General features: G+C 71.3%; 102 protein-coding genes. 50 read left to right on the top strand and 52 right to left on the bottom strand.

All coding sequences use genetic code 11. From position 1 onward, the window contains the following. Positions 1–94: 94 nt before the first annotated feature. A complete protein-coding gene (locus ACNPQM_RS19270) occupies positions 95–616 on the bottom strand; it encodes an EF-hand domain-containing protein (RefSeq protein WP_358856784.1) in 522 nt (173 codons plus the stop codon). Between the two features lie 93 nt (positions 617–709). After that, entirely contained in the window at positions 710–1,084 is a 375-nt protein-coding gene (locus tag ACNPQM_RS19265) for an STAS domain-containing protein (protein WP_358856783.1), read from the bottom strand. Positions 1,085–1,363: 279 nt separating this feature from the next. Here ACNPQM_RS19265 and ACNPQM_RS19260 point away from each other — a divergent pair, with 279 nt between their 5' ends. Beyond that, positions 1,364–1,984 carry an RNA polymerase sigma factor gene (locus tag ACNPQM_RS19260; protein WP_418084960.1) on the top strand — a complete coding sequence of 207 codons (621 nt, stop codon included), beginning with the start codon at positions 1,364–1,366 and terminating at the stop codon, positions 1,982–1,984. A 35-nt stretch (positions 1,985–2,019) separates the two neighbouring features. Continuing rightward, positions 2,020–3,306 (top strand): maleylpyruvate isomerase N-terminal domain-containing protein, encoded by a 1,287-nt coding sequence (locus tag ACNPQM_RS19255; RefSeq protein ID WP_418084964.1) that lies wholly within the window; start codon positions 2,020–2,022, stop codon positions 3,304–3,306. Positions 3,307–3,319: 13 nt separating this feature from the next. On the opposite strand, the gene purU is transcribed toward ACNPQM_RS19255, so the two are convergent. Then, positions 3,320–4,198 carry a formyltetrahydrofolate deformylase gene (gene purU, locus ACNPQM_RS19250; protein WP_358856781.1) on the bottom strand — a complete coding sequence of 293 codons (879 nt, stop codon included), beginning with the start codon at positions 4,196–4,198 and terminating at the stop codon, positions 3,320–3,322. Between the two features lie 28 nt (positions 4,199–4,226). Beyond that, positions 4,227–4,673, bottom strand: coding sequence for an SCO4402 family protein (locus ACNPQM_RS19245; RefSeq protein WP_358856915.1), 447 nt, complete (start codon positions 4,671–4,673; stop codon positions 4,227–4,229). A gap of 174 nt (positions 4,674–4,847) precedes the next feature. Between ACNPQM_RS19245 and ACNPQM_RS19240 the strand changes: the two genes are divergently transcribed. Continuing rightward, entirely contained in the window at positions 4,848–6,131 is a 1,284-nt protein-coding gene (locus ACNPQM_RS19240; RefSeq protein ID WP_418084959.1) for an ABC transporter substrate-binding protein, read from the top strand. Between the two features lie 122 nt (positions 6,132–6,253). On the opposite strand, the gene ACNPQM_RS19235 is transcribed toward ACNPQM_RS19240, so the two are convergent. From ACNPQM_RS19235 to ACNPQM_RS19215, 5 genes are all read right to left on the bottom strand, one after another. After that, positions 6,254–7,744, bottom strand: coding sequence for a hypothetical protein (locus ACNPQM_RS19235; RefSeq protein WP_418084958.1), 1,491 nt, complete (start codon positions 7,742–7,744; stop codon positions 6,254–6,256). A 171-nt stretch (positions 7,745–7,915) separates the two neighbouring features. Continuing rightward, positions 7,916–9,298, bottom strand: a complete 1,383-nt coding sequence (locus ACNPQM_RS19230; RefSeq protein ID WP_418084957.1) for a transcriptional regulator — start codon at positions 9,296–9,298, stop codon at positions 7,916–7,918. A gap of 36 nt (positions 9,299–9,334) precedes the next feature. Beyond that, a complete protein-coding gene (locus ACNPQM_RS19225; protein ID WP_418084956.1) occupies positions 9,335–9,487 on the bottom strand; it encodes a hypothetical protein in 153 nt (50 codons plus the stop codon). Between the two features lie 204 nt (positions 9,488–9,691). Then, positions 9,692–11,581: a hypothetical protein gene (locus ACNPQM_RS19220; RefSeq protein WP_418084955.1), complete on the bottom strand. Its 1,890-nt coding sequence runs from the start codon at positions 11,579–11,581 to the stop codon at positions 9,692–9,694. Then, positions 11,566–12,345 (bottom strand): ABC transporter ATP-binding protein, encoded by a 780-nt coding sequence (locus tag ACNPQM_RS19215; RefSeq protein ID WP_418084954.1) that lies wholly within the window; start codon positions 12,343–12,345, stop codon positions 11,566–11,568. The genes ACNPQM_RS19220 and ACNPQM_RS19215 overlap by 16 nt, the downstream gene beginning before the upstream one ends. Positions 12,346–12,463: 118 nt before the next feature. Between ACNPQM_RS19215 and ACNPQM_RS19210 the strand changes: the two genes are divergently transcribed. After that, positions 12,464–13,042 (top strand): TetR/AcrR family transcriptional regulator, encoded by a 579-nt coding sequence (locus ACNPQM_RS19210; RefSeq protein ID WP_418084953.1) that lies wholly within the window; start codon positions 12,464–12,466, stop codon positions 13,040–13,042. Positions 13,043–13,058: 16 nt separating this feature from the next. Here ACNPQM_RS19210 and ACNPQM_RS19205 read toward each other — a convergent pair whose 3' ends face one another. Further along, the gene (locus ACNPQM_RS19205) at positions 13,059–14,042 is read right to left on the bottom strand and encodes a helix-turn-helix transcriptional regulator (protein WP_418084952.1); all 984 of its coding nucleotides are present in this window, start codon (positions 14,040–14,042) and stop codon (positions 13,059–13,061) included. Between the two features lie 113 nt (positions 14,043–14,155). On the opposite strand from ACNPQM_RS19205, the gene ACNPQM_RS19200 reads away from it, so the two are divergent. From ACNPQM_RS19200 to ACNPQM_RS19185, 4 genes are all read left to right on the top strand, one after another. Next, positions 14,156–14,968: an ABC transporter ATP-binding protein gene (locus ACNPQM_RS19200; protein WP_418084951.1), complete on the top strand. Its 813-nt coding sequence runs from the start codon at positions 14,156–14,158 to the stop codon at positions 14,966–14,968. Continuing rightward, positions 14,968–17,493: an FtsX-like permease family protein gene (locus ACNPQM_RS19195; RefSeq protein ID WP_418084950.1), complete on the top strand. Its 2,526-nt coding sequence runs from the start codon at positions 14,968–14,970 to the stop codon at positions 17,491–17,493. The genes ACNPQM_RS19200 and ACNPQM_RS19195 overlap by 1 nt, the downstream gene beginning before the upstream one ends. 190 nt (positions 17,494–17,683) lie before the next feature. Continuing rightward, the gene (locus ACNPQM_RS19190; protein ID WP_418084963.1) at positions 17,684–18,475 is read left to right on the top strand and encodes an ABC transporter ATP-binding protein; all 792 of its coding nucleotides are present in this window, start codon (positions 17,684–17,686) and stop codon (positions 18,473–18,475) included. Continuing rightward, positions 18,472–20,121 carry a transporter gene (locus ACNPQM_RS19185; protein WP_418084949.1) on the top strand — a complete coding sequence of 550 codons (1,650 nt, stop codon included), beginning with the start codon at positions 18,472–18,474 and terminating at the stop codon, positions 20,119–20,121. The genes ACNPQM_RS19190 and ACNPQM_RS19185 overlap by 4 nt, the downstream gene beginning before the upstream one ends. Positions 20,122–20,145: 24 nt before the next feature. Here ACNPQM_RS19185 and ACNPQM_RS19180 read toward each other — a convergent pair whose 3' ends face one another. Both ACNPQM_RS19180 and ACNPQM_RS19175 read right to left on the bottom strand, forming a co-directional pair. Beyond that, a complete protein-coding gene (locus tag ACNPQM_RS19180; protein ID WP_358856912.1) occupies positions 20,146–21,039 on the bottom strand; it encodes an alpha/beta fold hydrolase in 894 nt (297 codons plus the stop codon). Positions 21,040–21,693: 654 nt separating this feature from the next. Continuing rightward, positions 21,694–22,386 (bottom strand): metal-dependent transcriptional regulator, encoded by a 693-nt coding sequence (locus tag ACNPQM_RS19175; protein WP_358856771.1) that lies wholly within the window; start codon positions 22,384–22,386, stop codon positions 21,694–21,696. Between the two features lie 210 nt (positions 22,387–22,596). Here ACNPQM_RS19175 and ACNPQM_RS19170 point away from each other — a divergent pair, with 210 nt between their 5' ends. Continuing rightward, complete coding sequence (locus tag ACNPQM_RS19170) at positions 22,597–23,352, top strand: SIS domain-containing protein (RefSeq protein WP_358856770.1); 756 nt, start codon at positions 22,597–22,599, stop codon at positions 23,350–23,352. A gap of 69 nt (positions 23,353–23,421) precedes the next feature. On the opposite strand, the gene ACNPQM_RS19165 is transcribed toward ACNPQM_RS19170, so the two are convergent. Continuing rightward, on the bottom strand, positions 23,422–24,768 hold the full coding sequence (locus ACNPQM_RS19165) for a PAS domain-containing protein (RefSeq protein WP_418084948.1): 1,347 nt from the start codon (positions 24,766–24,768) through the stop codon (positions 23,422–23,424). Positions 24,769–25,101: 333 nt separating this feature from the next. Here ACNPQM_RS19165 and iscB point away from each other — a divergent pair, with 333 nt between their 5' ends. After that, the gene (gene iscB, locus ACNPQM_RS19160) at positions 25,102–26,727 is read left to right on the top strand and encodes an RNA-guided endonuclease IscB (protein ID WP_418084947.1); all 1,626 of its coding nucleotides are present in this window, start codon (positions 25,102–25,104) and stop codon (positions 26,725–26,727) included. 241 nt (positions 26,728–26,968) lie between these two features. On the opposite strand, the gene pdxH is transcribed toward iscB, so the two are convergent. Next, positions 26,969–27,595, bottom strand: a complete 627-nt coding sequence (gene pdxH, locus ACNPQM_RS19155; protein ID WP_366133709.1) for a pyridoxamine 5'-phosphate oxidase — start codon at positions 27,593–27,595, stop codon at positions 26,969–26,971. A gap of 224 nt (positions 27,596–27,819) precedes the next feature. Here pdxH and ACNPQM_RS19150 point away from each other — a divergent pair, with 224 nt between their 5' ends. Then, a complete protein-coding gene (locus ACNPQM_RS19150; RefSeq protein WP_358856768.1) occupies positions 27,820–28,929 on the top strand; it encodes a citrate synthase 2 in 1,110 nt (369 codons plus the stop codon). Between the two features lie 43 nt (positions 28,930–28,972). Here ACNPQM_RS19150 and ACNPQM_RS19145 read toward each other — a convergent pair whose 3' ends face one another. From ACNPQM_RS19145 to ACNPQM_RS19135, 3 genes are read right to left on the bottom strand one after another with little or no spacing between them, the layout of a single operon-like run. Next, complete coding sequence (locus tag ACNPQM_RS19145; protein WP_418084946.1) at positions 28,973–29,569, bottom strand: hypothetical protein; 597 nt, start codon at positions 29,567–29,569, stop codon at positions 28,973–28,975. A gap of 2 nt (positions 29,570–29,571) precedes the next feature. Then, positions 29,572–30,165, bottom strand: a complete 594-nt coding sequence (locus ACNPQM_RS19140) for a TetR/AcrR family transcriptional regulator (protein ID WP_418084945.1) — start codon at positions 30,163–30,165, stop codon at positions 29,572–29,574. Next, entirely contained in the window at positions 30,153–30,890 is a 738-nt protein-coding gene (locus tag ACNPQM_RS19135) for an enoyl-CoA hydratase family protein (RefSeq protein ID WP_418084944.1), read from the bottom strand. Before ACNPQM_RS19135 ends, ACNPQM_RS19140 begins: the two co-directional genes overlap by 13 nt. A 260-nt stretch (positions 30,891–31,150) precedes the next feature. Between ACNPQM_RS19135 and ACNPQM_RS19130 the strand changes: the two genes are divergently transcribed. Together ACNPQM_RS19130 and ACNPQM_RS19125 are read left to right on the top strand one after the other, a co-directional pair. Beyond that, positions 31,151–32,164, top strand: a complete 1,014-nt coding sequence (locus ACNPQM_RS19130; RefSeq protein WP_418084943.1) for an AraC family transcriptional regulator — start codon at positions 31,151–31,153, stop codon at positions 32,162–32,164. 107 nt (positions 32,165–32,271) lie between these two features. Then, positions 32,272–32,688: a peptidoglycan-binding domain-containing protein gene (locus tag ACNPQM_RS19125; protein WP_418084942.1), complete on the top strand. Its 417-nt coding sequence runs from the start codon at positions 32,272–32,274 to the stop codon at positions 32,686–32,688. A gap of 443 nt (positions 32,689–33,131) precedes the next feature. On the opposite strand, the gene ACNPQM_RS19120 is transcribed toward ACNPQM_RS19125, so the two are convergent. The 5 genes from ACNPQM_RS19120 to ACNPQM_RS19100 are packed head-to-tail and all read right to left on the bottom strand — an operon-like array spanning position 33,132 to position 40,414. Continuing rightward, positions 33,132–34,328 (bottom strand): acyl-CoA dehydrogenase family protein, encoded by a 1,197-nt coding sequence (locus ACNPQM_RS19120; protein WP_418084941.1) that lies wholly within the window; start codon positions 34,326–34,328, stop codon positions 33,132–33,134. Beyond that, complete coding sequence (locus tag ACNPQM_RS19115; RefSeq protein ID WP_418084940.1) at positions 34,325–36,304, bottom strand: acetyl/propionyl/methylcrotonyl-CoA carboxylase subunit alpha; 1,980 nt, start codon at positions 36,302–36,304, stop codon at positions 34,325–34,327. The genes ACNPQM_RS19120 and ACNPQM_RS19115 overlap by 4 nt, the downstream gene beginning before the upstream one ends. Before the next feature lie 8 nt (positions 36,305–36,312). After that, positions 36,313–37,911 carry an acyl-CoA carboxylase subunit beta gene (locus ACNPQM_RS19110; protein WP_418084939.1) on the bottom strand — a complete coding sequence of 533 codons (1,599 nt, stop codon included), beginning with the start codon at positions 37,909–37,911 and terminating at the stop codon, positions 36,313–36,315. Continuing rightward, positions 37,908–39,623: an acyclic terpene utilization AtuA family protein gene (locus tag ACNPQM_RS19105; protein ID WP_418084938.1), complete on the bottom strand. Its 1,716-nt coding sequence runs from the start codon at positions 39,621–39,623 to the stop codon at positions 37,908–37,910. The genes ACNPQM_RS19110 and ACNPQM_RS19105 overlap by 4 nt, the downstream gene beginning before the upstream one ends. After that, the gene (locus ACNPQM_RS19100; protein ID WP_418084937.1) at positions 39,620–40,414 is read right to left on the bottom strand and encodes a TIGR03084 family metal-binding protein; all 795 of its coding nucleotides are present in this window, start codon (positions 40,412–40,414) and stop codon (positions 39,620–39,622) included. Before ACNPQM_RS19100 ends, ACNPQM_RS19105 begins: the two co-directional genes overlap by 4 nt. A gap of 132 nt (positions 40,415–40,546) precedes the next feature. Between ACNPQM_RS19100 and ACNPQM_RS19095 the strand changes: the two genes are divergently transcribed. Continuing rightward, positions 40,547–41,248 carry an NUDIX domain-containing protein gene (locus tag ACNPQM_RS19095; RefSeq protein WP_418084936.1) on the top strand — a complete coding sequence of 234 codons (702 nt, stop codon included), beginning with the start codon at positions 40,547–40,549 and terminating at the stop codon, positions 41,246–41,248. Positions 41,249–41,371: 123 nt separating this feature from the next. On the opposite strand, the gene ACNPQM_RS19090 is transcribed toward ACNPQM_RS19095, so the two are convergent. After that, positions 41,372–42,331, bottom strand: a complete 960-nt coding sequence (locus ACNPQM_RS19090; RefSeq protein WP_358856757.1) for an EamA family transporter — start codon at positions 42,329–42,331, stop codon at positions 41,372–41,374. Positions 42,332–42,477: 146 nt separating this feature from the next. Between ACNPQM_RS19090 and ACNPQM_RS19085 the strand changes: the two genes are divergently transcribed. Then, positions 42,478–43,368, top strand: coding sequence for a LysR family transcriptional regulator (locus tag ACNPQM_RS19085; protein WP_418084935.1), 891 nt, complete (start codon positions 42,478–42,480; stop codon positions 43,366–43,368). An 81-nt stretch (positions 43,369–43,449) separates the two neighbouring features. Then, entirely contained in the window at positions 43,450–44,595 is a 1,146-nt protein-coding gene (locus ACNPQM_RS19080; RefSeq protein WP_418084934.1) for a serine hydrolase domain-containing protein, read from the top strand. A 147-nt stretch (positions 44,596–44,742) separates the two neighbouring features. On the opposite strand, the gene ACNPQM_RS19075 is transcribed toward ACNPQM_RS19080, so the two are convergent. Then, positions 44,743–47,568, bottom strand: a complete 2,826-nt coding sequence (locus tag ACNPQM_RS19075) for an FAD-binding and (Fe-S)-binding domain-containing protein (protein ID WP_418084933.1) — start codon at positions 47,566–47,568, stop codon at positions 44,743–44,745. Between the two features lie 269 nt (positions 47,569–47,837). On the opposite strand from ACNPQM_RS19075, the gene ACNPQM_RS19070 reads away from it, so the two are divergent. The 6 genes from ACNPQM_RS19070 to serC all read left to right on the top strand — a co-directional run bounded on the left by ACNPQM_RS19070 (position 47,838) and on the right by serC (position 53,119). Then, positions 47,838–49,316 (top strand): ATP-binding protein, encoded by a 1,479-nt coding sequence (locus tag ACNPQM_RS19070; RefSeq protein ID WP_418084932.1) that lies wholly within the window; start codon positions 47,838–47,840, stop codon positions 49,314–49,316. Continuing rightward, positions 49,313–49,750, top strand: coding sequence for a roadblock/LC7 domain-containing protein (locus ACNPQM_RS19065; RefSeq protein WP_358856753.1), 438 nt, complete (start codon positions 49,313–49,315; stop codon positions 49,748–49,750). Before ACNPQM_RS19070 ends, ACNPQM_RS19065 begins: the two co-directional genes overlap by 4 nt. After that, the gene (locus ACNPQM_RS19060) at positions 49,747–50,109 is read left to right on the top strand and encodes a DUF742 domain-containing protein (RefSeq protein ID WP_418084931.1); all 363 of its coding nucleotides are present in this window, start codon (positions 49,747–49,749) and stop codon (positions 50,107–50,109) included. Before ACNPQM_RS19065 ends, ACNPQM_RS19060 begins: the two co-directional genes overlap by 4 nt. Then, positions 50,090–50,701 (top strand): GTP-binding protein, encoded by a 612-nt coding sequence (locus tag ACNPQM_RS19055; RefSeq protein WP_358856751.1) that lies wholly within the window; start codon positions 50,090–50,092, stop codon positions 50,699–50,701. Before ACNPQM_RS19060 ends, ACNPQM_RS19055 begins: the two co-directional genes overlap by 20 nt. Beyond that, a complete protein-coding gene (locus ACNPQM_RS19050) occupies positions 50,698–51,906 on the top strand; it encodes a cytochrome P450 family protein (RefSeq protein WP_418084930.1) in 1,209 nt (402 codons plus the stop codon). Before ACNPQM_RS19055 ends, ACNPQM_RS19050 begins: the two co-directional genes overlap by 4 nt. Before the next feature lie 94 nt (positions 51,907–52,000). Then, on the top strand, positions 52,001–53,119 hold the full coding sequence (gene serC / locus ACNPQM_RS19045) for a phosphoserine transaminase (protein WP_358856749.1): 1,119 nt from the start codon (positions 52,001–52,003) through the stop codon (positions 53,117–53,119). A 63-nt stretch (positions 53,120–53,182) separates the two neighbouring features. On the opposite strand, the gene ACNPQM_RS19040 is transcribed toward serC, so the two are convergent. Continuing rightward, on the bottom strand, positions 53,183–53,593 hold the full coding sequence (locus tag ACNPQM_RS19040) for a DUF4259 domain-containing protein (RefSeq protein WP_358856748.1): 411 nt from the start codon (positions 53,591–53,593) through the stop codon (positions 53,183–53,185). Positions 53,594–53,677: 84 nt separating this feature from the next. Between ACNPQM_RS19040 and ACNPQM_RS19035 the strand changes: the two genes are divergently transcribed. After that, positions 53,678–53,821, top strand: a complete 144-nt coding sequence (locus tag ACNPQM_RS19035; RefSeq protein WP_418084965.1) for a hypothetical protein — start codon at positions 53,678–53,680, stop codon at positions 53,819–53,821. A gap of 106 nt (positions 53,822–53,927) precedes the next feature. Beyond that, on the top strand, positions 53,928–54,539 hold the full coding sequence (locus tag ACNPQM_RS19030) for a Uma2 family endonuclease (RefSeq protein WP_418084929.1): 612 nt from the start codon (positions 53,928–53,930) through the stop codon (positions 54,537–54,539). Here ACNPQM_RS19030 and ACNPQM_RS19025 read toward each other — a convergent pair. Both ACNPQM_RS19025 and ACNPQM_RS19020 read right to left on the bottom strand, forming a co-directional pair. Next, on the bottom strand, positions 54,514–55,041 hold the full coding sequence (locus tag ACNPQM_RS19025) for a GNAT family N-acetyltransferase (RefSeq protein WP_418084928.1): 528 nt from the start codon (positions 55,039–55,041) through the stop codon (positions 54,514–54,516). The genes ACNPQM_RS19030 and ACNPQM_RS19025 overlap by 26 nt on opposite strands. Before the next feature lie 69 nt (positions 55,042–55,110). Continuing rightward, a complete protein-coding gene (locus ACNPQM_RS19020) occupies positions 55,111–56,115 on the bottom strand; it encodes a WD40 repeat domain-containing protein (protein ID WP_418084927.1) in 1,005 nt (334 codons plus the stop codon). A 58-nt stretch (positions 56,116–56,173) separates the two neighbouring features. On the opposite strand from ACNPQM_RS19020, the gene ACNPQM_RS19015 reads away from it, so the two are divergent. Then, on the top strand, positions 56,174–56,869 hold the full coding sequence (locus ACNPQM_RS19015; RefSeq protein ID WP_358856744.1) for a GDSL-type esterase/lipase family protein: 696 nt from the start codon (positions 56,174–56,176) through the stop codon (positions 56,867–56,869). 190 nt (positions 56,870–57,059) lie between these two features. On the opposite strand, the gene ACNPQM_RS19010 is transcribed toward ACNPQM_RS19015, so the two are convergent. The 6 genes from ACNPQM_RS19010 to ACNPQM_RS18985 all read right to left on the bottom strand — a co-directional run bounded on the left by ACNPQM_RS19010 (position 57,060) and on the right by ACNPQM_RS18985 (position 60,889). After that, entirely contained in the window at positions 57,060–57,698 is a 639-nt protein-coding gene (locus tag ACNPQM_RS19010) for a TetR/AcrR family transcriptional regulator (protein WP_418084926.1), read from the bottom strand. A 225-nt stretch (positions 57,699–57,923) separates the two neighbouring features. Continuing rightward, positions 57,924–58,220 carry a sulfurtransferase TusA family protein gene (locus ACNPQM_RS19005; protein ID WP_418084925.1) on the bottom strand — a complete coding sequence of 99 codons (297 nt, stop codon included), beginning with the start codon at positions 58,218–58,220 and terminating at the stop codon, positions 57,924–57,926. Then, the gene (locus ACNPQM_RS19000; protein ID WP_418084924.1) at positions 58,217–58,882 is read right to left on the bottom strand and encodes a class I SAM-dependent methyltransferase; all 666 of its coding nucleotides are present in this window, start codon (positions 58,880–58,882) and stop codon (positions 58,217–58,219) included. Before ACNPQM_RS19000 ends, ACNPQM_RS19005 begins: the two co-directional genes overlap by 4 nt. Positions 58,883–58,923: 41 nt before the next feature. Next, positions 58,924–59,232, bottom strand: coding sequence for a hypothetical protein (locus tag ACNPQM_RS18995; RefSeq protein WP_418084923.1), 309 nt, complete (start codon positions 59,230–59,232; stop codon positions 58,924–58,926). Positions 59,233–59,299: 67 nt separating this feature from the next. Beyond that, positions 59,300–60,274, bottom strand: coding sequence for a hypothetical protein (locus ACNPQM_RS18990; protein ID WP_418084922.1), 975 nt, complete (start codon positions 60,272–60,274; stop codon positions 59,300–59,302). 186 nt (positions 60,275–60,460) lie between these two features. Then, positions 60,461–60,889, bottom strand: a complete 429-nt coding sequence (locus tag ACNPQM_RS18985; RefSeq protein WP_418084921.1) for a hypothetical protein — start codon at positions 60,887–60,889, stop codon at positions 60,461–60,463. A gap of 81 nt (positions 60,890–60,970) precedes the next feature. Here ACNPQM_RS18985 and ACNPQM_RS18980 point away from each other — a divergent pair, with 81 nt between their 5' ends. The 5 genes from ACNPQM_RS18980 (at position 60,971) to ACNPQM_RS18960 (ending at position 65,012) form a co-directional block, all read left to right on the top strand. Then, positions 60,971–61,783, top strand: coding sequence for a helix-turn-helix domain-containing protein (locus tag ACNPQM_RS18980; protein WP_418084920.1), 813 nt, complete (start codon positions 60,971–60,973; stop codon positions 61,781–61,783). Next, positions 61,780–61,968, top strand: a complete 189-nt coding sequence (locus ACNPQM_RS18975; protein WP_418084919.1) for a DUF397 domain-containing protein — start codon at positions 61,780–61,782, stop codon at positions 61,966–61,968. The genes ACNPQM_RS18980 and ACNPQM_RS18975 overlap by 4 nt, the downstream gene beginning before the upstream one ends. 7 nt (positions 61,969–61,975) lie before the next feature. After that, on the top strand, positions 61,976–62,578 hold the full coding sequence (locus tag ACNPQM_RS18970; RefSeq protein ID WP_418084918.1) for a hypothetical protein: 603 nt from the start codon (positions 61,976–61,978) through the stop codon (positions 62,576–62,578). Positions 62,579–62,652: 74 nt separating this feature from the next. Continuing rightward, a complete protein-coding gene (locus ACNPQM_RS18965; RefSeq protein ID WP_418084917.1) occupies positions 62,653–63,951 on the top strand; it encodes an ATP-binding protein in 1,299 nt (432 codons plus the stop codon). Continuing rightward, on the top strand, positions 63,948–65,012 hold the full coding sequence (locus tag ACNPQM_RS18960) for a tetratricopeptide repeat protein (RefSeq protein ID WP_418084916.1): 1,065 nt from the start codon (positions 63,948–63,950) through the stop codon (positions 65,010–65,012). The genes ACNPQM_RS18965 and ACNPQM_RS18960 overlap by 4 nt, the downstream gene beginning before the upstream one ends. Before the next feature lie 39 nt (positions 65,013–65,051). On the opposite strand, the gene ACNPQM_RS18955 is transcribed toward ACNPQM_RS18960, so the two are convergent. From ACNPQM_RS18955 to ACNPQM_RS18935, 5 genes are all read right to left on the bottom strand, one after another. Next, the gene (locus tag ACNPQM_RS18955) at positions 65,052–65,915 is read right to left on the bottom strand and encodes an ABC transporter permease (RefSeq protein WP_358856729.1); all 864 of its coding nucleotides are present in this window, start codon (positions 65,913–65,915) and stop codon (positions 65,052–65,054) included. Next, positions 65,875–66,723 carry an ABC transporter ATP-binding protein gene (locus ACNPQM_RS18950; RefSeq protein ID WP_418084915.1) on the bottom strand — a complete coding sequence of 283 codons (849 nt, stop codon included), beginning with the start codon at positions 66,721–66,723 and terminating at the stop codon, positions 65,875–65,877. The genes ACNPQM_RS18955 and ACNPQM_RS18950 overlap by 41 nt, the downstream gene beginning before the upstream one ends. Beyond that, positions 66,720–67,175: a MarR family winged helix-turn-helix transcriptional regulator gene (locus ACNPQM_RS18945; RefSeq protein WP_358856727.1), complete on the bottom strand. Its 456-nt coding sequence runs from the start codon at positions 67,173–67,175 to the stop codon at positions 66,720–66,722. Before ACNPQM_RS18945 ends, ACNPQM_RS18950 begins: the two co-directional genes overlap by 4 nt. 106 nt (positions 67,176–67,281) lie before the next feature. Continuing rightward, positions 67,282–67,830 carry a cysteine hydrolase family protein gene (locus ACNPQM_RS18940; protein ID WP_418084914.1) on the bottom strand — a complete coding sequence of 183 codons (549 nt, stop codon included), beginning with the start codon at positions 67,828–67,830 and terminating at the stop codon, positions 67,282–67,284. Positions 67,831–67,901: 71 nt separating this feature from the next. Next, positions 67,902–68,408 carry a hypothetical protein gene (locus tag ACNPQM_RS18935; RefSeq protein WP_358856725.1) on the bottom strand — a complete coding sequence of 169 codons (507 nt, stop codon included), beginning with the start codon at positions 68,406–68,408 and terminating at the stop codon, positions 67,902–67,904. A gap of 62 nt (positions 68,409–68,470) precedes the next feature. On the opposite strand from ACNPQM_RS18935, the gene pip reads away from it, so the two are divergent. The 5 genes from pip (at position 68,471) to ACNPQM_RS18910 (ending at position 76,630) form a co-directional block, all read left to right on the top strand. Beyond that, on the top strand, positions 68,471–69,448 hold the full coding sequence (gene pip, locus ACNPQM_RS18930) for a prolyl aminopeptidase (protein WP_418084913.1): 978 nt from the start codon (positions 68,471–68,473) through the stop codon (positions 69,446–69,448). A 215-nt stretch (positions 69,449–69,663) separates the two neighbouring features. Continuing rightward, positions 69,664–71,109, top strand: a complete 1,446-nt coding sequence (locus ACNPQM_RS18925) for a Gfo/Idh/MocA family protein (RefSeq protein WP_418084912.1) — start codon at positions 69,664–69,666, stop codon at positions 71,107–71,109. 77 nt (positions 71,110–71,186) lie between these two features. Beyond that, positions 71,187–72,185: an NEW3 domain-containing protein gene (locus ACNPQM_RS18920; RefSeq protein WP_418084911.1), complete on the top strand. Its 999-nt coding sequence runs from the start codon at positions 71,187–71,189 to the stop codon at positions 72,183–72,185. 400 nt (positions 72,186–72,585) lie between these two features. Then, positions 72,586–74,022 carry an MFS transporter gene (locus ACNPQM_RS18915; protein WP_418084910.1) on the top strand — a complete coding sequence of 479 codons (1,437 nt, stop codon included), beginning with the start codon at positions 72,586–72,588 and terminating at the stop codon, positions 74,020–74,022. A 322-nt stretch (positions 74,023–74,344) separates the two neighbouring features. Beyond that, positions 74,345–76,630 (top strand): N-acetylmuramoyl-L-alanine amidase, encoded by a 2,286-nt coding sequence (locus ACNPQM_RS18910; protein WP_418084909.1) that lies wholly within the window; start codon positions 74,345–74,347, stop codon positions 76,628–76,630. Between the two features lie 99 nt (positions 76,631–76,729). Here the strand turns inward: ACNPQM_RS18910 and ACNPQM_RS18905 are convergent, their stop codons facing one another. Then, the gene (locus ACNPQM_RS18905; protein ID WP_418084908.1) at positions 76,730–77,725 is read right to left on the bottom strand and encodes an aldo/keto reductase; all 996 of its coding nucleotides are present in this window, start codon (positions 77,723–77,725) and stop codon (positions 76,730–76,732) included. 253 nt (positions 77,726–77,978) lie between these two features. Continuing rightward, positions 77,979–78,542 carry an RNA 2',3'-cyclic phosphodiesterase gene (gene thpR, locus ACNPQM_RS18900; protein WP_418084962.1) on the bottom strand — a complete coding sequence of 188 codons (564 nt, stop codon included), beginning with the start codon at positions 78,540–78,542 and terminating at the stop codon, positions 77,979–77,981. 118 nt (positions 78,543–78,660) lie between these two features. Here thpR and ACNPQM_RS18895 point away from each other — a divergent pair, with 118 nt between their 5' ends. After that, positions 78,661–78,807, top strand: a complete 147-nt coding sequence (locus tag ACNPQM_RS18895) for a hypothetical protein (protein WP_418084907.1) — start codon at positions 78,661–78,663, stop codon at positions 78,805–78,807. A gap of 76 nt (positions 78,808–78,883) precedes the next feature. Here the strand turns inward: ACNPQM_RS18895 and ACNPQM_RS18890 are convergent, their stop codons facing one another. Together ACNPQM_RS18890 and ACNPQM_RS18885 are read right to left on the bottom strand one after the other, a co-directional pair. After that, positions 78,884–80,218, bottom strand: a complete 1,335-nt coding sequence (locus tag ACNPQM_RS18890) for an MFS transporter (protein WP_358862347.1) — start codon at positions 80,216–80,218, stop codon at positions 78,884–78,886. An 82-nt stretch (positions 80,219–80,300) separates the two neighbouring features. Next, positions 80,301–80,741 carry a MarR family winged helix-turn-helix transcriptional regulator gene (locus ACNPQM_RS18885; RefSeq protein ID WP_358862348.1) on the bottom strand — a complete coding sequence of 147 codons (441 nt, stop codon included), beginning with the start codon at positions 80,739–80,741 and terminating at the stop codon, positions 80,301–80,303. 85 nt (positions 80,742–80,826) lie between these two features. On the opposite strand from ACNPQM_RS18885, the gene ACNPQM_RS18880 reads away from it, so the two are divergent. Next, a complete protein-coding gene (locus ACNPQM_RS18880; RefSeq protein WP_418084906.1) occupies positions 80,827–81,066 on the top strand; it encodes a hypothetical protein in 240 nt (79 codons plus the stop codon). On the opposite strand, the gene ACNPQM_RS18875 is transcribed toward ACNPQM_RS18880, so the two are convergent. Further along, complete coding sequence (locus tag ACNPQM_RS18875) at positions 81,059–82,513, bottom strand: NCS2 family permease (protein WP_418084905.1); 1,455 nt, start codon at positions 82,511–82,513, stop codon at positions 81,059–81,061. The two genes, ACNPQM_RS18880 and ACNPQM_RS18875, sit on opposite strands and share 8 nt — an antisense overlap. A 187-nt stretch (positions 82,514–82,700) precedes the next feature. On the opposite strand from ACNPQM_RS18875, the gene ACNPQM_RS18870 reads away from it, so the two are divergent. Beyond that, positions 82,701–83,000 carry a DUF2530 domain-containing protein gene (locus ACNPQM_RS18870; protein WP_418084904.1) on the top strand — a complete coding sequence of 100 codons (300 nt, stop codon included), beginning with the start codon at positions 82,701–82,703 and terminating at the stop codon, positions 82,998–83,000. 96 nt (positions 83,001–83,096) lie between these two features. Next, positions 83,097–85,565 (top strand): HAD-IC family P-type ATPase, encoded by a 2,469-nt coding sequence (locus ACNPQM_RS18865; RefSeq protein ID WP_418084903.1) that lies wholly within the window; start codon positions 83,097–83,099, stop codon positions 85,563–85,565. A 3-nt stretch (positions 85,566–85,568) separates the two neighbouring features. On the opposite strand, the gene ACNPQM_RS18860 is transcribed toward ACNPQM_RS18865, so the two are convergent. The 4 genes from ACNPQM_RS18860 to ACNPQM_RS18845 all read right to left on the bottom strand — a co-directional run bounded on the left by ACNPQM_RS18860 (position 85,569) and on the right by ACNPQM_RS18845 (position 92,505). After that, entirely contained in the window at positions 85,569–86,342 is a 774-nt protein-coding gene (locus ACNPQM_RS18860; RefSeq protein ID WP_418084902.1) for a DUF5707 domain-containing protein, read from the bottom strand. 205 nt (positions 86,343–86,547) lie between these two features. After that, positions 86,548–87,483 carry a hypothetical protein gene (locus tag ACNPQM_RS18855; protein ID WP_418084901.1) on the bottom strand — a complete coding sequence of 312 codons (936 nt, stop codon included), beginning with the start codon at positions 87,481–87,483 and terminating at the stop codon, positions 86,548–86,550. A gap of 188 nt (positions 87,484–87,671) precedes the next feature. Next, positions 87,672–90,932, bottom strand: coding sequence for a sacsin N-terminal ATP-binding-like domain-containing protein (locus ACNPQM_RS18850; protein ID WP_418084961.1), 3,261 nt, complete (start codon positions 90,930–90,932; stop codon positions 87,672–87,674). A gap of 637 nt (positions 90,933–91,569) precedes the next feature. Continuing rightward, positions 91,570–92,505 (bottom strand): DUF3027 domain-containing protein, encoded by a 936-nt coding sequence (locus ACNPQM_RS18845; protein WP_358862355.1) that lies wholly within the window; start codon positions 92,503–92,505, stop codon positions 91,570–91,572. A gap of 395 nt (positions 92,506–92,900) precedes the next feature. Here ACNPQM_RS18845 and ACNPQM_RS18840 point away from each other — a divergent pair, with 395 nt between their 5' ends. The 4 genes from ACNPQM_RS18840 to ACNPQM_RS18825 are packed head-to-tail and all read left to right on the top strand — an operon-like array spanning position 92,901 to position 96,410. Further along, positions 92,901–94,316: an MFS transporter gene (locus tag ACNPQM_RS18840; protein WP_418084900.1), complete on the top strand. Its 1,416-nt coding sequence runs from the start codon at positions 92,901–92,903 to the stop codon at positions 94,314–94,316. Between the two features lie 27 nt (positions 94,317–94,343). Beyond that, on the top strand, positions 94,344–94,826 hold the full coding sequence (locus tag ACNPQM_RS18835; RefSeq protein WP_418084899.1) for a DUF2771 domain-containing protein: 483 nt from the start codon (positions 94,344–94,346) through the stop codon (positions 94,824–94,826). A 29-nt stretch (positions 94,827–94,855) separates the two neighbouring features. Beyond that, complete coding sequence (locus ACNPQM_RS18830) at positions 94,856–95,551, top strand: futalosine hydrolase (RefSeq protein ID WP_418084898.1); 696 nt, start codon at positions 94,856–94,858, stop codon at positions 95,549–95,551. Continuing rightward, the gene (locus tag ACNPQM_RS18825) at positions 95,535–96,410 is read left to right on the top strand and encodes a 1,4-dihydroxy-6-naphthoate synthase (protein ID WP_418084897.1); all 876 of its coding nucleotides are present in this window, start codon (positions 95,535–95,537) and stop codon (positions 96,408–96,410) included. Before ACNPQM_RS18830 ends, ACNPQM_RS18825 begins: the two co-directional genes overlap by 17 nt. A 130-nt stretch (positions 96,411–96,540) precedes the next feature. On the opposite strand, the gene ACNPQM_RS18820 is transcribed toward ACNPQM_RS18825, so the two are convergent. Further along, positions 96,541–96,924, bottom strand: coding sequence for a cold-shock protein (locus ACNPQM_RS18820; protein ID WP_418084896.1), 384 nt, complete (start codon positions 96,922–96,924; stop codon positions 96,541–96,543). A gap of 198 nt (positions 96,925–97,122) precedes the next feature. Here ACNPQM_RS18820 and ACNPQM_RS18815 point away from each other — a divergent pair, with 198 nt between their 5' ends. Continuing rightward, the gene (locus ACNPQM_RS18815; protein ID WP_358863229.1) at positions 97,123–97,347 is read left to right on the top strand and encodes a hypothetical protein; all 225 of its coding nucleotides are present in this window, start codon (positions 97,123–97,125) and stop codon (positions 97,345–97,347) included. Positions 97,348–97,396: 49 nt separating this feature from the next. On the opposite strand, the gene ACNPQM_RS18810 is transcribed toward ACNPQM_RS18815, so the two are convergent. Further along, positions 97,397–98,011, bottom strand: a complete 615-nt coding sequence (locus tag ACNPQM_RS18810) for an HAD family hydrolase (protein ID WP_418084895.1) — start codon at positions 98,009–98,011, stop codon at positions 97,397–97,399. A 151-nt stretch (positions 98,012–98,162) separates the two neighbouring features. Between ACNPQM_RS18810 and ACNPQM_RS18805 the strand changes: the two genes are divergently transcribed. From ACNPQM_RS18805 to ACNPQM_RS18795, 3 genes are read left to right on the top strand one after another with little or no spacing between them, the layout of a single operon-like run. Then, positions 98,163–99,173: a FecCD family ABC transporter permease gene (locus tag ACNPQM_RS18805; protein ID WP_418084894.1), complete on the top strand. Its 1,011-nt coding sequence runs from the start codon at positions 98,163–98,165 to the stop codon at positions 99,171–99,173. Continuing rightward, complete coding sequence (locus ACNPQM_RS18800) at positions 99,170–100,246, top strand: FecCD family ABC transporter permease (protein ID WP_418084893.1); 1,077 nt, start codon at positions 99,170–99,172, stop codon at positions 100,244–100,246. The genes ACNPQM_RS18805 and ACNPQM_RS18800 overlap by 4 nt, the downstream gene beginning before the upstream one ends. Further along, positions 100,243–101,100: an ABC transporter ATP-binding protein gene (locus ACNPQM_RS18795; RefSeq protein WP_358863225.1), complete on the top strand. Its 858-nt coding sequence runs from the start codon at positions 100,243–100,245 to the stop codon at positions 101,098–101,100. The genes ACNPQM_RS18800 and ACNPQM_RS18795 overlap by 4 nt, the downstream gene beginning before the upstream one ends. Before the next feature lie 472 nt (positions 101,101–101,572). Here ACNPQM_RS18795 and ACNPQM_RS18790 read toward each other — a convergent pair whose 3' ends face one another. Beyond that, entirely contained in the window at positions 101,573–102,661 is a 1,089-nt protein-coding gene (locus ACNPQM_RS18790) for a hypothetical protein (protein ID WP_418084892.1), read from the bottom strand. Positions 102,662–102,737: 76 nt separating this feature from the next. Here ACNPQM_RS18790 and ACNPQM_RS18785 point away from each other — a divergent pair, with 76 nt between their 5' ends. Beyond that, entirely contained in the window at positions 102,738–105,197 is a 2,460-nt protein-coding gene (locus ACNPQM_RS18785) for a helicase-associated domain-containing protein (protein ID WP_418084891.1), read from the top strand. An 81-nt stretch (positions 105,198–105,278) separates the two neighbouring features. On the opposite strand, the gene ACNPQM_RS18780 is transcribed toward ACNPQM_RS18785, so the two are convergent. Then, entirely contained in the window at positions 105,279–105,707 is a 429-nt protein-coding gene (locus ACNPQM_RS18780; protein WP_418084890.1) for a hypothetical protein, read from the bottom strand. A 149-nt stretch (positions 105,708–105,856) separates the two neighbouring features. Here ACNPQM_RS18780 and ACNPQM_RS18775 point away from each other — a divergent pair, with 149 nt between their 5' ends. Continuing rightward, a complete protein-coding gene (locus ACNPQM_RS18775; protein ID WP_418084889.1) occupies positions 105,857–107,500 on the top strand; it encodes a DNA repair helicase XPB in 1,644 nt (547 codons plus the stop codon). A 79-nt stretch (positions 107,501–107,579) separates the two neighbouring features. Here the strand turns inward: ACNPQM_RS18775 and ACNPQM_RS18770 are convergent, their stop codons facing one another. Further along, positions 107,580–107,807, bottom strand: coding sequence for a hypothetical protein (locus ACNPQM_RS18770; protein WP_358862364.1), 228 nt, complete (start codon positions 107,805–107,807; stop codon positions 107,580–107,582). A gap of 385 nt (positions 107,808–108,192) precedes the next feature. Here ACNPQM_RS18770 and ACNPQM_RS18765 point away from each other — a divergent pair, with 385 nt between their 5' ends. Beyond that, a complete protein-coding gene (locus ACNPQM_RS18765; protein WP_418084888.1) occupies positions 108,193–110,322 on the top strand; it encodes a HelD family protein in 2,130 nt (709 codons plus the stop codon). Positions 110,323–110,402: the final 80 nt, after the last annotated feature.

Raw genomic sequence — 110,402 nt, 5'->3', positions numbered from 1 at the left:
AATCACCATGGCTCCGCCATGCCTCAATCCTCCGCCTTGCAGCTGCACGCACCCAGCCCCGCTCCTTCTCCCACCTCCCATTTGCCGGTCGGTCTTACGCGTCCGGCTCGATCACCGTGAAATAGACGGCGAACGCGGCAACCGCCTCGTCCTCGGCGATCTTGCCGTCGTGGTCCGTGTCCAGGCTCCGTGCGGCCAGTTCCGCCGACTCCTCGCTCGCGCCCAGGACCTTCAGCGCCCGCTCCACGGCGGGCACCGAGGCCGCGCCGTCGTCGTCGTTGTCCGCCACGGCAATCGCCGCGCGCAGGAACGGGCGGGCGATCTCCGCGAAGCGCTCGGGGTTGTCCCGCAGCCGTTTCACGGCCCCGCCCACGAACTCCTCACGGGTGACACGCTGGTCCCCGTCGACATCGGCGATGCCCGCCATGCCCTGCCAGAACGCCTCGGCCCCGGTGTAGAGCGCCTGCCCCTTGTCGCAGCGGGCCGTCGTACCGAATTCGGCGAGCAGACGGGCCGCGGCGGCGTTGAAATCCGCGCGATCGATGTATCCGTTGCCGTCCTGGTCGAAGGCGGCGAAGCGGAAGGCGATCTTGCGCTCATATTCTGCGCTGTCCATGCGGGGAGCGTACGTCGCCTGCGGGCATCACGTGTCACTTACGCGCGCCACCGGTGTGACAACCTGGTCTTAACGCCGGGTGGCGGGATGGTTTCAGGCCGAAAGCGGCTGGGCTCCGTCGTCGACGGCCGCGTCCCAGTCGGGGTAGACATCGAACAGACGGCGCACGCCGAGGGCGGCGAGCACCCGGTTGACGTGAGAGCCCTCCTCCGCGCCGCGGGCCGGCAGGATCAGCCGCAGCCGCCCGCCGCAGGAGCGCATCAGACGGCGGGCCGCGATCAGCACGCCGACGCCGCTCGAATCGCAGAACAGCACCTCGGAGAGGTCGAGCACGACGTCGTGACGTCCGACGGCGACCGCGTCATGGACGGACTGGCGGACCGCGGGCGACGTCAGCAGGTCCAGTTCGCCGCGTATGTGCAGCACGGTCCACACACCCTGCTCGGTCTCGGCCACTTTCAGAGTCACTCGACTGGGCCTCTCGTTCCGGGGAATCCGACGATCCGGAAGAATCTGTTCCTCCTCGCGGCTGCCCCCGCCGCACACCCATGAAACACCGGCCCACAGAAGTAGACACAGACGGGTTTCAGGCAGAAATGATCACTTCAGGTCCGATTCCAACATCCCGGGACGTCGCATTCCGCACCGTCCAGGGTGTCCTCAGGGGCGCACTTGCCGCAAAGACACCTGCGAGCGGGTGCCGCCGACTACATTCGGTGTGACGAGGGGGACAGGGCTGGGGGTCCTATGGCGAAAGACGCACCGCCCCGCTGGGACCGCAAGATGCAGCAGCGGCTGGCACGCGGCGAGGCGGCGGCCCTCAGCGAGCTCTACGACCGTTTCGCCCCGCTCGTCCACAGCCAGGCCCACCGGATGCTCGACGACGAGTCGGCCGCCGACCTGGTGACCCGCGAGGTCTTCGGGTACGTGTGGGAGAACCCCGACGCGTACGACCCCAAGCAGGGTTCGATACGGTCCTGGGTGGCCCGGCTCACCCACCGCCAGTCCGTGCGGCGCCTGCGTGCCGCGGAACCGTCCCCGTTCGCGCGGGGCGAGGAAGGCAGCGAGGACGGCGAACACGGCAGGAGTGAGGACGCCGCGGCCCGGCAGGAGCTGGAGGAGCGGGTGCTGCGCGCCACGGCCGCAGCCCGCGCCGACTACATCGTCGCCTCCATGCCCGCACCGCTGCGGGCCGCACTGGAGCTCGCGTACATCCAGCGCAGGGACTACCGGCAGGCCGCGGCCGACCTCGGGGTGACCGCGGACGAGGCCCGCCGCCGGCTGCGGCTCGGGCTGCAGCTGCTCGCCACCGCCGGCACCCGCCCGCTCGAGGGGTCCGAGCCGCCCGGATACGGACGGATGCTGTGACCGGCGACGACGACGCGAACATGCACGACGACGGAATGCGGGGCGCGCGGCGCATACCGGGACCGCGGGCGGCGGCGGACGACTTCGATCTCGGCGCCTTGCCGATGGCGCCCGGACCCGCGGCACGTGAACCGGCAGCACGCGAACCGGGACCGGAATCTCCGGCGGCGCCACCGCAGCCGGCTGCCCCGGTGTTTCCCCACGGCGTGCTCAAGGCCCTTCTCGGCGCCTGGGCGCTGGCCGCCTGTTCCGCCGAGGAGACCGAGGCGGTCGAGGAGCACCTCACCGGGTGCGCCGCCTGCGCGGACGAAGCGCTCCGGCTGCGCGACGCGGTCGGTCTGCTGCACACCGACCGCAGCCTGGACCTCGACCCGCTGCTGCGCTCCCGGGTGCTCGAAGGCTGTCTGAACCGTCGCCCGGCCAAGATCCCGGTACCGGGCTGGGCCGTTCCGTACGACGCGGAGACCGCCCGCCTCGATGCGCTCCTCCGTGACATCGGCAGCTCGGAATGGCATGCGCCGGTACGGCTGAGGTGGTTCGAGGGTGAGCGACAGGTCAACCGCAAGACGACGGTCGCCGGCGTGATCGGCCATCTGATGACCGTCGACGGGCTGGTCAGCACCGCCCTCGGTCTGGACGATCCGGCCGTCGGCGGACGTGGCGGGAGCGATACCTCCGCGGGCTCCGGGTTCCCGCTCTCCCCCGCCCCGCGCACCGAGACGTACTGGTCGGCGGCCCGACGACCGCCCACCCGGGCCGTCCGCGAGCCCTGGCGCGACCAGAGCCACGCCCTCATCCGCGCGGTGTCGTTCGCCGGCCGCGGGGTCGCCGAACTGTCCGTCTCGTACGGGGACTTCGCCCTCCCGCTGCAGGACGCCCTGCTGGACCGGGCCTTCGAGTGCTGGGTGCACGGCGGTGACATCGCGGACGCGGTGGACTATCCGTACGAGGCCCCGTCCGCCGCCCATCTCCACCGGATGATCGACCTGGCGGCCCGGCTCCTGCCGGCCGCCCTCGCCGGACGCCGCCGGGCCGGGCTCGCGGCGCCCGCCCGGCATCCGGTGACGGCCGGTTCGCCGGGCCGTTCGCTCCATCTGGAGATCGAGGGCTCGGGCGGCGGCAACTGGTACATCGCCCTGGACTCCCCGGCCGCGCCCGGCTCGCCCGACCACGCGGTCGCGCAGGTGGCACTGGACAGCACGGAGTTCTGCCGGCTGATCGCGGGCCGTGTGTCACCCGTCGACGTGGCGGCCGGGCAGGAAGGCGACCGCGACGCGATCGGCGACGTGCTGTTCGCGGTGGCGTCGCTCAGCCGGCTCTAGGGCGTGCTTCGCGCTACGCGAAGATCACCGTGCGGCGCCCGTTGAGCAGGATGCGCCGCTCCGCGTGCCACTTCACCGCGCGCGCCAGCGCCTGGCACTCCACATCGCGCCCGATCGCGACCAGCTCGTCCGGTGTGACGCCGTGGCCGACCCGCTCGACCTCCTGCTCGATGATCGGCCCCTCGTCGAGGTCGGCGGTCACGTAGTGCGCCGTCGCACCGATCAGCTTCACACCGCGGGCATGCGCCTGGTGGTATGGCTTCGCGCCCTTGAAGCTCGGCAGGAAGGAGTGGTGGATGTTGATGATCCGGCCACTGAGCTGCTTGCACAGATCGTCGGAGAGGACCTGCATGTAGCGGGCGAGGACGACCAGCTCGACGTTCTCCTCGCGGACCAGCTGCAGCAGCTGTGCCTCCGCCTCCGCCTTGGTCTCCTTGGTCACCGGGATGTGCCGGAAGGGCACGTCGTACGAGGCGGCGAGCTCGGCGAAGTCCGTGTGGTTGGAGACGACCGCCGCGATGTCGATCGGCAGCGCGCCGATGCTGGAACGGAACAGCAGGTCGTTGAGGCAGTGGCCGAACTTGCTGACCATCAGGACGACCCGCATCCGCTCCGAGGACCGGTGGATCTGCCAGTCCATCCGGAACGAGTCCCCGATGGCGGCGAAACTGGCCCGCAGCTTCTCCACGGTCACCGGGGCGTCCGCCGAGAAGTGGACCCGCATGAAGAACAGACCCGTGTCATGGTCGCCGAACTGCTGGCTGTCCTCGATATTGCAGCCGGTCATGAAGAGATAACTCGACACGGCGTGCACGATGCCCTTTTTGTCCGGGCACGAGAGGGTGAGGACGTACTGCTCGGGGATGGTCTCAGCAGGCTGCGGCGCGGTCATGTCCGTAGCGTGCCACACCGTCCCCGATTCAGGCGGTTCTGGTCATGATGCGGAGCACATCCAGGGAGCGCGGCGGGGTGTCGGGGTCCTCGCCGTCGTTCGTGGCGAGCAGCACGTGCGCCTCACGGGCGGCCCGTACGCCTTCCGGCCAGCCGTGGTGCTCCAGGTAGGCGGAGACGGGGGCGTCGGCGCCGACCTGGTGCATGATGCGGAGCACCCGCAGCACGGCGATGTCGACGAGGGCGGCCTCACCGGAGTCGCGGAAGACCGTGCCGACGTATTTCTCGGCGGACCAGTTGTCCAGCCAGGTGTCCTCGACCAGGCGGTACACGGCGTCGGTGACATCGCCGTACCCCTCCCGGCCGGCCAGCCAGCACTCGTGGTGGAAGACGGGGTCGGAGAGCATGTGCAGCGCCGAGCGCACGTTGCTGCGCCAGCGCCACCAAGGAACGTCATTGAGCGGCATGCCGCCCATGGTGGAGGAGCGACGGCCGCGACGGGAAGTGTTCTCCGAACCTTGCTGCACGGTTGTCGATCGTACGTTCCCTCCTTCCGGGCTCGCATCGACCCCTGCAATTCACCTGGACGTCACCGAGCGTTGAACGGAGCACACATTGGCGTTACCCAAGGCGCGGAAATGTCCATGTCCATGACCGGACGGCAACGCCTCACTTCCTCCCGCCCCTACACATTCCTCACATGTACGGCGGCGGCCGGGGCATTGCTGATCACCGGCTGCGGTGCACTCCCTGGGGCCTCGGGGGACTCCAGGGAGCCCGTCACCGTCATGACCTGGGCCCCCGACGGCTCCAACGGTCCGGATACGGAGAACATGGCGGGCATGACGGCCATGGCCCGCGCCTATGCACGCTGGGTGAACAACAACGGCGGGCTCGACGGGCACAAGCTGCGCGTCGTCACCTGTAACGAGGACGACACGTCGACCGGCGCGGGGGACTGCGCCCGGCGGGCGGTCACGGAGAAGGCGGTCGCGGTCGTCGGCTCGTACAGTCCGGAGGGCTACTCCTTCATGGGGCCGCTGGAGGCCGCCGGGATCCCGTACATCGGCGGCTACGGGGCCTCCGCCGAGGAGTTCACCAGCTACAACTCGTACCCCGTCAACGGCGGCCAGTCGGCGCTTCTGGCTGGCAACGCCAAGCAGCTCGCCCGCAGTTGTGAGCGGGTCTCCCTGGTGCGCCCCGACACGCAGGGCGGCGACGGCCAGGCGTGGCTCTTCAGCACCGGCCTGAAGAAGGAGAAGAAGCAGCCCGCGTCCACCGACGTCCGGGCGGAGGAGGCGGCCACGTCCTACGACCAGGCGGCCGAGCAGGCGCTGGAAGGGGCGGGGCGGTCCGACGGGTGCGTGACAGCGGTGCTCGGGGAACGCACGGAGACGTTCTTCGACTCCTTCCGCCGGCTCGAACCGGCGGACGGGTCCGTGCGGATCTCGTCGGTCCTCGGCAGCGTCGGCCAGCCCCTGATCAACAGCACCGGCGGGCGGAACAGCCCGTTCGAGGGGGCATCCGTCACCGGCTGGTACCCCGAGTCGGGGGATGCCCGCTGGGACGAGATGCGCTCGGTGATCCGGAAGCACGCGTTCCACGACAACCGGATCGACCCTGACGACACGGGTGTCCAGACGACGTGGATCGCGTACACGGCACTGAAGGAGATCGTGACGGCGATCAACGCCCCGGACATCACCGGCAGCAAAATCACGACCGCCCTCAACAGAGGCACCGAGGTCGACACCGGTGGCCTCACGCCGGTGCTGCGGTGGCGGTTCGAGGACGCGCTGGGCTCGTCGGCGTATCCGCGGATCGTGAACCGGAAGGTGACGTTCCAGGTGGTGCGGAAGGGGCGGCTGGTGGCCGAGAGGAAGGGGTTCGTGGACGTCACGAGCACGCTGTCGGAGGCCAGCGCGAAGGGCTGAGCACCCGCAAGCCCCTCCGGCGGTCGAGGAACGGCGCATGGAGGGTGCGGACGCACGGGGGGCGTGCGCACGGGGGGTGCGGGGGAGCTGTCCCAGTGCTGGGCAGCACCCCCGCACTGCCGTCAGAGCTCCGTCGGCGCCCGCCGCGTCAACCCGTACTTCGCCGCGATCGAGTTCCACAGCCCCGACGCCTGCGCCTTCGCCTTGCTCGCCTCATAGCTCGCCCGGTCGGCCTGGCCCTTCTCGGGCGTCGGGCGGGCGTGCCCGTGCTTGCAGACCTTTTTGCCGTTTTTTGCCTGCGCGGCCCATGCCGCGTAGTGGTCGTCGGCGGAGGCCGACGCCTGCCACGCCTTCGTGAGCGCCGCGGTCAGCTGCGCGTTGTTCGGCAGCTTGTCGACGGTCAGCCCCTGCAGCTGCGTCACCAGGTCGCGGCGCTGCTTGGCCGCGCCCTGCAGATCGGTGACCGCCTGGTCCAGGTTGGTGCAGGACTTGGTCTTCTCCACGGCCCCGATGACCGCCGCACGGCTGTTGTTGCTGTCCGCGAGCAGCCTGTCGAGCGCCTCGGCCTGCGGCTTCGCCGGGTCGGCCGCCGCCTGCGTGGAGGGCTTCGCGGCGGGCGAACTCGCCGAGGCCACCGGCTGCTTGTTGTCCGTGCCCTTGTCGTCGCCGCCACTCATCAGCGCACCCGCGCCCAGCCCGACGACGGCGCAGCCGACGACGACCGCGGCGATCAGCGGGACGTGCGACGGCTTCTTGCGCTGCCCGGCCCGGCCCTGCGACGGCTCGCCGTGCTGCGGCCGGTAGGCCGACGCGGGCTGCTGGTACGACTGGGCGGCGCCCTGGTACGGCAGCTGCCCCGGGTCGAACTGGGGCATCTGCTGCGTGGAGGCCGTCGACTCCTCGGCGCGGAACAGGTTGTCGAACTCGGCGGGGGGCTGCCGCTCACCGGGCGTCTCCGGGCTGATGCCGTACGGGGCACCACCGGGCACCGGCGGAATGTACTGGGTCGCGTCGGCGTCGGAGGCCGATGCGGGCGGCTGCGCGTGGGCGATGAACGGGGGCGCCTCCGCGGCAAGCTCCGCCGGCACCGGCGCGATGAACTGGGTCGCCTCCGCGGCACTCTCGGCCGGCACCGGCGCGATGAACTGCGTGGCATCCGCGTCGCCACCCATGCCTGCACCCGCACCCGCGCCCGCACCCGTTCCCGGTACGGCCTCCGGGGGCAGCGGCTGGGCGTAGGGCTGGGGCTCTGCGTACGGCTGAGGGTGGGCGTACGGCTGAGGCTGGGCGTACGGCTGAGGTTGCGGCTGGGCGTACGGCTGGGGCTGGGGCTGGGCATACGACTGAGGCTGCTCGGCCGGCAGAGCCGGGCCCTGGTGCCCGTACGCCTGCCCCTGGTCGTGCTGCGGGTACTGGCCCTGCGGCGACACGTCCTGCTGCGGCGCCTGTGGCCCCCAGGGCTGACCCCATGGCTGCCCGCCCGCCGGAGCGGACTGGTCGGCCGGTCCGCCCGGTATCCAGGGCTCGCCGCCACCTGCGGGCAGCACGACACCTTCGTGCGCGGGCCGTACAGCAGGGAGCTGCTGCTCGTCACCCTGTCCGCTCTGCGTCACCGGGACTCCTACGTGTGAACCTACGGAATCGTCGGCTCACGCTATCGGGTGGCAGCCGCTCTCCGCCAAGCCGCCCGATATCACTCATCACCCCTTCACAGGGGCAGTAACACGCCGGGCCCCGGCGACGCAGTTAACGGGCGCCCGAAAAAATCCCCGATCATACGCCGGTCAGGCCGCCTGGAGCTCCAGCCGCGCCCCGAACTCCCGGACCGCCGGCTCGTCGCCGTACGGGACCAGCCGCTGCTGCAGATCGTCCAGGTACTCCGCGCCCCGGCTCGACCGCACCGTCCCCAGCAGCTCCATCGCCCGCGCCCCCGTATGACACGCCTGCTCCACCTCGCGCAGCTGCACCTGCGCCGTGGCGAGCAGCACCAGACCGATGCCCCGGCGCCGGGCCCGGGACTCCGGGAGAGCGGCCAGGGACTCCGTCGCCCGGCGCGCGGCCGCCTCCGCCTGGCCGAGATCGCGGTGACAGTGGGCCAGCTCGTCGGCAAGATAGGCGGAGTCGAAGTGAACAATCCACGACGGATCGTCACCGGTGTCCGTCTCGGCGTGTTCCAGCGCCGTCAGGGCCCGGCCCGCCACCGCCTGGCAGGTCCGGACATCGCCGAGCAACGCGTGTCCGCGCGCCTCCGCCGCGTAGAACATCGCCTCCGCGCGTGGGGTGACCCGCCCGCGCGCCCCCTCCTGCGCGGCCCGTGCCAGCTGCGCGATCTCCCGCGGGTTGCCGAGCTGTGCGGCGAGATGACTCATCGAAGCGGCCAGCACATAGCCGCCGTACGCCCGGTCGCCCGCCGCCTGGGCCAGCCGCAGAGCCTGGATGTAGTACCGCTGGGCGAGCCCCGGCTGCCCCGTGTCCACCGCCATGTACCCGGCGAGCTCGGTGAGTCGCGCGACCGCCGCGAACAGCTGCCGCCCGACGGTTTCGCGGTAGGCCCCCGAGAGCAGCCCGGAGACCACGCTGTTGAGGTAGTGCACCAGGACCGGCCGCACATGTCCGCTGCCGAACCGGTGGTCGAGGTCGACCAGCGCCGCTGTCATCGCCCGCACCGCCTCCACGTCCGACATCCCGACCCGCGCCCCCGCCGCGCGCGCCACCTGCGGGTCGGCGCCGGTGATCAGCCAGTCCCTGCTGGGCTCGACCAGCGCCGAGGAACCGACCGCCGAACCGGACAGGGCGTCGCGGCGTCCGACATCGCTGCGCCACAGCTCGCTTACCTGCTCGATCGCGCCGATCACGGTCGGCGCGAACTGCAGGCCGACGCCGGACGCCAGATTCTTGCCGTTGGCCATCCCGATCTCGTCGATCGTGACCGTACGGCCGAGCTTGCGGCCGAGCGCCTCGGCGATGGTTCCCGGTGCCCTGCCGCGCGGTTGCTGTCCGCGCAGCCAACGGGCCACTGAGGTCTTGTCGTAACGGAGGTCGAGGCCGCGCTCCGCGCCGACCATGTTGACTCGGCGGGCAAGGCCCGCATTGGAACATCCGGCTTCCTGGATGAGCGCCTGGAGCCGTTCGTTCGGCTGGCGTGCGACGAGAGGCCTGGCTGCCATGTTTCCCCCTGAGACCGCAGTGATCAGTGGAATGGATCACTGCCCGGCATATGCCCAAGAAATGCGCACATACATCGTGTTGGTGTTTTCCGTGGCGTTCACGGTATTCACGGCATTCATGGCGCTTATCGTGTCGTTGTTCAGGTTCAGTGCGTATTCGGCATGGGGGAACTGTTCCGGATTCCCCACATGTGACTACCCGTCCCTCGACACGCCGCCTCATGCGCGCCCCCGCTCATGCATCCATGCGCCCCATGTGCGGGCCGATGCACCATGACCGCGTTCGCCACCCCGTCGCGTACTTCCAGCCCCTCGTTGGACATCGTGGTCGCGACCGTCGTCCGGGGCCGTCAACCGGAAGAGAAGACGAAGACGGGCGTACCGGGGGATCGTTCAGCGCCGGTGCCGTGATCGCGCCAGGTGGTACAGGCCGGTGCCGAGGCTGGTGATCAGGAGGGCGAGGCCGAGGGCGATCATCGCGGTGATCACCGGCCGGCGCAGGGCCGGCGGCAGGTACAGGGCCAGGAACCAGGAGCGGTGGACATGCCCCGTGGCCAGCATGACCGCGGGCACGACGCCCTGGGCGACCAGAGGGACCCAGCACAGCGTCATGCCGACGACGACGTAGATCCGCTGCCCGACGGGCGCCGTGTCGAGGCCGAGCCGGGCCAGGACCGGGGCGGGCCGGCGCAGGGCAGGCAGGCCCGCGGGCACAAGGGGCGGCGGCGCGGCCCGGACGCGCCGCCGGCGAGCCGGAGGCGTACCCGTGCGGAAGCGCTGGAGCAGCTCCGGAGCCGTGCGCCGGAGCCGGATGACGGCGACGCGTCCCAGCAGCCACGTCAGCAGGGCGCCGCTCACCGGCCCGGCCACCGGTCCGGCCCAGGCCGGGCCGAACCGTACGGCGAGCAGGGCCGGGGCCGCGGTCGCCGCGGTCAGGAGCAGCATCAGCAGGACCTGCGTGAAGTCGGTGCCGTTCTCCAGCAGGCCGCCGGTCCGGCGGTGCGGGTCGCGCAGCGGGACGGGGCGCAGCACCGACACCAGTACGGTCACGCCCGCCGCGCCGCCGAGCAGCGCGGGGACGAAGGTGACCAGCCACAGCCACGGCACGGACCCCCCGGACAACGCGGCCGGAACGAGCGTGAGGAGGACCGTCGGGGGCGCGGTGACCAGGAGCCAGCCGAGCTGACGGCCCCGTACGTCGTGCCGGGCGGTGCCCGGGATCACGATCTTGCCCCAGAGTTCGGTGCCGTCCTCGCCGTAGAGGTTCGCGGAGACGGCCGACATCCACAGTGCGAAGACCAGGCCGGTCCACGGCAGGAAGTCCGTACTGCCCGCGGCCAGCGGGAGCAGGCAGAACACGAGGGCGTATCCGAGGGCGAAGCAGACGAAGTGGAAGCGCTGCAGATCGCGGGTGCAGGTGCGCAGTTCACGGGCGGCGACGGCGGTGACCGGGCCGCGGGCCCACCGGCCGAGGGTCGCGGTCGCAGCACGTCCGCCCGAGGGGCGCGTGGTGACCTGGCGCCGGGCCAGGAGGGCCCAGCCGTACGCGCAGGCCGCGGTGAACAGGGCCAGGCCGGCCAGGGCCGCGAGCACGCCGGGCCGGTCGCCGCGTCCGGCGGCCTCGACGGCGGACAGCCCCCAGCCGGAGGGCAGGCCGCGCAGCCATGCGGCGGCGGGGCGGGGCAGGCCGTCGTCCAGGGCCGTGCGCACAAGGGGTTCGAGGATCCAGCCCGAGTGCAGCGCGGCCAGGATCGCCGAGCTGGTGAAGGCGGCGAGCGCGGCGCCCGTACGGGACCGCGCGACCTGCCCGAGCACCGCGGTGACCAGGCGTGAGCACAGGACGGTGAAGGCGAGTTGGAGCACCGTGGCCGGGGCGGCGACGGCGACGGCGGCCGGGCCGAGGTGTACGGCGACGACCACGAGGCCGCTCAGCGCGATCAGGGTCACGGCAGGTGCGACGCCGACGAAGGCGGCCGCCGCCAGACCGGTCGCCAGGGCGCGCGGGCGCAGCGCGTGGAGTGCGAAGTGCTCGGGGCGCAGGGTCGTGTCGCCGCCGCCGAAGAGGACGGGGCCGAGCAGCCAGCCCGCCGTCCACACGGCCAGCGCGGCGCCGAGCAGGTCGAACCGCTGCGCGGCGTGCGGGTAGCCGCGGCCGGCAAGGAACAGTACGGCGGCGGCGAGCGCGAGACCGGCCGCGCCGCCGACGATCATCCGGGCGGCCGTGGCGCGGGTGAGGGAGTTGCGCTGGACGGCCAGTTTCATCCGGATCAGGACGCCAACCATGCCAGCCCCTCCACACCCCGAGCCCCGGGCGAGCGGCCGGCGACCAGGCTCACGAACCGCTCCTCCAGGCTCAGTCCGGCCCGCACCTCGTCCAGCGGCCCGGCCGCCACGACCCGTCCGGCGTCGACCACGGCGAGGTGGTCGCACAGCTGCTCCACCACGGCCATCACATGGCTGGACAGGACCACGCTGCCGCCGGCGCGGACGAACCGCCGGAGGATCTCCTTCACGGTCGCCGCAGCGACCGGATCGACCGCCTCCAGCGGCTCGTCGAGGACCAGCAGACGCGGCGCGTGCAGCAGCGCGGCGGCGAGGCCGATCTTCTTGCGCATACCGGTGGAGTACTCCGCCACCAGGGTGCGCCCGGCAATGTCGAGGCCCAGGGTCCGCAGCAGTTCGTCCGCGCGGCGGTCCGCCTCAGCGCGGGCCATGCCGCGCAACAGCCCGGTGAAACAAAGCACTTCACGCCCGGTCAGCCGCTCCGGCAGGGCCAGGCCGTCGGGCAGGACGCCGACGAGCCCCTTCGCCCGGGAGGCGTCCGCCCACACGTCCGTACCGAAGATCTCGGCCCGGCCCGCGTCGGGGCGCAGCAGGCCCACCGCCATGGACAGGGTCGTGGTCTTACCCGCGCCGTTGGGGCCGACCAGGCCGAAGAACGACCCGCTCGGCACGGTCAGGTCGATGCCGTCGACGGCGCGGTGGGTGCCGAACTTCTTGGCCAGGCCGGTGAGTCGCAGCGCCGGAGCGGCTGTGCGCGGTCCCATGCTCCCCCTCGGGCATGTACTGAACGGCACGTGCCGTGCCGTTAGTGAGATGGGGGGATCATGCTGAAGGCGAAGGCAGCTGTCAATACGGCACGTGCCGTGCCGATATCGTGAGGCGATGACCGACAGACGCAGCAGCCGCGGAGCGGGCCGCACCGAAGAGATCATGCGGGCCACGCTCGAAGTGGGCGAGGAACTCGGCTACGCCCGGCTCAGCATCGAGGCGGTCGCCGCCCGCGCCGGTGCCGGCAAGCACACCATCTACCGCCGCTGGTCCTCCAAGGGCGCGCTGTTCCTGGACTCCCTGCTGTCGCTGAACGAACCCGGCCTCGACTACCCGGACACCGGTGACGTCATCGCCGATCTGCGCCACCAGATCCACACGGCCGTCGACCTCCTGAGCCGCCCGCCGATGGGCCCCCTGTACGTGGCCCTGCTGGTGGAGGCGCAGCACGACCCCCAGGTCGCCGACGCGCTCGACGAGCGTTTCATCGCCCCCCAGGCCGAGAAGACGATCGCGCGGCTGGAACGCGCCCGGGAGCAGGGCCAGTTGGCGCCGGACTTCGACCTGGACCTCGCCATGGCGATCCTGTCCGGCCCGCTGTACTTCCAGCACCTGATCGCCCGGCGGCCCCTGACCCACGACTGGGTCGACCGGCTCATCGACACCCTCTTCGCGGGAATGGGACCGCGCTAGTCCGGCAGTTCCCTTCTCAGATCCAGCCCCGCTCCTTGGCGAGAAGCCCCGCCTGGAAGCGGTTGGCCGCGCCGAGCCGCAGCATGATGTCGGCCACGTAGCGGCGGAACGTCCTCAGGGAGACGCCCAGTTCGCGGGCCGCCGCCTCGTCCTTGTCCGCGTGGGTCAGCGCGTCCAGGACACGGTGCTCCAGAGCGGACAGGACCGGCGCCCGTACCGCGAGGTCGTCCTCGGCGGGAAGCTCGTGGCCGGTGTCCCAGACCTGCTCGAACCAGGCCACGGTGTTGGCCACCACGCCCGGCTGGCGGACGACGAGCGTCGACTCGTAGTGGTCGTCCGGGTCGACGGGGACCATCGCGACGCCGCGGTCCCAGATCGCCAGCCGCCGGATCGCCTGCTCGGTGCGGCGCACCTCCCCGCCCAGCGTCTCCAGTTCCCGCAGATAGGCCAGGGTCGCGGGGTCGGCAAGCGCCTTCGGCGTGGCGACCGTACGCCAGTGGATGCCGCGGCGGAGCATCCTCAGGTCCGAGGCGCGGGCCTCGTCGATGTTGTGGGGGCGCCAGGGCGACGGAAGCAGCGACATGTGCTCGCGGAAGGTGAAGAAGGCCAGGTCGGTGAGGCGTTCGCGGATCGCCTCGGGTCCGTCGACCCGTTCGATGTCGTCGCTCGGGGAGCGGGCCACGCCCTGCTTGTGGTCGTCGATGAGCGTGGCGATCACGGCCCGGGTGGCGAGCACCTCGCCGGTGGCGGACTTGAGTTCCCCCAGGCGCTGTTCCACCAGCCACTCCACGGCGACCGCCGGATCGGAGACCAGCACCGTGTGCCGCTCGGAGAGCCGTATCAGGCTCCGCTCCTGTAACGCGTCCAGCCCCTCGTCAACGGTGTCGCGGTCCCAGCCGAGGGCGCCTCCGGCGGACTCGGCCCCGCGCTCGGGATGGCGCAGGAAGTAGCGGTAGAGCCGCAGGTGTTCGTCGGACACCCCGACCGATGTCAGGCTCATGTTCTGTTTTCCCCCCGGAGCCGGTCCCCCTGGCCTGCCCGTTGGCAGCATGGTGACAGTGGCCGCCCTTTCTGACCGTAGCGCAGTGATCAGCGGCACAACAGGCTGAACACATGCCCTGGATCTTCTCTTCGGCGGGCCGCCCGACGGCGCCCGCATCCTCAGCCCTTTCGGACGGCTCCCGCTCCGGGGAGCCCGCCCCCGCGGTCCGGCTCGACGCCGTGAGCAAGGTGTACGGACGCGGCGAGAGCGCGGTGCACGCGCTGCGCGGCCTCGATCTCGCCATCCCCCGGGGGAGTTTCACCGCCGTGATGGGGCCCTCCGGCTCCGGCAAGTCGACCTTCCTGCACTGCGCCGCCGGCCTCGACCGGCCCAGCGGCGGCACCGTCTCCCTCGGCGGCCAGGAGCTGACGGCCCTCGACGAGACCGCGCTGACCCGGATGCGCCGGGACCGCGTCGGCTTCGTCTTCCAGGCCTACAACCTGATGCCGTCGCTGACGGTCGAACAGAACATCACCCTCCCGCTGCGCCTCGCCGGGCGCCGGGCCGACCCGGACTGGCTGGCACGGATCACCGACCAGGTGGGGCTCACCGGACGCGGCGGGCGCAGGCCCGCCGAACTCTCCGGCGGCCAGCAGCAGCGGGTGGCCCTCGCCCGCGCGCTGGTCACCCGGCCCGAGGTCGTCTTCGGCGACGAACCGACCGGCGCGCTGGACACCATGACCGCCAAGGAGGTGCTCGGGCTGCTGCGCCGGACCGTGGACGACCTCGGCCAGACCGTCGTGATGGTCACGCACGACCCGATGGCCGCGTCGTACTCGGACGCGGTGCTGTTCCTCGCGGACGGGCGGATCGTCGACCGGATGGCCGCGCCGACCGCGGAGCGGGTCGCCGACCGCATGAGCCGCCTCGGAGCGTGGGCGTGATGCTGACTCTCGCGCTGACTACGCTGCGGGCCCGCAAGGGCGCCTTCGCCGGCGCCTTCGTGGCCCTGCTGTTCGCCGCCGCCCTCGTCACCGCGTGCGGGACCCTGCTGGACACGGGGCTGCGCGGGACGATCCCGACGGAGCGGTACGCGGGAACTCCCGTGCTGGTCACGGCCGATCAGGAACTGCACTGGACGAAGGTCAAGAAGGGCAAGACCAAGGAGAAGTCCAAGCCGCTGACCGAGCGGGCCTGGGCGAAGGCGGACCCCGCCCTGGTCAAGAGGCTCGCGGCCGTGCCCGGTGTGCGCGCGGTCGTCCCCGAACTCACCTTCCCCGCACATGTGTTGACGGACAAGGGCCCGCTCTCCGAGGGGGCTTCGTGGGGCCACGCCTGGGAGTCGGCGCGGCTCACGCCGTTCGCGTTGCGCGACGGTCGGGCGCCGGCCGGGGCGGACGAGATCGTGGCCGACGCCGACAGTGGGCTGCGCACCGGTGCGAAGGTGACCGTGCAGTCGACCGGCGCACCCGCCGTGTACGAGGTCGTCGGCATCGCCGCACCGGCCGGCCGTGACGCCCTGGCCCGCCAGTCGACGCTGTTCTTCAGCACGGAGCAGGCACGGCGCCTGGCCGGACACCCGGGGCAGGTCTCCGCGCTCGGCCTGCTCACGGTCCCCGGCGCCACGGTGAGCGACGTACGCGCCCGGGCTCTCAAGGCGGTGTCCGGCACGCCCTCGCTGGAGGTGCGGTCGGGGGACGACCGCGGGCCCGTCGAGTTCATCGACGCCGGCAAGGCGCGGGTCAGCCTGATCAGTCTGGGCGGTGCGATGGGCGGTACGTCGCTGCTCGTCGCCCTGCTGGTGGTAGCCGGGACCTTCGCACTGTCGATCCAGCAGCGGGCCCGGGAACTGGCCCTGCTGCGGGCGGTCGGCGCGACACCGCGCCAGCTGCGGCGCATGGTGGGGCGCGAGGCACTGGTCGTGGGGCTGCTGGCCGGGCCGCCCGGGGCGGTCGCGGGGCTGTTCCTGGCCCGCTGGATGCACGGGCGGTTCGTGGCCGTGGGGGCGCTGCCGGACACCCTGGAGCTCACCGTGAGTGCGTTCCCGCCCGTCGCCGCGGTCCTCGCGACGCTGCTCGCCGCGTGGGGTGCGGCCCGGGTGTCCGCCCGCGGGCCGGCCCGGATGCGCCCTACGGAGGGGCTCGCCGCGGCGGCGCTCGGCTCGGAGCGGCCGCACGCCGGCCGGGTCGTCGCGGGGGTCCTGGCCGCCGTCGGGTACGTCGTCCTGGTCGTGGTCCTGTCCGGGCTGAAGACCGACGCGGCGGCCACCCCGGTGACGTTCCTGTCGGTGATCGTCGCGGCCGCGGCGATCGCGCTGCTCGGCCCGTCGCTCGCCCGGTCCGCGACCTGGGTGACGGGCGGGATCGCACAGCGGATCTCCCCGGCCTCCGGATTCCTCGCCGCACGGAACACCCGTGCCGGCGCCCGGCGTGTCGCGGCCGTGGTCACCCCGTTGAGCCTGGCCGTGGCGATGGCCTCGACGATCCTGTTCACGCAGACGACGTCGAGTCACTCGGCGGGCGAGCAGGCCGCGTCCGGCACGCGCGCCCCCTACGTCCTCGCCGCCTCGGAGCCCGGTGTCCCGGCCGTGGCCGCACAGGCCGTGCGCGAGCGGGTGCCGGGGACGACGGTGACGGAGGTCGTCCGCACCACGGTGCGGATCGGGCAGGACAAGTTCCCCGCTCAGGGCGTGAGTTCACCGGGTCTGGCCCGGACCCTCGACCCGGAGGTCACCGCGGGCACGCTCGCCGCGATGGGCGACGGAACGGTGGCGCTCAGCGACCTGGCGGCCCGTACCCGGCACGCGCGGGTCGGCGACCGTGTCACCGTCACGCTCGGCGACGGGGTCGAGAAGGACCTCGAGGTGTCCGCCGTCTACGAACGCGGGCTGGGCTTCGGCGATCTGCTGCTCCCGCACCGGTTGGTGGCGGCGCATGTCGACCGGCCGCTCTCCTCGTCGGTCCTGGTGGCCGGGGCGCCGAGCCGGTCGGCGCTCACCGCCGCGCTGCGCCCCTTCCCCACGGTCCACGTCCTGGACCGCACCGCCGTGGCAGCGGCGCGCCGCACCCAGGAAGGCGCGCAGGCCCAGGTCAACTACATCGCGATGGGGCTCGTGATCGCCTTCACCGCGATCGCCGTGGTCAACACCCTCGTGATGTCGACGTCCGCCCGACGCCGCGAGTTCGCTCTCCTGCGCATGATCGGCGCGGGCGGCCGCCAACTGCGCGCGATGCTCCGCTGGGAGACGCTCACGGTCACCCTGCTCGCGATCGCTCTGGGAGCGGCGGTGGCCTGCGCGACCCTGACCGCGTACAGCCTGGGCATGACCGGCGCCGCGACACCGTACGCACCACTCGTGCCGTGTCTTGCCGTCGTCGCGACAGCCGTGCTCCTTGCCTTCGTCTCGACGGCCCTGCCGGCCCGTGCCACGCAACGAAGCGGGGCGGGGACGCCGACCGAAGCGGAGTGAGCGCGCGATCGGCGGCGGACCGGCCGTCCGCGCACCCCGAGTTGTGACGTTCGTGGAACGAACCTGCCGCTTGCCCCCGTCACCTGCACCCCGACCGCCGGACGCCTTTCGTAGTCTGGGTCTCTCATACGGGGACATCGAAGGCAGGAGCACCATGTCGGACCAAAACACGGCGGAATCACGCGCGGTGATGGAAGCGGGCGCGGCGCGAACGGCGCCGCCCGCCGTTCGCGTACAAGGCCTGTGGAAGCGGTTCGGGGAACAGGTCGCGGTCGCCGGGGTCGATCTGGAGCTGCCCGCGGGCAAGTTCATCGGCCTGGTCGGACCCAACGGCGCGGGCAAGACGACCACGCTGTCGATGGTGACCGGGCTGCTCCGTCCCGACCACGGCACGGTCGAGGTCGGCGGGCACGACGTCTGGCGGGACCCGGTCGAAGTGAAAGCCAGGATCGGCGTCCTGCCGGAGGGGCTGCGGCTCTTCGAACGCCTCTCGGGGCGCGAACTCCTCGCGTACATCGGACGGTTGCGTGGGCTGCCGGGCGCCGAGGTCGACCAGCGGGCCAACCAGCTGCTGGACGTGCTCGACCTGGCGGGATCCGGGAACAAGCTGGTCGTCGACTACTCGACCGGCATGCGGAAGAAGATCGGGCTCGCCGCGGCGCTGCTGCACAACCCCGACGTACTGTTTCTGGACGAGCCGTTCGAGGGCGTCGACCCTGTCTCGGCGCAGACCATCCGCGGGGTCCTGGAGCGGTACACCCGCTCGGGGGCGACCGTCGTCTTCTCCAGCCATGTGATGGAGCTCGTCGAGTCGTTGTGCGACTGGGTGGCCGTCATGGCGGGCGGCACGATCCGGGCGCAGGGCACCCTCGCGGAGGTGCGCGGCGACGCGCCGTCGCTGCAGCACGCGTTCCTCAAACTCGTCGGCGCGGGCGGCCGGAACAACGGTGACTCCCTCGACTGGCTGGGCGGCGCCCGATGAGCGTGCTCGACACACCCGTCACCTCCGCCGCCCGCCCCGCCGCCGGTGGCGGCGAACGGCTCGTCCGCGTCTTCGTACGGCTCAAGCTGACGCTGCTGCGCAACGGGTTGCGGCAGTCCTCCGGCAGACGGGTCGCGTACATCTCGTCCGTCGTCCTCACCCTGCTGTTCGCCGCGGGCCAGATCGTCGCGCTGGCCGCACTGCGCGGCCATGCCCACGCGGGTTCCCTGACAGTCCTGCTGGCCGGGGTACTGGCGCTCGGCTGGGCGGTGATGCCGCTCTTCTTCCCCAGCGGCGACGAAACCCTCGACCCGAGCCGGCTCGTGATGCTGCCGCTGCGGCCACGCCCGCTGGTCGGGGCGCTGCTGGTGGCATCGCTCGTCGGCTTCGGACCGCTGTTCACGCTCTGCCTTGCGGCCGGTTCGGCGTTCGCGGTGACACACGGGGCGGCGGCCGTGGTGTGCGCGGTGGTCGCCGTGCCGCTGACACTGGTGGTGTGTGTCGCCCTGGCGCGGGCCGTCGCCACGGCCAACACCCGGCTGCTGAGCTCCCGCAAGGGCCGCGATCTGGCGCTGCTCAGCGGACTCGTGGTCGCGGTCGGCATCCAGGTCGTCAACTTCGGTGCGCAGCGGCTGGGCCGGTCCGGTGGGCTGGCCGCGCTTGACCCGGCGGCGGAGGTGGTGCGCTGGCTGCCGCCCGCCTCGGCGATCGGCGCGGTGGACTCGGCGGCGCAGGGGTCGTACGGGCGGGCCGTGGCACAACTGCTGCTCTCCGTCGCGGCGCTGGGAGCGCTGCTGTGGCTCTGGCAGCGGAGTCTGGTGAAGCTGATGACCGCCCCGGACGGTTCCACCCTGGGCGCCGCCGAAGCGGCCCGGGAGAAGTCCGGCAGGGGCGGCTCCCGGCTCTCCGCGCTGCTGCCCGAGGGGCGCACGGGGACGGTGATACAGCGCAGTCTGCGGTATGTGGCACGGGACCCGAAGACCAAGGCCGCCTGGGTGACGGCGCTCGCCATCGGGCTGATCGTGCCGTTGCTCAACGCGGTGCAGGGCACCGGCTCGGTCTACTTCGCCTGCTTCGCCGCCGGGATGCTCGGCATCCAGATGTACAACCAGTTCGGGCAGGACACCTCCGCGTTCTGGATGGTGGCGCTGACGATCTCCTCCACCCGGGACGCCTACCTCGAACTGCGGGGGCGGGCGGCGGCACTGCTGGTGATCACTCTCCCGTACACGGTGCTGGTGACCGTGGTGACGGCGGCGGTGCTCGGCGACTGGGAGAAGCTGCCGAGCGCCATAGGGCTGTCGCTCGCCCTGCTGGGCGCGATGCTGGCGACGGGGGCGCTGGCATCGGCCAACTTCCCGTACTCGATTCCTCAGGACAGCGGGTTCAAGAACGTGGCACCGGGGCAGGCCGGGCTCGCCTGGATCTCGATCTTCGGCGGCATGGTCTCGGCGGCGCTGCTGTGCGCGCCGCTGATCGTGGCGACGATCTGGCTGCATCTCGTCGACGCGGAAAACTGGATGTGGGTGCTGCTGCCGGCCGGCAGCGCGTACGGGGCGCTGGTCGCCTGGGCGGGGCTGCGGCTGGCCGCACCGCGCACGGCGAACCGGCTGCCCGAGATCCTGGCGGCGGTCAGCAAGGGGTGACGCGAGCCGGGTCGGGCCGCTCCGTCACGGGGAGACGGGCTCGCGGTCGTTCCGCGGGTCCTCGGCGAACTCCTCCAGGAACGGTTCGACCGCGGCGCGCCAGCCCTCCGGCTGGTCGTAGTGGATGAGATGGCCGGCGTCCGCCACCTCCGCGTACTGTCCGTGCGGCAGTACGCGGACCATCTCCTGGGCCTCCGCCCGGCCCAGCTCGCCGTCCAGGCCGCGGAGCACCAGTGCCGGGCACCGGACCTGCGTCAGCTCCTCCCAGTGCGCGTCGTACACCCATGTCGCGCGGGACTGGAGCATCTGGCGGCGGGAGAAGACGGGGCGCCAGCCGTCGGCGCGCTCGGCCATCACCTCGGCGAAGAAGTCGCCGCGGGCCGGGTTCGGCCGCTCCACCCAGGGGTCGTCCTCGCCGAACCACTTCCGCACGTCGGAGAGTGTCGCGAACGGCACCGGCCAGGACTTGAACCAGTCCTCCCACTCCCGCTGCGAGGCCGCGCCGAGCGCGGAGGCCCGCATGTCGCAGATGACCAGGGCCCGGACCAGATCGGGGCGCTTCGCGGCGAGCTGCCAGGCGGTGAGGGCGCCCATCGAATGGCCGACGACGGTGACGGGGGCCAGGCCGAGCTGTTCGATCGCCGCCTCGGCATCGGCGACGTACGCCTCACGGGTGTACGGGCCCTCGGCGGGTTTCTCGCTGCGGCCGTGCCCTCGCTGGTCGAGCCCGACCGCCCGGTGCCGCTCGGCGAGCCAGCGAGTGGTGGAGGCCCAGTGGGAGGCCCGGCCCATCAGTCCGTGAAGCAGTAAGACCCCGGGGGCGCGTTCGCCCTCCGTGCGCTCCTTGGGCGGATCCGCGAACTCCCACGCCGCGAGGCGTACGCCGTCGGATCCGGTTACATCAATGCGCCGCACCATGTTTCCTGGCACCCCCTTCTGGTCCTCGACAACCGCTCGATCGCCGTGTGGTCGTGTCACGCCAGACTATCGAACCTGTATTCGAAAATCGGTGTTCGGCGCGCAACACCCCTCGTTCGAGTGACCCCTGCCGAGGATTGACATCGGCCACTGAGGGGAGATCTTCTCCGGGAGGCGGACCACTCGGGGATGAGGGTCCGTGGGGACCGACCTTGAGAGCTCGGGGCTCCAGGTCGGAACAGGGGAGGAGAGGCCCCGGCGCCATGCGGCGCCGGGGCCCTCCCATGTCCGGGGGGCGCGCGGGGCGGCGTGCGCCGGAGCATGCGGGGCCGGGGCCGCGACGTGCGGGGCCGCGGCCTCGAGGGCGGTCCTGCCCCTCTGGGCAGGGCTGACGGGCGGGGCGGTCCGGGTGCTCATGATCGTGGCAGCCGCCCTCTGCTGCACATGCCAGTACGACGGGCGCATCCGCTGCTCCCTCCCCGCCCGCATGGCCAGGCGGCCGGCACTCTCAGGTATGGCTCAGCCACAGCCTGGCACGCGATGCGCCCGGCCGCTGCCATTCGGGACGGAAAATCGGAAACCGGACGTTACGCTCCGGCACCCCGCGTGCGTTCTACGCGCGTTCACACGTGCGGTCCCCCGGGCCGCCTCCGGTCAGCGCTTGGCCACGAAGACATGCGAGGCGACGTCGGCGTCCAGCTCCGCCGCCTCACCGCTGCTGCCGACCAGCACCCCGCCCGGCGACTGCGTCACGCTGACCACGGAACCGGGCTGCACGCCCGCCCGCCGCAACGTATACATCAGCTGGGCGTCCGTCTGGATCGGCTCACCGATCCGGCGCACCACCACGGTCTTGCCGTCGGCTCCCGGGTCGAGCTCCGACAGGCTCACCATGTCGGCGTTCAGGAACGGGTCGGCCTCGGCCTTCTCGCCCAGCTCCTCCAGGCCCGGGATCGGATTCCCGTACGGGGACTCCGTCGGGTGGCGCAGCAGCTCCAGCACCCGCCGCTCCACCGCCTCGCTCATCACGTGCTCCCAGCGGCAGGCCTCGGCGTGCACCTGTTCCCACTCCAGGCCGATCACGTCGACGAGCAGGCACTCGGCGAGGCGGTGCTTGCGCATCACCCGGGTCGCCAGCCGACGGCCCTCCTCCGTCAGCTCCAGATGCCGGTCGCCCGCGACCTGCACCAGACCGTCGCGCTCCATCCGCGCCACCGTCTGGCTGACCGTCGGACCGCTCTGGTCCAGCCGTTCCGCGATCCGGGCGCGCATGGGAACGACGCCTTCCTCTTCGAGTTCGAGGATGGTGCGGAGATACATCTCCGTTGTGTCGATCAGTCCGGACATTCGTGCCCCTCGATGCTGTGACATGAAAAACGTCGTGCGCTGGCCCTCAGGCAATTCTGACGCATACCGCTGACAACCGTGCCGTGCCGACCCAACCCCGGACCGCCCGTTCGCGTCCCGGACGGTATTGACAGGTCACTGGTCCAGACCGCAACGTGATCCGCGGCACGGATACCCCACTACCCCACCCCTGCGGAGAGGGCCTCCTCCATGAGCGAGAGCAAGCTGGCCGGTCAGTTCTTCGATGCAGCGATCGGCCTGCTGGAACGTGTACGCGACGAGGAGGCCGGCCAGATCGCGGCAGCCGGCGCCGCGATCGCGGACACCGTCGAAGCGGGCGGCCGGCTCTTCGCGTTCGGCGCCGGCCACTCCTCCCTCGCCGCCCAGGACGTCGTCTACCGGGCCGGCGGACTGGCCCTGATGAACGTGCTCGCCGTGCCCGGCACACTCGGCGTCGACGTCATGCCGGCGACGCTCGGCTCGGCGCTGGAACGGGTCGAGGGGCTGGCCGGCGCCGTGCTCGACTCCAGCCCGGCGGGCGCCGGCGACCTGCTGGTGATCATCTCGCTCTCCGGGCGCAACGCGTTGCCCGTCGAAATGGCGGTCAACGCGCGGGCACTCGGTCTGAAGGTCATCGGCGTCACGTCGGTCGCCTACGCGGACGGGACCCGGTCGCGGCACGTCTCGGGCGGGTTCCTGCGGGACCACTGCGACATCGTGGTCGACAGCAAGATCGCGATCGGCGACGCGGAGCTGACGGCGGAGGGCGTCGAGGCGCCGTTCGCGCCCGCGTCGACGGTGGTCACCAGTGCGGTGATGCAGGCCATGATGGCGACGGCCGCGGAGCGATTGGTCGAGCGGGGGATCGAGCCGCCGCTGCTGCGGTCGGGGAACGTCGATGGCGGGCACGAGTGGAACGGACGCGTGATGGCGGAGTACGCGGACCGGATCTTCTACCGGCACTGAGGCAGGGGCTGCGGCTTCCCCGGGCGATCGGTTCCGTCCTCGAGCGGCGGACGCGCCGGACCGGTGGCCCTACGGGGTTGCGGGCAGTGCCCGGGACAGGTCCACCGCTGCTGCCACCCGGGCCGCCACGCTCTCCGCGTACGTCGCGTCCTGACGTTCGAAAGGGCTGCGGTTCACCGCCCGGAGGAACGTCACCACGCCGAGCGTCCGGCCCCGGCTCCGCAGCACCGCGCACAGGGCATGGACCGAGTCGCCCGGCCACTGACGGTCCGCCGCCCAGGCCTCGGCCCGCGGCGCCGCACCGGCGCTCGCGCGAACCGAGCCCGTGCGGTCCACCGCCTCGAGCGCCGGATGGCCCGGGGCGTAGCGGAGCGGAATGCCGCCTCCCGCCACGGGCCGGCACGGGCCGGGGGCGTCGGCCGGTGTCGCCGCCGCCCGGACCAGCCGCGCCCCCGCCACCAGGTCGATCAGGGCATGGTCGGCGAAGCCCGCGAGTGCGTAGTCCAGGTAGGACGTCGCCGCCTCCATCGGGTCCTCGCACTCGGCCGCCGACCGGCACGCCCGGTGCAGCTGGTTCGACCGGAACCGCACCCGGTCCGCCTCCTGCGCCGCCAGCCGATCCGCCGTCACGTCCTGGAACAGCCAGCCGACCCCCAACGGAACCGGCTCGTCCACGAGCGGCGACGCCAGCTGCAGGAACCCGCTGTGCCAGCAGCGCCGCCGGTCCCCCGCAGCCGTCCGCAGCGTCACCCACAGGTCGGCGGGTGCGGGCGGCGGCCCCTCGGCCAGGACGTGCTGCAGCGCGCCCTCCAGGTCCTCGACACCCTGCACGAGCAGCTCTCCGAGCGGGCGTCCCAGCATCGTCGTACGGCCGCCGCCGAGCGCGCGCGCCGCATAGGCGTTGACGACCGTCGGCCGCAGGTCCACGTCGACGAGGACCACCCCCCAGGAGGCGTCCTCGAACAGCGCCTCGCTGAGGGCGATCGACCGCTCCAGGTCGATCTGGGCGTGCACCTCGCCGAACGCGCAGTAGACCCCGGCCGACTTCCCGTCCGCGCCCCGCACCCCGGCCGACTGGGTCCGTACGAGCACCCGGCCGCCGTCCTTGCGCAGCAGTGCGAACTCGTGGACCTGGCGGCCCGGCGCGTCCATGGCCGCCATCAGCCGCCCGTGCACCTCACCCGCGTCCGCATGGCGCACCGCCCACCCCGCGAACCCGGGCCGCCCCACCGCTTCCTCGGCGGTCCAGCCGAGGATCCGCTCGGCCTCGCGGTTCCAGTGGGTGATCGCACCGCCTGCGTCGAACGCGCAGAGCGCCGCGTCCATGCCGTCGAGCAACGCCGCGAGCAGCTCCGCCCCGGGGATGGGATCGGGGCCGAGGGCGTCGGTGATCCCACTGCTCCTGGAAGCGCTCATCCCGGACCCCCTGCCGGACGTGTCCGCCGTTGCCACACGTCAGATCATTGAACTCGAACGTGACTCAGCACACATCGACTTCCGGGAAATCGGTCGAGCCCGTCGTGCGAGTTCACCGACTAACACGACGAACAATCGGGCATTCGATGTTCGGCAAAAAAACACGCCTACGGGTGGTGATGGTCACCTCCTCACCCCGCCCGCCCTTAACAGAGCTAGCGTCCCGCACTGACACGTTGAAAGGAGATCACTCGCTCCCGCTCCCTCCTCGCGAGGCGAGCCGAGTGAACAGCCCTGGTCATCACGATCAGCGATCAAAGGCCGGTGCCCTTGATGACTACGTTCCCCGCAGGCGAGCAGACCCACCGAGCTGTGCTTCCTCAGCAGCCCGCACTGGAATCCGCGAGAGCAGACACCCCTGGGAGCAGGGACGAAACGGCTCACGGACAACCCGCCATCGCGCGGGGCACCGGCAGGGAACATGGGCGAGGGGAGACCGGCGGGCGCAGCACCCGGCCCCGTCGGCGTCACGCCACAAAGGCAGAGACCGGGGACGGTGACGTCCCCTCACACAGCAACACGTACGGAGGCGGAACAGGCGCAGGCAGAGTCTTCGTCCTCGCGAAGGGCGGACAGCCACTCATGCCCTGCCATCCCGCACGCGCACGCGAATTACTCACCAAGGGGCGCGCTGTCGTCGTACGACATGCCCCCTTCACCATCCGTCTCAAAGACCGCACACGCGCCGGATCCGACGTCGCCGGAGTGCAGCTACGGATCGACCCCGGGTCCAAGGGCACCGGTATCGCCCTCACCGACACGAAGAAAGAAACCGGCCCAGGCGACACACCTGTGACCGTTCGGCGCGGACTCATTTCACTCGAGCTACGACATCGGGGCGAGCAGATCCACCGGGCCATGGGGCAGCGAGCCGGGTACCGGCACCGACGACGATCGGCGAACTGCCGCTACCGCGCGCGCCGGTCGGGCAACCGCACCCGCCGAGAGGACTGGCTACCCCCGTCGGTGCAGCATCGGGTCGACACCACGGCAGCGACCGTCCGCCGCCTCTGCCGGTGGGCTCCGGTCACCGAGATCCACATCGAGCAGGTCGCCTTCGACACCCACGCCATGAGCGCGGGCCACAGCCTCACTGCTGCCGAATACCGCAGTGGCACCCTCGCGGGCACCGAAATCCGCGAATACCTGCTCGCCACACGGGGACGCGCCTGCGCCTACTGCGGTGCCACCGGCGTGCCTCTGAACATCGACCACATCCGGCCCCGCAGCCGCGGCGGCTCCGACCGCATCTCGAATCTGACCCTTGCCTGCGCCCCCTGCAACCAGGCCAAAGCCTCCACCCTCGTGGAAGAATTCCTGGCCCGCCGCCCGGCCTGTCTCGCGGTGATCCGATCGCAGATCAAGGCTCCCCTCCGCGACGCCGCAGTCATGAACGCGACCCGACAGCTGCTCACTGATGCCCTCGGCACACTCTCCAAGTCGGTGCACGCCTCGTCGGGTGGCCGGACAAAGTGGAACCGTACGGCCATGGGCCTGCCCAAGACCCATACGCTCGACGCCCTCTCCGTCGGGCGACTGGACCACCCGAGCGGAGACGCGATCGTCCGCGTGCCTCAGCCGGTCCAGATCGTGAAGGCGACCGGGCGAGGCACCTACGCCCGCACCACACCCGACCGGTACGGATTCCCCCGGCTCATTCGCCCGCGCCGGAAGCAGCACTACGGTTTCGCCACCGGAGACCTCGTCCGCGCCACCGTGCGCAACGGCAGGTGGGCAGGCACGTGGACCGGGCGTATCTCCGTACGATCGTCCGGACAGCACAGCCTGACCACGCCCGCCGGCCGCTTCAACGTGTCCCACGTGAACCTGCGGCTGCTCCAGCGGGCCGACGGATACGCGTACAGCACTGCACAGGAGCCGCTGATGAAAAAGGGTTGAGACACCCGCCGAAGGTTCCTAGGCTGGGGCCACACGCGAAAGGAGGTGATCCGAAAAGTGCAGTCTTATCGGATTCGTGAGGTGGCTGCGGGCTGACAGCCCGTCGTCGCACTTCGTGCACCTCGGCAGGCTGTCTGCCGAAACCCAAGCAGTCACCGACCCGCGGGCTCGCCGGTAGATCCGGCCGGCTCCTCCGCAAGGAGGGACCAGAGCCCGCGGGTTTCTGCGTGTCCGGGGCCGGTCAGGGGCTGAGGCGTTCCACTCGCCAGCCCTCGCCCTCGCGTACGTACCGCAGCCGGTCGTGGAGACGGTTCTCGTGGCCCTGCCAGAACTCGATCGTCTCCGGTACGACACGGATGCCGCCCCACTCGGGGGGTGCGGGGATGTGTTCGCCCTCCGGGTAGCGGGCCGCCAGTTCCTCGTACCGGTCGATGAGTTCCTGGCGCGAGCCGATGACCGTCGACTGCTCGCTCGCCCAGGCGCCCAGCTGGGAGCCGTGCGGGCGGGTACGGAAGTAGGCGACCGTCTCCTCGCGGGCGACACGGGCCGCAGTGCCGGTGATGATGACCTGGCGGGCCAGCGGGTGCCAGGGGAAGAGCAGGGAGACGTACGGGTTGGCGGCCAGCTCACGGCCCTTGCGGGAGGCGTAGTTGGTGAAGAAGACGAAACCGCGGTCGTCGTACTTCTTCAGCAGCACCGTCCGGGAGGAGGGGCGGCCGTCGGGGGTGGCCGTGGAGACCACCATGGCGTTCGGTTCGTAGACCATGCCACCTGCGGCGATCTGCCGGAACCAGTGGGCGAACTGCTGCATGGGGTCGGCGTCGAGCGTGTCCTCGGTGAAGCCCTCGGAGCGGTACTGCTCGCGCATCGCGGCCGGATCGGTGGTGGAATCGGAAGGGGAATCTGCGGTGGGCACGGGGCCATCCTGCCGCAGGGGCCGAGTCTGCCCGGTATGGAGGGGTGTCAATCGCGCATGGATGACGTGGGTGGCTGTGCCGGATGTCACGCTTCCCCGCATCGTGGGAACCCGCCAATATCTTGGGGTAGGCCCCTGTGGCCTCCATACAGCCCGTCGATCGAGGGAGCCGCATGATGTCCGACTTCGTACCCGGACTCGAAGGAGTCATCGCGTTCGAGACGGAGATCGCCGAACCCGACAAGGAGGGCGGCTCACTCCGCTACCGCGGGGTCGACATCGAGGATCTCGTCGGTCATGTGTCGTTCGGGAACGTGTGGGGTCTGCTGGTCGACGGGGCGTTCAACCCCGGGCTGCCGCCCGCCGAGCCGTTCCCGATCCCGGTCCACTCGGGTGACATTCGGGTCGATGTGCAGTCCGCGCTGGCCATGCTGGCGCCGGTCTGGGGGCTGAAGCCGCTCCTCGACATCGACGAGGAGACCGCCCGCAACGATCTGGCGCGGGCCGCCGTGATGGCGCTGTCCTACGTCGCCCAGTCGGCGCGCGGGCAGGGGCTGCCGATGGTCCCGCAGAGCGAGATCGACAAGGCGCAGTCCGTCGTCGAGCGGTTCATGATCCGCTGGCGCGGCGAACCGGACCCGAAGCACGTCAAGGCCGTGGACGCGTACTGGACTTCGGCCGCCGAGCACGGCATGAACGCGTCCACGTTCACCGCCCGGGTCATCGCGTCGACCGGCGCCGATGTCGCGGCCGCGCTGTCCGGTGCGGTGGGCGCGATGTCGGGTCCGCTGCACGGCGGCGCCCCGTCCCGGGTCCTCGGCATGATCGAGGAGATCGAGCGGACCGGTGACGCCACCGCGTACGTGAGAAAGGCCCTGGACAAGGGTGAGCGGCTGATGGGCTTCGGACACCGGGTCTACCGGGCCGAGGACCCGCGGGCGCGCGTGCTGCGGCGTACGGCGAAGGAGCTTGGCGCGCCACGGTTCGAGGTGGCGGAGGCACTGGAGAAGGCCGCGCTGGAGGAGCTGCACGCGCGGCGCCCGGACCGGGTGCTGGCGACGAACGTGGAGTTCTGGGCAGCGATCATGCTGGACTTCGCGGAGGTTCCGGCGCACATGTTCACGTCGATGTTCACGTGTGCGCGTACGGCGGGATGGTCGGCGCACATCCTCGAGCAGAAGCGGACGGGGCGGCTGGTGCGGCCGTCGGCGAGGTACGTCGGTCCCGGGCCGCGTGACCCGCGGGAGATCGAGGGGTACGAGCAGATCACGGGTCTGGGAAACTGACGGTCCCGGTGCTGCGCAAACCCGGCGGGGTTCGAAACACGCCCTAGAGCTTGCCGCGGAGAGTGACGGTGCGGTGCCCGCCGAGGCGGCGCCGCACCTCCTGTTCGAAGCCGTAGGTCAGCTCCGCCCAGTTCCAGAAGGTGAGGCCGAGCTGCCCGCAGGCGTAGTAGTCGTCCTCCCAGCTCCAGCGGTCGATGCCGGAGGGCCGGTGGCAGGAGGGGCACTCCACGATGCCTTCGCCGCCGTTCGCCCAGGCGCCGAGTCGGCCCGCGAGCGGGGCCCAGGCACTGTCGACGGGGCACCAGGTGTCGTCGACGAGGCGGATCTCGGTGGCGCAGAGCGGGCAGGTGGCGGCTCCCGCGTCGCCCTGGCCGCTGTCGAAGACGGTGCGTCCGGTCGCAACGTAGAGGCCGTTGCTCCACAGCTCGACCGGTTCCGGGTCGTCGACGGCCTCGGCGTGGTTCGGACCAGGTGCGTTGCCGTAGCCGTCTCCGTCGAGGACACAGTCGGTGCGCTCGGCGCTGACGATTCCCTCGGTGATCAGCCAGTCGAGGAGCCCGGCGCCGAGCTGTACGGCGTCCTGCTCGGTGGCGTCGAGGTCGACGATCGTCTGGAAGTAGTCACCCACAAGGTCCCCCAAGGTCAGTCGAGTGCGTCGTCCACCAGTGCCGCCCACTGTGCCACGACCCTCTGACGCCGGGCGGTGTCATCGGTCAGCACGTTGGCCAGCCCGAGGCCGCGGGCCATGTCGAGGAGCCCCTGGACGGTTTCGCGTGCGCCGGGCTTCGTCTCGTCGGCCGCGAGGAGTTCGACGGCGATGCGGTGGGTCTCCCGGCCGACGCGGGCTTCGAGTTCGGTGACACGGGGGCGGAGCTGGGATTCGTTGGAAGCGGCGACCCAGAGCTGGAGGGCGGCGCGGAAGAGCGGGCCGGTGTAGAGATCGACGAGGGCGGCGACGACAGCCGTACGGCTCTGGACGGGCAGGGCGCGCAGGGCGGCGGAGCGTTCCTCGGCGACGTATTCGACGGCGGCGGTGAACAGGTCCTCGCGGGTGGGGAAGTGGTGCTGGGCGGCGCCGCGGGAGACCCCGGCGTGTTCGGCGACGACGGAGACCGTGGAGCCTGCCCAGCCGTGTTCGGCGAGGCAGGCGACCGCGGCTTCGAGCAGCCGTTGGCGGGTGGCGCGGCTGCGGTCCTGCTTGGGGGTCCGGTCGGTGGGGGGCGTCACAACACCCATGCGGGCTCCCGTCGTTCGAGGAAGGCCGTCATCCCTTCCCGTGCCTCGGCGGAGGCGAAGAGTGCTGCCGAGCGGGCGATGAGGTCTTCGGCGTACTGGTCGAAACTCTCCCGCACAGTAGCTGTGACCAGCTCCTTCGATGCGGCCAGCCCCTGCGGTGAGGCCCGGCGAAGTCCGTCCAGTACGGGTACGAGCGCCTGGTCCGCGTCCTCGGCGGCGAGCGTCACCAGGCCGGTTCTGGCGGCCTCGGCCGCGTCGAAGCGTTCGCCGGTGAGGTAGTAGCGGGCCGCGGCGCGGGGGTCCATGCGCGGCAGGAGCGGGAGGGAGATGATGGCGGGGGCGAGGCCCAGGCGGGACTCGGTGAGGGCGAACGTCGCCGCCGGACCCGCCACCGAGATGTCGCAGGATGCGAGAAGCCCGAACCCGCCCGCCCGGACATGCCCGGTGACCCGGGCCACGACCGGCTTGGGCAGCGTCACGATGCGCCGCATCAGGGCGACGAAGGCGTGCGGGTCGGCCGGCGCCTTCAGGTCGGCCCCCGCACAGAACGTGGTCCCGGTGTGGGTGAGGACCACGGCCCGGACCGCGTCATCGGCCGCGCAGGCGTCGAGGGCCTCGGACAGCTCGCCGACCAGGGGGGCGCTCAGCGCGTTGCGGTTGGCCGGGGAGTCCAGCGTGAGTGTGGTGATCCCGCGCTCATGGGCGGGCGGGGCGAGCTGGCTCATGGATCGCTCTCCTTCTGCGGGGCACCTCGCCGAGCGTGGCAGCAGGAGCAAGAACAATCAAGCGTGCTTGCATGATTTCGAGGACTCGACGAGCCTCGTCGCGCGCGCACGCCGGAAGAAGTCCTGGTGGCCCGAGGTCCGCGACACGCCCAGCGGGAGCTGTTCGAATCTCCTTGCCCCACCGCGCGCCCGGGTCGCAGAGTTGTGCGGCGCCGCAGGTTGCGGGGCGGTCGGATGCGGTTCGGCAACGGGGGCAGGCAGTGGCGGTCGACGCACTGGATCAGGGGGGCGGCACGGCGGAGCCGGTGCCGATCTACGAAGGGGGAGACATCGAGGAACTGCGCCAGGTCGTGGGCCGACGCCTGTCGCCGCACCGGCTGACGATCCTGGGGCCTCAGCGGCTGCCGGGCAGGTTCCGGGCCTTCCACGAGGGCTCCGTGGGGCTGTACGACCTGGCCTACGGTGCTCCGGTGCGGCTGCTGGCACAGGATCTGCCCGGCTTCTACAACGTCATCCTTCCCCAGGCCGGTGCCGGGGTGGTGGTCGTCAACGGCACCGCGCTGCCGTCCTCGTTGTCCGTGGCGGGACCGGGCGACGTGGTCTCGATGGAGTGGGACCACCTGGCGGTCAACGGGGCACTCGCCATGTCCCGGGACACCATGACCGAGGTGGCCGCGGTGCGCCTGGGCGACGTACCGCAGAGGCCGCTGCGTTTCCACCGGCACCTGCTGGACCGGGCGGACCCGGCCGTGCGTTCCTGGCTGGCGCTCGTCGACGCCTTCCGGCAGTTCCTGCTCTCCCCGCTGGCGCACCGTCCCGGCCTGGGCGTACGGCACTTCGAACGTCTGCTGGTCGACACCCTGCTGGACGTCCAGGCCCACTCCTGGAGCGTCGAGGTGCCCGGCGGCGGCACCACGATGCTGCCGGGCGCCCTGCGCCGCGCGACGGCCTACTGCGAGGTGCACGCCGACGAGGCCGTCTCCGTCTCCGACATCGCGCAGGCCGCCCGGGTCGGCGTGCGGGCTCTGCGGGAGGGCTTCCGCAGGCACCTGGACACCACGCCCCTGGCCTACCTGCGCAGGGTCCGGCTCGACCATGCCCACCGCGAACTGACGGCCATCGCCGAGGGGAACGCCACCGGATCGGTCACCGAGGTCGCCTGCCGCTGGGGTTTCACGCACCTCGGCCGCTTCAGCGCCGAGTACCGGCAGGAGTACGGGCGGCTGCCCTCGGATACCTCGAAGGGGCGGCACGGACTATCCACAAACGCGTGATTCCCCGGCTCCGAACCGGATAGTTCGTGGACACGGCCCGGGAGAGTCTGGGTTCCGACAACGGCCGCGCCGCCGCGAGGCCGAGACGACGAAGGGACACAGTCTCCATGGCTACGAAGACCGCCAAGGCCCGGCGCAGGAGCGTTCTGGTGAGGATGGCGGGCGTCACCGCCGGGCTCGCGCTCCTCACCGCCGGCACGGTCACCCAGGCCCAGGCGTCGACGACCGCCGGCTACATCGGCGACGGCTACGCCAACAACACGCACGGCGTGTGGTGCGTCCAGCACCTCCTCAACGACATCGCCTACGACCACGGCTACGGCCGCCCGCTGGCCGAGGACGGCCACTGGGGCCCGGACACCAGGAGCTGGGTGATGTGGTACCAGCGCACCGCCCCGTCCCTCTTCAACCTCACTGTGGACGGCATCGTGGGGAAGGGCACCGGAGGCTACCTGCTGCTGGAGGGCGACGACTACTACGGCGGCAACAACTACTGCTACACCTACGTACCTTCGAGGTTCTGACGACCACCTCACCGGTCGCCGTCGCGCCGTCCGCACCGCATGGGCCGAAGCCTCACCGGAGGGCTTCGGCCCATGCGGCCGTACGCGCACCGGCCCGTGCGGCCCGGCCGCCCCAAGAGGGTCAGCGCCCCGCCTGCCGTTCCCGCAGTTCCCCGCGCGGGATCTTCCCGGACACCGCGCGCGGCACCGTCTCGATGAACTCGACCTGCCGGACCTTCTTGTACGGGGCGACCGGTGGATGGCGGTGTCGAGGGGCTGGACGTCGGGGTAGTCGCTCCGGAACACGTGCACCGTGGCGGTTGGGTTCCTTCGATGCGGATGGGCGGGGTGGCGGCGGGCGGGACGGCCCCCGTACGACGCGTGGGAGGTGGCGTGCGGGGCCGCCCCCTGATAGCCGTGGCGGCCCCGCACGGTGTCGCTGTGGAGGGACAGCATGGCGTCTGTCAGTACGACTTGGGGAGACCCAGGGACTGATGGGACACGTAGTTCAGGATCATTTCCCGGCTGACGGGTGCGATCCGGGCCACCCGGGCGGCGGTGATCAGGGACGCGAGGCCGTACTCGCGGGTGAGGCCGTTGCCACCGAGCGTGTGCACGGCCTGGTCCACCGCCCGGACGCAGGCCTCACCAGCGGCGTACTTGGCCATGTTGGCGGCCTCCCCCGCGCCGATGTCGTCGCCGTCGTCGTAGAGGCGAGCGGCCTTCTGCATCATGAGGCGGGCGAGTTCGAGTTCGATGTGGGCCTGGGCCAGCGGGTGGGCGATGGCCTGGTGGGAGCCGATCGGCTCCTTCCACACCTGACGGGTCTGCGCGTACTCGACGGCGCGGCCGAGCGCGTAGCGGCCCATGCCGATGGCGAACGCGGCGGTCATGATGCGTTCGGGATTCAGTCCGGCGAAGAGCTGGAGCAGACCCGCGTCCTCTCCCCCACTCTCGGCTTCGCCCGAGCGGGAGGTACCCCCTCCGACGAGGGCGTCGGAGGGCAGCCGCACGTCGTCGAGCACGAGCTCGAACTGCTTCTCCGGCGCCTGGAGTTCCATGTCGATCTGCGAGCGCCGGAAGCCGGGGGCGTCGCGCGGGACGATGAAGAGACAGGGCTTGAGCCTCCCCGTCCTGGCGTCCTCGGTGCGGCCGACGATGAGGGTGGCGTCGGCGATGTCGACGCCGGAGACGAAGACCTTTCGCCCGGTGAGCAGCCAGTCCTCGCCGTCGCGGCGGGCGGTGGTGGTGATGCGGTGGGAGTTGGATCCGGCGTCGGGTTCGGTGATGCCGAAGGCCATGGTGAGGGAGCCATCCGCGAGGCCCGGGAGCCATTGCCGCTTCTGGGTGTCGGTGCCGAAGCGGGCGATGACGGTGCCGCAGATCGCCGGGGAGACCACCATCATCAGCAGCGGACAGCCCGCCGCACCCAATTCCTCAAGGACGATGGAGAGTTCGGCCATGCCGCTGCCGCCTCCGCCGTACTCCTGCGGGAGATTCACCCCGAGGTAGCCGAGCTTGGCTGCTTCGGCCCACAGTTCGCGGGGGTGGGCTCCGTCGCGCACGACGGACATCATGTAGTCACGCCCGTACCGCTTTCCGAGTGCGGCGACGGCGGCGCGCAGGGCTTGCTGCTCTTCGGTTTCGAGGACGGCACTCATGGGGTCGGTTCCTCCTGTACGACGGCGAGCAGGGCGCCGACCTCCACCTGGAGGCCGGGTGCGGCATGCAGTGCGGTGAGGGTGCCGGAGGCGGGGGCGAGAATGCGGTGTTCCATCTTCATCGCCTCCAGCCAGATCAGCGGTTGCCCCGCCTCGACCGCCGCGCCCGTCACCAGCCCGTCCGCGAGCCGGACGACGGTGCCGGGCATGGGGGCGAGCAGGGAGCCGGGGTCGGTGCGGTCGGTGGGTTCGGTGAAGCGGGGCAGGGCGGTGAAGGTGTACGAGCCGGTGGCGCCGTCCACGTACACCCGGTCCTGATGGGCGGAGAGGCGGAAACGGTGGGTGACGCCGTCGTCCGTCTCGACGGTGACGTGGTCGGGGGTGGCGGTGAGGATCCGGGCGCCGGGGGCTTCGATCGCACCGCCGCGGTTGGTGCGGTAGGCGATCTCGTGTTCGGTGCCGTCGGGTTCGCTGCGGTAGCGCCTGGTCTGGGGCTGCGAGGGGACATTGCGCCAGGCGCCGAAGCGAGAACCCGGGGGGCGTGATGGGTTGGCACCGGTGTATGGCTTCCACGGGGTGCCGGTGGCGCGGTGGCGGGTGGCGGCGGCGGTTGCGGCGAGGGCGGCGAGGTTCCGGTGCGTGGCGTCGTCGGGGGCGGCCGTGAGGGCGTCCAGGTGGCGGTCGTAGAAGCCGGTGTCGAGGCGGGCGGCGGTGAAGTCGGGGTGGCGCAGGGACCGTACGAGCAGGTCGCGGTTGGTGACCGGTCCGTGGATGCGGGTGCGTTCCAGGGCGCGGGCGAGGAGCCGTACGGCCTGGGTGCGGGTGGGGGCGTGAGCGATGACCTTGGCGAGCATCGGGTCGTAGTGCACGCCGATGGTGTCGCCGCCGGCGTACCCGGTGTCCAGGCGCAGTCCGGGTTCGTCCGGTACGTCGAGGGTGTGCAGCGGCCCGGTCCGGGGCTGCCAGTCGCGGGCGGGGTCCTCGGCGTAGAGCCGGGCCTCGACGGCGTGCCCGTGCGGGGCGGGGGGTGCGGGGGCCGGGAGGGGTTCGCCTTCGGCGACGGAAAGCTGCAGGGCGACGAGGTCGAGGCCGAAAACGGCTTCGGTGACGGGGTGTTCGACCTGGAGGCGGGTGTTCATCTCCAGGAAGCAGGGGCGCCCGTCGGCGGTGACGAGGAACTCGACGGTGCCCGCGCCGCGGTAGCCGACGGCTCGGGCGGCGGCCGTCGCCGCGTCGTGCAACCGGGTGCGCAGCGCCTCGTCGAGGCCGGGTGCGGGTGCTTCCTCGATGACCTTCTGGTGGCGGCGCTGGAGCGAGCAGTCGCGGGTGCCGAGCGCCCATACGGTGCCGTGCTCGTCGGCCATGATCTGGACCTCGACGTGCCGGCCGTGCTCGACGTACGGCTCGGCGAAGATTTCCCCGTCCCCGAAGGCGTTCGCCGCCTCGGCCGCGGCAGCCGCCACCTCACCGGGCAGCGCGCTCAGTTCCCGTACGACCCGCATCCCGCGCCCGCCGCCACCGGCCGCGGCCTTCAGCAGCAGCGGAAGATCGTCCGCGGTCGCCTTCGCCGGGTCGACGGGGGCGAGCAGCGGCACTCCGGCGGCGGCCATCAGTTCCTTGGCGCGGGTCTTGGACGCCATCATCTCGATGGCCTTGGCCGGCGGACCGACCCAGAGGAGGCCGGCGTCCTGCACGTCCCGGGCGAACCCGGCGTTCTCGGAGAGGAACCCGTAGCCGGGGTGCACGGCGTCGGCGCCCGCGGCGAGCGCGGCACGTACGACGAGGTCGCCGCGCAGATACGTGTCGGCGGGGGCGGCCCCCGGCAGCCGTACGGCCGCGTCCGCTTCCCTGACATGCAGCGCGTCGGCATCCGCGTCGGAGTACACGGCGACGGTGGCGATGCCCAGGGCGCGGCAGGTCCGGAAGATCCGGCAGGCGATCTCGCCCCGGTTGGCGACGAGCAGGGTGCTGATCATGGTCGTCCTCACATCCGGAAGATGCCGAAGCCGCCGCGGGCGCCTTCGACCGGGGCGGTGTGGATCGCGGACAGGCAGATCCCGAGGACGGTCCTGGTGTCGCGCGGGTCGATGACCCCGTCGTCGTACAGCCGCCCGGAGAGGAACATCGGCAGCGACTCGGACTCGATCTGCTGCTCCACCATGGCGCGCAGCCCGGCGTCGGCCTCGTCGTCGTAGGGCCGTCCCTTCGCGGCGGCGGAGGCGCGGGCGACGATGGAGAGCACGCCCGCGAGTTGCTGCGGTCCCATGACGGCGGATTTGCTGCCCGGCCAGGCGAAGAGGAAGCGGGGGTTATAGGCGCGCCCGCACATGCCGTAGTGCCCGGCCCCGTACGAGGCGCCCATCAGGACGGACAGGTGCGGGACCCTGGAGTTGGACACCGCGTTGATCATCATCGCGCCGTGCTTGATGATGCCGCCCTGCTCGTACTCCTTGCCGACCATGTAGCCGGTGGTGTTGTGAAGGAAGAGGAGGGGGATGTCGCGCTGGTTGGCGAGCTGGATGAACTGGGCGGCCTTCTGCGACTCCTCGCTGAACAGGACGCCCTGGGCGTTGGCGAGGATGCCGACGGGGTAGCCGTGCAGCCGGGCCCAGCCGGTGACGAGGCTCGTCCCGTAGAGCGGTTTGAACGCGTCGAAGTCCGAGCCGTCGACGAGCCGGGCGATGACCTCGCGTGGATCGAACGGGACCTTCAGGTCGCCCGGCACGATGCCGAGGAGCTCCTCCTCGTCGTACTTCGGCGGTTCGGCGGGTCCCGGATCGGCGTGTGCCTTGCGCCAGTTGAGCCGGGCGACGATCCGCCGCGCCTGGCGGAGCGCGTCGTGCTCGTCGACGGCGAAATGGTCGGCGAGCCCGGAGGTACGGGCGTGCATGTCGGCGCCGCCGAGGGACTCGTCGTCGCTCTCCTCGCCGGTCGCCATCTTCACGAGCGGCGGTCCGCCGAGGAAGACCTTGGACTGCTCCTTGATCATGACGGTGTGGTCGGACATGCCGGGGACGTACGCCCCGCCGGCGGTCGAGTTCCCGAAGACGACCGCCACGGTCGGGATTCCGGCGGCGGAGAGCCGGGTGAGGTCGCGGAAGAGTGCGCCGCCGGGGATGAAGATCTCCTTCTGGGACGGCAGGTCCGCCCCGCCCGACTCGACCAGGCTGATGCAGGGCAGCCGGTTGGCGAAGGCGATCTCGTTGGCACGCAGGGCCTTCTTCAGGGTCCAGGGGTTGGAGGCGCCACCGCGGACGGTCGGATCGTTGGCGGTGATCAGGCACTCCACACCCTCGACGACGCCGATGCCGGTCACGAGCGAGGCGCCCACGCTGTACTCGCTGCCCCAGGCGGCGAGCGGCGACAGTTCCAGGAACGGGGTGTCGGGGTCGACGAGCAGCTCGATCCGTTCCCGGGCGAGGAGCTTGCAGCGCCTCCGGTGCCGCTCGATGTACTTCTCGCCGCCGCCCGCGATGGCCTTGGCGTGCTCGGTGTCGAGGTCGGCGAGCTTGGCGAGCATGGCGGTGCGGTTGGCGGCGTATTCGGGGCTCGCGGCGTCGAGCCCGGTGGCCAGGACGGTCATGCGTGCACCTCCGGTGCGTCGGTGGATTCGAGCAGGCTCACGGGGACGGGGAGGTGCCGGGACCGCAGCCACTCCCCCACCGCCTTGGCCTGCGGATCGAAACGGGCCTGCGCGGCGACGCCTTCGCCGAGGAGACCGTGGACGACGAAGTTCAGGGCGCGGAGGTTCGGCAGGACATGCCGCACGACGGTCAACCCGGCGGTCTCCGGGAGCAGTTCCTGGATCCGCTCGACGGTGAGTTCATGCGCGAGCCAGCGCCAGGCGTCGTCGGTTCGGACCCAGACGCCGACGTTGGCGTCCCCGCCCTTGTCTCCGCTGCGGGCGCCCGCGATGCGGCCGAGCGGGGCGAGCCGGGTGACCCCGGTGGGCAGCGGCGCTGGAAGAGCGGGCTCGTCCACGCCCTCGAGTTCCCTCACGTGTAGCGGCGTTGCCATGTTCTCCCGCCGCCCGTCCGGCAGTACGGCGACGTGGTCGACCTCTCCCGCCGGTACATACCTCGCCTCGAACACCCCGTAGGGCGCGCCCTTGCCGGGCGGGGTGGTGACATGGAAGCCCGGGTAGCTGCCGAGGGCCAGTTCGATCGCGGCCCCGGAGACGGTGCGTCCCACCGTCTCCGGGTCCTGGTCGCGGACGACGAGACGGAGCAGGGCGCCGGCGGTCTCCTCGGTGTCGGCGTCGGCCCTGTCGGTTCGGGCCAGCTCCCACCGCACCTCGTCGGGTTCCGTACCGCTCCGGGTGAGCGCCTGCGCGAACTGGTCCTGCACCAGCTGCGCCTTGGCCTCGATGTCGAGTCCGGTGAGCACGAAGACGACCTCGTTGCGCCAGCCGCCGAGCCGGTTGAGCCCGACCTTGAGCGTGGGCGGCGGAGCCTCGCCGCGCACTCCGGAGATCCGTACGCGGTCCGGTCCGTCCTGCGTCAGCCGTACGGTGTCGAGCCGGGCGGTCACGTCCGGTCCGGCGTACCGGGCGCCTCCGGTCTCGTACAGCAGCTGAGCGGTGACGGTCCCGGTGTCGACGAAGCCGCCCGTGCCGTCGTGCTTGGTGATGACGGACGTCCCGTCGGCGTGGATCTCGGCGAGCGGGAATCCGGGCCGGCGGATGTCGTGGCCGCGGAAGAAGGAGTAGTTCCCGCCGGTCGCCTGGGTGCCGCACTCCAGCACATGCCCTGCGACGAGGGCACCGGCGAGCGCGTCGTGGTCGTCGGGTTCCCAGCCGAAGTGGGCCGCGGCGGGACCCGTGACGAGGGCGGCGTCGGTGACCCGGCCGGTGACGACGACATCGGCCCCGGCACGCAGGCAGGCGGCGATGCCCGCGCCCCCGAGGTACGCGTTGGCGGTGAGGAACCCTTCGGGGACGGGCAGGCTGTCGCCCTCGACATGCGCGACGCGCACCGGCACGCCCACCTTCTCCGCCAACTTCCGGACCGCTTCGGCCAGTCCGGCCGGATTGAGCCCTCCGGCATTGGCGACGATCTTCACCCCGCGCTCGTGCGCGAGCCCGAGACCCTCCTCGAGCTGGCGCAGGAAAGTGGTGGCGTAACCGCTGTTCGGGTCCTTGATTCGGCTCCGCCCGAGGATGAGCATGGTCAGTTCGGCGAGATAGTCGCCGGTGAGGACGGAGAGGGGGCCGCCGGTGAGCATCTCGCGCACGGCGTCGAAGCGGTCGCCGTAGAAGCCGGAGGCGTTCCCGATCCGCAGCGGCGCGGCGGTCACCGCGCTCCGCCCTTGGGTGCACGGCCGGGGCCGGGCGGACCGGCGAAGGCCTGTGCGATGTCGAGCCACTGGTCGGCGTCGGCCCCGACAGCGCGCACGGCCAGGTCGAGCCGGTGGGCACGCTGGGTGACGAGGAGACAGAAGTCGTGCAGCGGCCCGGTGACGCGCTGCGTGGCGCCCTCGGGTCCGTAGGCGATCACCTCACCGTCAGGCGCGGTGAGTTCCACCCGGAACTCGTCACCGGGCGCCTTGATGCCCTGCACGAGGAACGCATAGTCGCGGGCGCGCACTCCGATCCGGGCGACGTGCCGCAGCCGGGCGGTCGGGGCGCGCACGGCGCCGAGGGCGTCGGCGATGTCCTGTCCGTGGGCCCAGGTCTCCATGAGCCGCGCGGTCGCCATGGACGCGACGCTCATGGGCGGGCCGTACCAGGGAATGCGCGTGCCGGGCGGGGCTGCGCGCAGGGCCTGCTGAAGCCGCTCGCGCCCGTCGCGCCAGCGCGCGAGCAGCGCGGCCGGCTCCACGGCGACGAGTTCCTCGGCAGCCTGATCGACAAAGCTGTCGGGGGCCGCCTGAGCCTTGGCCGCCTCCACCGCGAAGGCGTCCGGATCGGTGGCGGCGAGCAGGGCGACCTCGTCGGTCCAGATCAGATGGGCGATCTGATGGGCGACGGTCCAGCGTTCGGCGGGGGTCGGCCGGGTCCACTGTTCGTCACTCAACTCAGCAACGAGGGCGTCGAGTTCATCGCTCTCGTTGCGCAGATCGTCGAGCACGGCTGTCGCATCGGACACGGTGCGCTCCCCTCCGGGCATGGCGGTGTGCCGAGGAGCATGTCAGCGGACCAGGAAACAAGCAAGCATGCTTGCATTAATTGATGCGTCCGCCCCACCAGCGGTCCGCGACCCAGCTGCTAGCCTCCGCCGATGGCTGACGAACCTCGCACCACGGGCGTGCGTTTCGACGACAACAGGCTTGTCCTGGAGCGGTATCGGGACGAGAGCGGCATCTACTACACCTTCCCCGGCGGCGACCGGACCGCCGCCGGACCATCCGTCGCCCTGTCCCTGGCCGAGGCGCTGCACGCCCGGATCCGTCCGGTCGGCACGGCGGAGCAGGTCCTGCGCGCCTGGTCCGAGGGAACGCTCCCGCCGGACACAACCGTCCTGGACGACCCGACGTCCGTCGCACCGAACCGGGTCCGCGGCGGAGCGATCGTCATCCGTGACCGGCGGATGCTGCTGATCCGCACACCGGAGCGCCACTACGAGATCCCGGGCGGCGGGGTCGAGACCGGCGAGACACCGGAGGTGGCGGCGGTACGCGAACTGCGGGAGGAGACCGGCCTGCGCGGGACGGTCGTGCGCGAGGTGGCCCGGATCTGGCGGAACGGCAACCTCGGCCACTACTTCACGATGGAGGCCGAGGGCGAGGTGGGCGCACCCGAGACGCTGGACAACTACGGCGGCGTCCCGGTCTGGGTTCCCGTCTCCGAGCTGCCCACCACACCGCTCTGGCCCCGTCGCCTGTCCTGGCGGATCGCCCACTGGCACGGCTCCGACTGGCCTGCGCAGCCGGCGGAACTCGCGGACTCCGTCTGGGACCTCGACGCGGAGTGCGGCTGGTGAGAGCCCGTACCGCTGCCCGGCTGCCCGAGGGCAGCAGGCGGTCGCGCCGGCACTGCCCGGCGGCCTGCCGAGACCAAGAAACGCGGCCCGTTCGCAACGCGGGGCGCCGCGGCGCCCCGCTCCCTACGGCCTCTTGCGGCGGCCGCCGCTGACCTGGCTGCGGACCGCTCCCATGCTCGCCCCGATGACCAGGGCGATGGCGAGCGCGTCGGTGGCGGTCAGCGCCTGGTCGAGGATCAGGAAGCCGGCCGTCGCCGCGATGGCCGGTTCCAGACTCATCAGGACCGCGAACGTCGCCGCGGGCAGCCGGCGCAGCGCCATCAGTTCCAGTGTGTACGGCAGCACCGAGCTCATCAGGGCCACCGCCGCGCCCATCGCGACCGTCGACGGGACCGCGAGCTTCGCGCCCGACTCCAGGATGCCCAGCGGGAGCGACAGGACCGCGGCGACCGCCATCGCCAGGGCCAGTCCGTCGGCCTGCGGGAAGCGGCGGCCGGTGCGGGCGCTGAAGACGATGTACGTCGCCCACATCGCCCCGGCGCCGAGGGCGAAGCCCGCGCCGACCGGGTCCAGGCGGTCGAAGCCGCCACCGCCCAGCAGGAACACTCCGCCCAGCGCGAGCCCCGCCCAGACGAGATTGATCAGCCGGCGGGAGGCGGCGACCGAGAGCGCGAGCGGGCCGAGCACCTCCAGGGTGACGGCCGCACCCAGCGGGATGCGGTCGAGTGCTTGGTAGAAGAGCATGTTCATGGCGCCCATCGCGACGCCGAACGCGACCACCGTCCCCCAGTCGGCCCGTGAGTGGCCGCGCCACTTCGGGCGGCAGACGATCAGCAGGACGACCGCGGCGACGGCCAGCCGGAGCGTGACCACGCCGAGCGCGCCCGCCCGCGGCATCAGCAGCGCCGCGACCGCGGAGCCGAACTGGACGGAGAGTCCGCCGGCGACCACCAGCGCCACCGGAGCGAGCGCCGCCCTGCGGCCGCCCGGTCGCGCGGGGCCCGCCCCGTCGAGGGCGGACACCGCCTCCGGTACGGCGACGGCTGCTGTGGCCGGCTCCACGGCACTGCGCTGGTCATTCACGGGTGGCCTTCATCCTCGAAGAGTTCAATGTGTTGCACTTCGCAATTGAAGATACTGCACTCCTGCGGTGCGGCTCATTTCTTCACCGTAGAGACGTCCGCGCGGCGCGTGAAATGCCGATTGCGCTCCCGTTATGCTCCACACGCATGAGCACAGGACAGGGCCCTGGCCGCACCGTCGAACTGCGTCATCTGCGGGCCTTCCTCGCCGTCGCCGAAGCGGGCAACGTCACACGCGCCGCCGCCGCGCTCCGGCTCACCCAGCCCGCCGTCTCCCGCACCCTGGCCGCCCTGGAGCAGCACCTCGGCGTCCGGCTCGTCGACCGCTCCACCCACCACCTCTCCCTCACCCCCGAAGGCGTCGTCTTCCGAGACAAGGCCGCCGCGGCGGTCGCCGCCTTCGACGAGGCCGTCGCCCCCGGCGGTCTGCGCCGCTGGCCGCTGCGGCTCGGACACGCCTGGGCGGCGCTGGGCCCGTACACCACACCGCTGCTCCGCAGCTGGCAGCAGCGGCACCCGGAGACGCCGCTCGAACTGCTGCGGATCGACGACCGCACCGCGGGACTCACCCGCGGCGAGGTCGACGCGGCGCTGCTGCGCGGCCCCGTCGACGCGCCGGGGCTCGTCACCGAAGTGCTGTTGTGCGAGGACCGGGTGGCGGCGGTGACCGTGGACGGGCCGCTCGCAGCGCACGCCACACTCCGTCTCGCCGATCTCGCGGGCGGCCCGATCGTCCTGAACACCGTCTCCGGCACCACCACCGTCGACCTGTGGCCACCCGGAGCGCGGCCCGCCGCCACCGTCACCGTCGCCAACACCGACGACTGGCTGACCGCCATCGCGGCCGGGCGCGGCTCCGGGGTGTCGGCCGCCTCCACCGCCGACACGCATCCGCACGCGGGGGTCGCCTACCGCCCGCTCGTCGACGCCCCGCCCCTCCCGCTGCTCCTCGCCCGGCGCGACGCCCCCGGCCACCCGGCGCTTCCCGACCTCGCCACGCTGGCCCACGAGATCATCGGGCAGAACATCGCCCGATGAGGGAATGCCCGGGTGGCGCCGCGCTGTTGGGGTGCTCCGGACGCCGCGCGAGGGCGGGTCATCACCTGGGGGGAAGCGACCATGACATACGACGACATCATCGTGCACGGAACCGTCGCACCCGGCTTCGAAGGCGTACGGGACGTCTACGCCGCCGCGCTCGCCGAGGACAGCACCGAGCCCGGGTCCCAGCTCGCGGTGCGGCTGCACGGCCGGACGGTTGTCGATCTCTGGGCCGGGGACGGGATCGACGCCGATTCGCTGCCCGCCGTGTACTCGTCGACCAAGGGCGCCGCCCATCTGGTCGTCGCCCTGCTGGTCCAGGACGGCATCCTGGACCTGGACCGCACCGTCACCTCGTACTGGCCCGAATTCGCCGCCGCAGGCACGGACGCGCTGACACTGCGGGAGCTGCTCGCGCACCGTTCCGGGCTGATCGGTGTGGACGGAGGCTTCCCGGAGGACGTACTGGCCGACGACCGACTGGTCGCCGCACGGCTGGTCGCGCAGGCACCGTACTGGGAACCCGGCACGGCATACGGGTACCACAGCCTGGTGATCGGCGCGCTCACCGGCGAAGTGGTCCGCCGGGTCACCGGACGGTCGATCCAGGAACTCTTCGAGGAGCGGGTCCGGGCCCCGTACGGACTGGACTTCCATCTGGGGCAGCCCGAGGCGCTCGAACCGCGCTATGTGCCGATCCGGCCGATGCAGCCCACCGCCGAACAGGCGGCCCTGCTGGCAGCGGCTCCCGAGGATCCGCGGAGCCTCGCTTCGATCGCGTCCAACCGCCCGACCGATCTGGTCGAGTGGATCAACCGGCCGTCCGTCCGGGCGCTCGGACCGGCCTCGGTCGGTGGTGTGGGGTCGGCGCGCGGGCTGTCCGGGATGTACGCGGCCGCCATCTCCGAGGTGGACGGCCGCGCACCTCTGCTGAAACCGGAGACGCTGGCCGAGTTCACCCGGCTGCACTCGGCGGGCACCGATCTGGTGACCGGCGAGGAGGACCACTTCGGGCTGGGCTTCGAACGGCCGTCGATCCGGTATCCGTCGCTGAGCGAGTCGGCCTTCGGGCACTGCGGGGCGGCAGGCGCGCAGGCATTCGCCGATCCGGCGAGCGGGCTGGCGTACGGGTACACACGCCGCCGGTACGCCTTCCCGGGCGGGGCGGCCCCGGAGAACGAGCGGCTGGTGGCGGCGGTGGTGCGCGCGGTCGAGGCGGGCTGACGGCGGGGGACCTGGCCGGCGGAGCGTCCGGGTGGGGCGGGGATGTCCGCCCCCGCCCCACCCCACCCCACCCCGCCCCTTCCCGAACGAGGCACCGCCCGGGGCCCTGCCCCTCGATCGCCGCAGGGGGTGGAGCGGACGCTCGGGTCAGTTGCCACAGGGGTGATCAGCGGGCCCGTCCAGTCCCTCCGCCAGCAGCTCCGCCAGGTGCCTCGCCCGCACACCCGCCAGCTGCGCCAGCTGGGTCCGGCACGAGAAACCGTCCGCCAGGATGTCCGTGCCGGGCTCCGCGCCCCGTACCGACGGCAGCAGCTGCTCCTCCGCGCACGCCACCGACACATCCCAGTGGCCCCGCTCGAAACCGAAGTTCCCCGCAAGACCGCAGCACCCTCCGCTCAACTCGCCGGCCAGCCCAGCTCGTTCGCGCAGCCTGCGTTCGGCCGCGTCACCGAGGACCGCATGCTGGTGGCAGTGGGTCTGGCCCGCGACCCGGCGGTCCAGGCGCGGTGGCCGCCAGTCGGGGGCGTACTCCTCCAGGTACTGCGCCAACGTCCGGACCGAACCGGCGAGTTCGGCGGCGCGAGGGTCGTCGGGGAGGAGTTCCGGGAGGTCTGTACGGAGGGTGGCGGCGCAGCTCGGTTCGAGGACGACGAGCGGGTCGCCGAGGAAGAACCCCATCCGGTCCAGGGTGCGGCGCATGACCGTGCGGGCCTTGTCCAGTTGGCCCGTCGACACATAGGTGAGTCCGCAGCACACGCTCCGTTCCGGGTAAAGGGCTGTCCGGCCCGCCGCCTCCAGGACCCGGACGGCCGCCTTCCCGACCTCCGGGGAGAGGTGGTTGGTGAAGGTGTCCGGCCAGACGGCCACCACCTGATCGCTCGACAGGATCACCGTCCCGCGGCCCCTGCGCTTTCGGGCCCACCGGGTGAACGTCTCCCCCGCCAGCACCGGAATCGTCCGCTCCGCCGTGATGCCCGCCAGCCGCTTCGCCAGTGCGGCGAACGGACTGATCCGGGCGAGTGCGTTCAGCACCGGCGCGACCGGGGCCACGAGCCGCAGCCACTGCGGCAGCCGGCCCATCACGTAGTGGGCGGCGGGCCGCAGCCGCCCCCGGTAGTGGTGGTGCAGGAACTCCGCCTTATACGTGGCCATGTCCACGCCGACCGGGCAGTCGCTGCGGCACCCCTTGCAGGACAGGCAGAGGTCGAGCGCGTCCCGCACCTCCTCCGACCGCCAACCGTCCGTGATCACCTCGCCGGCGAGCATCTCGTGCAGCAGGCGGGCCCGGCCACGGGTGGAGTGGGCCTCCTCGCCGGTCGCCCGGAAGGACGGGCACATCACGTCCGCGCCCGCCGGCTGCGCCGTCCGGCATTTCGCGACGCCGACACATCGTCGTACGGCCGCCGTGAAGTCGCCGCCGTCGTGCGGGTAGCCGAAGGTGACGTCCACGGGGCGTTTCGGCAGGACGTCGAAGCGGATGTTCTCGTCGAGGCGGGCGGGGCGGGCGAGGATGCCGGGGTTCATGCCGCCGTCCGGATCCCAGAGGTCCTTGAACCGGCCGAAGAGCGCGACGAGTTCGTCCCCGTACATCCGGGGCAGCAACTCGGCCCGCGCCTGCCCGTCGCCGTGTTCCCCGCTGAGCGAGCCGCCGTGCGCGACGACGAGCGCGGCGAGCTCCTCGGAGAAGCGGCGGAAGCGGGCCACACCGTCACCGCTCAGCAGGTCGAAGTCGATCCGCACGTGGATGCAGCCGTCGCCGAAGTGCCCGTACGGCGTGCCGCGCAGCCCGTGTGCGGTGAGCAGGGCGCGGAAGTCTCGCAGGTACGGGCCGAGGCGGGCGGGCGGTACGGCGCAGTCCTCCCAGCCGGGCCAGGCCTCACTGCCGTCGGGCATCCGGGTAGCGGTGCCGGACGCGTCCTCCCGGATGCGCCACAGGACCCGCTGTCCGGCCGGGTCGGTGACCACGGCCGCGTCCACCGCGTCGGCCGCCCGCACGATCCGTTCGGCGTGCGCCCGCGCCTCGGCCGGGGTGTCCCCGCCCGTCTCGACGAAGAGCCAGGCTCCGCCGCGCGGCAGCCCGGCCGGTTCGCGTACGAGATCGGCGGCCATGCCCTCGACCGTCAGGGGGCGGTACGGGAGGAGGCCCGGGGCGGCTTCGGCGGCCGCGGACTCGTCGGCGTAACCGAGTACGGCGAGGGCGCGGGATCCGGGCGCCTCGACCAGTCGCACGGTCGCCTCCGTCACCACGCCGAGCGTGCCTTCGCTGCCGCAGAAGGCTCGGGCCAGGTCCGGGCCGCGCTCGGGGAGCAGGGCGTCGAGGGCGTATCCGGAGATGCGGCGCGGGAGTTCGGGGAAGCCGGTGCGGAGGAGCGCAAGGTGGGAGCCGACCAGTTCGCGCAGGCCGGCGGGGGCGCCGTCCCACCTCCCCCGGTCGAGCCGGAGCGTGTCGCCGCCGTAGCGGGCGACGGTCAGTGCGTGGACGTTGTCGGCGGTGGTGCCCCAGGCCACCGAGTGGGAGCCGCAGGCGTTGTTGCCGATCATCCCGCCGAGCGTGCACCGGCTGTGCGTGGAGGGGTCGGGGCCGAAGGTGAGGCCGTGGGGTGCGGCGGCGGCGCGCAGGTCGTCCAGGACCACGCCCGGCTGGACGACGGCCGTCCGGGACGCGGCGTCCAATTCGACGATCTTCCCCAGGTGGCGGGTGAAATCGAGGACCACACCGGTGCCGGTGGCCTGCCCGGCGATGGAGGTGCCGCCGCCGCGCGGCACGACCGGCACCGCGTGCGCACGGCAGACGGCGAGCGCGGCGGCGACGTCGTCGGCGTCGCGCGGGGCGACGACGCCGAGCGGCACCCGGCGGTAGTTGGAGGCGTCCATCGTCGTCAGCGCCCGCGCGGTGGTGCCGAACTCCACCTCTCCGCGCACGGCGCTGCCGAGGGCCCGTGCGAGAGCGGTGCGGTCCTGTCGTTCTGCCATGGGCCCAGCATGCCGCTGGTCGGGGCAGTGGGCCCGTCGCCCCCTCGCGTTTCCCTCGAATACGTCAATTCGTCGGAATACGTCGGATGCATAGTCACATACGTGACAGGGAAGACCACAAGCCCTTCCCAAACAGATCGTCAATTCTCATATAGTGGCCACGACTTGATCAGGAATTATCAAATCCGGTTGACCTCTTTCGCCCGCTGCCGTACTGAAGTGTCCGGATCCGCCCCCTGTCCGTAGCCGTCCGCCCCCAAGGACTCCGCTTGCGCCCCACATCCCGGCCGACCGCACTGGCCCTGCTGGTCTCGGCGGCCGTCACCGGCTCCTGCAGTCTGTGGGCGGTCCTCGCCGCTCCCGCTTCGGTCAGAACCCCGCTGTCCTGGGGGGCGGGCGCAGCCGCCCTGCTGCTGTCCGTCGCCGTGGCGACCGTCGTCCACGCGCGGGCCACCACACGCCTGCTGCGCGCGCACAACGCCGCCGAGACCCGGCGGTTCACCGCCGAGACGTCGCGGCTGGTGTCGTCGTCCGCGGCCGACGCCCAGCGGTTCACCGCGGAGACGGCCAGGATCAAGGCCGCGGCAGCGGCCGAGAACGCCCGGATCACCGAGCTGGCCGCCGCGGAGACCGCCCGGCTGGAGGACGAGGTCAAGCGGCTGGACGACCGACTGCGCGACGAGGTCGAGCGGCTGGGCGCGCGCGTGGCCCGCAGCGAGACCGAACGCTCCGCCGCGATCGCCGCCTGCGCCAACGCCGCCGGTCGGATGCAGGCGCTCGCCACCAGCATGCTCGCCGACCTGCGCGAGATGGAGCACCGGCACTCCGCCGAGGACGTCCTCGGCGATCTGCTGCACCTGGACCACCGCACCGCCCAGGCGGGCCGGCTGGCCGACTCCATCGCCGTGCTGACCGGCGCCCGCTCCGGGCGGCGCTGGGCGAAGCCGATCGTGATGGAGTCCATCCTGCGCGGCGCGATGGGCCGGATCAACGGCTATCAGCGGGTACGTCTCCACTCGACCAGCGACGTCGCGATCGCCGGTCACGCAGCCGAGGGCGTCATGCACGCGCTCGCCGAACTCCTCGACAACGCCGCCAACTTCTCGCCGCCCACCGCGGAAGTCCATGTGTACGTGGAGGAGGTGCCCGCCGGCATCGTCCTCACCGTCGAGGACAGCGGTCTGGTGATGAGCGACGTACAGCTGCGGCGCGCCGAGCGTGCGGTGTCTGCCACCAACCAGGACCTGGCCGGCCTGTCCGGCACCCGCCTCGGTCTCGCTGTCGTGGGCCGGCTGGCCCGTAAGCACGGTCTGACGGTGTCGTTCCGGCCGTCCGCGCGCGGCGGCACGGGCGCCCTGATGATGCTCCCGCAGGAACTGACCACCCGGACACCGGTGACCCCCCCGGCGCCCGCCCCGGTCGCGGAGCCGACGACGGAACCGGAGCCCGTCGACACCCCCGTCCCGGCCGCCCGGCCCGCCCCCGCGAACGCGGAGACCGGCTCCGGCTCCGCGTCCGAGACCACCGGCAGCCCCCTCCGGTTCGGCGAGAGCGGCCTCCCCAAGCGCACCCGGGGCCGTACCCTCGCCGCCGCCGAATCCCGTAACAACGCCAACGGCGCCATCCCCGGCGCCGCCGCGACTTCCCGGCCCCGTACTTCCGACCCCAAGGAACAGGCAGCCCGCTTCAGCAGCTTCCGCCAGGCAGTACGGCCCAATCCCCCGCACCCGGAAGGCAACACCCGATGACCGCGACCACCGACGAGAAACTCAACTGGCTGCTGGAGGGGCTCCTGGAACGCACCCCCGGCGCCCGGCACGCCCTCGTCCTGTCCAGGGACGGCCTCAAGCTCTGCCGCACCCCCGAGCTCTCCGTCGATCAGGCCGACCAGCTGGCCGCGATCTCGGCCGGCATCCAGAGCCTGTCGCACGGCGCCTCCGTCGAGTTCGGTGACGGCACCGGCGGCGTACGGTCCGCGATGGCCGAGTTCTACGGCGGCGTGCTGTTCATCGTCGAGGCGGGCGCGGGCGCCCATCTCGCGGTCGTCGCCTCGGAGGACTCCGACGTCGGCCTCATCGGCCACAACATGACCGAGCTCATCGAGCAGCTCGGCGAACACCTCAGCGCCCCTCCGCGCTCCTCCGCGACCTCCGAAGCCGCCGACGCGACCGCAGCCGTATGACCCGCCCCCGTCCCGGCCGGGACGACGACCCGGACCGGCTGTACACCCTCACCGGTGGCCGCAGCCGGTCCGATTCGGACGTGTTCGATCTGGTGACGCTGGTGGTCTCCGAATGCGAGCCGACCGCCGGCATGCAGTCGGAGCACGTCGCGATCCTGCGGATGTGCCAGAGCCCCACCGCGGTCGTCGAGATCGCGGCAGGCCTCAGGCTGCCCGTCAGCATCGTCCGGATCATGCTGTCCGATCTGCTGGACACCGGCCGGATCAGCGCCCGTCACCCCCGTACCGCCCGTGTCGCGGACCGGCTCCCCGACCCCGACATCCTGGAACAGGTGCTCGTTGGACTCCGCAACCTCTGACCGTGCCGCCCTGCAGGCGACGGCCGACAACGGACTGAAGATCGTCGTCGTCGGCGGCTTCGGGGTCGGCAAGACCACCATGGTCCGCTCCGTCAGCGAGATCCGTCCGCTGAACACGGAAGAGACCATGACCCGCGCGGGCGAGGCCGTCGACCACCTGGACGGTGTGCAGTCGAAGACGTCCACGACCGTCGCCTTCGACTTCGGCCGGATCTCCCTCGACGAACGCTCGGTGCTGTACCTCTTCGGCGCACCCGGTCAGGAACGCTTCTGGTTCCTGTGGGACCGGCTGTTCTCGGGCACGCTCGGCGCCGTCGTCCTCGTCGACACCCGTCGGCTCGCCGACTCCTGGTACGCGATCGACCGCCTGGAGCACCATGGCACGCCGTTCATCGTGGCGTGCAACGACTTCGGCGGCCCGCTCCACACCGAACAGCAGATACGTGAGGCGCTCGACCTCTCGGACGACGTGCCCCTGGTGGAGTGCGACGCCCGGGACCGCTCGTCCAGCAAGTACGTACTGATCACGCTGGTCGAGCACCTCCATGCCCTCGCGGTCGGCACAGCATCCACCCTTGGAGGCCAGAGATGACCCGTATCGCCCTCGACCCCTTCGTCGCCGATCTCGACGGCGAGAGCGCCCGGCTGCGCGCGGCGGGTCCCCTCGCCGAGGTGGAGCTGCCGGGCGGGGTGCACTGCTACGCGGTCACCCACCACGCCGAGGCACGCCAACTGCTCACCGACAGCCGGATCGTGAAGGACATCAACGTCTGGGGCGCCTGGCAGCGCGGCGAGATTCCCATGGACTGGCCGCTGATCGGCCTCGCCAACCCGGGCCGCTCCATGCTCACCGTGGACGGCGAGGACCACCGCCGGCTGCGCACGCTCGTCGCGCAGGCGCTGACCGTGAAGCGGGTGGAACGGCTGCGGGCCGGTATCGAGGCGCTGACCACGGCGAGCCTGGACCGGCTGGCGGCGCTGCCCCGGGGCGGGCAGGTCGACCTGAAGGCCGAGTTCGCGTACCCGCTGCCGATGAACGTGATCAGCGAGCTGATGGGTGTGGACGACGCCGACCACCCGCGGCTGAAAGAGCTGTTCGAGAAGTTCTTCTCGACGCAGACGCCGCCGGAGGAGGTCCCGCAGATGATGGCGGACCTCGGCACGCTCTTCACGAGGATCGTCGACTCCAAGCGGGAGAACCCGGGCGACGACCTGACGAGCGCCCTGATCGCGGCCTCCGAGGACGGCGACCACCTCACCGACGAGGAGATCGTCAACACCCTTCAGCTGATCATCGCAGCGGGCCACGAGACCACGATCAGCCTGATCGTGAACGCGGTCGTCGCGCTCCAGACCCACCCGGAGCAGCGCAAGCAGGTACTGAGCGGGGAGGTGCCGTGGGAGAACGTGATCGAGGAGACCCTGCGCTGGAACACGCCCACCTCCCACGTGCTGATCCGGTTCGCCACGGAGGATGTCGAGGTCGGTGACAAGGTGCTGCCGAAGGGCGAAGCGCTGATCGTCTCCTTCGGCGCGCTGGGCCGCGACGAGGCGCAGTACGGGCCGACCGCCGGTGACTTCGACATCACCCGCTCCCCCAACCGCCACATCGCCTTCGGCCACGGCCCGCACGTGTGCCCGGGCGCGGCGCTGTCCCGGCTGGAGGCGGGGGTGGCGCTGCCCGCGCTGTACGAGCGGTTCCCGGAACTGGAGCTCGCCGTCCCGGCGTCCGAGCTGCGGAACAAGCCGATCGTCACCCAGAACGACCTGTACGACCTGCCGGTCGAACTGGGCTGACCTCGCCATCCGGAGAGGTCCACACGCCGGAGCGGGTGTCTCATCCGACGGACACGGCGCTCGGCCGTGCCCGTGAGGCACTACGCTCCGGTTCGTGGCCGATATCCAGATTCCCGCTGACATCAAGCCCTCCGACGGACGCTTCGGCGCCGGTCCTTCCAAGGTGCGGACGGAGGCGCTCGACGCGCTGGCCGCCACCGGAACGTCTCTTCTCGGTACGTCCCACCGCCAGGCCCCGGTCAAGAACCTGGTCGGCTCGGTGCGTCAGGGTGTTCGCGACCTCTTCTCCCTCCCCGAGGGATACGAGGTGATCCTGGGCAACGGCGGCTCCACCGCCTTCTGGGACATCGCGACGCACGGTCTCATCGAGACGAAGTCCCAGCACCTCACCTTCGGTGAGTTCTCGTCGAAGTTCGCGAAGGCCGCCAAGCTCGCCCCGTGGCTGGCCGACCCGACCGTGATCGCCTCCGACCCGGGCACCCACCCGGACCCGCAGGCCGAGGAGGGCGTGGACGTCTACGCGTTCACGCACAACGAGACCTCGACGGGTGTCGCCGCGCCGGTCAAGCGCGTCGCGGGCGCCGACGAGGGCTCCCTGGTCCTGGTGGACGCCACCTCGGGCGCGGGCGGCCTGCCGGTCGACATCACCGAGTCGGACGTCTACTACTTCGCCCCGCAGAAGTCGTTCGCCTCCGACGGCGGCCTCTGGATCGGCGTGTTCTCCCCGGCCGCCCTGGAGCGCGCCGCGCGCATCCACGCGTCGGGCCGTCACATCCCGGAGTTCTTCAGCCTGCCCACGGCGATCGACAACTCCCTCAAGAACCAGACGTACAACACCCCGGCCCTGGCCACGCTCTTCCTCCTGAACGAGCAGCTGAACTGGCTGAACAGCCAGGGCGGCCTGGACTTCTCGGTCCGCCGCACGGCCACCTCGGCGCGGCACCTGTACGGCTGGGCGGAGGAGTCCAAGTACGCGACCCCGTTCGTCACCGACCCGGCGAAGCGCTCGCAGGTCATCGGCACGATCGACTTCTCGGACGAGATCGACGCCGCGGCCGTCGCCAAGGCGCTGCGCGCCAACGGGATCGTCGACACCGAGCCGTACCGCAAGCTGGGCCGCAACCAGCTGCGTGTCGCGATGTTCCCGGCGATCGACCCGGCGGACGTGCTGGCCCTGACAGCCTGCATCGACTACGTGATCGAGAAGCTGTAACGAGCAGCTCTACGCCTCCGAGGGCCCCCGGTACGAATCCGTGCCGGGGGCCCTCGCCGTTGCTCACCCAGCGGCCTCCGCCAGGACCGCCCGGAGCCGGCCGATCCCTTCCTTCCACGGCTCCTCGTGCCCGCCCTCGCTCCACAGCTCCAGCAGCTCGGACGGCTCGGTCACCACTCGGTCGAGGGCCTGAACGGCAAGGCCCCGCAGCTCCACGGGCAGCTCGGGGAGCGGCTCGTCCGGCCCGTACGCCGTCGTCACAGGCTCCCCGCCCGGGCACTGCGCGGCCACCAGCGCGGCCGCCGCCACGGCAACGACGGCGTCGTCGGAGTCCAGATAGTCCGTGGTCCCGACGACGGCCGTCAGCGCATCGCGGATCAGCTCAGCCCGCTTGTTCCGTGGGGCGTCGTCGAGATCCCCCGAGAAGTCCGCTGCGGTGTCGCTGTCGAAATGGCCGATGTCCCAGGTGCCCATGGCGCCCCCTTCTCCGATGGTCCGGCCATCCTCGCAACCACCACTGACAACAGGCCCGTCAGTGCCCGTTGTTACGGTCCTCCCATGACGAAGACCGTGCCGTACACCGGCGGCGAGAAGGAATCCCTGCACATCGCCCTCGACCGGCACCGCGACGCGGTGCTGTGGAAGCTCGACGGCCTGATCGACGGGGCGACGGGCACTCACCCGCAGAACACCTCCGCATAGGCCCGGCCGCCTCGTTCACTCGACCGAGTGGACGATCACCAAAGGGACATGTGGGGGGCGCCGTCCTACGATGATGCTCTCGACACCACCCACCAGGAGGCCCGCAATGTCTGCAGCAGCAGTCGAGCACCCCGGTGATGGTGAGCCGGAATCGCAGCTCGACGTGGCCAACAGGCTCATGGAGCAGCATCCGGGTTACCGCGTCGAGATCATCGGAGGCGTTATCACCGTGGCCCCGCCCCCGGACGGCCCGCATGCCCGGGCACTGACCAAGCTCATGCGCCCGTTCATCGCGGCAGGGCTCGATGACGGGGAGACGGAGGTCCTCCAGGGGGTCGGCTTGTGGCTTCCCGGAGGGCCTGAGGATTACGCGATCCCCGATCTCTCCATCGTCGACGCCGATCTCGACGAGCATGTGATCGAGAACAACTGCTACGACCCTGCTGTTTTCCGCCTCGTCCTTGAGGTCACCTCCAGTAACTACAACAACGATCTACGCGCCAAGGTCACCGCGTACGCCGAGGCCAAGATCCCGGTCTATGTGATCGTCAACCGCAAGCACGGCCGGGTCCACGTCCTGACCGAGCCCCTCGCCGACGGGTACGCCAGCCATCAGGTGTACGCCCCCGGCCAGCAGGCCACCCTCCCCGCCTCCATCGGCGCCGAGGTCACCCTTGATGTCGCGGACCTGCTCAAAACCGGGCAGCGCCAGAAGTGACGTCCGTGCGCCGCCACCGCCGCTCCCCGTCCTCCCACTCGTCGGTGGCCACGAGTCCCGCCGCCGCGGCCACCGCGGCGGACGCGGTGTGGTCGGGGTGGATGTGGGCGACGACCGTACGGACCGTCCCCCCGGCCAGCAGGTGCGCCACCAGCCCTGCCGCCGCTTCCTTCGCGTAGCCCAGGCCCTGCCACTCGGTGCCGACGACCCAGGCGATCTCGGCCCGGGGGCCCGCCACCGTGGCCTGGACCCAGCCCACGAGACGACTGTCGGCGCGTACCCGGAGTACCCAGTTCCACCAGTGTTCGGCAGGGTCGGGCGACCCGGCTTCCCAGCGGGTGTAACGGGCCCGGAGGGTGTCCAGGTCCTCCGGGGCGCCGCCCGTGTACGTGTGCAGGGCCGGGTCGGCGAGGACCGCCGCCATCTCGTCGGCGTGCGCGGCTCGCAGCGGCAGTGCGTCGAGCCGCTCGGTGGAGAAGGCCTCGGGCCCTTGATTCGTCACAGCGCCCGACCCTACGTGCGGCGCGCCAGGTCATGACTCCGGGCCCGGGGCGTGCACCGGCGGGTTCGGTCAGCCGCGCTTGCGGCGCCGGTTCATGAGGACGAGTGCGCCCACGGCGGCGAGCACCACCGCTCCGAGCAGCGTGCTGCCTTTCACCTCGCTGCCGTCCCCGCCCGTCCCGCCGGCGGCCGACGCACCGCCACCGTCCTTCGACGGCGACTTGGCGTCTCCGCCGTTCCTGTCCGCGCCTGCGATGTCCACCCGCACCACGTCGCTCCGGGCGCCCTCCGAGCCGAACATCAGCGCCGAGCCGTCCGGCGTGTACGTCACCGACTCGGCCTGCCGCTGGAGCGGTGCCTGGACCGCGTGGTCGGCGCCGAGCCTGCCGTCCTTGAAGGCGTAGCCACGGGCGCTGAAGTAGGACCGCAGCACCAGCTCCTTGCCGTCCGGCGAAAACGCCCCGTCCGTCACCCACGGCACCTCGCCGACCCGTCGGAACACATTGGTCCGTCCGGTGGAGAGCTCGGCGGGCCCTTCGTACAGTCCGCCGCCGTCCTCGTTCTTCGAGGCGATGTAGACCCGGCCGGTCTTCGGGTGGACCATCAGTGCCTCGGCGTTGCGCGCCCCGTCCGCGTACTTCACGTCGAACTGGGTCGCCCGGACCGTCGCGTCCTTCAGCACCTTCGGCTCCGGGAACCGGTAGATCCAGACGTGGTCCCAGCTGCCGTTCAGGTTGTCACCGATGTCACCGACGTACAGATTGCCGTCGGGCCCGAGTGAGATCGCCTCGACATCGCGCGGCCGCCCCACCCCCCGCATGGTGATCGTCGCGACGGTCTTCCCGGTGCGGGAATCGACGGCGTAGACGTACGGCCCGTCCCCGCTGTCGTTGTGCGTCCAGTAGATGCCCGGGTGGGCGCGGCTCGCGGCGAGGCCGCTGGACTCGGTGATCCGGGGGTCCTCGATCGTGAAGCTGCGGTCGGCGGACCCGTCGTCGGCCGTGGCCGGGGCAGCTGCCGCCCCGGTGAGGACGAGCAGCGCGGCGGCACCGGTGGCTGTCAGATACGAACGCATGGACCAAGTGTCCATCGTCACGTCGCAGCTCCGCGCGTTGATCCGCCATGATGGCGCCATGCGTTTTCTGTTCGTCGGCGATTCCATGACCATCGGCCGCGCCGGCGACTTCACCTGGCGCTACCGCATGTGGCAGCACCTCGAAGCGGCTTTCGACGGTCCGTACGAGATCGTCGGTCCCCGGACCGAGCTGTACGACACCGCCACGAACACCCCGGTCTCCTACGCGTACGGCGCCCCGGATTTCCCCGCCCGGGCCCGCCGCCATCTGGCGGGCTGGGGCGAGGGATGGCTGCACATGGCCCCGGTGATCGCGGACACGGTCACCGCGACGCGTGCCGACGTGCTGCTCGTCTCGCTCGGCCTGATAGATCTCGGCTTCTACACGGACAGCGGGCAGACCGCCGACAACGCCCGCGCGTTCGTCGCGGCCGCCCGCACCGCGAACCCGCATATCAGAACCGTGCTCCTGCCGGTCATCCCGAACATACGGGCCGAGTCGGACGCTCCGTTCGCCGCCGAGTGCGACCGCTTCAACGAGCTCCTCGCGAAGGCGGTCGCCGACCTCGACGAGCCGATGTCACCGATCCTGCTGGCGTCGCGCCCGCCCGGGTACGACATCCACACGGACACATACGACGGCACGCACCCCGGCCCGACCGGCGAGCAGAAACTGGCTGCGACGTTCGCCGACGCGATGCACCAGGCGTGGGGCATCGGCGGGCCGTACGCGGGCGGCCGCGCGGAAGCGTGACGCCCGGCCGTCCCGGTGCCCTCACTTTTTGCCGAGGTGGCGGGTCAGCGGCATGAACTTTCGGCGCAGGTCCCTCAGCCGTGACCCGACCCCGGTCAGGACAGCGGCGAACTCATCAGCGGCCCCCGCATCCGCTTTCGTGCCGTCTCCCATTGCCCCATTGCTCTGCGGTACTTGAGCGCGTGGAGGGTCAGGGTGAACCGAGCATCGTCAGGGAGAGCCGCGTGAGCTCTTCGGTCAGCCAGTCGGGCGTGACCTGACGGGGGCGGCGGGCGTGGTGGGCGAGGAGTTCCTCGACCGAGTGGGTCATCACCGTGACCGCGACCCGCTGGTCACCGTCACCCACCTCACCCCGCTCGGCGGCACGTTCGGCCTCACAGGTCAGAAACTCGGACCACATCTTCCGCCACATCGCCAGATGGTCGTCGACGGTGCGGCTCACGCCCAGCGTCTCGACGAACGCCACCCGCGCAGCCCGCGGATCGGCGGTGACCCCGCGCACATAGGCGGCGAAGAGGCGACGGAACCGTTCCTCCGTCGCACACTCCTCCATGTCGTCGGAGAGCATCGCCTCCTCGGACGCGCGCAGTCCGCTGGTCGCCACCTCGTCGTACAGCGCGATCAACAGCGCCTCCCGCGAGGTGAACTGCTGATGGAACGCGCGAATCGGCACGCGCGCCTCGGCGCAGAGCTGTTCGATGGTCGTGTGCGCGTAGCCGTATGCGGCGAACAGGTCCCGCCCGGCCCGCAGGAGCCGGCCACGCCACTGCGCCCGGTCCTCGGCGGACTCGGTCATCCCTGTTCCGCGGCTCACCACGGCATTCACCACAAGTCCTCCTTCGTCGGCCCGGAGTAGCTGCCATTGTCCTCGCTCCGCCCCGGCGGCGGCGGATCCGCCACACCCCTGGGCAGCGGCGCGTCGCCGGACGACGGCATCTGTCGTCGTGGATCCATGGCCTGTCCCGAAACCGGCGGTGACGACATCGACGCCGCCGAGGCGTTCATGAAGCCGGTGGGCAGCTCGGTGTACGACGCCTACGAGGCGTTCTTCGTGTCAGTGCTCGACCGGGTGCCAGGGGGCGCCCGGTCGGGTGGAACGCGCGTCGGCGGCAAGCCGTAGGGCGTACACCGGCTGGTCGCTGCCGGGGACGGGGCCGAGGTAGGTGTGGCCGGTCATGTGGCACCAGGCGGGCAGGTCGAGCGGGGCGGCCGGGTCGGTGGCGATGACGTGCACGACCGTGTCCGGCTCGGCGGCGTCGATCTGCTTGCGCAGCCGGAGCAGGAGGGTGACGCAGAGCAGGCCGGTGCCGTCGACGGTGAGGTCCGCCGCGGGTATCTCGCCGGCGGTCATCGGGGCGCCGTCTGCGTGACGCGCCACAGGCGACGGGGCAGGTCACCCTCCTCGAAGGCGTGGACCTCGTCCAGGGTCCAGCCGTCGGCGAGCGAGTCGACCAGACCGTGGGAGAAGAAGTGCACGGCAAAGCCACCGTGTTCATAGATGTCGTCGCCATGGGCGGTGCCGACGCCGTAGTGGGCGTCGCCGGTGTGGCGGACGGTGTAGACGAAGTGTCCGCCGGGGCGCAGGACGCGGCGGACCTCACCGACGAGGGCGTGGATCTCCTTGGTGGACAGGGCCATGCACAGCAGCATGTGCGCGAAGACCGCGTCCACCGAGGCGTCCGGCAGGGGGAGCGGATCGCGTACGTCGTGCGTCGTGGTCGTCACCCGCCGGCCCACGCCCTGGGCGTGGGCCGCGTCCCGCAGCTGTTCCAGGCCGGTCGGGCTGAAGTCGGTGGCGTGGACGGTGAAGCCCTCGCGGGCGAAGTACAGGGCGTCCCGGCCGTGCCCGGCACCGAGCTCCAGGACGTCTTTCGCTCCGGCCGCGCGGAACCGTCCGGCGGCATGGACGGCGGGTGCCGAGGGCTGTGCGCCATACATGCCCGGGTGGTCGGTGTACGTGTTCTGCCAGTGCCGCCGCTGTGCGTCGGCCAGGTCCTGCTCGCTGTCCGCCACGTGCTCGCTCTCCTCGTACGCCGGCCGGTGCCGCCGCCAGCCTAAAGGGCGCAGGTCAGGGCCTGCCGCAGCTGGTCGGGCCCGGGGAGCCCGGTCAGGCCGTCGGGTGTTTTGTATACCCGGCAGGCGAGCCCCGGCGCGCGGCCGGGCTCGGCGAACGGGTCGCGACCGTCGATCAGGAAGGTGGGCGACCCTGTGAACGCGGCCGCCTCGGCCGTGGACTGGTCGGCGATCACTCGCGTCGAGAAGGCGGTGTCGTGCAGGCCGACGTCATCGAGCACCCGACGCAGGAGGTTGGCCGCCGGACCGGTGTTCGGACAGTCCGGCACAACCAGGATCTCAATGTTCATGCCTTCAGGATCGCCCATGCCCCATGAAATCGCGGCCATGGGAATCGTGATCCGCGGCAAGCTCCGGTCACCCACCGCTCAGACACTCGCCGCCTTCACCCGGACTCGCCGCGAGGGCGGCAACCCGTTCACGCCAGGGGACGTTCGGGGGCCGGGCCCCGACGGCTGCCTGACGGGCGAGCCAGAACTGCCGCGCGTCCGCCCCGCGACACGGACCGCAGTGCGTCTCCTCCCCCACGGGCCGGAACACGTGATCGTCACCGGGCCCCTCGCAGACCACCAGCTCGGCCACACGCGGCGCGGGCCGGGCCTCGACGGTGAGTGGCGGTACCGCCTCCGGGAGCTTCTGCACGAGACGGTGCCGCAAGAACCCCACTGCGGATCGCACCCCGCTCTCGGGCAGCCCACTGGTCAGCGCCCGCCGCAGATCAGCAGCCGTGACTCCGCGCCGCAACCACTCGGCGGCGGCCTCCGCGAGACCTCGCGCCTCCCGCGCCCCCAGATGCAGCTCCCGGTGCGCATGCCGCAACGAGAGCAACACCCGTTCGCCCTCGGCCACTTCCGACGCGGATTCAGCTTCGGATTCGGCTTCGGTGGGTGGGTGGGATGAGTTCTTCCCCAGTTCTTCCTCTACCGGTGTATAGCCACCGGCCACCCGACCCCTCGGCTGACCGACCGTCCGTTTCTGCGCAGTCGGTGACACCTCGACACCCCGCCCGTCCCGGAGCTCGGCCGCCGCCGCACTCGTGACCGGGGAGTTGGCGAAGAGCTGTACGGTCACCCATCGCCCCCGGTCGTTCTGCTGATGCCACTCGTGCAGGAACCCGTCCTCGATCAGCATCTTCTTGGCCCGCTGATAGGCCCGCCCCGTGATCCCCAGCTGCCGCGCATGCTCGCTGAGCGGCTTGTCGGCCAGACCCTCGGGGAGCCCCTGCACGTACAGGAGCAGAATCTTCGCGTCACTGTTCAGACGCGGATGACGCACCACGTCGTGCGAAGCCTTCGTGAAGCGCCGAGACGGCGCGATAGCATGCCAAAGCATCCCGGTGGACCTCAGTATCCACTCGTGGTGAAGGCCTCCGGATTGGTGTTGGTAGCACCGCCGGGGGCCGCCCCGTATGCGGCTGCATACAGAGCGTGATGACGACGTCACCGTACCGCACCCGGCTCCCGCTGCACCACGCAAACGGACATTGCACCCGGCAACGCGCCTGCCGCGAGGTCCTTTTCAGGAGACCTCCGCCTCATCCGTCAGCACAGCCACCGTCAGTTTGTGCAGCAACTCCGCATTCACGAACGGCGTCTCGGGCGTGGGCAGGGAGCGCCAGTCGAGCGGCCAGGTCAGCCCGTGCAGCGCGGGCACCCCGACGAACGCCGCCGCCCGCCCGTCCCGGCTCATCGCCTCCGCACCGGCCGGCCAGCGGTAGGCGCGCGTGGTCTGCGGCGGCAACAGGAAATACATGGTCCGCGCCCCGATCCGCGAGCGCACGATGGGACCTGCCCGGAAGTCGGTGAACTGCATCAGCTCGTAGGCGACTTGCTCGCCCCCCATTCCAGTGATCCGTACGGCGTCGAAGTGGATGCCCGCATGCCGAAGGGCGTGCCCGCTCGCAGGCACCCACGAGGGCACCGGGTCCAGTGAACTTTTCCGTTCCATACGGAAAGCGTCGCGCCCCACACGTACCGTGACCAGGGACACAAGGCGTCTGTGCACTGTTGTGCACTCGGGAGGTGAGTTGTGCACTCCGGTGGCCAAGAGGGCGGCAACGCCCAGATGTTCGGGACGCTATTGCGCTTCTTCCGGGAGCGGGCGGAGCTGTCGCAGGAGGCCCTGGGGCTGAAGATCGGCTTCTCGAAGTCGCAGGTGGCGATGGTGGAACGGGGGCAGCGGCCGCCGAAGGGGAATTTCATCGCGCGGGCGGACGAGGCGCTGGGTGCACAGGGTGCACTGAACGCAGCGGGAGCCGAGTTGGTGTCCAGCCATTTGGCTTCGTGGTTCGAGCCGTTCGCCGACGAGGAAGCCACGGCATCCGCCAGGCATGAGTACGAGACGCATGTGGTGCCTGGGCTCCTTCAGATCGAGGAGTACGCTCACACCGTCCTCAGCCACACCTACCCATCCGTTGATGATGAAGAAATCGAGGGTCGGGTCGCGGCCCGTCTCAAGCGCCAGAGTCTCTTCACACGCAGGCCGACACCGGACATCGGATTCGTCCTGGAGCTAAGTGCTCTCACCAAGCCCCTCGGGGGCCGTCATGTGCGTAAGAGGCAGCTGCGCCACATCCTCGACGTCGCCCAACTCCGCAACGTACAGCTGCAGGTGATGGCACCGGACCGCCAGACCCACGTCGGTCTCGATGGTCCTTTCGTCCTGCTGGAGACGGAGGAACGACGTCAGCTCGCCTACATCGAAGGGCAGGGCGGCAGCTTCTTCATCAGTGAACAGCCAGCTCTGGGGAACCTGTTCGGGAAGTATGGCATTCTGCGGGCGCAGGCTCTCAGCCCCGAAGAGTCCATCAAACTGATCGAACAGGTGGCAGAGGAACGATGAGCACCGGACTCAGCTGGGTCAAGAGCAGTTACAGCGGCAACGACAGCGGCAACTGTGTCGAGGTCGCCGCCTGCCCCCACACCGTCCACGTCCGCGACTCCAAGGACCTCACCGTCCCCGCCCTCACCCTCTCCCCCGCCGCCTGGACCGCCTTCCTCGGGTACGCCGGCGAGGGCGGCGCCTGACCGGCTGATGGGCAGCTCCCGGGCGTATCCCGTCTACCGCAGCAGCGACCCGCTCGACGTGTACGCACAATCGCAGCGGCTGTGCGCTCTCCTCGACTCGCGGGACGCCGGTGCGCACGTGGGCGCGGAACTGCGGACGGTGGCGGACGTGCAGCGCATGGTGAAGCTGCTGCCGGACATGTCCTACGACCCGGACCGGGCGCTCACGGACCCGGTCACCGGCGACTGCCTCTTCTTCACGGGGCGGACGCTGCCTGTGGATCCCGTCGAGTTGGAATCCTTGCTGCCGTTGTTGCTGAATGATGAGTTCGTGAGCGGAGGCGTCGAGGCGTCAGTCGAGGCGTCATTCGTGCGTGCTCTGGGCAAGGGACCGGCGACGGTCGGCTGGACGGGCCGGTGGCCGGACGACCCCGCGCTCGGGTCATTCGGAAGCCCGAAGTACGACGGTGTCCAGGCCGTGTTCAACAGCGACGACAGCGACTGGGAACGGTGGGCCGACACCCACACCGTCTTCGTACATGTGACGAAGTTCGGCGACCTCGACCGGGCTCAGTGGCTGGCCGCGCAGATCGGCGGCGAAGTACTGGGCGAGGCCGTGTTGGGCTGGTGAGCGTGCGCGTCGCCGTGGCCGAGAGGCGGCAGCCCTATGGGCCGCCTCTCGCACCGGCTCCGTAGGGTGTCGGCATGTCCAACGAGCCCCCGCTGATCCAGAGTCTGCGTACCGCTGTTGCCGCGGCGCCCACCGACGTACCGCTTCGGCTGCATCTCGCCGAGTTGTTGCTCGGTGAGGGGCTGAACGATGCCGCCGTCGCCGAGGCTGCCGTCGCGCTTCAGCATGCGCCCGGCGACGCCGGTGCGCGGGCGCTCATGGTCCGGGCGATGGGCATGCCCGCTCCTGCCCCGGAAGCACCCAAGGCACCGGACGCACCCAAGGCCCCCCAAGCGCCCGACGGGCCGTCGGCACCCGCAGCACCGACCGGGTTCGACTGGCGTGCCGCCGAGGACGAGATCAGGGGCGCCGTGCCGCCGCGCTTCGTCACGTCCGGGACTCCCGAGACGCCCGTCCCCGTGGACGGCCAGGGCGATCCCGGGCCTGCCGCCACCTGGGAGGTCGACACCCCCGGTTCCGTGACGCTTGCCGACGTCGGCGGCATGCACGAGATCAAAGAGCGCCTCGAAGCCGCGTTCCTCGCCCCCATGCGCAACCCCGAACTGGGCAGGCTGTACGGGAAGAGCCTGCGCGGCGGGCTGTTGATGTACGGGCCGCCCGGGTGCGGGAAGACGTTCATCGCGCGGGCCGTCGCGGGTGAGCTCGGGGCGAGCTTCATGTCCGTGTCGATCAACGACGTGCTCGACATGTGGATGGGCAACTCCGAGCGCAACATGCACGAGGTCTTCGAGACCGCCCGCCGTCAGGCGCCGTGCGTGCTGTTCCTCGACGAGGTGGACGCGCTGGGCGCCAAGCGGAGCCGTATGCACCACGGCGGGATGCGCAACACCGTCAACCAGCTGCTCACCGAGCTCGACGGCGTCGACGGGGCCAACGAGGGCGTGTTCGTGCTCGCCGCGACCAACGTCCCCTGGGACGTGGACATCGCGCTGCGGCGTCCCGGCCGGCTCGACCGCACCCTGCTCGTCCTGCCACCGGACGCACCCGCACGCGAGGCGATCCTCCGCTACCACCTGCGTGACCGGCCGATCGAATCCGTCGACCTGGGCAAGCTGGTCAAGGTCACCGAGGATCTGTCCGGCGCCGATCTGGCGCATCTCTGCGAGTCCGCGTCCGAGCGGGCGTTGCTCGACTCGACCCGCACCGGCACGGTCCGGATGATCAATATGAAGGACCTGCTGGCCGCCGCGAAGGAGGTCCGGCCGTCCACCGACCCCTGGTTCGCCTCGGCGCGCAATGTGGCGATGTTCGCCAATGAGGGCGGCATGTATGACGAGTTGCTCGCCTATCTGAAGAGGAAGCGCAAGCTGTGAGCGCCACGGGACAGGACCTCACCGAGCAGGCGTCCGCGCTGCTCTCGCTCGACCGGGTCGACGAAGCGAAGGCGCTGCTGGCGCAGCGGCTGGCCCAGGACCCCGAGGACGTCCACGCGTGGGCGAAGCTGGCCCGCTGCCATCTGCGGGTCAAGGAGTACGACAAGGTCATCGAGGCGACCGGGGCGGCGCTGGAGATCAACCCGGAGCACGTCGACGCGCTGATCGTACGGACCTACGGGATGCGCCGGACGGGGCGCCCCGACGAGTCCCTCGCGGCGGCGCAGGAGGCGGTGCGGCTGGCCCCGCACATGTGGCAGTCGTACGTCGCGCTCTCCGAGGCGCTCGGCGCCTGGCAGCCGCGCTGGCCCGAGGTGCTGCAGGCGGCGCAGGAAGCGGTGCGGCTGGGCCCGGAGGAGACCGGGGCGTACTACGCGCTGTGGAAGGCCGCCCTGCTCAATGGCCGGAGCGACCTCGTCGAGCTGGGTGTGCGCGAGACCCTGCGGATCGACCCCACCGATGCGTGGGCGTTGCGCGAGCACGCGGACAGGCAGGCCGCAAAGCCCGGGGTGAAGCCGAAGCAGCGCGCCGAGGTGTACGCGTCGGCGCTGGCTGCCGACCCGGGCTCGGCGGGGCTGCGGCTGGGACTGGACCGGGCGGTGTTCCAGATGCTGCGCGGCACCCGGTGGCTCGCCGTGCTGAGCCTGCTGATGGCGGGCGTGGCGATCAACCTGTTCCCGTCCGACGGGGACGCTCCCGACCTGCCGCTGCCGCTCGGCAGGCGGCTCTACGTGCTGGCGTTGATCGGGGTGGTCTGGGCGTTCGGCGCGTGGCGGCGCTACCGGAAGCTGCGTGCGGGGGTGCAGTTGAGTGTGCGGTCGCTGGTGCGGCGGATGTTCTGGGCGCGGCTGGTACTGGTGCAGGCGGTGCTGGGGACGTTGTGTGCGGTGGCCATCGCGACGGTGCCGTGGACGGACCGGGGCGTTCCGCAGGTGATCTTCTGGGTGGGGCTCGCCCCGACGCTGCTGACGATCTGGTTCGACCGGCCGCGCACGCGGTAGGAGCCCTGGCCGGTTGCCGGTGCCCGTCGTACGGCGCGGTCAGCGGGCGAGCCGGCCGAGGAGCGAACCGGCGGCGACGATGCCGACGCACGCGGCGAGACCGAGTACCGCGAAGTCGAGGCCGAGGTGGGCCGGCGTACCGATGAGCAGTCCGCGCAGGGCGTCGACCTCGTAACTCAGCGGGTTCACCCGGCTGATCACCTGGAGCCAGCCGGGCATCAACGCGACCGGGTAGAGCGCGTTGGAGGCGAAGAACAGCGGCATGGTGATGGCCTGGCCGATGCCCATCAGCCGGTCGCGGGTGAGGACGATCCCGGCGATCGACATCGACAGGCAGGAGAAGAACGCCGACGCGAGAACGACCACCACGACCACGCCCAGCAGCCGCAGCGGGTTCCAGGCCATGCCGACGCCGAGCGCCGCGGCGATCACGATGACGACCGCCGCCTGGATCACGGCTTTCACCCCGGCGGCGAATGCCTTGCCGGTCACCAGTGCGGTCCTGGGCGTCGGCGTGACCATGAGTTTGGTGAGAACGCCGGAGTCCCGCTCCCAGATGATCATGATGCCGTAGAAGATCGCGATGAACATGGCGGACTGGGCGATGATCCCGGGTGCCAGGAAGTCGAGATACGGGACGCCGCCGGTGGGGATGGCGTGGATACGGGAGAACGTCTGGCCGAAGATCAGCAGCCAGAGCGCGGGCTGGACGGCGCGGGTGTAGATCTCGGTGCGGTCGTGGCGCAGCTTCTGCAGTTCGACGGCGCACATCGCCGCGACCCGCGCGGGAACGACGCGCCAGCCCGTGCGGGCGGGCGGCGGCTCCAGGAGGAGGGCGAAGCGGCCGTCGGGCGAGCCGGGTTCAGCCGCGGCGGGATGCGGTGCGACGGGTACGGCGGACATCGTTGAAGGCTCCCTTCTCTCCGGGAGAACCGGGGTCGCCCAGGCCGCTTCCGGAGTGGTACCGGAAGACGTCCTCCAGGGTCGGTGGCGACGGAGCCGTATCACCGGACTCCTCGCGGTGCGCGACCAGTTCGCTCTTGAGCTCGGCGGGTGTGCCGAGCGCGCGCAGGCTGCCCAGATGCATCAGGGCGAGCCGGTCGCAGCGCTGGTCCGCCTCGTCCATGGAGTGGGTGGTGACCAGCACCGTCATCCCGGTGCCGACGCGGATTTCGTTGATGCGGTCCCAGACACTGTCGCGGGCGATCGGGTCCAGACCGATGGTGGGCTCGTCCAGGATCATCAGGCGGGGTGCGCTGACCAGCGCCTGAGCGAGTTCGAGGCGGCGCACCATGCCACCGGAGTACGTGCCGGCGAGCCGGTGCGCCTCGGACCCCAGCCCGACCGCGTCGAGCGCCTGCCCGACACGGGCCGCGCGCTGCCGGCGGGGCACGTCGAAGACGCGGGCGAAAAGGGCGACGTTCTCCCGGCCGGTGAGACTGGCGTCGGCCGACAGCTGCTGCGGTACGTAACCGAGCAGACGCCGTACGGCCATCTTCTGCCGGGCCGCGTCGTGGCCGAACACATCAATGACGCCGGGGGGTACAGGCAGCAGCGTGGTGATGGCACGCAGGGTGGTGGTCTTGCCCGCGCCGTTGGGCCCGAGAAGTCCGAAGACCTCGCCGGGGCGGACGAGCAGGTCCAGGCCGTCGACGGCTTTCGAGGTGCCGAAGGAGTAGGTCAGACCGGTGCAGCGGAGGGCGGGAGTCATAGGGTCTCCTCTCCTTCGCGCAGTGACTCGGCGAGTCTGCGCAGTGACGGGAGCGCGGCGGTCAGCGCGGCCCGGTCGACGGCGTCGAGCTTCGCCACGTGTTCGCGGAAGAGCGCGTCACGCCGGGCCCGCCAGTCGCGCAGCCGGCCGACGCCCGCCGGGGTCGGGTGGAGGAGCGCGGCCCGCCCGTCGCCGGGATCCGGCTCCCGCCGCAACAGGCCTTCCGCGACCAGATGGTTGACCAGTGTGGAGACGGAGTTGGGCGCGAGGCAGAGTTCGCGCGCGGCCGCCGAGACCCGGATTCCGGGCCGGGCGGCAACCAGCCGCAGCAGTTCCGCGTGCGCTCCGCGCAGCCGGGGCGTGGGCAGACCGCCCCACAGCCGCCGCCGGGCGAGCCGCTGGATGCGGAGCAGAAGTCCGGCGAGTTCATCGGGGAGATCACCCGCCACCACTTGCCCATTTTACCTCTGTTTGCGATGTATTACGTGGCAGAGCCCCGGCGAAGAGGGCCACCGCCGGGCGGTGCGTCAACGGGCCGGGGCGCGGCCACGCCCCCTGCTACGGCAGGACGGCGAAGTCCACTTCGGACGCGGGCAGCACGCGAATGCTCCGCCCGGGGAAGTCGATATGCCGGTAGATCTCGTTGTGGTGCGCGATCGACCGGTCCGGCGAGGCGTACTCGCCGGCGTCGGGCCGGACGGAGGTGGTGTGCCCGTCGGCCACCAGCACCACGTCGTACCGGTGGCTCAGCGCCTGCCGCGCCGTGGTGTCCACGCAGATCTCGGTCGCGAACCCGGTGACGACCACCTCGGTGACCCCCAGCGTCTTGAGGGTCTTGTCGAGAGCGGTGTCCAGGAAGCTGTCCGCGCTGGTCTTGTGCACGACCTCCTCGTCGGCGGCGGGCGCGAGTTCGGGCACGATCCGCCAGCCCTCGGTGCCGGCCTCCAGCCCTTCGCCGCGGTGCTGAATCGTCACGATCGGTACGCCCGCGGCCTTGGCGCGTTCGCGGAGCCCGGCGATCGCGGCGACGGTCTCGGCGGCCCGGTGCGCGATGGCCACCAGGGTGTTCTGCATGTCGATGACGAGGAGCGCGGAGGTATGCGGCATGGGTTCACGCTAGTGCTGCGACGTGATCCCGAAGAAAGAGGCCGCGTCACGCAGCCCCTCCCGCCGTCACCTCACCCCTCCGGGAACCGCTCCCCGCACCGGCTGCAGAACACCGGCGCCGGGTCCGGCGAGAGGCGGCCGCACTCGGGGCAGACCCGGTCCAGCATGCAGGGCCCCTCGCCGCCTTCGTGCGCAACCGACGCGCGGACCGACGGCTTGATGGTCAGACCCGGGCGGCGGCGGTGGACGGTCAGGTACGCAAGCCCGTCCGGGCCCGCCGCGAGGGCACGGCGGGAGGTGCGGGGAAGCCAGACGGCCGTGGTGGGAGTCAGCTCCAGCGTCTCCGTGCCCGTGCCCGTGCGTGCGAGGACCCGGCCGCTGCCCGCGATGACGACGAGAAGGACGTCGAGGATGTCCTCCTGATGCTCACCGACCTCGGCGCCGGGCGGCAGACGCACCAGATTGGCGTCCAACTCACGCCCCTGTTCAGCCAGTTGCCACAGGGCGCCGCGCTCCTCCGGGCCCGCTTCGGTGAGCAGTTCGTCGAGTACGGCCAGGATCCGGGCGGTGAAATTCACGGCAGCCAGGTTACGCCCCGCCATAGCCTGACCCCTTTGCGCCGAACCGGAGGGACGCCGCCATGGACCGTGAACCCGACGACAAGTATCCGCCGATCGAACCGTACGAGCACGGGATGCTCGACGTCGGCGACGGCAACCTCGTGTACTGGGAGGTCTGCGGCAATCCGGACGGGAAGCCCGCGCTCGTCGTCCACGGGGGCCCAGGGTCGGGGTGCGGTGCGTGGGCGCGGCAGTATTTCGACCCGGACCGGTACCGGGTCGTCCTCTTCGACCAGCGGGGCTGCGGCCGGTCGACCCCGCACGCGAGCGACCCCGCCGCCGACATGCGGTACAACACGACGGGCCACCTGATCGCCGACATGGAGCGGCTGCGCGTCCGGCTGGGGATCGACACGTGGCTGCTGTACGGCGGGTCCTGGGGTTCGACGCTGATCCTGGCGTACGCCGAGGAACATCCGGACCGGGTCTCCGAGATCGTGATCCCGGCCGTCACCACGACCCGGCGCAGCGAGATCGACTGGCTGTACCGGGGCGCCGGGCAGATCTTCCCGGAAGCATGGGACCTGTTCCGGGCCGGGGTGCCTGAGGCCGAGGGCAAGACGACCCCGGACGTCCTCGCCGCGTACGCCCGGCGGATGGAGAGCCCGGACGCGGAAGTACGCGCGAGGGCGACGGCGGACTGGTGCGCCTGGGAGGACGCGGTGCTCTCCCACGAGACGTACGCGGGACCGCCCCCGTACAGCGGCAGGCCGGGCAGGGCGCAGCAGGCCCTGGTGCGGATCTGCTCGCACTACTTCTCCAACGGAGCCCGGCTGGAGGAGGGGCAGTTGATCCGGAACGCCGGGCGGCTGGCCGGGATCCCCGGGGTGCTGGTGCACGGCCGGCTCGACCTGGGCGGGCCGCTGATCACCGCCTGGGAGCTGGCCCGGGCTTGGCCGGACGCAGAGCTGACCGTGATCGACGGGTCGGGACATCTGGGCGGCGCGGCGACCAGCCGGACGGTGCTGGCGGCACTGGACCGGTTCGCGTCGCGCTAGGTCCTCTTCTTTCGGATCAGGCCGGGCGCGCGGGGGGCGGCACGCACATCTACGGCGGGCCGCCCCACCGTGCACGCAGTTGCAGCGGAACGCGGGCCGCGTTGTTCACTTATGAGCGCAGGAGCGATTTTGCAATCATCTATTGACATGCATATGTAACGCGCGTCACAGTCGTCCCGCCAGTGATCCCGACCACGTCGAATCTGGAGTCCTTCATGTCTGAAGTCCCCGCAGTCTCGCGGCGATCGGTTCTCGGAGGGGCGGTGGCCACGGGCGCGATCGCCGTCGGCTTCGGAGCCGCCGGGTCCGCCCCCGCGCTCGCCGCGCCGGGCGCTTCCGGTTCGGTCACGGCCTCCGAGCCGCGCCGCATCGCCGGCCAGACCTCCATGATCAACGTGCCGTACAAGGTGCACCAGACCGTCCGGGTCGCCGTCATCGGCCTCGGCAACCGCGGCAACGGCATGGCCTCGGGCTGGGCCGCCGTGCCCGGCTGCCAGGTCACCGCCGTCTGCGACATCCGCCCGGACCGCGCCAAGCGCGTCGCTGACAACCTGGTCAAGGCGGGCAAGCCGCGCCCCGCCGAGTTCGGCGGCTCCGCCGACTCGTACGCCGAGATGCTCAAGCGGGACGACATCGACCTCGTCTACATCGCCACGCCCTGGGAGTTCCACTACCCGCAGGGCAAGGCCGCGCTGCTGGCCGGCAAGCACGTCATCGTCGAACTCCCCATCGCCACCCAGCTCGAGGAGCTGTGGGACCTGGTCGACACCTGCGAGCAGACCCGACGGCACCTGATGCTCGCCGAGAACTGCTCGTACGGCCGCAACGAGCTGGCCATGCTCAAGATGGCGCACGAAGGCGTGTTCGGCGACGTCACGAACGGCCACGGCGGTTACCTGCACGACCTGCGTGCGCTGCTGTTCTCGGACACGTACTACACGGACTCCTGGCGCCGCCTGTGGCACACCCGCAGCACCGCCTCCTTCTACTCGATGCACGGTCTGGGCCCGATCGCCGCGGCGATGGACATCAACCGCGGCGACCGGATGACCACGCTGCGCGCCACCGCGACCGCCCCGAAGGGCCTCGCCGACTACCGCGAGCGCTTCGTCCCCAAGGGCCACCCGTCGTGGAACGAGACCTACATCAACGGCGACCTCGTCACCTGCATGATCGAGACCGCCAACGGCCGGACGATCCGCGCCGAGCACAATGTGAGCGAGCCCCGCCCGTACAGCCGCATCAACAGCCTCGCCGGCAGCCGCGGCATCTTCGAGGACTACGCCGGAAACTCCTCCACCGGCGCCCGGGTCTACTTCGAGCCCGACCACGGCGACGACGCCTGGCGGGACTTCGGGTCGTACCGCAAGGAGTTCGACCACTGGCTCTGGAAGAAGATCGGCGACGACGCTGCGAACAACGGCGGCCATGGCGGCATGGACTACGTCCTGCAGTGGCGCACCGTGCAGCTGATGCGCGCGGGCCTCGTGCCCGACATCGACGTGTACGACTCGGCGGCCTGGTGCGCGTCGGTGCCGCTGAGCGTCATGTCCCTGGAGAAGAAGGGCAAGCCGGTAGCGATCCCGGACTTCACCCGGGGCGCGTGGGTGAACCTCCGTCTCGGCCTCGACTCGCGCATGATCGAGATGCCGCCCGTGTGATTCCGGCCCACGTCCAGCCCTGTCCGCTGAACCCTGGCCGAGCACTTCCCGAACCGTGAGAGAAGGAGCGAGCTTTCATGTCCGTACTTGTGACCGCAGCCCGAAGAGCCGCGGCGGCCCTGGCGGTGGGGGCGGTGGCGTTCACCTCCGCCCCCGCGAGCGCCGCGTCGCAGGACGCGGCCGCGCCCGAGGCGCGCACCCAGGTGACGATCGCCCCCATCGACCTGAACGGCCCTGCCATCTCGGAGGTGAAGGTCACCGTCACCAACGCGGGACCCGAGCGCCTGAGCCGGCTCAATGTCACCTTCAACGGCCCCGCCGGCTGGGCCGTGCAGCCCGCGGCGGTCAGCGTCGACGGAACGTACAAGCCGGGTGCCACGGCCACGGCGGAGTTCCGGATCCAGGTGCCCGAACAGCGCACGGGGTTCGTCATGCGCACGTTCACGGCCACCGCCACCTACAAGGGAGGCGACGGCCAGGGCACCGCCACCGGCACGCGGGTCGAACGCTCCGGTACCGCGCTGGCCCGCCTCTCCGACGCGTACAACAAGGTCGCCATCACCAACGAGAACGACACCAAGGCCGGTAACTACGACGGCGAGGGCAACAGCTTCTCCGCACAGAAGCTCGCCGCGGTCGGGCTGACGCCCGGAGCGTCCGTCAGCGCCCTCGGCGCCCAGCTGACCTGGCCTGCCGCGGCCCCCGGCACCAAGAACAGTGTGTCGAGCACCGGACAGGCCGTGAAGCTCGCCGGCAAGGGCAGCAAGCTGGTCTTCCTCGGCTCCGGCGTCGGCTACGGGGCCGCCGGCACGGCGACGGTGATCTACGCCGACGGGTCGAGCACCACCGGGTCGATCGGCTTCCCCAACTGGTCGTTCCAAGAGGACACGGCACACGGCGCGACGCTTGTGAAGTCGTCGGACGGCCGCAACCGTCCGGATGGGTACGGCAACGCGGGCATCGCCTACCGGGTCTTCGCCCACTCCATCGCCCTGGACCCGGCCAAGCAGGTCGAACTCGTGGTGCTCCCGGCCAATGCCAGCATCCACCTCTTCGACATCGCGTTGGCTCCGTAACTCCCCTCGAACACCACGTGCGCCGGCCGGCGGAGGACACATCCTCCGCCGGCCGGCGCGGTTGTTGAAGCATCCCCGTTGCCGATGCCGATAGGGGGCACGGCGGCCCGGTCCTCCCCGGGAGGATCTGTGAGCAGCCAAAGGCGTGGCACAGTCTGCGCGGCGGCCACCGAGGTCTGAAGGCGGCGAAGCACCGGGGCTGTACGCAGCTACGCCAACCACGCTCCGCAGCAGGCGATTTGACCGTGCGGCGCGCGGCAGCCGACATGAACTGCCTTCTTCTCACAGGCATGCCCCGCCTTCGCGGAAATGCGCTCCGATCCATTGCCATCCAATACCCCTAGGGGGTATGTTTTCTCGCGTTCAGGGATACCCCCCAGGAGTATGTGAGGTGAGTGAGATGTCCGCAACATCGCCGCAGCCGTCCCCGCGCAGATGGTGGGGGCTGGCACTGATCGCCATGGCGCAGTTCATGGTGATCATGGATACGTCCATCATTGGAGTGGCCCTGCCCGAGATGCAGACCGACCTGGGGTTCACCCAAGGCAATCTGTCCTGGGTGTTCAACGCCTACGTCATCGCGTTCGGCGGACTGCTGCTGCTGGGTGGCCGGCTGTCCGATCTCCTGGGCGCCAAGCGGGTATTCAGCGCCGGCTGGGCGGTGTTGGCCGTCGGGTCGCTGATGGCAGGGCTCGCGAACGAGGTGTGGGTGGAGCTGGCCGGGCGCGCCGTGCAGGGCGCCGGCTCGGCGCTGATCGCACCCTCCGCGCTGACCTTGCTGATGATGCTGTTCGGATCCAACCCGAAGGAGCTGACCAAGGCGTTCGCCCTCTACGGCGCGGCCGCGCCGGCCGGCGGCACGGCGGGCGTCTTCCTGGGCGGCGTCATCACCCAGTACACGAACTGGCCGTGGGTGTTCTACCTCAACATCCCCGTTGCCGTGCTCGCCCTGGTGGCGACTGTGGGCCTGATGCCCTCCGCCCCACCCGCGCGCGGCTCGATCGACATTCTCGGCGCGCTCACCGTCACCGCCGGCCTCGGCGCCATCGTCTACGCGGTGGTCCGTGCCCCCGAGGTCGGCTGGGCAGCGGGCGAGACCTGGCTGGTGATGACCGCAGGAATCGCCCTGACCGGGCTGTTCGTCGCTCGTCAGGCCAAGAGCCGTGCCCCCCTGATGCGGCTGAGCATCCTGCGCACGCCCAACCTCGCCGGCGCCAACCTCGCGCAGCTGCTGCTGGCCGGGGCGTGGATCCCGATGTGGTTCTTCCTGAACCTCTACCTCCAGCAGGTTCTCGACCTGGGAGCCTTCGCCTCCGGAGCCGCCCTGCTGCCGATGACCGGCGCGGTGATGCTGATGATGATCGTGTTCGCGCCCCGGTTCATGAACCGCTTCGGGCCGCGCACGATGATCGTCTCCGGCATGGTGGCGCTCGCCGCCGGCATGCTGTGGCTGTCCTTCGTCCGCCCCGACGGCTCCTACGCGGTCGATGTGCTGCCCGCCTCACTGCTCGCCGCCGTCGGCATGTCGCTCGCCTTCATCCCCTCCCTCGGCACGGCCATCTCCAGCGCCCGCCCGGAAGAGGGCGGCCTGGCTTCCGGCATCGTCAACACCAGCTACCAGATCGGCTCCGCCCTCGGCCTGGCCGCGATGACCGCCATCGCCGCCTCCCAGGGCGCCGACCAGCTCGGCAACGCATCCGCCCTGACCGACGGATTCTCCGCAGCCTTCCTCGGTGCCTCCGCCATCGCCGCCGCCGGAGCCGCCCTCGCCCTCACAACGCTGCGCGCCAAGCAGCCGGCCGCGCAGCCCGAGCCGGAAACGTCCCCCGCCGCCTGACCACCAGCCGACGCTCTCACCGCACACGCGATCGGCCGCGAATCCTGCAGGGTTCGCGGCCGATCACTGGCACACGCGCAGGTCCGCCCGGCACACCATTCCGGGTCGGCCCCGGCGGCGGTCCCTGCGGATCACGCAGCCGGAGCGGCACCAGGACCTTATTCCCGGATCGGGCCGGGCTCTCCGACCGGGCTCGATTCCGAAGAAATGCCCTAGGCGCCGGGGGTGCGGGACGGGCTGTCGGGCGGCCATGGAAGGCTGTGCGAACGCCGTGACCCAAACGGCTCCTTGCCACCCCCCGTGACACCCCGAGGGATACGACGTGAGATCGCACCGAAAAATATGGACCACGGCTGCCGTCACGACGGCAGCCGTGGCGGGTTTCGTGGTGTTTCAGAACGTGACCGGCGACTCCGCGAATGACAGTGACAGCAAGGCCGGTCCGGTCAGGACCGACGTACGGAAGACGGAGCTGAAGGTGGCCGCGGACGGCAGTTCCGCGTCGCTCGGCCGGCGGGACACCGCACCGTTCAGCATGCTGGGGGTCACCTGGACCGACCCGGCGGCGAAGGTGACGGGAGCGGTCGAGGTACGGACCAGGTCGGCCGCGAACGGCACCTGGACCTCCTGGACGCCGCTGGAGACCGACGTCCACGGCGGTACGGACGCAGGCCGTTCCGGTGGCCGCGGGTCTACCGAACCGCGGTGGGTCGGCCCGTCCGACGGCGTCGAGGTACGCGTCACCGCGGGCGCCAAGGTCTCCGCGAAGTTGCCCGCCGGGCTGCGGCTGGACACGGTCGACCCCGGCAAGGGCCCGTCGCTGCACGCGGCCCCGGTCGCCTTCGCCGCCGAGACCGACGCCCCCACCGACGACCCGTCGTCGTCCGAAACCCCCTCGGCCGATCCGACGGACACCCCCGAACCGACCCCCACGGTCACGGAGTCCGACACCCCCCCGGCAGCCGAGGCGCCGCCCGTGACACCTTCCGAGACGGCCACGAACAGCCCCTCGCCCACGGCGAGCGACAGCTCGCCGACCGCGAGCACCTCGCCGTCCGCGTCACTGCCGCCCGCGCCGCAGTCGACCGTGCCCAAGCCACCCATCGTCTCGCGTGCGGGCTGGGGCGCCGACGAGTCGATCAGCCCGGAGGCGCCGGAGTACAACCCCACGCTCAAGGCCGTCTTCGTCCACCACACCGCAGGGACCAACGACTACTCCTGCGCCGACTCCGCGGCGATCGTGCGCAGCATTTACGTGTACCACGTCGTGCTGATGAAGGACCCATGGAAGGACATCGGCTACAACTTCCTGGTCGACAAGTGCGGGACGATCTTCGAGGGCCGCAAGGGCGGCGTGGACCGGCCGGTCCTCGGCGCACACACCTACGGCTTCAACCGTGAGTCGGCCGGTATCGCCGTCCTCGGCACCTACACGAACACGGCCGCTCCGAGCGCGGTGACCACCTCGGTGGCCCGGATCGCCGCGTGGAAGCTCGGCCAGTACAAGGTCGACCCGGCGGGCACCACGATGCTCACCGCGGGTGATGACGGCAACAACCTCGCGGGCACGAAGTTCGTCCTGGGCACGAAGTACTCCTTCAAGACGATCTCCGGCCACCGCGACGGCTTCGCGACCGAGTGCCCCGGCACCAAGCTGTACGGGCAGCTGCCCGCGATCCGCAGCCTCGCCGCCGGTCCCGTCACCGGACTGGCCATCAAGTCGGTGACCGGCGCCACCCTGTCCGGGACGTCGTACTACACCAAGTCCGCGATCACGGTCGGCTGGTCGGCGAGCACGCCGAGCGCCTTCATCTCCAAGTACGAGCTGCTGGTCGACGGCAAGAGCGTCGCCACCGCCGCGGGCACCGCCACGTCGGCGAAGGCCACCCTCGGCGCCGGCACGCACACCGTCCAGGTCCGCGCCACCCACCAGTCGGGGAAGACGACCCTGTCCGCGGCGGCGACCGTGGTCGCCGACCAGACGGCGCCGAGCTTCACCACCAAGCCGAATCTCGCGCTGCGCACCGGCACGGTGAACACCACCGCCGTCCCGCTCACCCTGAAGTGGAAGGCGACCGACACCGCGTCGCTCAAGGAGGTCCGGCTGACCGCTCCGGTCGCCAAGACCTACGGTCCGACCACCACGAGCGCCTCGCACACCGCGAAGTCCGGCGTGGCGACCACCTGGTCCATGAGCGCCTACGACCTCGCGGGCAACACCTCGGCCGCCTCCGTCTCCGGCACCCCGGTCATCCTCCAGGAGACCTCGGCCACGAAGACCGGCACCTGGACGACCAAGTCCTCGTCCTCGTACCTGGGCGGCAAGTCGTACTCCAGCTCCTCCAAGAGCGCGAGCCTGAGCTGGACGTTCACCGGCCGTTCGGCCGCCTGGGTGGTCTCACGCGCCGCCACATCCGGCCAGGCGTACGTGTACGTCGACGGCACGAAGGTGGCCACGGTCGACCTGAAGTCGTCCACCACCAAGTACCGCGACGCCCTGTGGACGAAGAGCTGGTCCACCAGCGCCAAGCACACCGTCAAGATCGTCGTCGTCGCCACCTCGGGCCGTCCGGCGATCACGACGGACGGTCTCGTCTACCTCAAGTAGTCGCGACGGTCCGCTGACTGACGTACCCGCATGACCTGAGCCCGGCTCCGCGCACCTGTGTCGCAGAGCCGGGCTCAGGCGTTCCGCCGGCCGCGTCGCCTACCAGGCGAAGGCCTCCGGCGACGGACCCGGGCCCGGGAAGATCTCGTCCAGGGACGCGAGCACCTCGTCCGACAGATCGAGGTCCACCGCGCGCACCGCCGAGTCCAGCTGCTCCCGCGTGCGCGGGCCGGAGATCGGTCCCGTCACGCCCGGGCGGGTCAGCAGCCAGGCCAGCCCCACCTCGCCCGGCTCCAGGCCGTGCTTGTCGAGCAGGTCCTCGTACGCCTGGATCTGCGCCCGCACCGTGGTGTTGGCGAGCGCGTCCGCGGACCGGCCGGACGTCGAACGGGCCGCGCCTCCCTCGCGCTCCTTGCGGATCACACCGCCGAGCAGTCCGCCGTGCAGCGGGGACCACGGGATGACACCGAGTCCGTACTCCTGCGCGGCCGGGATGACCTCCATCTCGGCGCGGCGCTCGGCGAGGTTGTAGAGGCACTGCTCGCTGACCAGGCCGTACGAACCGAGGCGCCGGGCGGTCTCGTTGGTCTGGGCGATCTTCCAGCCGGCGAAGTTGGACGAGCCGGCGTAGAGGATCTTGCCCTGCTGGATCAGTACGTCGATGGCCTGCCAGATCTCCTCGACCGGGGTGGAGCGGTCGATGTGGTGGAACTGGTACAGGTCGATGTGGTCGGTCTGCAGCCGCTTGAGGCTGGCGTCGACGGCCCGCCGGATGTTGAGGGCGGAGAGCTTGTGGTGGTTGGGCCAGGCATCGCCTTCCGCGGCCATGTTCCCGTACACCTTGGTGGCGAGAACGACCTTGTCGCGGCGTTCGCCGCCCTGGGCGAACCAGGTGCCGAGGATCTCCTCGGTACGGCCCTTGTTCTCGCCCCAGCCGTAGACATTGGCGGTGTCGAAGAAGTTGACGCCCGCGTCCAGCGCGGCGTCCATGATCGCGTGACTGTCGGCCTCATTGGTCTGCGGGCCGAAATTCATGGTGCCGAGGACAAGTCGGCTGACTTCGAGTCCGGTGCGTCCGAGCTGCGTGTACTTCATGGGCACCAAGCCAACGCCTTCGAGTCCGCTCGAGGCAAGGGGCCGGTGGACGCACAACATCATGCTGGACAACCCCGAGGCGTTCGCGAGGGAGACCGCCCAGGGGTTGGGGCTCGCCTGACGGGAGCCGGTGCCGGCCGCTCAGCCGCCGAGCGCGGCTGCCACGGCGACGACGGCGAACATCAGCACGAGCACGGCCGCCATGATGCGGTTTCTGGTCTTCGGGTCCACCCGTCGAGCCTAACCGCACCGCTCAGCGTCCCAGCGGCCAGGATGCGACCACCTCGTACCGCGGCTGCTCCCCCGGTACCCCGGAGACCGGCAGATTGCTGCGTACGAGAGCGACCTCGCCGACCTCCCACGGTGTGCCCTCGAAGGTGTCCAGTGCCTCCAGATAGGGGCGCAGGTCCGCCTCGGCGCGGCTGCGGGCGAGGGTGAGGTGCGGGGTGTAACGGCGGTGCTCGTCCATCGGCACGCCGGCGCGGCGGGCGGCGGCGTCGGCGCGCTCGGCGAGGAGTCTCAGCGTGTCGAGGCCGCCCGCGGCCCCGGCCCAGAGCACATGGCCGTCGAACCGGCCGCCGCGGTGGATGCGCAGCGGGAACCGCTCGGTGTGACCGGCGGCGCGCGCCAGCCGCTCGTGCAGATCGGGCAGCAGCGCGTCGTCGACCACACCGAGGAAGGCGAGCGTGAAGTGCCATGCGTCGGTTCCGGTCCAGCGCAGGCCACGGGCGCCCGGAAGGCTGTGCAGCGGGGCGACGGCACGGCGGAGCTCCGCGATGGCGGTGTCGGGCGGCAGGACGGCGACGAACAGTCTCATGCGGCTCATGAACCGAGTGTCGCACCGTAGCGGCGTGTCCCGGTCACCGTGCGTATCGTTGTATGAGCGGCTGCCCCGCGCCCGCACGGCAGCGGCGAGGCGCGGCACGATGACCGTCGTGGACACCGACAGGATCGAGATGGCCGAAGAGCGCGACGAGCGGACTCTGGACTCCATGTTCGCCGTGCTTTTCGGCACAGACATCGACCTCACCGACACCTCCGCCGGTATCACCCTGCGAACCGACGAGTTCCCACGCGACTGACGTACTCCGCACATGCAGCGGCCCCGAGCGGCAGGTTCACCGGTCGGGGCCCTGTCACGTCCGTGACGGACCGGCCTCAGGCCGCCGTCGCCAGCTGCTCGCGCGGGACGAACCGCACATGCGGGTGGCCCGGCCGCAGGTCGACCTTGAGGCGCAGGCCGCCGACCCGGGCCAGCATGAAGCCGACGCCGAGCGCGGCCAGCAGCGAGAACGCGCCGCCGACCGCCATGGCGGTCCGGACGCCGTACGCGTCGCTGATCCAGCCCACGACCGGGGCGCCCACCGGCGTACCCCCGACGAAGACCATCATGTACAGGCTCATCACCCGGCCGCGGACGGCCGGGTCTGCCGCCATCTGGACGCTGGTGTTGGCGATGATGTTGGTCGTCAGGCCGATCATGCCGATCGGGACCAGCAGAATCGCGAAGAGCCAGACGGACGGCGACAGGGACGCGATGATCTCCAGGAGACCGAACGCGGTGCCCGCCGCCACCAGCATCCGCAGCCGCGAGGAGCGGCGGCGGGCGGCGAGCAGGGCGCCGGCCAGGGAGCCGGCGGCCATGAGGATGTTGAAGAACGAGTACATCCCGGCGCCGCCGTGGAAGATCTCATCCGCGAAGGCGGTGAGCCAGATCGGGAAGTTGAAGCCGAACGTGCCGACGAAGCCGACGAGGACGATCGGCCAGATCAGCTCGGGGCGGCCGGAGACATAGCGCAGCCCCTCGCGCAGCTGCCCCTTGGCGCGCGGCACGACGACCGCCTTGTGCAGTTCGCCGGTACGCATCATCAGCAGACCGATGAGCGGGGCGAGGAACGACAGACCGTTGAACATGAACGCCCAGCCGCTGCCGACGGTGGTGATCAGGACACCGGCGACGGCGGGGCCGATGAGCCGGGCGGACTGGAAGTTGGCCGAGTTCAGGCTGACCGCGTTGCGCAGCTGGGCCGGGCCGACCATCTCGGAGACGAACGACTGGCGGGCCGGGTTGTCGACGACCGTGACCATGCCGAGAAGGAAGGCGATCAGGTAGACGTGCCAGACCTGGACGACTCCGGAGAGCGTGAGGACGGCGAGGGCGATGCCGCAGAGACCGAGCGCGGCCTGGCTGACGAGGAGGAGCTTGCGCTTCGGGAGCCGGTCGGCGATGACGCCGCCGTACAGGCCGAAGAGCAGCATGGGAAGAAACTGGAGGGCCGTGGTGATGCCGACGGCGGCGGCGGACCCGGTGAGGCTCAGGACGAGCCAGTCCTGCGTGATGCGGGACATCCAGGTACCGGTGTTGGAGATCACGGCGCCCGTGGCGAACAGGCGGTAGTTGCGGATCTTCAGCGACGAGAAGGTCCCGCCGGGCTTGCTCTCGTGGGTGGACGTCGGTGCGGGGGCGGAGTCTGCTCCGGATCCCGTACTCAAAAGGGTTCGCCTCCTCGGCGTGGACTTTTCACTGACTGACGAGGCAGTGACGGCGGTACCGGACCGTGGTCCGGTACCGCCGCTACAGGTGGGCGAGCTTCTCCAGTACGGGCGCGGCCTTGCGCAGCGTCTCCCACTCTTCCTCGTCCAGGCCCTCGGCGAGAGTGGCCAGCCAGGCGTTCCGCTTGGAGCGGCTCTCCTCGAGCATGGCTTCGGCCTGCTCGGTCTGGCTGACCATCTTCTGACGACGGTCATCGGGGTGCGGTTCCAGTCTGACCAGCCCCTTGGCCTCCAGCAGCGCGACGATGCGGGTCATCGACGGAGGCTGCACGTGCTCCTTGCGGGCCAGCTCACCGGGAGTGGCGGAACCACAGCGGGCGAGCGTGCCGAGCACCGACATCTCGGTGGGGCTCAGCGACTCGTCGACGCGCTGGTGCTTGAGGCGTCGGCCCAGCAGCATCACGGCGGAGCGAAGGGAGTTCACGGCGGCCGCACTGTCGCCGTCGTGGATCAGGTCAGGCATGTTCATTAGGGTAACTCATTACCCTTTCTAAAGACCATTCGGTGGTACACGCGCACCAGATCGCTCACCCGAACGAGTGAGTTGGATGCGGAAAGTGACGACAAGCGACCTCGGAGGCCTGACCCTGCTTGCCATGGGATCGACAGTGCTCAGCCTGCGGCTTGACGGTGAGCTGCTCAACCGGCTCCGGCAGCACGCCGCCAAACGCGGAATGAGCGTCCAGGACTATGTGGTCCGGACGCTCATTCGGGACGACTTCGACGAGCGCTTCAAGACGGCCGTCGACGAGACGCAGAAGTTCTACGGGGCGGAAGAGGTCACGTGAGGCCGAGAGACGGCATCGCGTAGTAGAAGACGAAGACCGCCGACACGACGTACATGGCCACCGGCACCTCGCGCCAGCGCCCGGCCGCGACCCGCAGCACGGAGAAGGCGATGAAGCCGACGCCGATGCCGTTGGTGATCGAGTAGGTGAACGGCATCATCACCATGGCCAGGAAGGCCGGGATGGCGAGCGTGTAGTCGCTCCAGTCGATGTCCCGCACCGAACCCGCGATGATCAGGAAGCCGACGGCCAGCAGCGCCGGGGTGGCCGCCTGCGACGGGACCATGGTCGCCAGCGGCGTCAGGAACAGTGCCCCCGTGAACAGCAGGCCGGTGATCACGCTCGCGAAACCGGTGCGGGCGCCCTCGCCGACGCCCGCGGTGGACTCCACGAAGCAGGTTCCCGCGGAGGCGGAGCTCGCACCGCCCGCGGCGACGGCGATGCCGTCCACGAACAGCACCTTGTTCATGCCGGGGAAGTTGCCGTCCTTGTCCATCAGCTTGGCCTCGTCGCCGACGCCGAGGATGGTGCCCATCGCGTCGAAGAAGCAGGACAGCAGCACGGTGAAGACGAACAGGATGCCGGTGAGCACACCGACCTTGTCGAAGCCGCCGAACAGGCTGACGTGGCCGATCAGCCCGAAGTCGGGGGTGGCGACCGGATTGCCCGGCCACTGCGGCACGGTCAGACCCCACGCCTCGCCCGGCAGATCGGCGACCGCGTTGATGATCAGCGCGACGACCGTCATCGAGACGATGGAGATGAGGATCGCGCCCGGAACCTTGCGGACGATCAGCGCGAGGGTGAGCAGCGCGCCGAGGACGAAGACCAGGACCGGCCAGCCATGGAGGTGGCCGCCGCTGCCGAGCTGGAGCGGCACGGTGGTGTGCGCGGCGTCCGGGATGCGGGAGACGAAGCCCGAGTCGACCAGACCGATCAGCAGGATGAAGAGACCGATACCGATGGCGATGCCCTTGCGGAGCGACGTCGGTACCGCGTTCATCACGCGCTCGCGCAGCCCGGTCGCGACCAGCAGCATGACGACGATGCCCGCGAGGACGACCATGCCCATCGCGTCCGGCCAGCTCATCCGGGGGGCGAGCTGGAGGGCGACGACGGTGTTGACGCCGAGGCCCGCGGCCAGCGCGATCGGCACGTTGCCGATGACACCCATCAGGAGCGTGGACAACGCGGCGGTCAGCACGGTGGCGGTGACCAGCTGGCCGCCGTTGAGCTGGTGCCCGTACATGTCCTTCGCGCTGCCGAGGATGATCGGGTTCAGCACGATGATGTACGCCATCGCGAAGAACGTGGCGAATCCGCCACGGATCTCGCGCGCGACCGACGACCCCCGCTCGGAGATCTTGAAGAAACGATCCAGGCTGCCGTGCGGCTGCGGAGCCGCAGGCTGCTTGGAGGCGACCGGAGCGGTGGCCGAGGGGGACATGTATGACCTCAGTCGTACGTAGAAAGGAGAAAAGAATGGTCAGCTTTGGACTTTTACACGAATAAATCGAGCCAGCCATAAGCAGATTCAGTATGAATACATAAGGCGAAGATCGCTATCTCCGCGCGTAGACCCATGGGCCGACTAGCCCGAGGGGCTTTGCATACGGGCCGCATAGACTGAGCCCATGGCGAAGTGGACACCGACACACGAGGCACCCGAGCCCCTGGAGGGGCCCGTCGTCGCCACCATCACCGGCGGCACGATCCTCTGGTTCGTCCTCTTCCTTGTGCAGCTGCCGTTCTACGGCTGGTTCGACGACCACGGTCACGCATGGTGGATCTGGACGTGTCTGGCCGGTGCCGGGCTCGGACTGATCGGTATCTGGTACGTGCGGGGGCGCGACGCGGCGATCAAGCGGGCAGCCGCCGCGGCCGGACGGGCCGACGCGTCCGGCACCACCGCCGAAGGTCAGGGCCGGCCCTGAATTCCGTGCCACCCAAGGACCATTCCGCTCCTCCTCCGGTCTGATCTTCAACCCCCCGACGGGTGAACCGGATGTTCTACCCGTACCGTCGGAACCATGACGCAGAGGGCACTTCGCTCCTCCGGGGAGCACACACCCGGCCGGCCCCGGCCGGCCAGGATCGACGCCGGCTCCGAGCTCGACCCGGTCCACCCGATGAAGCTTCCCGCCCCGGCCGTCCGCGCGAGGGGGCTGACCGCGGCCGAGGTGGCCGAGCGGATCGCCCGCGGCGAGGTCAACGACGTACCCGTCCGCTCGTCCCGCTCCATGCGCGAGATCGTCCGCGCCAACGTCTTCACCCGGTTCAACCTGATCATCGGCGTGCTCTGGCTGATCATGCTGTCCGTCGCGCCGATCCAGGACAGCCTCTTCGGCTTCGTGATCATCGCCAACACAGGCATCGGCATCTTCCAGGAGTGGCGCGCCAAGAAGACCCTCGACAGCCTCGCGGTCATCGGCGAAGTGAAACCCACGGTCCGTCGCGACGGGGTCGCGGCCGAGATCTCCACCTCCGAGATCGTCCTCGGCGATCTCATCGAACTCGGACCCGGCGACAAGGTCGTGGTCGACGGCACGGTGGCCGAGACCGACAACCTGGAGATCGACGAGTCCCTGCTCACCGGCGAGGCCGACCCCGTACTGAAGCAGGCGGGCGACCCGGTGATGTCCGGCAGCTTCGTCGTCGCGGGCGGCGGCGCGTTCTCCGCCACCAAAGTCGGCCGCGAGGCCTACGCCGCGCAGCTCGCCGAAGAGGCCTCCCGCTTCACACTCGTCCAGTCCGAGCTGCGCAGCGGCATCAGCATGATCCTCAAGTACGTCACCTGGATGATGGTGCCGGCCGCGATCGGCCTCATCATCAGCCAGCTCGTCGTCCACAACAGCAACGTCCAGGACTCGATCGCCCGCACCGTGGGCGGCATCGTCCCGATGGTCCCCGAGGGCCTGGTCCTGCTCACCTCGGTCGCCTTCGCGATCGGTGTCATCCGGCTCGGCCGCAAGCAGTGCCTCGTGCAGGAGCTGCCCGCCATCGAGGGTCTCGCCCGGGTCGACGTCGTCTGCCTGGACAAGACCGGCACGCTCACCGAGGGCGGGATGGACGTCACCGAGGTGCGGGCGCTGAACGGCGCGGACGACCCGTACATACGCCGGGTGCTGAGGTCCCTCGGCGCATCCGATCCGCGGCCCAACGCCAGCCTGCAGGCAATCATCGACGCGTACCCGTCCCCGAACGGCGAGGCATGGCGGTGCACGGAGGCACTGCCGTTCTCCTCGGCACGCAAGTACAGCGGCGCCGCGTTCGTCGAGGCCGACGGGCGGTCGTCGACCTGGCTGCTCGGCGCGCCCGATGTGCTCCTCCCGAACCAGGACCCGGCGCTCGACGAGATCGAGCAGCTCAACGAGCAGGGGCTGCGGGTGCTGCTGCTGGCGCGCGCCGAGGGCAGACTGGCGGAGCCGGAGATCGCCCACCGGGCCGTACCGACCGCGCTGATCGTGCTGGAGCAGCGGCTGCGGCCGGACGCCGGGGACACGCTGCGCTACTTCGCCGACCAACGGGTCGCCACGAAGGTCATCTCCGGGGACAACGCCGTCTCGGTCGGCGCGGTCGCGGGCAAGCTCGGTCTGCCCGGCGCCGAGCACACGCTGGACGCGCGCCGACTGCCCACGGACCCGGACGAGATGGCCACGGCCATGGAGGAGAACGCGGTCTTCGGCCGGGTCAGCCCGCAGCAGAAGCGTGAGATGGTCGCCGCCCTCCAGTCCCGCGGACACACGGTCGCGATGACGGGCGACGGGGTCAACGACGTGCTGGCGCTGAAGGACGCCGACATCGGCGTCTCGATGGGTTCGGGCTCCGAGGCGACACGCGCCGTGGCCCAGATCGTCCTGCTGAACAACAGCTTCGCGACGCTGCCGTCGGTGGTCGCGGAGGGCCGCCGGGTGATCGGCAACATCACCCGGGTCGCGACCCTGTTCCTGACGAAGACCGTGTACTCGGTGCTGCTGGCGATCCTGGTGGTCTGCTTCCAGGTCGAGTACCCGTTCCTGCCCCGGCATCTGACCCTGCTGTCGACGCTGACGATCGGCGTCCCGGCGTTCTTCCTGGCCCTCGCGCCCAACAAGGAGCGGGCCCAGCCGCACTTCGTCCGCAGAGTCATGCGGTACTCGGTGCCCTCCGGCCTCATCGCGGGCATCGCCACCTTCGTGACGTACATGATCGCCCGGCACTACTACACGGGGGCAGGTGCGCTGGACGCGGAGACCAGCGTGGCGACGCTCACGCTGTTCCTGGTCTCGATGTGGGTGCTCGCGATCATCGCCCGGCCGTACACGTGGTGGCGGATCGTCCTGGTCGCGTCGATGGGAGCGGCGTTCCTGGTCGTGCTGGTGGTGCCTTGGCTGCAGAACTTCTTCGCGCTGAGGCTGGTGGGCGCGGTCATGCCGTGGACGGCGGTGGCGATCGCGGTGGTGGCGGCGGCTGCCCTGGAGCTCACCTGGAGACTGATCAGCCGCCGCTTCCCCGCGTAGCTGCTACCGCACGTCGACGAAGTCACCGGCGGTGGTGACGGCCGGGGTGGTGGACGTACCGGCGAAGCTGTAGCGCCAGTAGCCGTCGACCGAGGCGGTGACCGTGGTCTTCAGGCTGCCGGTGCTGCTCGACTTGATCGTCTTCACCGTGGTGTACGTGGAGCCGGTCTTCTTGCGGAACTGGAGCTTGACCGCCTGACCGGAGTAGCCCGCGTAGGCGTGCGTCTCCCAGTTGGCGCGCGACAGCTTGCCCGTGACCGTGATGGTCCTGCCCTTCTTGACGGGCTCCGGGGAGGCGTTGACCGTCAGCTTCGACAGCCGCTGGATCTTCGCCGTGGTGTAGGAGTCGTAGGACGTGCTGGAGCCGTCCTTGGCCTCCGCGCCGGCGAGGACGTGCCAGGAGCCGGCCAGCGCGTTCTTCGTCAGATCGGCCTTCGGGTCGATCGTGATGGTGTACGAGCAGGTGGAGGTGGTGGCGCTCGCTGCCTTGCAGGTCGCTTCCTCCTCGTTCGGCAGCAGCGCGCCGTCCATGCCTTCGTCCGGGTTCTTCCCGTGCCACAGGATCACCCAGCCGTCGGCTATGCCGGAGGCGTGCGAGGCGGTGACCGACACGGTGATGGTCTTCGCTGCCGTCGTACCCAGGACGGTGTTCTTGCCGCCGTTGACGGCGACCTTGGAGATGACGGGGTCCGCCGTCGCCGCGTGCGCGGCCGGGACGGCGAGGGCGGACAGGATCAGGGTGCCGGACGCGGCGGCGACAGTGGCACGAATACGCATGTCTTCTCCGGTGGAGAAAGGGGTCCGCCGGGCAGGTGGCGTGGTGGCTCCGGCCGCGGCGGGACCCGATGGGTCAGTGCGTCCGCGGACCCGGCGGGCCGGACGGGGACGCCTGGGGTGGGGGCACGAGAAGCGGGACCCCCTTCCGGAGATCCCGCTTCTCGTGTGGACCACGTGTGGTCCGAGCCTGCAATCAGGCGTGGAACTACCGCACGTCGACGTAGTCACCCGCGGCGGAGACGGCCGGGGTGGTGGACGTGCCGGCGAAGCTGTAGCGCCAGTAGCCGTCGACCTTGGCCGTGCTCGTGGTCTTCAGGGTGCCGGTGCTGCTCGACTTGATCGTCTTCAGCGTGGTGTAGGTGGAGGTGCCCTTCTTGCGGAACTGGAGCTTCACCGGCTGGCCCGCGTAGCCGTGGTAGGCCAGGTCGTCCCAGTTCGCACGGGAGAGCTTCCCGGTGATCGTGACGGTCTTGCCCTTCTTCACGGGCTCCGGAGCGGCGTTGACCGTCAGCTTCGAGAAGCGCTGGAGCTTGGCGGTACCCAGGCCGTCCTGAACCGCGAAGTCGATCTGGTTGGGGTCGGGGTTGGTCGGGTCCTGGCCGTTGTAGTCGACGGCGAAGCCCATCGCCTTCCACGTCGTGGCGTCGGCGTTGCCGATGAGGTCGTAGTACGGCGAGATGGCGATCTGCCCCTTGCAGGTGGCGACCGTCGAGGAGACGGCCTTGCAGGTGGGGGGCTTGGCGCCGTAGAGCTCGTTCGTCGGAACGTTGAACGAACCGCGGTAGAGCGCGACGTCGAGGAAGAAGTCGGCGCCGAAGATGTCCACGTCGGCGGCGTGCGTCACGGTGTACGTGGTCGCCACGGTCTTCGTGCCGGAGGTACCCACGGCGATCGGCTTGCCGCCGTTCACGGTGAGCTTCGAGAAGGTCAGGTCGAGCGGGGCGCCGACGGTCCCGGCGGCGGTGACGGAGCGCGCGCCGGACTTCGCACCGGACTGCGCGCCGGACGCGGCCTGAGCGGCGCGCGCGGCATCGAGGGTGGTGGAGTGGTGCGCGTCGGCGGCCTGAGCCGCAGACGGAACGACGAGGGCGGAGAGAGCCAGGGCGCCGGTTACAGCGGCCACGGTGGCACGAATACGCATGTTTCATTCCCCAATGTGGAGAAGGGGCCCGCGGAGGTCGTCCGTTCCCGGACCCAAGGTCGTCTGTGAAGCCTGGTGACTTCACAGATCGAGACTCCTGGGACGGGTGAACGGTTGTATGGCCCGTGGGGATTTTTGCGAATGCGTGATCCTGCCCGGGTATTGACGCGTTCCGCCCCTCCGCCCCGTCAGTCGAACCAGCGGTCGCGCGCCAACTCCTCCGTGCGCGAGGGATCCTGCAGCAGAGCCGCGACCTCGAAACGGCGCGGCCACTGGCCCGCCGCCCAGGCCAGCCCCGCCGCGACACCCTCCAGCGTCGAGGCGTGGACGGTCCCGTCCGGGGTGCGGCGCCAGTCCAGTTCGACGCCGCCCGCGCGGAGTTCGCCGTGTTCGACGTACGTGTCCGGGGTACCGGCGCCGAGCAGGATCCGTACCGACTCCGGCACCTGGTGCTCCTCGCCGTCCGTCGTCACCTCCGCCTCGACGGTCTCGCCGAGCCGCCGCACCTGGAACAGCTCGGCCAATTCCGCGGCGCGCGCCGGGGCCACCGGCAGGAGCGGCAGACTGCCCGTCAGCGGAAGCAGGTCGGGGGCGTCCGCGATCAGCGCGTCGGCCGCGTCGACGACCCGTACCTCGCCGTCGACCACGGCCCGCAGCTCGTCGGGCAGCGTGACCTGTTCCGGGTCGAGATCGGCCAGCGCCGTGTACAGCTCGTGGAGTTGTACGGCCCCGACCGGACGGTCCTCGTCCGCGAGCCGGCCGAGGAGTTCCGCCGCACCGCCCGGCTCGTCGAGGAGCGCGGCGACGGAGGTCCGTACACCGAGGGCATGCAGCACCTGGGCGTCGTCGAAGCCGGTCGCATCGGTGGAGTCGTACAGTCCGGACAGCCGCGGGTCGCCGCCCGCGGCCCGCAGCCCCGCCGGGCGGCGGCCGTCGAGCACCGGGTGGTCGCGCAGCCACCAGGCGGTGTACGGGCGCACGGATTGGGTCGTGCCGTCCGGGAGCAGCACCCGCACCGGCTGGGTCAGCGCGTCGCGCAGCGGCGGCCGGGAGAGCAGGGCGAGTGCCTGCGGCCAGGCGTCGTCGTCGACGAGGTCCAGGTCGCGGACGGCGACGAGTTCGGTGGCGACCGGCGGCACGGAGACCCGCCCGTCGCCCGACCACCATCCCTCGTCGTCACCGCTGCGCGGCGGCAGACTCAATTGCAGCTGGTCGAGAATGTCCTCGCACCACACGTCGACGGCGTCGAGCAGTCCCGCGTCGTCGGGTTCGGCGAAGTCGCCTTCGCGTGGATCCAGTTCGTCGGGGTCGAGGACGACATCGGTGGCCCGGACGAGCGCGAAGGTGGCCAGCACCCCGCAGGCGGTCAGCGGCTGCTCACCCCAGCGGTCCGCCAGCTCCTCGTCGCAGAGCGCGAGTTCGTCCTCGCGCATGATGCTCGCGAACGGGCTTCCCGGCAGCACGAGTTCACCGGCGGGTGTGGGCTCACCGTCCTCGTCGGGGAGGGCCAGGGCACCGAGCCAGGGTTCGTCGCCCGGCTCGAGGCCGGCGTCCTGGACGAGCGTGAGGACGGTGTCCGCGAGCTCTTCCGCGTCCAGCGCGTCCTCGTCCCACACCTCCCCGGCGTCCAGCGAACCGGCGACGGCCGCACGCACCTGCGGGGTCGTCAGCACCGCGCGCGGGGTGGCGGGCAGGGCGCCCAGCTTCTCCAGGAGCGGATGGGCGGCATCCGGATGCGCGACCTTCAGCCCGAGCCGGGCCAGCTGGCCCAGGACCGGGCCGGTGAGGGCGTCGGGGAGCGGCAGGAGAACCTGGCGGGGGCCGATTGCGGTGCGGGGTGGCGCGATGTCCGGGGCGCCCACCGCGTTCTCCACCGCTCCGGCCAGCGGGACCGGGAGTCCGGACAGCCGGTCGGGGTCGATTCCCGACAGGCTCTCGTACAGCCGCTGCCACCAGGCGGGTTCGCGCTCCAGACCGGCGAGCCGGTCGATCGCCTCGGTCAGCGGGACCCGGGCGACACCGAGGGTACGCAGTTCGCTCCGGCGCTCAAGTCCCGCGGGCAGCAGGCACGGCAGCACCTCGGCAAGCACCTGAACGGTCTCGGCGCCCACCCCCTCCACGACCTCTGCCTCGATCGGCCGCAGCGCGGTGGTGGCCACCCGGACGCTCTCCGTCCCGGCGTCCCAGGCGTCCCACTGCTCGGGTTCGGCGGCGGCGTCGCGCGGAGCGGCGGGCTCCAGGAACGCGACGCGCGACAGCCGGTCCAGGATCGCGCCGCGCACGGCACCGTCCAGCGCGCCCTTGCCGAGCGGGCCGGGCACGAGGTCGAGAGTGGCGATGGACACCGGATGCCAGTCGGCGAGCAGTTCGGCGTACGCGTCGGCCGCGCGCTGCACCAGGAAGTCGGTGAGCGGGCCGGGCGCGGGGTGACGGCGGGTGGTGTCGAGCGGCAGTGACGCGATGAGCAGGGCGGGAACGCCGAGGGGCTCGTCGGTGGGGGTCGGCGCGTGGACGACGGGGGCGGTACGGGGGTACACCGGCGCCCCTTCCACGTCCACGGGCACCGCCCAGGTCACCGACCAATGGGGGCGCAGCCGTTCCTCCAGTGGGCGGTCGGCAAGCAGGGCCGGCTCGATCGGCCCGTGCTGGGCGACGGTGCGCCAGCGGTTCGTGCCGTATGCGGAGTCGTCGATGTGTGTGTACGGGCCGTGCTGGGAGCGGCGCAGCGTCCGTAGGTCCTCGGGGGTGTCGATGACGACCTCTTCGAGACCGCCGAGCGTCAGGAGGAGCGCGTCGTCGACGGCGGCGAGCAGCCGTCCGACGAGGTCCTCGGCGACGCCGTCGCGCAGCGGCAGGACGACGACGGTGTCGTACCCGTCCGGTGCGGTGCCCTCGGCGGGCAGCGGAAGACGCAGCAGCGGTACGTGGCCGTCGCGGCGGCGGAGTTCGTCACCGAGGCCCGGGCTGCCGACGGCGGCCTCGCGGGCCAGGTCACGGGCCTCGGCGAGGGACCAGCGGACGCCGCCGTGCCGGCCGATGACGGCGGGCTCGTCGCTGACCGCGAGGACAGCGGCGAACCCGACGCCGAACCTGCCGACGGCGGACTCGTGCCCCTCGCGCTTGGCGGAGGCACGGAGCGTGCTGAGCGATTCGACGCCGGTGGCGTCGAGGGGGGCGCCGGTGTTGGCGGCGGCGAGGACGGCGGGTCCGGTGTCCGAGGCGGGGTGAAGGGTGAGACGGAGCCGGCCGGGGACGCCGGCGCGGGCGGCCGCATCGGCGGCGTTCTGGGCGAGCTCGACGACGAGGCGGTCGCGGTACCCGCCGAGCGCGAGGTCCTCCTCGGCGTTGGCGTCCTCCCGGAACCGGGCCGGACCGGCGCCCCAGGCGTCGAGCACGCCGCGCCGCAGCCGTGCCGTCCCGAACGGATCGGCCCCCTCGGTCGCATTCATGCTCACGCTCTGACTCCGCTCTGTCCGGTGACGCGTTACCCGTGTACGGCAGGGGTGTGTGCGCGCCTGCGTGCGCGTACACCCGTGCCGCCAGTGTGCGCCCGAAGGTACCGCGACCGGCAATCCTGCGTGGCGTGGCGTCGGGGCGCCGCCCTTGTCCGCCTTCGCCGGGCAGGCGTGAAATGCCCCCGGCACGGCGCCGCCCGGGTCACGTCGCCTTCAGGGCACGGGGGACCTTCTCGGCGAGCCGAAAACGACGGCGGGGCCGCGAACCCGGCTAGTGCCGCGGCAGGCAACGATTGCCCGTGAAGGAGCGGCGTCCGGTGCGTGCTCTCGGCGTGCCGGGCGTCGCGACGGGGCGAACGTTGCCTGCCGCGGCACTGGTCCTCGGCGCCTTGCCCTCAGTCGCCGGACCGGGCTCGATTCCGCCCCCGAAGACCGCACCCCGGCCCCACTCAGCCCGTCCGGCGCTTGAGGACAACACACCCGTCGGAAGCCCCGAGGCCGCACCGCAGCGCGCAACCCAGGCCACATCCAGCCCGTCCGGCGCCTGAGGACAAAGCACCCACCGGGAGCCCCGGAGCCGCCGCGCGCGACCCCCGGGTACCGCAAACCCGGACCCCAGCGACCAGAAGCGTCAGGAGTGGCCCAGGTCCTCCGACGGCTCATCCGGTTCCACCGGGACCGATCCGCTGTCCCGCGCCGGGCGCAGCGGGTACTCGTCCACCTGCATCGTGTCCAGCGCGTGCGGCGCCGGCTTCGGCGGCTTCGGCATCACCGCTGCCTCCGAGTGCCCACCGCAGCCGTACGACAGGGAGACAACATGACCGTCCGCCGGGCCGAACTCGTTCGCGCACACGCCGAACGCCTGCCGCAGCGAACCCGCCAGCGGCACCAGGAAGGCGCAGGTGACACAGGATGCCGGTGCCGCCTGAGCCATCGGCGTCTTCGGGCCGAATGCCTCGTCCCAGCGGTCGGCCGCGGCATGCAGCCCGTACCGGGACAGCACCCGTGCCCGCCGCATGCCGAGCTCTTCCGCGAGCGCGGCGATGGAGCCGCGCCTCGTCGTCTCCGGGCGCGTGGTGAGTTCCGCGTCCTCCGCGTCGACGAGGTCGGCCATCTCCTCCGACATCTCGGAGGCCACCGAGTTCGGCGCCGGCTCGTCCTCGCCGCTGTACCCCGGCTCCAGACGCAGATCCTCCGCCTCCGTCGGCAGCAGATCACCGGGTCCCATGTCGCCGGGCCGCAGCCGCTCGCTCCATGGCACCCACTCGGGAGCCAGCAGCGCGTCGGTCCCCGGCAGCAGTACCGCCTCGTCGAGCGTGACGACCTTGGCACGGGAGGCCCTGGCGACCGTCGCCGCCCAACGCCAGCCCTTGTAGCCGGGCTCCTTGCACTCGAAGTAGTGCGTGACGACCCGGTCCCCCTCGGAGACCAGGCCCACGTGCTCACCGACCTCCCCCGGCGCGGCCACTTCCTCGGCCGCCGCGCGCGCGAGGTCTACCGCCTCGGCGCACAGACGGTCGGGGGCAGGGGTACGGGCAGTACGGCTTCGCGTCGTAGCAGCACTCACAGGTCTCGCTTCTCTCCATACGCCGTCTCACGAGTGCGCCAGCAGATCCATCGATTTCGGCCATGACGGTCGCGGGCGGAGCGGACCTGGGGGCCGCGTCGACGTCCGCACCCGTTGTGCCTGCCTCGGGCGCGCCTTCTGCTATCCATTCTGCGGGATCGCCGAGAGGCGCGCGGCCAAGAACAACCGCCGGGGGCGCGCTACGCACGCTACCCTCTCCGCAGCTCCCCGCCCACCTCCCGTCCCAAACGATGGGGTATCCACCGCGGTGTCCGGGCCGAGCAGTCACAGGAATGCCCTGTCGGCAGGGTGCCCGCTGACCCGACAGGGCGGCGAACCCCGAGACCCGTACCGTTCTCGGTTCGTTACCGCAGTGACTGGGGCACTATGTCGGGGTGGCTTCCGCCAGGTCGCACAACGGGTCCGGCCCGCTCCGCAGGACGGCCCGGTCGATCGGTCATGCCCTGCACACGCCGTTCACCGGCACCGCGAAAGGAATCCGCAAGGCGACGCACGCCCACGGGGCCGGCGAGTCCGGACTCGGCAAACTGATCGAGCTGCACGCCGTGAACGGCGCGGGCGACGTGATGGTCACGGTGGCGCTCGCGTCGACCGTGTTCTTCTCCGTCCCGACGGACGAGGCGCGCGGCCGCGTCGCCCTGTACCTCGCCGTGACGATGGCGCCGTTCACCCTCCTCGCCCCGGTCATCGGCCCGCTCCTGGACCGTCTGCCGCACGGCCGCCGCGCCGCGATGGCGGGCGCCATGCTGGCACGTGCGGTGCTCGCGCTCACGATGTCGGGCGCGGTCGCCACGGGCGGCCTGGAGCTGTATCCGGCCGCACTGGGCGTGCTGGTCGCCTCGAAGGCGTACGGGGTCGTGCGCAGCGCGGTCGTGCCACGCCTGCTGCCACCCCGTTTCTCCCTGGTGAAGGCCAATTCCCGGGTCACCCTGGCCGGGCTTCTGGCCACGGGCGTGGCGGCGCCGATCGGGGCCGGGCTGCAGACCATCGGGGCGCCCTGGCCGCTCTACGGCGCGTGTCTGATCTTCACCGGCGGCACCGTTCTCGCGTTCACGCTGCCCCGCAAGGTCGACTCGGCGAAGGGCGAACGCCGCGCCCAGCTGGTCAAGCCGCACAGCCATCAGTCCCCCGTCCGCACCGGGGCCGACGGCAAGAACGGCGGGGCCAGGGCCAACGGAAACAAGGAGAAGCGGCCGGGGCTGCGGACCGTCGGGCCGTCCGTCCTGCATGGGCTCCAGGCCAACGCCGCGCACCGCGCGCTCTCCGGCTTCCTGATCTTCTTCCTGGCGTTCCTGCTGCGGGTGCACCCGCTCGCCGGGCAGAGCGCAGCCGTCTCGCTCGGCATCGTCGGTGTCGCAGCCGGGGTCGGCAATGCCCTCGGCACGGCGATGGGCTCCTGGCTCCGGGCCCGCGGCCCGGAGGCGATCATCGCCTCGATGCTGGGTCTGGCGCTCGGTGTCGCCGTCCTCGCCGCGGTCTTCTTCTCCACCGTGACGGTCGCCGCGCTCGGCGCTGTGGCGGGTTTCACCCAGGCACTGTCCAAGCTGTCGCTGGACGCGATGATCCAGCGCGACGTGCCCGAGGAGGTCCGCGCGTCGGCGTTCGCCCGGTCCGAGACACTGCTCCAGATGGCCTGGGTGATCGGCGGCGGTATCGGCATCGTCCTCCCCCTCAACGGCGTACTGGGAATGTCGGTCGCTGCGGGGATCCTCGCCCTCGGTGCGGCAGCCTCCGTACGGGGTCTGCTGGGTGCGGCTCGGCGCGGCTCGCCGCACCCCCGCGTGGCGTGAGCGGGAGCGACCGATAGCCTTCGGCCCATGACCGTTGCGTTCTTCTCCGGTAAGGGCCGTCGAATCGGCGTCGCTCTTGGTGCCGTATCCGCGGGACTCCTTGTCCTGTCCGCCTGCGAAAAGCCGACGCCGCTCGCCACCGTGACGGTCGGCGACACCTCGGTGAGTGCCGAGGCAACCTGCTACAACGACGGCAACGCCATCAAGGAGTCGCTGATCCAGGGCTGCCTGAACAACAAGAAGGCCGAGAACACCGTCAAGGTCGCGATGGACGACAAGGTCCGCTTCGGCGTCGACCCGAAGATCGCTGACAACGGCTGGACCCTGTTCATCAACGGCCAGCAGGCCGAGCAGGAGCCGTACAAGAAGACCTACCGGTCCATCCCGGGCAGCGCCTTCTTCTCCAGCCAGACCGGTGCGACCGCGAACAAGACGGAGATCAGCATCGTGGAGACCACGGGCAAGAAGCTCACGGGCATCTGGCACTTCACCTTCGTGAAGACCAACTGACCCCCTCCCGACCCGGGAGGACCCTCCCCGTGCGTGTGCTCGTCGTGACCGCTGTCCCGGTGGAACGGGACGCGGTCACGCGTGCGTTCACGGACGGACCGGAGGTGGTCCGGGCACCGGGCGCCGAGCTGCACCGCGCCGGCGGTGTCGATGTCCTCGCGGGCGGCGCCGGTCCGGCGGCCGCGGCCGCGGCCGCCGCGTTCGGACTTGCCTCCGGGTCCTACGGCCTGGTGGTCTCCGCCGGTATCGGCGGCGGGTTCGCGCCCGGCGCCCCGGTCGGCTCCCTCGTCGTGGCGAGCGCGATCGTCGCCGCCGATCTGGGCGCGGAGACCCCCGACGGGTTCGTGCCCGTCACCGCCCTGGGCTTCGGCCAGGACCGGTTCGAGCCTCCGCCGGCCCTGGTACGGGACGTGGCCGCCGCGACCGGCGCGGTCACCGGCGACATCCTCACCGTCTCCACCGTGACCGGCAGCGCCGCCCGCGCCGCCGCCCTCCGCGGCGCGCACCCGGACGCCGTCGCCGAGGCCATGGAGGGCTTCGGGGTCGCCGAGGCAGCCGACCGGCTGCGCGTACCGGTGCTGGAGATCCGGGCCGTGTCGAATGCCGTCGGCCCGCGCGACCGGGACGCCTGGCGCATCGGCGACGCGCTGGCCGCGCTCACCGACGCGTTCGGGAAGCTCACCCCCGTACTGGAAGGTTGGACCCAGCATGACCGACTCGACTGAGGGCACCCCGACGCCCGGCACCGCTGTGAAGATCGCCTTCTCGCCGTGCCCGAACGACACCTTCGTCTTCGACGCCTGGGCGCACGGCAGGGTCCCCGGCGCGCCCGCCCTCGATGTCACCTTCGCCGACATCGACATCACGAACGGCATGGCCGAGCGCGGCGAGCTGGACGTGCTGAAGGTGTCGTACGCGGTGCTGCCCTGGGTCCTGGAGGAGTACGCCCTGCTGCCCTGCGGCGGTGCCCTGGGCCGCGGCTGCGGGCCGCTCGTCCTGACGAAGGAGCCGGGTACGGATCTGACGGGAAAGACCGTCGCCGTCCCGAGCGAGCGTTCCACCGCGTATCTGCTGTTCCGGCTCTGGGCGGCGGATGTCCTGCAGGGCGATGTCGGCGAGATCGTCGTCATGCCGTTCGACGAGATCATGCCCGCCGTACGGGACGGGAAGGTGGACGCCGGTCTCGTCATCCACGAGGCGCGTTTCACGTACCGGAACTACGGGCTGCACAGCCTCGCCGACATGGGCGAGCACTGGGAGGCGACGACCGGGCTGCCGATCCCGCTCGGCGCGATCATCGCCAAGCGGTCACTGGGCGCGGAGACGCTGAAGCTGCTGGCCGAGTCGATCCGCACGTCGGTACGGATGGCGTGGGACGACCCGGAGATGTCACGGCCGTACGTGCTGGAGCACGCCCAGGAGATGGACCCGGCCGTCGCCGACCAGCACATCGGGCTGTACGTGAACGAGTTCACCGCCGACCTCGGCGAGAACGGCTATGCGGCGGTCCGCGGGCTGCTCACGCGCGCGGCGGCCGAGGGGCTGGTGCCGCCCCTCGGCCCGGACGCTCTGTCGTTCGCCTGACGTAACGGGTTACGGCCGGACGCCCGCTGCCGGGAGGGACACTGGTGCCCCTCCCAGCAAGCTTTGCCGTCCGGGGCGTGTTTCGAAAGTCCCGTCTGCCGGGCGGACGACGCTACTTTCGAAAGGCGCCCTAGACGTCGAGCTGGTCGGCGACCGCGCGCAGCAGGCCGCCGATCTGCCTGCCGGCCGCCTTGTCGGGGTAGCGGCCCCGCTCCAGCATCGGCGTGATGTTCTCCAGCAGCGTCGTCAGGTCCTGCACGATCGATGCGAGCTCGTCCGGCTTCCGGCGCTGGGCGGCAGCGACGGACGGGGTCGGTTCGAGGATCGCCACCGAGAGCGCCTGGTCTCCGCGCTGACCTGCGACAACGCCGAATTCGACGCGCTGGCCGGGCTTGAGTGCGTCGACTCCGTCAGGGAGCACCGACGAGTGCACGAACACGTCGCCACCGTCGTCGCGGGAAAGGAAGCCGAAGCCCTTCTCGCTGTTGAACCATTTGACCTTGCCAGTCGGCAAAGCACGCACCCCATCTCAACCCATAAGCCGGAACCAAGCCTCAGCAGGTCAGGCCGTCCAATGGTCGCGCTCCCCTGCTGGCAGAAGCCTCCACAGGTGCAGTACCCCCCGTCAAGCCTGGTCATCCCGACTCTGTCCGGAAACGGCGCACTCCGGGTGAATGAACGGCCGCTCCGGGGCGGGAACTACCCTGGCAGAGTGAGTACTCCTCCCTCTGGCGCAGGTGACCGGCTTGTCCGCGTCGGCGCGATCGTTTTCTTCATCGGGGCACTGGCCACACTGGTCACGGTGGCTCCGCTGTTTCTCGGGACCGACCCGTTCCCGCCCTTCGCGTACGCCTTGTGCATGCTGATGGGCGTGGGATTCCTGATCGCCGCAGCGGGCGTGGTGCAGTCGGCAAGGGCGGGGCGCCCAAAAGGGTAGGTCTGCAGCGCTCTGCTGACGCTCAGCGAACCCGCACCCGCCGGAGGGTCTACGCCGGGTAGCCGTCCAGCCAGGACGGGAACTGCGTCAGCGACGACAGGACGACATCCGCTCCCGCCGCCCGAAGCTCCTCCGCGTCGCACGGGCCCGTCGTGACCCCGACCGACAGGGCATCGGCGGTGCGGGCGCCCCGTACGTCCCCGGTGTGGTCGCCCACGTAGACGCCCGCCCCGTGCTCGCGCAGCGCATCCCCCTTGCCCTCCGCCCACAGGCTGCCTATGACCTCGTCGGGTTCGATCCCCAGATGCGCCAGGTGGAGCCTGGCGTTCGGCGCGTGCTTCGCGGTGACGACGATCGTCCGGCCGCCCCGCGCGCGGATCGCGGCGACGGATTCCCGGGCGCCGGGCAGAGCGGGGCTCGGCGTGATCGCGTACGCGGGATAGATCTCCCGGTACCGGTCGGCCGCGGAGGCCACGGCGTGCGCCGGGTACCAGTTCGCGAGCTCGTGCTCCACCGGCGGTCCGAGCCTGCTGACGACCAGGTCGACATCGATCGGCGTCCCCGTCTCGACGGACAGCGCCAGGTAGGTGGCCTTGATGCCCGGCCGGGAGTCGATGAGTGTCATGTCGAGGTCGAAGCCGACCGTCAGGGGGTGCGGAGCCATGCTGCCCATTGTGCCGAAGACACGGCCCTCTTCCGCCCCTCTGTACCCCTTGGCCCCGCAGCCCCCTCCCGCCCCCCGGACTCCGGCAGGCTCCACTTAGGCTTAGCCAAGCCTTACCTATCCCTGCCTCTCAGCTTGCCGATTGGGTTCGATGTCAGCCGCCGCACCTCGCCACCACAGACGCGCTCTCGCGACGGCGGCGGCCGTCGTGGCGCTGCTGGTGGCCGTCCTGCTCAGCCTGGCCGTGGGGGCGCGGCCCATCGCACCGTCCGCGGTACTCGACGCCCTGCTGCACGGCGGGTCCTCCGACGCCGCGGAAGTGATCCGGCAGATGCGTTTGCCGCGCACCCTGATCGGACTGATGGTCGGTGCGGCGCTGGCCCTCGCGGGCACGGTGCTCCAGGGCATCACCCGTAACCCCATCGCCGACCCGGGAATCCTCGGCATCAGCCAGGGTGCGTCCGTGGGCGTGGTGCTGGCCATCGCGTTCGCGGGGATCCACACGCTGGCGGGCTACGTCTGGTTCGCGTTCGCCGGGGCTGCGATCGCCTCGGTGGCCGTGTACGCGATCGCGTCGCGCGGGCGCGGCGGAGCGACACCCGTGAAGCTCGCACTGGGCGGCGCCGCGATCAATGCGCTGCTGGTGTCGGTGACCATGGCGGTGCTGACGACGAAGGCGTCCGCGCTCGACGAGTTCCGCTTCTGGCAGGTCGGTTCGATCGCCGGGCGCGAGGCTGCGGTGGCACAGCAGATCTGGCCGTTCCTGCTGGTCGGCACGGTGCTCGTGCTGTCGGTGGCACGAGGCCTGGACGCACTGGCGCTGGGCGAGGACATGGCGAAGGGGCTGGGGCAGAAAGTCGCGACGGTACGCGTCGTCGGCGGCATCGGGGCCACGGTGCTGACCGGCGTCGGGGTCGCTGCGGCCGGACCGATCGCGTTCATCGGGCTTGCCGTCCCGCACATCGCCCGCGCGATCGTCGGCAGCGACCACCGGTGGGTGCTGCCGATGGCGGCGCTGATCGGGCCCGTGATGCTGCTCGTCTCCGACGTCGTGGGCCGCATCGTCTTCCCGCCGGGCGAGGTCCCGGCGGGTGTGATGACGGCGCTGATCGGGGTGCCGTTCCTGGTCACGCTGGTACGCCGGAAGGCGGTCCCGGCATGAGCGACACCCTGCACCGGAGCCGAGTGCGGCCCGCCGGGTACAGCGTCGTACGGATCGGGACGCGCGGGCGGTTCCTGCTGCACCGGCGCGCGAGGGCCGCCGCGGCGGCCCTCGTCGTGCTGCTGGCGGTCGTCTGTGTCGCGTACCTCTGTGTCGGCGAGAGCTTCGTCGCGCCCGCCGAGGTCGTGAAGGTGATCCTGGGACAGCCGTCCCAGGACGAGCTGGTCGTCGGAACATTGCGGCTGCCCCGCATGGTCGTCGGACTGCTGGTCGGCGCGGCCTTCGGGATCGCCGGGGCGCTGATCCAGACGGTCGCCCGCAATCCGCTGGCCAGCCCCGACATCATCGGCATCAGCCAGGGCGCCGGCGCGCTCACGGTCGGCGCGATGACGTTCGGCGTCACCTCGTACACCGTTCTGCCGTATCTGTCGGTCGCCGGCGGGATCGCGGCGGCGGCGCTCGTGTACGTCTTCGCGTGGCGCGGCGGGCTGCACGCCACCCGGTTCGTCCTCATCGGCATCGGTTTCGCCATCGCGCTGCGGTCCGTCACCACCCTGTTCCTGACGAAGGGCGACTATCTGGTCGCCCAGCAGGCCCAGATCTGGATGACGGGCTCGCTGAACGGCCGCGGCTGGCACGAGGCCGCGCCGATCGGCTGGACACTGCTGGTCCTGACCCCGGCCGTGCTGTGGGCGGCCCGCGCACAGCGGACCGTGTCCCTGGACGACGACACGGCGACAGCGCTCGGGGTACGGCTGGGGAGGGTACGGCTGGGGCTCGTCGCACTCGGCGTGGTGCTGGCGTCCGTGGCGACGGGGACGGCCGGGCCGGTCGACTTCGTGGCGCTGCTCGCCCCGCAGATCGCCCGCCGCATGACCCGGACCGCGCAGATACCGCTGTTCTGCTCGGCGCTGCTCGGCGCGGTGATCGTCGTCTTCGCCGACCTGCTGGCGCGCAGGCTCTTCTCGCCCACCGAACTGCCGGTGGGCGTGCTGACGGCGGCGGTCGGCGCCCCGTATCTGATCTGGCTGATCATCCGCGGTCACGGTGGTCGTAGTGGAGGCACAGCATGAGTTCGACCCGTACGTCCGACGCCGTCGCCGGGACGACGACCGGCCGGCTCACCGCACGCGGGCTGACCCTCGCGTACGAGGACCGCACGGTCGTGCACGAGCTGGACCTCACCGTGCCGGACGGCCGGGTGACGGTCATCGTCGGCCCGAACGCATGCGGCAAGTCGACGACCCTGCGGGCGCTCGGCCGACTCCTCAAGCCGCGCGGCGGAGCCGTACTCCTCGACGGTACGGAGCTGTCCCGGATCCCCACCAAGAAGATCGCCCAGTCGATCGGACTGCTGCCGCAGACCCCGGTCGCGCCCGAGGCGATCACCGTCTCCGACCTCGTCGCCCGCGGCCGCCAGCCGCACCAGCACTGGTGGCAGCAGTGGTCGGACGAGGACGAGCGGGCGGTGACCGACGCGATGGAGCGTACGGACATCACGGCGCTCGGCGACCGGTCGGTGGACGAACTCTCCGGCGGCCAGCGGCAGCGGGTCTGGATCGCGATGGCGCTGGCCCAGGAGACGGATCTGCTGCTGCTCGACGAGCCGACGACGTACCTCGACATCGCGCACCAGGTGGAGGTCCTCGACCTGGTCCGGCAGCTCGCCGCCCCGGCGGCGGACGGCACCCGGGGCCGCACGGTCGTCACCGTGCTCCACGACCTGAACCAGGCCGCGCGGTACGCGGACCACCTGGTCGCGATGAAGGCGGGCCGGATCGTCGCCGAGGGCCGCCCCGAGGAGATCGTCACGGCAGACCTCGTACGCCAGGTCTTCGGCCTGGAGGCAGTGATCGTCCCGGACCCGGTGACGGGTTCACCGCTGGTGGTACCGGGGGCCCCGTGGTCCCACCCCGGTCCGGGCTGACCGGTTCCGTCCTCAATCGCCGGACGGGCTTGATTGTCGGCGCCGTGCCCCCCCCCGGGGGCGCCGCCGCGCTGTCCGGTGGTGGGGCGGGTGGGGCCCCTCCGGGGCGTCTCCTCGGGACTGGCGCGGAAACCGGCACCGCGGACGAACCCGGCACCTACGCCAGCCCCTGCGGGGACTCCCCTGCACGGCCCCACCCCCGTATCGTCCGCGTCCGCGACCCGGCGGCCGTGACAGGAAGACACACCGGGCCGCTCACGCGGGACGGCCGGTCCGGGGCCGTGCAGGGGAGTCCCCGCAGGACGATGAACAAGGACCCGGGCTCGCCTCGCGTACCCGCCGAACGTTCGTCGCCCGAGGAGACACCCCGGAGGGGCCCCCGGACCACCACCACCCAGGCAGGCGCGACGGTGCCACCAGGGGCCAGGCGGACACCCAAGCCCGTCCGGCGCTTGAGGACGGAACCCGCCGCCTACTTCACCCGCTTCGCCGCCCGCCGCACCAGGAACACCGCCGACGCCACCGCAGCCGACCGCACCACCACTGGCCACACCCCGCCCAGCGCCTCCCCCATCCCGCCCTCCGGGATCGGCTCGCCCCAGCGCCCGTCCATCCGCCCCCACAGCCAGACCAGGCCGCCCACCACGGCCGCTCCGGGCAGTCCCAACGCGGCCAGCTTCGCCTCCGCACGGGAGAGCGTGCGCGAGCTGTACGCGATCAGCCAGCCGCCCGCGAGCACCAGCAGGGATCCCGTCACCGCACCGGTGACCAGCAACCCGGCGGCGAGCAGCAGCAACGGGTGAGCGAACCGGAACCCCGTCCTCTCCCGTGGCGCACGCCGCCGGATCCGCGGCCGCCACCGCCCCCGCGCACCCTCGCTCCCGCCGTCCTCAGCGGAAACGTTCCCGTCCTGCTCCGCCTCACCCTCGGCAGCCGCTTCCGCTTCCTCCGCGGGCGACGGCGGTTTCAGCAGGTCCGGGATCTCCACCCCGCCGGTGAACCCCGGCACCCGCACGCCGTCCCCGAACGGCCCCGGCTCGATACGCCACCAGTCGGGTTCGCTCCCGGACGCTCCGAGCTCATCCGTCCCCGCCATGTGCGGCGGCGACGGCCCGTCCCCCCTCGAAGCAGCAGTGGCCGCGGAGGCCCCGGAATCCTCAGGCGCCTCACGCGCCCCAGGCACCCCACCGGCCCCCAGGTCCCTCTCCGACGCGCCCTTGCGCAAAGTCTCTTTCCGGAAGGTTCCTCTCCGCGGGCGCGGGACACCCCACGGCTCCGGATCGCCCCGTTCCCCATCCTTCGTCGCCTCCGGCAGCATCACGGTCCCGTCGCCCGACCTCGCCGCCGCGGCCACCAGTTCGTCCGGCGTGCCGAGCTTCCCGATGATGCGCCGCACCGCCGCCGGCGTGTCCGTGCCCTGGCTTCCGCGCTGCCGGTCGATCTCGGTGCGCAGTGCCGCCACGAGCCGCATCCGGGCATCCGAGGGCAGCTGTTGCTGCTGGGCCAGGTCTCCGACCCGGCTCAGATAGTCGTAGACAAGCTGGTCGCTCTCGATCCCCACGCGATGGTTCCCCTCCGGCCGCCCTGCACCGACGGTAGCGCCCTCGGGCCTGTCCGGAGCGACTACCGTGGGACGGATGGGGATGACCACACCACCGCGGACGCTCGCCGAAGCGCTGCGCGCCCGGGACGACGAGTCGCTGGCCGGGCTGCTGCGTGCCCGTCCGGACCTCCTGTCTCCCGTGCCGAACGACATCACCCAGCTGGCGACGAGAGCCGGCACCCGTGCCTCTGTCGTGCGCGCGCTGGAGCACCTCGACCGGTTCGCCCTGCAGACCGCGGAGGCACTCGCGGTCGCACCCGACCCGGCCTCGTACGACACCCTTCTCGCTCTCCTCACGGGCGACGGCCAGGACGACGGCGCGCAGCGCGACGACGCGGGTTCGATGATCCGAGACGCGGCGCCGGGAGCCCTCGCGGCCTTGCGCGAACAGGCCCTGGTCTGGGGCGAGGACGACCGGCTGCGACTGGTGCGTACCGCGCGCGAACTTCTCGCACCGTCCCCGCAGCACCCCTCCCCCACCGGTCTCGGGCCGACCGTCGCCGAGGCCACGGCCGGCATGTCGCCGGGCCGGCTGCAGGAGATCCTGGCGGCAGCCGGGCTGCCCGCCACGCACGACCCGGTCTCCGCCGTGTCCGCGCTGACCGCGCTGTTCACCGACCGGACCAGGATGGGCGAGCTGCTGGACACCGCGCCGACGGAGGCGCTCGCCGTACTGGACCGTCTGGTGTGGGGTCCGCCGTACGGGGAAGTGACCCCGAACCCGACCCCGCCCGTGAAGTGGCTGCGCAACCGCGGGCTGTTGCTGCCCGTGTCGACGCGCACCGTCGTCCTGCCGCGCGAGGCGGCGCTGCATCTGCGGGCCGGGCGCGCCCACCGCGTACCGGAGCCGCTGCCGCCCGCCGTCGTGGCCGCCGCGACCCGTGATCCCCAGTCTGTGGACAGTGCGGCCGCAGGTCAGGCGCACCTGGCGGTGTCCACCATCGAGGAACTCCTGACGAGCTGGAACAGCGGCGGCCCCGCCATGCTCCGGGCCGGCGGCCTCAGCGTCCGCGAGCTGAAGCGGACCGCGTCCGTCCTCGACGTGTCCGAGCCGATCGCCGCGTTCTGGCTCGAACTCGCCTACGCGGCCGGGCTGCTGGCCTCCGACGGCGAGGTCGACGAGCGGTACGCGCCGACGCCCGCATACGACGACTGGACCGAACTCCCCGTCCAGGACCGCTGGGTGCGCCTCGCGACCGCCTGGCTCTCCGCCACCCGCACCGCCGGTCTGGTCGGCGGCCAGGACGCCAAGGGCCGGGCCCTGTCCGCGCTCGGCCCCGAACTGGACCGCTCGGCCGCACCCGAGGTACGCCACCGCGTCCTGACGCTGCTCGCCTCCCTGGCCCCCGGCACCGCCCCGGACCCGGAGACGCTGCTCGCCCGGCTCCGCTGGGAACGGCCGCTGCGCGGCGCCTCCGCCGCCGCCGGGGACACCACCGACCTCCGGTCCCGGATCGCCCTGTGGACACTGAACGAGTCCGAACTCCTCGGCATCACCGGCCGCGGCGCGCTCTCCTCCCAGTCCCGCGCCCTGCTCGAATCCGGGCCCGCCGAGGCGGCCGCGCTGCTCGCCCCGCTCATCCCTGAGCCTCTCGACCACGTCCTGCTGCAGGCCGACCTGACGGCCGTCGCGCCCGGCCCGCTGGAGCGCCCCCTGGCGGACACCCTGTCCGTCCTCGCGGACATCGAGTCGAAGGGCGGCGCGACCGTCTACCGGTTCACGCCCGGCTCCGTACGCCGCGCGCTGGACGCCGGACAGTCCGCGGCCGATCTGCACGCTTTCCTCGCCACACACAGCCGCACACCGGTCCCGCAGCCGCTCAGCTACCTCATCGACGACGTCGCCCGCCGCCACGGCCATCTGCGGATCGGCGCCGCGTCCGCGTACGTACGCTGCGACGACGAGGCCGTGCTGGGCGAGATCCTCGCCGACAAACGCTCGGCCACCCTGCGCCTGCGCCGCCTCGCCCCGACGGCGCTGGCCGCCCAGATCGACCCGGCGTCCCTGCTCGAGGGGCTGCGCGAGATGGGGTATGCGCCCGCCGCCGAGTCCGCCGAGGGCGATGTCCTGATCACCCGCGCGGGCACCCGCCGCACCCCTCCCCGTACACCCCCCGTGCCGGTCCCCGAGGGCCCGCCGCACCCCGACGGAACGCTGCTGGGCGCGGCGGTACGGGCGATCCGCGCCGGGGACACGGCCGCCACCGTCGTCCGCAAGGACGCCTCCCAGGACGCCGCGGCCCCGGCCGGTTCACTGCCCCGTACAACCTCCGCGGAGACTCTCGCGACCGTCCAGGCGGCGGTCATGACGGGCTCGGCGATCTGGATCGGCTACGTCAATGCGGACGGCGCGGCCAGCCAGCGCGTCATCGCGCCGGTGCGGGTCGAGGGCGGCTTCGTGACGGCGTACGACCACACGGCGGACGAGATCCGCACGTATCCGCTGCACCGGGTCACGGGCGTCGCGGAACTGGCCGACTCCGAAGACGCCTGAAGGCGGAGGGGCGTCCGCATACTGGAGGTATTCGGACGTTCCGACGACGCGGCGCGCTGACGTGGCTGTCGTCGTGCGCCGTCAGACATGACGGGACAGTCCTTGTTTCAGCGAGACGAGCCACCGCCAGCGTGGCTGCTCGGTGACCACGGCGGCCGCCGCAAGCAGCGTCACCGGAACGGCCGCCCACACCGGCCACAGCAGCCACAGCAGCCACGACGAGACGACGGCAGCTCCCAGCTCGGCCAGCACCATCAGGATCGTGGCCCAGCCCGGCACGGCGACGATCACGCTGTTCTTGTCGCCCGGGGTGGACAGAACGGCCGGCAGGCCGATCAGTACCACCAGCGACAGCGCGGCGAGCAGCCACGAGTAGCCGGCCAGCACCCAGGGGGTGGTCACCCAGGCGACGAGTTCGGTGGAGAAGCGCAGCACGGACGGTATGCGGTCGTCCGGACGCGCGGAAGCGGTTCGTTCCTGGGGCGTTTCCCCGGCAGCGGCATCAGTCACGGACGGACCATGACACGTACCCCGCCCGCGCGGTGGGCGGATGACCGAACATCCCGCCGGCCGACACCGACACACCACCTGCCCCGCATGCGGCACACTGGACGTTTGGCCGCACGGGCGGCCACCCCCCGTAGAAAGGGCCGAGACGCGTGACCGGACCCCTCATCGTCCAGAGCGACAAGACGCTGCTCCTGGAAGTCGACCACGAGCAGGCCGACGCCTGCCGTCGGGCGATCGCCCCGTTCGCGGAGCTGGAGCGTGCGCCCGAGCACATCCACACCTACCGGCTGACGCCGCTCGGACTGTGGAACGCACGCGCCGCCGGGCACGACGCCGAGCAGGTCGTCGACGCCCTCGTGCAGTACTCCCGCTACCCGGTACCGCACGCGCTGCTCGTCGACATCGCCGAGACGATGGCCCGGTACGGCCGCCTCACGCTCTCCAAGAACCCGGTCCACGGGCTGGTCCTGACCTCCACCGACCGGCCGGTGCTGGAGGAGATCCTCCGCTCGAAGAAGGTCCAGCCGCTGGTCGGGGCGCGGATCGACCCGGACACCGTGGCGGTGCACCCGTCCGAGCGCGGGCAGATCAAGCAGACCCTGCTGAAGCTGGGCTGGCCCGCCGAGGACCTTGCCGGGTACGTGGACGGCGAGGCCCATCCGATCGAGCTGGCCGAGGACGGCTGGGCGCTGCGTCCGTACCAGAAGCAGGCCGTCGAAGGGTTCTGGCACGGCGGCTCCGGGGTGGTCGTACTGCCGTGTGGTGCGGGGAAGACGCTGGTCGGGGCCGGTGCGATGGCGCAGGCCAAGGCGACCACGCTGATTCTGGTGACGAACACCGTCTCGGCCCGGCAGTGGAAGCACGAGCTGGTGCGGCGGACCTCGCTGACCGAGGACGAGATCGGCGAGTACAGCGGTACGCGCAAGGAGATCCGGCCGGTCACCATCGCCACCTACCAGGTGCTGACGACCCGGCGTAAGGGCATCTACCCGCACCTGGAGCTGTTCGACTCCCGCGACTGGGGTCTGGTGATCTACGACGAGGTGCATCTGCTGCCCGCACCCGTCTTCAAGTTCACCGCCGACCTGCAGGCCCGACGGCGGCTCGGTCTCACCGCGACGCTCGTCCGGGAGGACGGCCGCGAGTCGGACGTCTTCTCGCTGATCGGTCCCAAGCGGTTCGACGCCCCCTGGAAGGAGATCGAGGCGCAGGGCTACATCGCGCCCGCCGACTGTGTCGAGGTGCGCGTCAATCTGACGGACTCGGAGCGGCTGGCGTACGCGACCGCCGAGGCGGAGGAGAAGTACCGGTTCTGCGCGACGACCGCGACGAAGCAGAAGGTGACGGAGGCGCTGGTGCGCAAGCACCGGGGCGAACAGACACTCGTCATCGGGCAGTACATCGACCAGCTCGACGAGCTGGGTGAGCATCTGGGCGCCCCGGTCATCAAGGGCGAGACGAGCAACGCACAGCGCGAGAAGCTCTTCGACGCGTTCCGTGAGGGCGAGCTCAGCGTCCTTGTCGTGTCGAAGGTCGCGAACTTCTCGATCGACCTGCCGGAGGCGACCGTCGCCATTCAGGTGTCGGGCACCTTCGGCTCGCGGCAGGAGGAGGCGCAGCGGCTCGGCCGGGTGCTGCGGCCGAAGGCGGACGGGCACGAGGCCCGGTTCTACTCGGTGGTCGCCCGCGACACGATCGACCAGGACTTCGCGGCGCACCGCCAGCGGTTCCTGGCCGAGCAGGGGTACGCGTACCGGATCGTGGACGCGGACGAGTTGCTGGCGAACGACTGAACCGAGCGGTCCCGCCCGGTCAGCCGCCGAGGGTCAGAAGTACTCAGCGGCCCCGCCGTACTCAGGGGCCGTGCCGCACTCAGTGTGCGTGGCGTGCTCGGTGGTCGTGCTGTTCTCGGTGGTCACGGCGGAGGACGCCCGCCTCCTCCGCGTACTCGCCGAGGACAGCCACGCCGAACGCGGCGCGCGCGAAGACCTTGACGGCGCGCACGGCGTCGCCGACGTGGTGGGTGGGCGGGTGACCGGTGGCCGCGGTCGCGCCGTGCGCGGGGCCGGTGCCGTGTGGGTTCAGACCGACGGTGCTCATGTAATCCATGGTCCTGCTCCCGTTCCGCAGAGGCATCGGCCCGCGGGCGGAATCCCCGTGGGCTTCGCACCGGCCTCCGGTCGCACGCCGCCCCTACGGGGTGGGCCAAGGGGTGGACGAAGGGCGGGCCCCGCGGCCCAATTCATTCGACCCCGCCGGTCGCGGTCGATACAATCGCCGGTCTGCCCGCCTCCCGCACCGTGGTACCGGCTCTTCGCCGGCAGCCGGGGGAGCGCCGCCGACCGGACGGAAACCGGCCGACAGCCGCACGCGCACCAGCGTGCGTACCCCGTGATCGATCCCCCAGTGGACCGCATCGCCCCCGGCACGTGAGCGGGTGCGAACCGCGGTCCGCCGTCCTGCGTCTCAAGCCGGAGGCAACACCGTGCCCGCGCACGAACACGAAGCCGTTACGACCACCACCGATGCGCTGGCTCGCGAGCGCGCCCATCTCGCCGCGTCCCGCGCCGCGCTGCGGGCCATGCGCGAGGACGCGCAGGCCCTCGACATCCGCGATGTCACCGCGAACTGGGTGAACGCTGTCGTCCTGCAGGCCAAGGTCGACGAACGCATCAAGGCGCTCGCCGACCTGTCGCACACCCCACTCTTCTTCGGCCGCCTCGACTATCTGCACCGGGTCGGTGCGGATCAGGCCGAGGGCGCATCAACAGGGGCGGCGCGGAGCGCCTCGGCCCAGGGTGATGGTGAGCGACGGGAGGGCGAGCAGTTCTACATCGGACGCCGTCACGTCCATGACGCCCACGGCGACCCGATGGTCATCGACTGGCGTGCGCCCGTCTCGCAGCCGTTCTACCGGGCTTCGAGGAAAGACCCGCAGGACATCGGACAGCGGCGCCGCTTCGGCTACACCGGTGGCGAACTGACCGCGTACGAGGACGAGCACCTCACCGACCCCACCGAGGCCGCGCAGACCAGCAAGCTCCTCCAGGCGGAGATCGAGCGGCCGCGCGTGGGTCCGATGCGCGACATCGTGGCGACGATCCAGCCGGAGCAGGACGAGATCGTCCGCAGCGGGCTGGGCGGGACGGTCTGCGTCCAGGGAGGCCCGGGTACGGGTAAGACCGCCGTCGGTCTGCACCGTGTCGCGTATCTGCTCTACGCGCACCGTGAGCGCCTCGCCCGCACCGGCACGCTGGTGATCGGGCCGAACCGGTCGTTCCTGCACTACATCGAGCAGGTGCTCCCGGCTCTCGGTGAGCTGGAGGTGAAGCAGGCGACCGTCGACGACCTGGTGGCGGCACATGTCGAGGTACGGGGATCGGACGCGGCGGAGGCGGCCGTCGTCAAGGGTGACGCGCGGATGGCGGAGGTGCTGCGGCGGGCGATCCGTTCGCATGTGACGCTGCCGACGGAGCCGGTGATGGTGGTGCGCGGTTCGCGGCGGTGGCGGGTACCCGCGTACGAACTGGAGGAGATCGTCAAGGAGTTGCAGGCCCGCGACATGCGGTACGGCGCGGCGCACGAGGCGCTCCCGCAGCGGATCGCGCACGCGGTCCTCGTCCGGATGGAGGAGGCCGGCGAGGCACCCGACGACCGGGTGCAGAACGCGGTGGCCCGCACTCCGGCGGTCAAGGCGGCCGTGAAGGCGATCTGGCCCGCGGTCGATCCGGCGAAGCTGGTGCTGCGGCTGCTCTCCGACCCGGATTTCCTGGCCGCGCATGCGGACGGGCTGCTCACCGAGGACGAGCAGAAGGCGATCCTGTGGACGAAGCCGGCCCGCAGTGTGAAATCGGCGAAGTGGTCGGCGGCGGACGCGGTGCTGATCGACGAGGCGAGCGATCTGGTGGCACGTACGCACTCGCTCGGCCATGTCGTCCTCGACGAGGCGCAGGACCTGTCGCCGATGCAGTACCGGGCGGTGGGACGGCGCTGCACGACGGGTTCGGCGACGGTGCTCGGCGATCTGGCGCAGGGGACGACGCCGTGGTCGACGGAGAGCTGGGCGCAGGCGCTGCACCACCTGGGCAAGGAGGACGCCGTGGTGGAGGAGCTGACGGCGGGCTTCCGTGTGCCGAGGGAGGTCATCGCGTACGCGTCACGGTTGCTGCCGGTGATCTCGCCGGGACTTGCGGCGGTGGAGTCCGTGCGTGAGTCGCCGGGTTCGCTGGCGGTACGGGAGGTGCCCGACGCGGCCGGACTGGACGCCGCGGTGATCGCGGCCTGCGAGGAGTCGCTGGCGCAGGAGGGCTCGATCGGGCTGATCGCGGCGGACGCGCGGATCCCGGTGCTGGCGGAGGCGCTGACGGCGGCGGGTCACGCATATCTGTCGCCGGGCGAGGAGACGACGGCCGAGTCGCGGCTGACGCTGGTCCCGGCGTCGCTGGCGAAGGGCCTGGAGTACGACTACGTGGTGCTGGACGAGCCGGCCGCGGTGGTCGACGGCGAGCCGGACGAACGCACGGGTCTGCGCCGGCTGTACGTGGCGCTGACCCGTGCGGTGTCGGGGCTGGCCGTGGTGCATGCGGCGGAGCTGCCGGAGGTGCTCGGCGGCTGAGCGGCGTTTTCCGGAGCCGCCCGGTAGCCGCTTCGTCCTCCAGGGCGTGTTTCGAAATTACGGTGTGACATGTATTTTGT

This window comes from Streptomyces sp. NPDC056231 (genome assembly GCF_048270745.1).
Classification (GTDB): Bacteria; Actinomycetota; Actinomycetes; order Streptomycetales; family Streptomycetaceae; genus Streptomyces.
This window is presented reverse-complemented; position numbering and strand designations above follow the sequence as displayed.

Excerpts from the sequence above, each read along its gene's own strand:
- ACNPQM_RS19270 (WP_358856784.1), bottom strand. The coding sequence starts at position 616 with ATGGACAGCGCAGAATATGAGCGCAAGATCGCCTTCCGCTTCGCCGCC.
- ACNPQM_RS19260 (WP_418084960.1), top strand. The coding sequence starts at position 1,364 with ATGGCGAAAGACGCACCGCCCCGCTGGGACCGCAAGATGCAGCAGCGG.
- ACNPQM_RS19255 (WP_418084964.1), top strand. The coding sequence starts at position 2,020 with ATGCGGGGCGCGCGGCGCATACCGGGACCGCGGGCGGCGGCGGACGAC.
- purU (WP_358856781.1), bottom strand. The coding sequence starts at position 4,198 with ATGACCGCGCCGCAGCCTGCTGAGACCATCCCCGAGCAGTACGTCCTC.
- ACNPQM_RS19245 (WP_358856915.1), bottom strand. The coding sequence starts at position 4,673 with ATGGGCGGCATGCCGCTCAATGACGTTCCTTGGTGGCGCTGGCGCAGC.
- ACNPQM_RS19240 (WP_418084959.1), top strand. The coding sequence starts at position 4,848 with ATGACCGGACGGCAACGCCTCACTTCCTCCCGCCCCTACACATTCCTC.
- ACNPQM_RS19230 (WP_418084957.1), bottom strand. The coding sequence starts at position 9,298 with ATGGCAGCCAGGCCTCTCGTCGCACGCCAGCCGAACGAACGGCTCCAG.
- ACNPQM_RS19220 (WP_418084955.1), bottom strand. The coding sequence starts at position 11,581 with ATGGTTGGCGTCCTGATCCGGATGAAACTGGCCGTCCAGCGCAACTCC.
- ACNPQM_RS19215 (WP_418084954.1), bottom strand. The coding sequence starts at position 12,345 with ATGGGACCGCGCACAGCCGCTCCGGCGCTGCGACTCACCGGCCTGGCC.
- ACNPQM_RS19210 (WP_418084953.1), top strand. The coding sequence starts at position 12,464 with ATGACCGACAGACGCAGCAGCCGCGGAGCGGGCCGCACCGAAGAGATC.
- ACNPQM_RS19205 (WP_418084952.1), bottom strand. The coding sequence starts at position 14,042 with ATGAGCCTGACATCGGTCGGGGTGTCCGACGAACACCTGCGGCTCTAC.
- ACNPQM_RS19200 (WP_418084951.1), top strand. The coding sequence starts at position 14,156 with ATGCCCTGGATCTTCTCTTCGGCGGGCCGCCCGACGGCGCCCGCATCC.
- ACNPQM_RS19195 (WP_418084950.1), top strand. The coding sequence starts at position 14,968 with ATGCTGACTCTCGCGCTGACTACGCTGCGGGCCCGCAAGGGCGCCTTC.
- ACNPQM_RS19190 (WP_418084963.1), top strand. The coding sequence starts at position 17,684 with ATGGAAGCGGGCGCGGCGCGAACGGCGCCGCCCGCCGTTCGCGTACAA.
- ACNPQM_RS19185 (WP_418084949.1), top strand. The coding sequence starts at position 18,472 with ATGAGCGTGCTCGACACACCCGTCACCTCCGCCGCCCGCCCCGCCGCC.
- ACNPQM_RS19180 (WP_358856912.1), bottom strand. The coding sequence starts at position 21,039 with ATGGTGCGGCGCATTGATGTAACCGGATCCGACGGCGTACGCCTCGCG.
- ACNPQM_RS19175 (WP_358856771.1), bottom strand. The coding sequence starts at position 22,386 with ATGTCCGGACTGATCGACACAACGGAGATGTATCTCCGCACCATCCTC.
- ACNPQM_RS19170 (WP_358856770.1), top strand. The coding sequence starts at position 22,597 with ATGAGCGAGAGCAAGCTGGCCGGTCAGTTCTTCGATGCAGCGATCGGC.
- ACNPQM_RS19165 (WP_418084948.1), bottom strand. The coding sequence starts at position 24,768 with ATGAGCGCTTCCAGGAGCAGTGGGATCACCGACGCCCTCGGCCCCGAT.
- iscB (WP_418084947.1), top strand. The coding sequence starts at position 25,102 with ATGACTACGTTCCCCGCAGGCGAGCAGACCCACCGAGCTGTGCTTCCT.
- pdxH (WP_366133709.1), bottom strand. The coding sequence starts at position 27,595 with ATGCGCGAGCAGTACCGCTCCGAGGGCTTCACCGAGGACACGCTCGAC.
- ACNPQM_RS19150 (WP_358856768.1), top strand. The coding sequence starts at position 27,820 with ATGTCCGACTTCGTACCCGGACTCGAAGGAGTCATCGCGTTCGAGACG.
- ACNPQM_RS19140 (WP_418084945.1), bottom strand. The coding sequence starts at position 30,165 with ATGGGTGTTGTGACGCCCCCCACCGACCGGACCCCCAAGCAGGACCGC.
- ACNPQM_RS19135 (WP_418084944.1), bottom strand. The coding sequence starts at position 30,890 with ATGAGCCAGCTCGCCCCGCCCGCCCATGAGCGCGGGATCACCACACTC.
- ACNPQM_RS19125 (WP_418084942.1), top strand. The coding sequence starts at position 32,272 with ATGGCTACGAAGACCGCCAAGGCCCGGCGCAGGAGCGTTCTGGTGAGG.
- ACNPQM_RS19120 (WP_418084941.1), bottom strand. The coding sequence starts at position 34,328 with ATGAGTGCCGTCCTCGAAACCGAAGAGCAGCAAGCCCTGCGCGCCGCC.
- ACNPQM_RS19115 (WP_418084940.1), bottom strand. The coding sequence starts at position 36,304 with ATGATCAGCACCCTGCTCGTCGCCAACCGGGGCGAGATCGCCTGCCGG.
- ACNPQM_RS19110 (WP_418084939.1), bottom strand. The coding sequence starts at position 37,911 with ATGACCGTCCTGGCCACCGGGCTCGACGCCGCGAGCCCCGAATACGCC.
- ACNPQM_RS19095 (WP_418084936.1), top strand. The coding sequence starts at position 40,547 with ATGGCTGACGAACCTCGCACCACGGGCGTGCGTTTCGACGACAACAGG.
- ACNPQM_RS19085 (WP_418084935.1), top strand. The coding sequence starts at position 42,478 with ATGAGCACAGGACAGGGCCCTGGCCGCACCGTCGAACTGCGTCATCTG.
- ACNPQM_RS19080 (WP_418084934.1), top strand. The coding sequence starts at position 43,450 with ATGACATACGACGACATCATCGTGCACGGAACCGTCGCACCCGGCTTC.
- ACNPQM_RS19075 (WP_418084933.1), bottom strand. The coding sequence starts at position 47,568 with ATGGCAGAACGACAGGACCGCACCGCTCTCGCACGGGCCCTCGGCAGC.
- ACNPQM_RS19065 (WP_358856753.1), top strand. The coding sequence starts at position 49,313 with ATGACCGCGACCACCGACGAGAAACTCAACTGGCTGCTGGAGGGGCTC.
- ACNPQM_RS19060 (WP_418084931.1), top strand. The coding sequence starts at position 49,747 with ATGACCCGCCCCCGTCCCGGCCGGGACGACGACCCGGACCGGCTGTAC.
- ACNPQM_RS19050 (WP_418084930.1), top strand. The coding sequence starts at position 50,698 with ATGACCCGTATCGCCCTCGACCCCTTCGTCGCCGATCTCGACGGCGAG.
- ACNPQM_RS19040 (WP_358856748.1), bottom strand. The coding sequence starts at position 53,593 with ATGGGCACCTGGGACATCGGCCATTTCGACAGCGACACCGCAGCGGAC.
- ACNPQM_RS19035 (WP_418084965.1), top strand. The coding sequence starts at position 53,678 with ATGACGAAGACCGTGCCGTACACCGGCGGCGAGAAGGAATCCCTGCAC.
- ACNPQM_RS19030 (WP_418084929.1), top strand. The coding sequence starts at position 53,928 with ATGTCTGCAGCAGCAGTCGAGCACCCCGGTGATGGTGAGCCGGAATCG.
- ACNPQM_RS19020 (WP_418084927.1), bottom strand. The coding sequence starts at position 56,115 with ATGCGTTCGTATCTGACAGCCACCGGTGCCGCCGCGCTGCTCGTCCTC.
- ACNPQM_RS19015 (WP_358856744.1), top strand. The coding sequence starts at position 56,174 with ATGCGTTTTCTGTTCGTCGGCGATTCCATGACCATCGGCCGCGCCGGC.
- ACNPQM_RS19005 (WP_418084925.1), bottom strand. The coding sequence starts at position 58,220 with ATGACCGCCGGCGAGATACCCGCGGCGGACCTCACCGTCGACGGCACC.
- ACNPQM_RS18995 (WP_418084923.1), bottom strand. The coding sequence starts at position 59,232 with ATGAACATTGAGATCCTGGTTGTGCCGGACTGTCCGAACACCGGTCCG.
- ACNPQM_RS18990 (WP_418084922.1), bottom strand. The coding sequence starts at position 60,274 with ATGCTTTGGCATGCTATCGCGCCGTCTCGGCGCTTCACGAAGGCTTCG.
- ACNPQM_RS18985 (WP_418084921.1), bottom strand. The coding sequence starts at position 60,889 with ATGGAACGGAAAAGTTCACTGGACCCGGTGCCCTCGTGGGTGCCTGCG.
- ACNPQM_RS18975 (WP_418084919.1), top strand. The coding sequence starts at position 61,780 with ATGAGCACCGGACTCAGCTGGGTCAAGAGCAGTTACAGCGGCAACGAC.
- ACNPQM_RS18970 (WP_418084918.1), top strand. The coding sequence starts at position 61,976 with ATGGGCAGCTCCCGGGCGTATCCCGTCTACCGCAGCAGCGACCCGCTC.
- ACNPQM_RS18965 (WP_418084917.1), top strand. The coding sequence starts at position 62,653 with ATGTCCAACGAGCCCCCGCTGATCCAGAGTCTGCGTACCGCTGTTGCC.
- ACNPQM_RS18955 (WP_358856729.1), bottom strand. The coding sequence starts at position 65,915 with ATGTCCGCCGTACCCGTCGCACCGCATCCCGCCGCGGCTGAACCCGGC.
- ACNPQM_RS18950 (WP_418084915.1), bottom strand. The coding sequence starts at position 66,723 with ATGACTCCCGCCCTCCGCTGCACCGGTCTGACCTACTCCTTCGGCACC.
- ACNPQM_RS18940 (WP_418084914.1), bottom strand. The coding sequence starts at position 67,830 with ATGCCGCATACCTCCGCGCTCCTCGTCATCGACATGCAGAACACCCTG.
- pip (WP_418084913.1), top strand. The coding sequence starts at position 68,471 with ATGGACCGTGAACCCGACGACAAGTATCCGCCGATCGAACCGTACGAG.
- ACNPQM_RS18925 (WP_418084912.1), top strand. The coding sequence starts at position 69,664 with ATGTCTGAAGTCCCCGCAGTCTCGCGGCGATCGGTTCTCGGAGGGGCG.
- ACNPQM_RS18920 (WP_418084911.1), top strand. The coding sequence starts at position 71,187 with ATGTCCGTACTTGTGACCGCAGCCCGAAGAGCCGCGGCGGCCCTGGCG.
- ACNPQM_RS18915 (WP_418084910.1), top strand. The coding sequence starts at position 72,586 with ATGTCCGCAACATCGCCGCAGCCGTCCCCGCGCAGATGGTGGGGGCTG.
- ACNPQM_RS18905 (WP_418084908.1), bottom strand. The coding sequence starts at position 77,725 with ATGAAGTACACGCAGCTCGGACGCACCGGACTCGAAGTCAGCCGACTT.
- thpR (WP_418084962.1), bottom strand. The coding sequence starts at position 78,542 with ATGAGACTGTTCGTCGCCGTCCTGCCGCCCGACACCGCCATCGCGGAG.
- ACNPQM_RS18885 (WP_358862348.1), bottom strand. The coding sequence starts at position 80,741 with ATGCCTGACCTGATCCACGACGGCGACAGTGCGGCCGCCGTGAACTCC.
- ACNPQM_RS18880 (WP_418084906.1), top strand. The coding sequence starts at position 80,827 with ATGCGGAAAGTGACGACAAGCGACCTCGGAGGCCTGACCCTGCTTGCC.
- ACNPQM_RS18875 (WP_418084905.1), bottom strand. The coding sequence starts at position 82,513 with ATGTCCCCCTCGGCCACCGCTCCGGTCGCCTCCAAGCAGCCTGCGGCT.
- ACNPQM_RS18870 (WP_418084904.1), top strand. The coding sequence starts at position 82,701 with ATGGCGAAGTGGACACCGACACACGAGGCACCCGAGCCCCTGGAGGGG.
- ACNPQM_RS18865 (WP_418084903.1), top strand. The coding sequence starts at position 83,097 with ATGACGCAGAGGGCACTTCGCTCCTCCGGGGAGCACACACCCGGCCGG.
- ACNPQM_RS18860 (WP_418084902.1), bottom strand. The coding sequence starts at position 86,342 with ATGCGTATTCGTGCCACTGTCGCCGCCGCGTCCGGCACCCTGATCCTG.
- ACNPQM_RS18855 (WP_418084901.1), bottom strand. The coding sequence starts at position 87,483 with ATGCGTATTCGTGCCACCGTGGCCGCTGTAACCGGCGCCCTGGCTCTC.
- ACNPQM_RS18850 (WP_418084961.1), bottom strand. The coding sequence starts at position 90,932 with ATGAATGCGACCGAGGGGGCCGATCCGTTCGGGACGGCACGGCTGCGG.
- ACNPQM_RS18835 (WP_418084899.1), top strand. The coding sequence starts at position 94,344 with ATGACCGTTGCGTTCTTCTCCGGTAAGGGCCGTCGAATCGGCGTCGCT.
- ACNPQM_RS18825 (WP_418084897.1), top strand. The coding sequence starts at position 95,535 with ATGACCGACTCGACTGAGGGCACCCCGACGCCCGGCACCGCTGTGAAG.
- ACNPQM_RS18810 (WP_418084895.1), bottom strand. The coding sequence starts at position 98,011 with ATGGCTCCGCACCCCCTGACGGTCGGCTTCGACCTCGACATGACACTC.
- ACNPQM_RS18805 (WP_418084894.1), top strand. The coding sequence starts at position 98,163 with ATGTCAGCCGCCGCACCTCGCCACCACAGACGCGCTCTCGCGACGGCG.
- ACNPQM_RS18800 (WP_418084893.1), top strand. The coding sequence starts at position 99,170 with ATGAGCGACACCCTGCACCGGAGCCGAGTGCGGCCCGCCGGGTACAGC.
- ACNPQM_RS18795 (WP_358863225.1), top strand. The coding sequence starts at position 100,243 with ATGAGTTCGACCCGTACGTCCGACGCCGTCGCCGGGACGACGACCGGC.
- ACNPQM_RS18785 (WP_418084891.1), top strand. The coding sequence starts at position 102,738 with ATGGGGATGACCACACCACCGCGGACGCTCGCCGAAGCGCTGCGCGCC.
- ACNPQM_RS18770 (WP_358862364.1), bottom strand. The coding sequence starts at position 107,807 with ATGAGCACCGTCGGTCTGAACCCACACGGCACCGGCCCCGCGCACGGC.